The organism is Nocardioides sp. CCNWLW239, assembly GCF_037137035.1.
GTDB lineage: Bacteria > Actinomycetota > Actinomycetes > Propionibacteriales > Nocardioidaceae > Nocardioides.
This window is the reverse complement of record NZ_JBBBNW010000002.1, coordinates 960,534-1,075,876: the sequence shown is the minus strand read 5'-3', so window position 1 is coordinate 1,075,876 and position 115,343 is coordinate 960,534. Positions and strand designations below refer to the sequence as shown.

General features: G+C 69.6%; 95 protein-coding genes (2 of these 95 cut by a window edge). 66 read left to right on the top strand and 29 right to left on the bottom strand.

Annotation, left to right across the window (positions count from 1 at the left end; all coding sequences use genetic code 11):
- Together WBG06_RS10970 and WBG06_RS10965 are read left to right on the top strand one after the other, a co-directional pair.
- Nucleotides 1-609: the 3' portion of a helix-turn-helix transcriptional regulator gene (locus WBG06_RS10970; RefSeq protein ID WP_336736672.1), read on the top strand. 1,944 nt of this gene lie to the left of the window's left edge; only the last 609 of its 2,553 coding nucleotides appear in the window; the start codon falls outside the window, past its left edge; its stop codon occupies nt 607-609.
- Nucleotides 610-675: 66 nt separating this feature from the next.
- A complete protein-coding gene (locus WBG06_RS10965; RefSeq protein WP_336736670.1) occupies nt 676-1,122 on the top strand; it encodes a cupin domain-containing protein in 447 nt (148 codons plus the stop codon).
- A gap of 78 nt (nt 1,123-1,200) precedes the next feature.
- Here the strand turns inward: WBG06_RS10965 and WBG06_RS10960 are convergent, their stop codons facing one another.
- Both WBG06_RS10960 and WBG06_RS10955 read right to left on the bottom strand, forming a co-directional pair.
- Nucleotides 1,201-1,332, bottom strand: a complete 132-nt coding sequence (locus WBG06_RS10960; protein ID WP_336736669.1) for a methionine/alanine import family NSS transporter small subunit — start codon at nt 1,330-1,332, stop codon at nt 1,201-1,203.
- A complete protein-coding gene (locus WBG06_RS10955) occupies nt 1,329-2,882 on the bottom strand; it encodes a sodium-dependent transporter (protein ID WP_336736667.1) in 1,554 nt (517 codons plus the stop codon). Before WBG06_RS10955 ends, WBG06_RS10960 begins: the two co-directional genes overlap by 4 nt.
- Nucleotides 2,883-3,026: 144 nt before the next feature.
- Here WBG06_RS10955 and WBG06_RS10950 point away from each other — a divergent pair, with 144 nt between their 5' ends.
- Nucleotides 3,027-4,223: a cytochrome P450 gene (locus tag WBG06_RS10950; RefSeq protein ID WP_336736666.1), complete on the top strand. Its 1,197-nt coding sequence runs from the start codon at nt 3,027-3,029 to the stop codon at nt 4,221-4,223.
- Nucleotides 4,220-4,774 (top strand): TetR/AcrR family transcriptional regulator, encoded by a 555-nt coding sequence (locus WBG06_RS10945; RefSeq protein ID WP_336736664.1) that lies wholly within the window; start codon nt 4,220-4,222, stop codon nt 4,772-4,774. The genes WBG06_RS10950 and WBG06_RS10945 overlap by 4 nt, the downstream gene beginning before the upstream one ends.
- Here the strand turns inward: WBG06_RS10945 and WBG06_RS10940 are convergent.
- Both WBG06_RS10940 and WBG06_RS10935 read right to left on the bottom strand, forming a co-directional pair.
- Nucleotides 4,759-5,727 carry a helix-turn-helix domain-containing protein gene (locus WBG06_RS10940; protein ID WP_336736662.1) on the bottom strand — a complete coding sequence of 323 codons (969 nt, stop codon included), beginning with the start codon at nt 5,725-5,727 and terminating at the stop codon, nt 4,759-4,761. The two genes, WBG06_RS10945 and WBG06_RS10940, sit on opposite strands and share 16 nt — an antisense overlap.
- An 83-nt stretch (nt 5,728-5,810) precedes the next feature.
- Nucleotides 5,811-6,722: an alpha/beta hydrolase gene (locus tag WBG06_RS10935; RefSeq protein ID WP_336736661.1), complete on the bottom strand. Its 912-nt coding sequence runs from the start codon at nt 6,720-6,722 to the stop codon at nt 5,811-5,813.
- 158 nt (nt 6,723-6,880) lie between these two features.
- Between WBG06_RS10935 and WBG06_RS10930 the strand changes: the two genes are divergently transcribed.
- Genes WBG06_RS10930 through WBG06_RS10920 form a run of 3 tightly spaced genes read left to right on the top strand, consistent with a single transcriptional unit; the run spans nt 6,881 to nt 9,904 of the window.
- Entirely contained in the window at nt 6,881-7,738 is an 858-nt protein-coding gene (locus WBG06_RS10930; RefSeq protein WP_336736659.1) for an alpha/beta hydrolase, read from the top strand.
- Nucleotides 7,739-7,772: 34 nt separating this feature from the next.
- Entirely contained in the window at nt 7,773-8,738 is a 966-nt protein-coding gene (locus WBG06_RS10925; protein WP_336736658.1) for an alpha/beta hydrolase, read from the top strand.
- 47 nt (nt 8,739-8,785) lie between these two features.
- Nucleotides 8,786-9,904: a GNAT family N-acetyltransferase gene (locus WBG06_RS10920; RefSeq protein ID WP_336736657.1), complete on the top strand. Its 1,119-nt coding sequence runs from the start codon at nt 8,786-8,788 to the stop codon at nt 9,902-9,904.
- A 99-nt stretch (nt 9,905-10,003) separates the two neighbouring features.
- On the opposite strand, the gene WBG06_RS10915 is transcribed toward WBG06_RS10920, so the two are convergent.
- The gene (locus WBG06_RS10915; protein ID WP_336736655.1) at nt 10,004-10,960 is read right to left on the bottom strand and encodes a helix-turn-helix transcriptional regulator; all 957 of its coding nucleotides are present in this window, start codon (nt 10,958-10,960) and stop codon (nt 10,004-10,006) included.
- A gap of 142 nt (nt 10,961-11,102) precedes the next feature.
- On the opposite strand from WBG06_RS10915, the gene WBG06_RS10910 reads away from it, so the two are divergent.
- The 4 genes from WBG06_RS10910 to WBG06_RS10895 all read left to right on the top strand — a co-directional run bounded on the left by WBG06_RS10910 (nt 11,103) and on the right by WBG06_RS10895 (nt 15,174).
- Entirely contained in the window at nt 11,103-12,335 is a 1,233-nt protein-coding gene (locus WBG06_RS10910; RefSeq protein WP_336736654.1) for a cytochrome P450, read from the top strand.
- Between the two features lie 3 nt (nt 12,336-12,338).
- Nucleotides 12,339-13,358, top strand: coding sequence for an FAD-binding oxidoreductase (locus tag WBG06_RS10905; RefSeq protein ID WP_336736652.1), 1,020 nt, complete (start codon nt 12,339-12,341; stop codon nt 13,356-13,358).
- Between the two features lie 107 nt (nt 13,359-13,465).
- Entirely contained in the window at nt 13,466-14,566 is a 1,101-nt protein-coding gene (locus WBG06_RS10900) for an S-(hydroxymethyl)mycothiol dehydrogenase (protein WP_336736651.1), read from the top strand.
- Nucleotides 14,563-15,174, top strand: coding sequence for an MBL fold metallo-hydrolase (locus WBG06_RS10895; protein WP_336736649.1), 612 nt, complete (start codon nt 14,563-14,565; stop codon nt 15,172-15,174). The genes WBG06_RS10900 and WBG06_RS10895 overlap by 4 nt, the downstream gene beginning before the upstream one ends.
- Nucleotides 15,175-15,196: 22 nt before the next feature.
- Here the strand turns inward: WBG06_RS10895 and WBG06_RS10890 are convergent, their stop codons facing one another.
- Entirely contained in the window at nt 15,197-15,769 is a 573-nt protein-coding gene (locus WBG06_RS10890; RefSeq protein ID WP_336736648.1) for a PadR family transcriptional regulator, read from the bottom strand.
- 25 nt (nt 15,770-15,794) lie between these two features.
- On the opposite strand from WBG06_RS10890, the gene WBG06_RS10885 reads away from it, so the two are divergent.
- On the top strand, nt 15,795-16,595 hold the full coding sequence (locus WBG06_RS10885; RefSeq protein WP_336736647.1) for an alpha/beta hydrolase: 801 nt from the start codon (nt 15,795-15,797) through the stop codon (nt 16,593-16,595).
- Here the strand turns inward: WBG06_RS10885 and WBG06_RS10880 are convergent.
- The 3 genes from WBG06_RS10880 to WBG06_RS10870 are packed head-to-tail and all read right to left on the bottom strand — an operon-like array spanning nt 16,576 to nt 21,476.
- Nucleotides 16,576-16,827 (bottom strand): heavy-metal-associated domain-containing protein, encoded by a 252-nt coding sequence (locus tag WBG06_RS10880; RefSeq protein ID WP_336736645.1) that lies wholly within the window; start codon nt 16,825-16,827, stop codon nt 16,576-16,578. The genes WBG06_RS10885 and WBG06_RS10880 overlap by 20 nt on opposite strands.
- Before the next feature lie 59 nt (nt 16,828-16,886).
- Nucleotides 16,887-18,329 carry an MFS transporter gene (locus tag WBG06_RS10875; protein ID WP_336736643.1) on the bottom strand — a complete coding sequence of 481 codons (1,443 nt, stop codon included), beginning with the start codon at nt 18,327-18,329 and terminating at the stop codon, nt 16,887-16,889.
- A gap of 57 nt (nt 18,330-18,386) precedes the next feature.
- Nucleotides 18,387-21,476 carry an ATP-binding protein gene (locus tag WBG06_RS10870; RefSeq protein WP_336736641.1) on the bottom strand — a complete coding sequence of 1,030 codons (3,090 nt, stop codon included), beginning with the start codon at nt 21,474-21,476 and terminating at the stop codon, nt 18,387-18,389.
- Nucleotides 21,477-21,655: 179 nt separating this feature from the next.
- Between WBG06_RS10870 and WBG06_RS10865 the strand changes: the two genes are divergently transcribed.
- The 5 genes from WBG06_RS10865 to WBG06_RS10845 all read left to right on the top strand — a co-directional run bounded on the left by WBG06_RS10865 (nt 21,656) and on the right by WBG06_RS10845 (nt 27,478).
- Nucleotides 21,656-22,567 (top strand): hypothetical protein, encoded by a 912-nt coding sequence (locus tag WBG06_RS10865; RefSeq protein ID WP_336736640.1) that lies wholly within the window; start codon nt 21,656-21,658, stop codon nt 22,565-22,567.
- 43 nt (nt 22,568-22,610) lie between these two features.
- On the top strand, nt 22,611-22,817 hold the full coding sequence (locus tag WBG06_RS10860; protein WP_336736638.1) for a heavy-metal-associated domain-containing protein: 207 nt from the start codon (nt 22,611-22,613) through the stop codon (nt 22,815-22,817).
- A 72-nt stretch (nt 22,818-22,889) separates the two neighbouring features.
- Nucleotides 22,890-25,172, top strand: coding sequence for a heavy metal translocating P-type ATPase (locus WBG06_RS10855; RefSeq protein WP_336736637.1), 2,283 nt, complete (start codon nt 22,890-22,892; stop codon nt 25,170-25,172).
- A gap of 131 nt (nt 25,173-25,303) precedes the next feature.
- Nucleotides 25,304-25,708: a hypothetical protein gene (locus tag WBG06_RS10850; RefSeq protein ID WP_336736636.1), complete on the top strand. Its 405-nt coding sequence runs from the start codon at nt 25,304-25,306 to the stop codon at nt 25,706-25,708.
- Between the two features lie 63 nt (nt 25,709-25,771).
- Nucleotides 25,772-27,478 (top strand): cation:proton antiporter, encoded by a 1,707-nt coding sequence (locus WBG06_RS10845; RefSeq protein ID WP_336736634.1) that lies wholly within the window; start codon nt 25,772-25,774, stop codon nt 27,476-27,478.
- Between the two features lie 17 nt (nt 27,479-27,495).
- Here WBG06_RS10845 and WBG06_RS10840 read toward each other — a convergent pair whose 3' ends face one another.
- Both WBG06_RS10840 and WBG06_RS10835 read right to left on the bottom strand, forming a co-directional pair.
- A complete protein-coding gene (locus tag WBG06_RS10840) occupies nt 27,496-29,052 on the bottom strand; it encodes a multicopper oxidase family protein (protein WP_336736633.1) in 1,557 nt (518 codons plus the stop codon).
- The gene (locus tag WBG06_RS10835; RefSeq protein ID WP_336736631.1) at nt 29,049-29,459 is read right to left on the bottom strand and encodes a hypothetical protein; all 411 of its coding nucleotides are present in this window, start codon (nt 29,457-29,459) and stop codon (nt 29,049-29,051) included. The genes WBG06_RS10840 and WBG06_RS10835 overlap by 4 nt, the downstream gene beginning before the upstream one ends.
- Nucleotides 29,460-29,688: 229 nt before the next feature.
- Here WBG06_RS10835 and WBG06_RS10830 point away from each other — a divergent pair, with 229 nt between their 5' ends.
- The 3 genes from WBG06_RS10830 to WBG06_RS10820 all read left to right on the top strand — a co-directional run bounded on the left by WBG06_RS10830 (nt 29,689) and on the right by WBG06_RS10820 (nt 32,238).
- Nucleotides 29,689-30,561, top strand: coding sequence for an alpha/beta hydrolase family protein (locus WBG06_RS10830; RefSeq protein ID WP_336736629.1), 873 nt, complete (start codon nt 29,689-29,691; stop codon nt 30,559-30,561).
- A 94-nt stretch (nt 30,562-30,655) separates the two neighbouring features.
- Complete coding sequence (locus WBG06_RS10825; RefSeq protein WP_336736628.1) at nt 30,656-31,018, top strand: non-heme iron oxygenase ferredoxin subunit; 363 nt, start codon at nt 30,656-30,658, stop codon at nt 31,016-31,018.
- Nucleotides 31,015-32,238: an NAD(P)/FAD-dependent oxidoreductase gene (locus WBG06_RS10820; protein WP_336736626.1), complete on the top strand. Its 1,224-nt coding sequence runs from the start codon at nt 31,015-31,017 to the stop codon at nt 32,236-32,238. Before WBG06_RS10825 ends, WBG06_RS10820 begins: the two co-directional genes overlap by 4 nt.
- 92 nt (nt 32,239-32,330) lie before the next feature.
- On the opposite strand, the gene WBG06_RS10815 is transcribed toward WBG06_RS10820, so the two are convergent.
- A complete protein-coding gene (locus WBG06_RS10815; RefSeq protein WP_336736624.1) occupies nt 32,331-32,861 on the bottom strand; it encodes a Dps family protein in 531 nt (176 codons plus the stop codon).
- A gap of 138 nt (nt 32,862-32,999) precedes the next feature.
- On the opposite strand from WBG06_RS10815, the gene WBG06_RS10810 reads away from it, so the two are divergent.
- From WBG06_RS10810 to WBG06_RS10765, 10 genes are all read left to right on the top strand, one after another.
- On the top strand, nt 33,000-33,959 hold the full coding sequence (locus tag WBG06_RS10810; RefSeq protein WP_336736623.1) for a helix-turn-helix domain-containing protein: 960 nt from the start codon (nt 33,000-33,002) through the stop codon (nt 33,957-33,959).
- Nucleotides 33,960-34,208: 249 nt separating this feature from the next.
- Entirely contained in the window at nt 34,209-35,501 is a 1,293-nt protein-coding gene (locus tag WBG06_RS10805; protein WP_336736621.1) for an ABC transporter substrate-binding protein, read from the top strand.
- On the top strand, nt 35,498-36,229 hold the full coding sequence (locus WBG06_RS10800) for an ABC transporter ATP-binding protein (RefSeq protein WP_336736620.1): 732 nt from the start codon (nt 35,498-35,500) through the stop codon (nt 36,227-36,229). Before WBG06_RS10805 ends, WBG06_RS10800 begins: the two co-directional genes overlap by 4 nt.
- 220 nt (nt 36,230-36,449) lie before the next feature.
- Nucleotides 36,450-37,166 (top strand): ABC transporter ATP-binding protein, encoded by a 717-nt coding sequence (locus WBG06_RS10795; protein ID WP_336736618.1) that lies wholly within the window; start codon nt 36,450-36,452, stop codon nt 37,164-37,166.
- Nucleotides 37,166-38,032, top strand: a complete 867-nt coding sequence (locus WBG06_RS10790; protein WP_336736617.1) for a branched-chain amino acid ABC transporter permease — start codon at nt 37,166-37,168, stop codon at nt 38,030-38,032. The genes WBG06_RS10795 and WBG06_RS10790 overlap by 1 nt, the downstream gene beginning before the upstream one ends.
- Nucleotides 38,029-39,087: a branched-chain amino acid ABC transporter permease gene (locus WBG06_RS10785; protein WP_336736615.1), complete on the top strand. Its 1,059-nt coding sequence runs from the start codon at nt 38,029-38,031 to the stop codon at nt 39,085-39,087. The genes WBG06_RS10790 and WBG06_RS10785 overlap by 4 nt, the downstream gene beginning before the upstream one ends.
- Before the next feature lie 26 nt (nt 39,088-39,113).
- Nucleotides 39,114-39,971, top strand: coding sequence for an alpha/beta hydrolase family protein (locus tag WBG06_RS10780; RefSeq protein WP_336736614.1), 858 nt, complete (start codon nt 39,114-39,116; stop codon nt 39,969-39,971).
- Nucleotides 39,972-40,090: 119 nt separating this feature from the next.
- A complete protein-coding gene (locus WBG06_RS10775) occupies nt 40,091-41,881 on the top strand; it encodes an FAD-dependent oxidoreductase (RefSeq protein WP_336736612.1) in 1,791 nt (596 codons plus the stop codon).
- Nucleotides 41,882-41,908: 27 nt separating this feature from the next.
- Nucleotides 41,909-42,961, top strand: coding sequence for a maleylacetate reductase (locus WBG06_RS10770; RefSeq protein ID WP_336736610.1), 1,053 nt, complete (start codon nt 41,909-41,911; stop codon nt 42,959-42,961).
- Nucleotides 42,961-43,854 carry a dioxygenase family protein gene (locus WBG06_RS10765; RefSeq protein WP_336736608.1) on the top strand — a complete coding sequence of 298 codons (894 nt, stop codon included), beginning with the start codon at nt 42,961-42,963 and terminating at the stop codon, nt 43,852-43,854. Before WBG06_RS10770 ends, WBG06_RS10765 begins: the two co-directional genes overlap by 1 nt.
- A gap of 55 nt (nt 43,855-43,909) precedes the next feature.
- On the opposite strand, the gene WBG06_RS10760 is transcribed toward WBG06_RS10765, so the two are convergent.
- The 3 genes from WBG06_RS10760 to WBG06_RS10750 all read right to left on the bottom strand — a co-directional run bounded on the left by WBG06_RS10760 (nt 43,910) and on the right by WBG06_RS10750 (nt 46,602).
- Nucleotides 43,910-44,911: a hypothetical protein gene (locus WBG06_RS10760; RefSeq protein ID WP_336736606.1), complete on the bottom strand. Its 1,002-nt coding sequence runs from the start codon at nt 44,909-44,911 to the stop codon at nt 43,910-43,912.
- Nucleotides 44,912-45,008: 97 nt separating this feature from the next.
- Nucleotides 45,009-45,764, bottom strand: a complete 756-nt coding sequence (locus tag WBG06_RS10755) for a Clp protease N-terminal domain-containing protein (protein ID WP_336736605.1) — start codon at nt 45,762-45,764, stop codon at nt 45,009-45,011.
- A gap of 31 nt (nt 45,765-45,795) precedes the next feature.
- The gene (locus tag WBG06_RS10750; RefSeq protein WP_336736603.1) at nt 45,796-46,602 is read right to left on the bottom strand and encodes a class I SAM-dependent methyltransferase; all 807 of its coding nucleotides are present in this window, start codon (nt 46,600-46,602) and stop codon (nt 45,796-45,798) included.
- Between the two features lie 190 nt (nt 46,603-46,792).
- Between WBG06_RS10750 and WBG06_RS10745 the strand changes: the two genes are divergently transcribed.
- Nucleotides 46,793-47,206 (top strand): type II toxin-antitoxin system VapC family toxin, encoded by a 414-nt coding sequence (locus WBG06_RS10745; protein WP_336736601.1) that lies wholly within the window; start codon nt 46,793-46,795, stop codon nt 47,204-47,206.
- Nucleotides 47,207-47,287: 81 nt separating this feature from the next.
- Here the strand turns inward: WBG06_RS10745 and WBG06_RS10740 are convergent, their stop codons facing one another.
- The 3 genes from WBG06_RS10740 to WBG06_RS10730 form a co-directional block, all read right to left on the bottom strand.
- Complete coding sequence (locus tag WBG06_RS10740; protein WP_336736600.1) at nt 47,288-48,637, bottom strand: FAD-dependent oxidoreductase; 1,350 nt, start codon at nt 48,635-48,637, stop codon at nt 47,288-47,290.
- Nucleotides 48,638-48,860: 223 nt separating this feature from the next.
- Complete coding sequence (locus WBG06_RS10735) at nt 48,861-50,123, bottom strand: HNH endonuclease signature motif containing protein (protein ID WP_336736598.1); 1,263 nt, start codon at nt 50,121-50,123, stop codon at nt 48,861-48,863.
- 359 nt (nt 50,124-50,482) lie between these two features.
- Nucleotides 50,483-51,334, bottom strand: coding sequence for a helix-turn-helix domain-containing protein (locus tag WBG06_RS10730; RefSeq protein ID WP_336736596.1), 852 nt, complete (start codon nt 51,332-51,334; stop codon nt 50,483-50,485).
- A gap of 102 nt (nt 51,335-51,436) precedes the next feature.
- Between WBG06_RS10730 and WBG06_RS10725 the strand changes: the two genes are divergently transcribed.
- The gene (locus WBG06_RS10725; RefSeq protein ID WP_336736594.1) at nt 51,437-52,435 is read left to right on the top strand and encodes an aldo/keto reductase; all 999 of its coding nucleotides are present in this window, start codon (nt 51,437-51,439) and stop codon (nt 52,433-52,435) included.
- Nucleotides 52,436-52,460: 25 nt separating this feature from the next.
- On the opposite strand, the gene WBG06_RS10720 is transcribed toward WBG06_RS10725, so the two are convergent.
- Complete coding sequence (locus tag WBG06_RS10720; protein WP_336736593.1) at nt 52,461-53,540, bottom strand: citrate synthase; 1,080 nt, start codon at nt 53,538-53,540, stop codon at nt 52,461-52,463.
- A 134-nt stretch (nt 53,541-53,674) separates the two neighbouring features.
- Here WBG06_RS10720 and WBG06_RS10715 point away from each other — a divergent pair, with 134 nt between their 5' ends.
- The 3 genes from WBG06_RS10715 to pntB all read left to right on the top strand — a co-directional run bounded on the left by WBG06_RS10715 (nt 53,675) and on the right by pntB (nt 57,922).
- Nucleotides 53,675-54,688: a DUF2332 domain-containing protein gene (locus WBG06_RS10715; RefSeq protein WP_336736591.1), complete on the top strand. Its 1,014-nt coding sequence runs from the start codon at nt 53,675-53,677 to the stop codon at nt 54,686-54,688.
- A 289-nt stretch (nt 54,689-54,977) separates the two neighbouring features.
- Nucleotides 54,978-56,510 (top strand): Re/Si-specific NAD(P)(+) transhydrogenase subunit alpha, encoded by a 1,533-nt coding sequence (locus WBG06_RS10710; RefSeq protein ID WP_336736589.1) that lies wholly within the window; start codon nt 54,978-54,980, stop codon nt 56,508-56,510.
- An 11-nt stretch (nt 56,511-56,521) separates the two neighbouring features.
- Entirely contained in the window at nt 56,522-57,922 is a 1,401-nt protein-coding gene (pntB, locus tag WBG06_RS10705) for a Re/Si-specific NAD(P)(+) transhydrogenase subunit beta (RefSeq protein ID WP_336736588.1), read from the top strand.
- 61 nt (nt 57,923-57,983) lie between these two features.
- Here pntB and WBG06_RS10700 read toward each other — a convergent pair whose 3' ends face one another.
- Nucleotides 57,984-59,285 carry a hypothetical protein gene (locus WBG06_RS10700; protein ID WP_336736586.1) on the bottom strand — a complete coding sequence of 434 codons (1,302 nt, stop codon included), beginning with the start codon at nt 59,283-59,285 and terminating at the stop codon, nt 57,984-57,986.
- Nucleotides 59,286-59,586: 301 nt separating this feature from the next.
- On the opposite strand from WBG06_RS10700, the gene WBG06_RS10695 reads away from it, so the two are divergent.
- On the top strand, nt 59,587-60,222 hold the full coding sequence (locus WBG06_RS10695) for a YitT family protein (protein WP_336736584.1): 636 nt from the start codon (nt 59,587-59,589) through the stop codon (nt 60,220-60,222).
- Nucleotides 60,223-60,284: 62 nt separating this feature from the next.
- On the top strand, nt 60,285-60,899 hold the full coding sequence (locus WBG06_RS10690; protein ID WP_336736583.1) for a nitroreductase family protein: 615 nt from the start codon (nt 60,285-60,287) through the stop codon (nt 60,897-60,899).
- A 2,153-nt stretch (nt 60,900-63,052) separates the two neighbouring features.
- On the opposite strand, the gene ppgK is transcribed toward WBG06_RS10690, so the two are convergent.
- The 3 genes from ppgK to WBG06_RS10675 all read right to left on the bottom strand — a co-directional run bounded on the left by ppgK (nt 63,053) and on the right by WBG06_RS10675 (nt 66,920).
- A complete protein-coding gene (ppgK, locus tag WBG06_RS10685) occupies nt 63,053-63,808 on the bottom strand; it encodes a polyphosphate--glucose phosphotransferase (protein WP_336736582.1) in 756 nt (251 codons plus the stop codon).
- Nucleotides 63,809-63,989: 181 nt separating this feature from the next.
- Nucleotides 63,990-66,332: an MMPL family transporter gene (locus WBG06_RS10680; protein WP_336736581.1), complete on the bottom strand. Its 2,343-nt coding sequence runs from the start codon at nt 66,330-66,332 to the stop codon at nt 63,990-63,992.
- Nucleotides 66,333-66,356: 24 nt separating this feature from the next.
- Complete coding sequence (locus WBG06_RS10675) at nt 66,357-66,920, bottom strand: TetR/AcrR family transcriptional regulator (RefSeq protein WP_336736579.1); 564 nt, start codon at nt 66,918-66,920, stop codon at nt 66,357-66,359.
- A 147-nt stretch (nt 66,921-67,067) separates the two neighbouring features.
- Between WBG06_RS10675 and WBG06_RS10670 the strand changes: the two genes are divergently transcribed.
- The 8 genes from WBG06_RS10670 (at nt 67,068) to WBG06_RS10635 (ending at nt 82,539) form a co-directional block, all read left to right on the top strand.
- Nucleotides 67,068-67,640, top strand: coding sequence for a TetR/AcrR family transcriptional regulator (locus WBG06_RS10670; RefSeq protein WP_336736577.1), 573 nt, complete (start codon nt 67,068-67,070; stop codon nt 67,638-67,640).
- A 70-nt stretch (nt 67,641-67,710) separates the two neighbouring features.
- The gene (locus tag WBG06_RS10665) at nt 67,711-68,928 is read left to right on the top strand and encodes a M15 family metallopeptidase (RefSeq protein WP_336736576.1); all 1,218 of its coding nucleotides are present in this window, start codon (nt 67,711-67,713) and stop codon (nt 68,926-68,928) included.
- An 11-nt stretch (nt 68,929-68,939) separates the two neighbouring features.
- Nucleotides 68,940-69,851, top strand: a complete 912-nt coding sequence (locus tag WBG06_RS10660; RefSeq protein ID WP_336736574.1) for an aminoglycoside phosphotransferase family protein — start codon at nt 68,940-68,942, stop codon at nt 69,849-69,851.
- 210 nt (nt 69,852-70,061) lie between these two features.
- Nucleotides 70,062-72,857 carry a M13 family metallopeptidase gene (locus tag WBG06_RS10655; RefSeq protein WP_336736572.1) on the top strand — a complete coding sequence of 932 codons (2,796 nt, stop codon included), beginning with the start codon at nt 70,062-70,064 and terminating at the stop codon, nt 72,855-72,857.
- Between the two features lie 164 nt (nt 72,858-73,021).
- Nucleotides 73,022-74,707, top strand: coding sequence for a M4 family metallopeptidase (locus WBG06_RS10650; protein WP_336736571.1), 1,686 nt, complete (start codon nt 73,022-73,024; stop codon nt 74,705-74,707).
- Between the two features lie 361 nt (nt 74,708-75,068).
- Nucleotides 75,069-76,706: an ABC-F family ATP-binding cassette domain-containing protein gene (locus WBG06_RS10645; protein WP_336736569.1), complete on the top strand. Its 1,638-nt coding sequence runs from the start codon at nt 75,069-75,071 to the stop codon at nt 76,704-76,706.
- Nucleotides 76,707-76,859: 153 nt separating this feature from the next.
- On the top strand, nt 76,860-78,944 hold the full coding sequence (locus WBG06_RS10640; protein WP_336736567.1) for a RecQ family ATP-dependent DNA helicase: 2,085 nt from the start codon (nt 76,860-76,862) through the stop codon (nt 78,942-78,944).
- A 244-nt stretch (nt 78,945-79,188) separates the two neighbouring features.
- A complete protein-coding gene (locus tag WBG06_RS10635) occupies nt 79,189-82,539 on the top strand; it encodes a carboxypeptidase regulatory-like domain-containing protein (RefSeq protein WP_336736566.1) in 3,351 nt (1,116 codons plus the stop codon).
- A 22-nt stretch (nt 82,540-82,561) separates the two neighbouring features.
- Here the strand turns inward: WBG06_RS10635 and WBG06_RS10630 are convergent, their stop codons facing one another.
- A complete protein-coding gene (locus WBG06_RS10630; RefSeq protein ID WP_336736564.1) occupies nt 82,562-83,239 on the bottom strand; it encodes a response regulator transcription factor in 678 nt (225 codons plus the stop codon).
- Nucleotides 83,236-84,438: a sensor histidine kinase gene (locus tag WBG06_RS10625; protein ID WP_336736563.1), complete on the bottom strand. Its 1,203-nt coding sequence runs from the start codon at nt 84,436-84,438 to the stop codon at nt 83,236-83,238. Before WBG06_RS10625 ends, WBG06_RS10630 begins: the two co-directional genes overlap by 4 nt.
- A 160-nt stretch (nt 84,439-84,598) precedes the next feature.
- Here WBG06_RS10625 and WBG06_RS10620 point away from each other — a divergent pair, with 160 nt between their 5' ends.
- The 3 genes from WBG06_RS10620 to WBG06_RS10610 all read left to right on the top strand — a co-directional run bounded on the left by WBG06_RS10620 (nt 84,599) and on the right by WBG06_RS10610 (nt 86,660).
- Entirely contained in the window at nt 84,599-84,904 is a 306-nt protein-coding gene (locus WBG06_RS10620) for a hypothetical protein (protein ID WP_336736561.1), read from the top strand.
- Nucleotides 84,891-86,165, top strand: coding sequence for a cytochrome P450 (locus WBG06_RS10615; protein WP_336736559.1), 1,275 nt, complete (start codon nt 84,891-84,893; stop codon nt 86,163-86,165). The genes WBG06_RS10620 and WBG06_RS10615 overlap by 14 nt, the downstream gene beginning before the upstream one ends.
- A 93-nt stretch (nt 86,166-86,258) precedes the next feature.
- Nucleotides 86,259-86,660, top strand: a complete 402-nt coding sequence (locus WBG06_RS10610; RefSeq protein ID WP_336736558.1) for a hypothetical protein — start codon at nt 86,259-86,261, stop codon at nt 86,658-86,660.
- 22 nt (nt 86,661-86,682) lie between these two features.
- Here the strand turns inward: WBG06_RS10610 and WBG06_RS10605 are convergent, their stop codons facing one another.
- A complete protein-coding gene (locus WBG06_RS10605; RefSeq protein ID WP_336736556.1) occupies nt 86,683-87,291 on the bottom strand; it encodes a hypothetical protein in 609 nt (202 codons plus the stop codon).
- A 113-nt stretch (nt 87,292-87,404) separates the two neighbouring features.
- Between WBG06_RS10605 and WBG06_RS10600 the strand changes: the two genes are divergently transcribed.
- The 4 genes from WBG06_RS10600 (at nt 87,405) to WBG06_RS10585 (ending at nt 91,463) form a co-directional block, all read left to right on the top strand.
- Nucleotides 87,405-88,787 carry a hypothetical protein gene (locus tag WBG06_RS10600; protein WP_336736555.1) on the top strand — a complete coding sequence of 461 codons (1,383 nt, stop codon included), beginning with the start codon at nt 87,405-87,407 and terminating at the stop codon, nt 88,785-88,787.
- A 270-nt stretch (nt 88,788-89,057) separates the two neighbouring features.
- A complete protein-coding gene (locus tag WBG06_RS10595) occupies nt 89,058-89,501 on the top strand; it encodes a hypothetical protein (RefSeq protein WP_336736554.1) in 444 nt (147 codons plus the stop codon).
- Nucleotides 89,501-90,988, top strand: coding sequence for a WXG100 family type VII secretion target (locus WBG06_RS10590; RefSeq protein ID WP_336736553.1), 1,488 nt, complete (start codon nt 89,501-89,503; stop codon nt 90,986-90,988). Before WBG06_RS10595 ends, WBG06_RS10590 begins: the two co-directional genes overlap by 1 nt.
- A gap of 94 nt (nt 90,989-91,082) precedes the next feature.
- The gene (locus tag WBG06_RS10585) at nt 91,083-91,463 is read left to right on the top strand and encodes a hypothetical protein (protein WP_336736552.1); all 381 of its coding nucleotides are present in this window, start codon (nt 91,083-91,085) and stop codon (nt 91,461-91,463) included.
- Nucleotides 91,464-91,469: 6 nt separating this feature from the next.
- On the opposite strand, the gene WBG06_RS10580 is transcribed toward WBG06_RS10585, so the two are convergent.
- On the bottom strand, nt 91,470-91,766 hold the full coding sequence (locus tag WBG06_RS10580; RefSeq protein ID WP_336736550.1) for a DUF4333 domain-containing protein: 297 nt from the start codon (nt 91,764-91,766) through the stop codon (nt 91,470-91,472).
- Between the two features lie 172 nt (nt 91,767-91,938).
- Here WBG06_RS10580 and WBG06_RS10575 point away from each other — a divergent pair, with 172 nt between their 5' ends.
- On the top strand, nt 91,939-92,433 hold the full coding sequence (locus tag WBG06_RS10575; RefSeq protein ID WP_336736549.1) for a hypothetical protein: 495 nt from the start codon (nt 91,939-91,941) through the stop codon (nt 92,431-92,433).
- Nucleotides 92,434-92,814: 381 nt separating this feature from the next.
- On the opposite strand, the gene WBG06_RS10570 is transcribed toward WBG06_RS10575, so the two are convergent.
- Nucleotides 92,815-94,422 carry a DHA2 family efflux MFS transporter permease subunit gene (locus tag WBG06_RS10570; RefSeq protein WP_336736548.1) on the bottom strand — a complete coding sequence of 536 codons (1,608 nt, stop codon included), beginning with the start codon at nt 94,420-94,422 and terminating at the stop codon, nt 92,815-92,817.
- A gap of 239 nt (nt 94,423-94,661) precedes the next feature.
- On the opposite strand from WBG06_RS10570, the gene WBG06_RS10565 reads away from it, so the two are divergent.
- Genes WBG06_RS10565 through WBG06_RS10555 form a run of 3 tightly spaced genes read left to right on the top strand, consistent with a single transcriptional unit; the run spans nt 94,662 to nt 96,380 of the window.
- Complete coding sequence (locus WBG06_RS10565) at nt 94,662-95,258, top strand: sulfite oxidase-like oxidoreductase (RefSeq protein ID WP_336736546.1); 597 nt, start codon at nt 94,662-94,664, stop codon at nt 95,256-95,258.
- A complete protein-coding gene (locus tag WBG06_RS10560; protein WP_336736544.1) occupies nt 95,248-96,069 on the top strand; it encodes an FAD-binding oxidoreductase in 822 nt (273 codons plus the stop codon). The genes WBG06_RS10565 and WBG06_RS10560 overlap by 11 nt, the downstream gene beginning before the upstream one ends.
- A complete protein-coding gene (locus WBG06_RS10555) occupies nt 96,069-96,380 on the top strand; it encodes a DUF6510 family protein (protein ID WP_336736543.1) in 312 nt (103 codons plus the stop codon). The genes WBG06_RS10560 and WBG06_RS10555 overlap by 1 nt, the downstream gene beginning before the upstream one ends.
- Here WBG06_RS10555 and WBG06_RS10550 read toward each other — a convergent pair.
- Nucleotides 96,349-97,071 carry a molybdopterin-dependent oxidoreductase gene (locus tag WBG06_RS10550; protein ID WP_336736542.1) on the bottom strand — a complete coding sequence of 241 codons (723 nt, stop codon included), beginning with the start codon at nt 97,069-97,071 and terminating at the stop codon, nt 96,349-96,351. The two genes, WBG06_RS10555 and WBG06_RS10550, sit on opposite strands and share 32 nt — an antisense overlap.
- A 107-nt stretch (nt 97,072-97,178) precedes the next feature.
- Between WBG06_RS10550 and WBG06_RS10545 the strand changes: the two genes are divergently transcribed.
- The 10 genes from WBG06_RS10545 to WBG06_RS10500 form a co-directional block, all read left to right on the top strand.
- The gene (locus WBG06_RS10545) at nt 97,179-99,905 is read left to right on the top strand and encodes a DEAD/DEAH box helicase (RefSeq protein ID WP_336736541.1); all 2,727 of its coding nucleotides are present in this window, start codon (nt 97,179-97,181) and stop codon (nt 99,903-99,905) included.
- Nucleotides 99,902-100,588: an SWIM zinc finger family protein gene (locus WBG06_RS10540; protein ID WP_336736539.1), complete on the top strand. Its 687-nt coding sequence runs from the start codon at nt 99,902-99,904 to the stop codon at nt 100,586-100,588. Before WBG06_RS10545 ends, WBG06_RS10540 begins: the two co-directional genes overlap by 4 nt.
- Before the next feature lie 32 nt (nt 100,589-100,620).
- Complete coding sequence (locus WBG06_RS10535; RefSeq protein WP_336736538.1) at nt 100,621-101,181, top strand: SACE_7040 family transcriptional regulator; 561 nt, start codon at nt 100,621-100,623, stop codon at nt 101,179-101,181.
- 326 nt (nt 101,182-101,507) lie between these two features.
- The gene (locus tag WBG06_RS10530; RefSeq protein ID WP_336736536.1) at nt 101,508-104,054 is read left to right on the top strand and encodes a S8 family serine peptidase; all 2,547 of its coding nucleotides are present in this window, start codon (nt 101,508-101,510) and stop codon (nt 104,052-104,054) included.
- Complete coding sequence (locus tag WBG06_RS10525; protein WP_336736535.1) at nt 104,054-106,945, top strand: FG-GAP repeat domain-containing protein; 2,892 nt, start codon at nt 104,054-104,056, stop codon at nt 106,943-106,945. Before WBG06_RS10530 ends, WBG06_RS10525 begins: the two co-directional genes overlap by 1 nt.
- Before the next feature lie 94 nt (nt 106,946-107,039).
- Complete coding sequence (locus WBG06_RS10520; RefSeq protein WP_336736534.1) at nt 107,040-110,399, top strand: ATP-binding protein; 3,360 nt, start codon at nt 107,040-107,042, stop codon at nt 110,397-110,399.
- Nucleotides 110,400-110,419: 20 nt separating this feature from the next.
- Nucleotides 110,420-111,946 carry a carboxyl transferase domain-containing protein gene (locus WBG06_RS10515; protein WP_336736533.1) on the top strand — a complete coding sequence of 509 codons (1,527 nt, stop codon included), beginning with the start codon at nt 110,420-110,422 and terminating at the stop codon, nt 111,944-111,946.
- The gene (locus tag WBG06_RS10510; RefSeq protein ID WP_336736532.1) at nt 111,946-113,811 is read left to right on the top strand and encodes an acetyl/propionyl/methylcrotonyl-CoA carboxylase subunit alpha; all 1,866 of its coding nucleotides are present in this window, start codon (nt 111,946-111,948) and stop codon (nt 113,809-113,811) included. Before WBG06_RS10515 ends, WBG06_RS10510 begins: the two co-directional genes overlap by 1 nt.
- Nucleotides 113,804-114,742, top strand: a complete 939-nt coding sequence (locus tag WBG06_RS10505; protein WP_336736531.1) for a hydroxymethylglutaryl-CoA lyase — start codon at nt 113,804-113,806, stop codon at nt 114,740-114,742. The genes WBG06_RS10510 and WBG06_RS10505 overlap by 8 nt, the downstream gene beginning before the upstream one ends.
- Before the next feature lie 90 nt (nt 114,743-114,832).
- Nucleotides 114,833-115,343, top strand: partial view of a hypothetical protein gene (locus tag WBG06_RS10500; protein WP_336736530.1) — the beginning only. Its footprint extends 599 nt past the window's final position; only the first 511 of its 1,110 coding nucleotides appear in the window; it begins with the start codon at nt 114,833-114,835; its stop codon lies beyond the right edge, outside the window.

The following is a 115,343-nucleotide window of genomic DNA, read 5'->3' as shown; positions in this document are numbered from 1 at the left end:
GCCGCTGCGGACGGGGCGACGACGGAGGCCGTCGGTCGCGCGGCCGAAGCCGCCGAGGTCGCCCGGGAGTCGGGGTCACCTGCGTACGAGGTCCTCGCCTGGCAGACCGCGGTCCAGCTCGGGGGTGCGACCGCCGCGGCGGCCCGCAGCCTGTCGTCGCTGGCCGGGCTGGGCCCACGTGCCGAGGTCGCTCTGGCGCACGCCAGGGCCTTCGCCGACGAGGACGGCGCCGCGCTGCTCCGCGCCGCTCACTCCTGGGTCCGGCTCGGAGACCTCGTCGCGGCAGGGGACGCCGCGGCGCAGGCGGCCGAGGTGCACCGTCGCGCCGGACAGCCGGGGTCGGCCCTGAACGCGGCGACCACCGCCGCGAAGCTCGCCGAGAGGTCGGGCGCGCGCACCCCGGCGCTCGCGATCGCTGCCCGGCCGCTGCCGCTCACCGCCCGCGAGCGCGAGATCGCCGCGCTGGCCGCTCGGGGGATGTCGAACAAGGACATCGCGGCCCGGCTGACCCTGTCGGTGCGGACCGTCGAGGGGCATCTCTACCGAGCCGGTCACAAGCTCGGTGTCTCCGAGCGGGCCGCGCTGACCGATCTTCTCGGAGTCGAGTAGCGCACTACTCGCACCGGGCTCGCTCCCGCGGTCGATGCTGGGACTCAACCCGACCGAGGAGGAATCATGAGCACCACCTATGTCCGGCCCGAGGAGGGCCAGCACTACCCGATGATCGATGGCGACCATGTCGCGAAGGCCGCCGTCAAGGACGAGCTGGGCGCCTTCGAGATCTTCGAGGTGCTCGCCCCGTCCGTGCCGATGGCACCCCCGCACGTCTCGCCGTGGAGCGGAGTGCTCTACCTGCTCGAGGGCCGGGTCACGGCGTACGTGGACGGCAAGCCCTACGACATGGAGCCGGGCGGGCTGGTCGTCTTCCCCGCCGGCACTCCCGCCACCTTCGAGGTCGTCGGCGAGTCGGCCCGCTTCCTCGCGATCGTCACCGGGGATCGCGCCGGACGCTTCTTCGCCGACTTCTCCAGCTCCGTCCGCGCGGACCTTGCTCCTGCGGACTCGATGACCGCGATCCTGGCCGTCACCGAACGCCACGGGGTCGGGCTCGCGGGCGGATGATCCGCGTGGCATGACGAAGGGCCTGCCCGTGCCGTGGCTGCGCGCCACGGTCCGGAACAGGCCCTTCGTCAGGGATCCTCAGAGGTCGCGCTTGACCTCGTCGGCGTGCGGAAGGTCGGGGCTGCGTCGCAGGTTGACGACGGCCGCAGCCAGGCCTCCCCAGATGACCAGCATCGCGATCAGCATCATGACGATGGCGGAACCGCTCATGACTGTGCTCCCTTCTCGTTGAAGTGAACCGTGGACAGGGCCTCGGGGTCACGCCACTTCGACTGTGCGGCCAGGAACCCGAAGACGATGACCGCACCCGCGACGCCCCAGCCGAAGACGGCGAGCATCCAGGTCGGGTAGCCCTCGTACGGCGTCTTCACGTCCTCCCAGAAGGAGAGCCCCAGCACGAGGATCAGGCCGATCGGGGCGACGATGCTGATCAGGATCCGCCACCAGGCACCGACGACGATCGAGCTGCCGTCGGAGAGGTGGTCGCTGAACATCGGCAGCACGCGCAGCCCCCAGCTCATCACCAGCATCGAGATGACGGCGACCAGCAGGATGCCGAACTGGTTGATGAAGTGGTCGACGATGTCGAGCACGTAGATCCCGCTGGTGGTGGAGAAGAACACGAGGCTGACCAGGGCCATCGGCACGATGACTCCGATCGTGGCGCCGGTGCGCGTCATCTCGAACTTGTCCCGCACGCCGGAGATCACGACCTCGACGATGGAGACCATCGAGGTGAAGCCCGCGATGACCAGCGAGAAGAAGAACAGCACGCCGATCAGGGCGCCGGCCGGAGCCTCGCTGATGATCGCCGGGAAGGCGACGAACGCGAGCCCGATGCCGGAGGTGGCCACCTCGCTGACGCTCACCCCGCTGGCCTGAGCCATGAAGCCGAGGGCAGCGAAGACACCGATGCCGGCGAGCAGCTCGAAGCTGGAGTTCGCGAAGCCGACGACGAGTCCCGAGCCTGGCATGTCGGTGTGCTTGTGGACGTAGGAGGAGTAGGTGATCATGATGCCGAAGCCGATGGACAGCGAGAAGAAGATCTGTCCGTACGCCGCAGCCCACACCGTCGCGTCCGTCAGCGCTCCCCAGTTCGGGGTGAACAGCGCGTCGAGACCCTCGGCCGCGCCGGGGAGGAAGAGCGAGCGCACCACCAGGATCGCGAAGGCGACCACGAGGACCGGGATGAAGATGACCGAGGTCGCCCCGACACCCTTCTGCACGCCGAGCAGCATCACGGCCAGGATCGCGACCCACACCAGCAGCAGCGGGATGAGTACGCCCCACACCGGCGTGGCGTCCACGCCGGGGTCTCCCGCCTTGAGGAACTCACCGAAGAAGAAGCCCTCCGGGTCGTCGCCCCAGGCCTTGTTCACGCTGAAGATCGTGTAGCGGACCGCCCAGGCCATCACCGCGGCGTAGTAGACGGCGATCATGAAGCAGATGCCGACCTGCCACCAGCCCAGGCCCTCGGTGCCGCGGCGGAGCCGCGCGAAGGAGAGCGGGGCCGAGCCGCGGTAGCGGTGGCCGAGGGCGTAGTCGAGGAAGAGGAACGGGATACCCGCCGTCAACAAGGCGACGATGTAGGGGATGACGAAGGCGCCGCCACCGTTCTCGTAGGCGACGTACGGGAAACGCCAGATGTTCCCCAGGCCCACCGCGGAGCCGATCGCCGCGAAGATGAAGACCTGTCGCGATGAGAATGCCCCGCGTTTCGCTGCCGCACGGTCCTGCACGCCGTCAGGTGTCGTGCTCATTTATCCGCCTCCTTGTTCGTTCTTGGTGACTGTGACACCAATCACAGCACAGTAGTTGGTCGATCGACCGGTATCCGGTGCGGGGTGCAGTATGTCGCACGCGAACCCTTGACAAACCGCCGCCTTATGGCCAATTTGTGAGACATGACAAGGAATATGTCTCATGCCGCCGCTGCGGCGTACGTCCCTCCGACCGGTGCGACCTGGGCCGACCCCTGGTCGATGTACGCAGCCCTGCGTGAGCACGACCCGGTCCATCACGTCGCCCGCGGCGACTACTGGGTCCTGACCAGGCACGATGACGTCTATGCGGCGGTTCGTGACCATGAGACGTTCAGCTCCGGCCACGGCCTCACCACTGCCTACGACGAGCTCGAGCGGATCGGCCTGGCCGACAACCCGCCGATGGTGATGACCGACCCGCCGGTCCACACGGAGTTCCGCAAGCTGGTGAACCGCGGGTTCACGCCGAAGCAGGTCGAGGAGGTGACACCCAGGGTCACCCGGTTCGTCGTCGAGCGGGTGGAGCGGATCAGGGCGGCCGGCGGCGGCGACATCGTCGAGGAGCTGTTCAAGCCGCTGCCGAGCATGGTCGTGGCGCACTACCTCGGCGTTCCCGAGGCCGACTGGGGTCGCTTCGACGGGTGGACCGACGCGATCGTGACCGCCAACGCCGCCCAGGACGAGGCCATCGGGGCCGATGCCGCGGCCGAGCTGATGGGCTACTTCGCCGAGCTCATCGACAAGCGCCGCCGCGAGCCCGGTGACGACACTGTCTCGCATCTCGTCGCCGCGGGCGGGGCCGACGACGACGCCGGTCTGCTGCGCGTCCTCGCCTTCGCGTTCACCATGGTCGCCGGCGGCAACGACACCACCACCGGGCTGCTCGGCGGCGGGCTGCCGCTGCTGGCCGACCGGCCGGACCAGCGCGAGCTCGCCCTCGACGACGTCCCGGCCGCGGTCGAGGAGCTGCTGCGGCTCACCTCGCCGGTGCAGGGGCTCGCCCGCACGACCACGCGCGACGTCACCCTGCACGACGCGACGATCCCCGCCGGGAAGAAGGTCCTGCTCTGCTACGCCGCTGCCAACCGCGACCCGCGCGTCTTCGGTCCCGATGCCGAGGAGCTCGACGTCACCCGCAACCCGCGGCAGATCCTCACCTTCGCCCACGGCGCCCACCACTGTCTGGGCGCTGCCGCCGCCCGGATGATGGGTCGCGTGACGATCACCGAGATACTCACCCGGATGCCGTCCTTCACCGTCGACCACGACTCCTTGGAGTGGGCGCCGGGAAGCTACGTACGCAGGCCTGTCAGGCTCCACGTCGAGGTGACCGCATGAGCTGGCTGGAGGCCGAGCGGACCGAGCTCGCCGCGGAGCGCATCCTCGACGCCGCGGGCGAGCTCTTCGTGGAGCGTGGCGTGGACAAGCCGGGCATGGACGAGGTCGCCCGTGCGGCCGGATGCTCGCGCGCCACTCTCTACCGTTACTTCGAGAACCGTCAGGCCCTCATCCACGCCTTTGCCCACCGTGAGGCCAGGCTGATCACCAAGCAGGTCGCCCAGGCCACCGCCGAGGTCGCCGACCCCGGGCGCCGCGTGGTGGATGCCGTCGTCGCGTGCCTCGCCGCCGTGCGTGAGCGCCCCCACCTCGCCGCCTGGTACGCCGGGGACAGCACGGTCCTGCGCGAGGTGCTGCGTGACTCGCCGATCATCCGGGGGACCGCCCAGAGCTACCTCGCCGACGGGGAGATCGACCCCGACCTGGCCGACTGGGTCCTGCGCATCATCATGTCGTTCCTCACCGAGCCCGGCGAGGACGCAGCGGCAGAGCGCCGGATGCTCGAGCGGTTCCTGGTGCTCCCCCGGGCGCGTGGTCAGTCGGCCGAGTGAGCCCGGCTCACCTGCCGCCACTCCCGTGGCGTCATCGCATAGGCCCGTTTGAAGGCCCGGCCGAACTGTGACGGGTCGGGGAAGCCCCACGCGTGGGCGACCTCGGTGACCGTGCGACGGCTCGTCGGGTCGGCCAGCTCGTCCCGGCACCGCTCGAGACGACGCTCGCGGACCCAGTCGCCGAGGACGATGCCGGACCTGCCCAGCAGCCGGTAGAGCTGGCGCACCGAGATGTGGTGGGCGGCGGCGATCCGGCGCGCGGAGAGGTCGTGGTCGGCCAGGTGGACGCGGATGAAGTCCAGGACCCGCGTCTCCAGACTGTCGTCGAGGTGCTCGCGGTGGAGCGGGGACTCCAGGAGCTGCGCGGTCAGCAGCGTGCGGACGAGCCCGATGGTCGGCGCCGTGGCCTGCGCGGCTTCGGCGGTGGACAGGTCGGCCACGCTGCCGGCCAGGTTCCCCAGGTAGCCCGCGGTCGCCCGGGCCAGCGGCCGGCGCCCGTCCAGGCGTACGGCGGTCACGGACTCGAGAGCCCGGCCGGGCAGCGCGAGCGCCCCGATCGGGACCCGGAAGTAGTGCTGGTGAATGCCGCCCTCGTTCACGAGGGTGTAGGGACGGCGGGTGTCGTAGACCGCCAGGTCGCCGGGTCCGAGGACGGCCTCGCGGTCGCCCTGCACCACCATGCTGGAGCCGGAGAGCTGCAGACCGACGAACAGGTAGGCGTCCGTCGGATCGGCGGCGAGGGCAGACGTACGCTCGATGGTGGTGGCGTTGGACCGGACCGAGCAGATGGTGAGCATGCCGAGGTCTGCGATGCGCGCACCGACACGGATGTGCTCGGGGTCGGGCTGCTGCTGGATCTCGACCCTGACGACGTTGTCCCAGATGATCGACCGGATCGCTTCTTCCCGGTCTCGGGGTGCGAACTGTTCAGCGTCGAGCTGAACCGTCTCCATCCGGGTCTCCCTTCAGCCCCGCGGCTCGCTTGCCGCCGAGCATAGGGCTCGCGGGCGGCCGGCAGCACGGGGATCGTGCAGGTTCATGAATTTTCTGGACGCGCCGCAGGGACCGGTGGGGACGGGATGTGCCGCTCGATGAACGACAGCGCGAGCAGGGCGGCCTCCGACCAGCCGTGGTCGACGGGCATCGTGTGGCCGCGGTGGGGCATCTCGACGATCTCGGTGGGATGCGGGTTGCGGCGGTGGCGGCGATAGGCGGCATGGGTCATCGGCCAGGTCGCCTGCCGGTCCTCGGCGCCCGCGATGAAAAGCAGCGGCCCGCGGTCGGCGGCGCGGGTGTCGATCCGGGTGGTCGACCATGGGCTCAGGTTGGCGACCGCTGCCTGGAAGAGCGGTGCGCCCGGTGCGGGCACGTGGTGCCTGTCGTAGAGGTCACGAGCCTCGTCGACGTCGACCGAGTTGCCCCACGAGTAACGGAACTGCTCGAACGTGAGGCTCGTCGGACGCCGGTAGTGACGCGGCCTGGCCACCACCGGAAGCGCGGAGCGGACGGTGCTCATCGAGATCGGTAGGACTCCGCGGAACGGGGTCGGTTCCATCGCCACGGTGACCGAGGCCAGCCCCTCCGAGGCGAGCCGCTGCACCACCCATCCGCCGGCGCAGTGACCGACCAGCGCCGGTGGCCGGTCGAGCCGGCCGATGAGGTCGCGGTGGTGGGCGAGGACTGCGCGCAGGTCCTGCCGCCGGGTCGATCCCCCTGCGGCTCGGGTTGCGGCCACCGAGTCCGCCTCGCCCGGCCAGCCGGGGGCGACGGTCGCATAGCCGGCGCCCTCGAAGAGGGTCTGCCACTCCCGCCAGCTGCTCGCGTGGAGGAACATGCCGTGCACGAGGACGACGACCGGACGACCGGAGCGGTTGGCAGCCTCGACTGCCCGCAGCTCCGCGGAGGTCACGGTCGGGGCCAACGCCTCCTCCTCTCCGGTCGGGTCCACGGCCCCGACGCTAGTACGCCACCACGTCCGCGGTCGCGTCGCGGTGAGGTAGGCACGCCAGGCCGAACAGTGGTCACGCAACGACGAGATCGTGGCGGGCCGGCTGCCTAGCGTGAGGACATCGGCCGACCCCGGTCCATCGCGAAGGGAGCATCACCATGTCCACCCTCACCTCACGAGAGCTCGACGAGATCGAACGAGCCGACGCCGGCGGCCGACCCGTCGTCGTGTTCGTGCACGGTCTCTGGCTCCTGTCCAGCAGCTGGGACCGCTGGCGTGCCGTCTTCGAGGAGGACGGCTACGCGACCATCGCGCCCGGGTGGCCCGACGACCCCGAGACCATCGAGGAGGCTCGCGAGCGCCCCGAGGTCTTCGCCCACAAGATGGTCCAGGCCGTCACCGACCACTACCTCGAGGCGATCGGCCGGCTGCCCGCGAGGCCGGCGGTCGTCGGGCACTCCTTCGGCGGGCTCATCGCCCAGAAGATCGCCGGCGAGGGTGCCTCTGCCGCCACCGTGGCGATCGACCCGGCACCGGGACGCGGCATCCTGCCGCTGCCGCCGTCCGCGCTCAAGGCGGGCTCGGCCGTCCTCGGGAACCCGGCCAACGCCCGTCGCTCGGTCACCCTGACCTACGAGGAGTTCCGGTACGCCTGGACGAACAACCTCACCGAGGAGGAGTCCCGCGAGCTGTACGAGGAGTTCCACGTCGCTGCCTCGGGCGTGCCGATCTTCCAGGCCGCGGTCGCCAACCTGAACCCGTTCAGCGAGACCCGGGTCGACTTCAAGGCAGAGGACCGCGGGCCGATCCTGCTGGTCTCCGGGGAGAAGGACCACACCGTCCCGCACGCCATCACCCACGCGGCGTACAAGAAGCACGCGCACAACACCCACGCCGTCACCGAGTTCGTCGAGATCCCCGGCCGCGGTCACTCGCTGACCATCGACAGCGGCTGGCGCGATGTCGCCGAGACAGCGCTCGACTTCGTCCGGAAACACCACCCGGCCAACGGCTGAGCCCAGACCCCAGATCGCCAGGAGGTTCATCCCCATGACTGCCAACCCGCACGGGCTCTCCCTCGAGCCGGCCGCCCAGGCTTTCGTCGAGGCCACCGACGCGCCGCCGTACCTCTACGAGCTCCCGCCCGAGGAGGGGCGGAAAGCCGTCGACGAGGTCCAGGACAGCGACATCTTCAAGCCCGAGGTGCAGGAGGAGTGGGTCACCGTCGACGGCGGCCCGACCGGTTCGGTCAGAGCCCGGATCGTCCGTCCGGTCGACGCCACCGGCACCCTCCCGGTCGTCCTGTACGTCCACGGCGCCGGCTGGGTCTTCGGCAACGCCCACACCCACGACCGCCTGGTCCGCGACCTCGCCATCGGCGCGCACGCAGCGGTCGTCTTCCCGGAGTACGACCGCTCGCCCGAGGTCCGCTACCCGGTCGCGCTCGAGCAGTCCTACGCCGTCGCGCGGTGGGTCGCCCAGGAGGGCGCCGAGCACGCGCTGGACGGTTCCACCGTGGCCGTCGCCGGCGACTCCGTCGGTGGGAACATGGCCGCCGCCCTCACCCTGTTGGCCACGGAGCGCGGCGACGTGGCGTTCGTGCAGCAGGTGCTGTTCTACCCGGTCACCGACGCCGCCTTCGACACCGACTCCTACCGCCGCTTCGCCGAGGGCTACTTCCTCCGCCGGGACGGGATGAAGTGGTTCTGGGACCAGTACACGACCGACGAGGCCGAGCGTGCGCTGCCGACGGTCTCGCCGCTGCGCGCGAGCCTGGAGCAGCTCGCCGGTCTGCCTCCCGCGCTGGTGATCACCGCGGAGGCGGACGTGCTCCGCGACGAGGGCGAGGCGTACGCCGCCAGGCTGCGCAGCGCCGGCGTGCAGGTCACGGCCGTACGCTACGGCGGCACCATCCATGACTTCGTGATGCTGAACGCCCTGCACGACACCTCCGCCGCGGTCGCTGCTGTCGGCCAGGCGACTGCAGCGCTACGCGCCGCGTTGCACTCGGACTGACCTCCCAGCCGGCGAGCTGGTGTTGGACCAGGTCGCTGTCGGCGACGATGGCGGGATCGAGCGGATTGGCCCCGTTCGGTCTCCGCGAGGTGCTCCACGACTCCCCGAGCATCCGTGGGGCCACCCTGAGCCACCTCGCCGCTGACGCCGTAGGCTCCGACCCCGACCTGGCCGACTGGGTCCGATCCACACCTTCCCCCACCCAGGAGCACGACATCAACGACACGATCGGCGACATCGTCGTCCGACCCCTCTCGAGCCAGGACGAGCTCGACCTGTTCCTCCGGCTCTCCTACGTGCTCGACGACGAGGTGGCTGATGACCTGGCCGAGGGGCGGCGTCGCCCCGAGTGGATGTGGGTCGCGACCAGTGGCGACCGCCTGCTCGCCCGCGCCTCGTGGTGGGGTCGACCGGGCGCGGCGGCACCGGACGTCCTGGACTTCTTCGACCTCGATGACACCCTGGACACGGACGCTGCCATCGCGATCGGGACCCGACTCCTGCGGACCGCGCTGGCCGCCGTCGTGCCGGCCGGTTCGACGCCACCGGAGTACGGGCGATACCTCCCGCCCGACTGGCGGGACGACCCGGCCGCGCGCCGCGTCGTCGAGTCGCGCATGTCCGTCCTCGAAGGGCTCGGGGCGACCCCGCTCGTCGAACGTCTCCGTCTCGAGTGGCGGGCCGGTTCCCCGGTTCCGGTCCCGAGCGAGCGCCTGCGATTCCGGCCGGTGAGCGACCGGGAGGAGCTCCTGGCCCTGATGGAGCCGGTCCTGCAGGGGACCCTCGACGCGCACAGCCGGGCCGACCTCGAGACATCGTCGCCTGCCGACGTTGCCGCCAAGCACTTCGAGGGCGAGTTCGCCGACTTCTCCAGCCCACGGGAGTGGTGGCAGGTGGGTGAGCTCGAGGATGGCGAGCCGGTCGGCTTCGTCATCCCCGCGCGGAACAGCTATCACGCGATCATCGCCTACGTCGGGGTCCTGCCGGCGCATCGGGGCCAGGGCTATATCGACGACCTGCTGAGCAGAGGCACACGCATCCTCGCCGACCAGGACGTCCCGAGGATCCGGGCCTCCACGGATCTCGGCAACGTCCCGATGGCGCAGGCCTTCGACCGTGCCGGCTACGTCAACTTTCAGCGGGCGATCAACATGACGTGGGCATAGCCCCTCGTGGTGGCGCAGGGGCGGCGTACGCAGCGCAGGCTGTTGCGCAACGGGATCCCGTCCTGATCCTGCGGCCCCGCGGTCGGTCGCGCCGGGACGTCAGGTGGTGCGACCACCGTGTCGCAGGACGTCCGACGGCGCCGTCCCGTACCTGCGCCGATGGGCGGCCGCGAACCGGCTCGGGGACGAGAATCCCCAGGCCGCCGCGACGTCCGCGACGCTCAGGGTCGGGTTCGTCTGCAGGTCGGTGTGGGCCCGCTGGACCCTGATGTCGAGGAGATACTGCGAGGGCGTGCTGCCCACCCACTGCTGGAACCCCTCCTGCAGGCGGCGGACGCTCGTCCCGGCCAGCGCTGCCATGTCTGCCGCGGTCCAGGCTCGCGCCGGGTCGTCGTGGAGGGCCTCCACCACGCGGCGCACCGTCCGCGGCTGAGCCGCTGTCGGGACGCCGCCGTCGGGGCAGCAGATCTCCAGCAGGCCGGCGGCGACTGCCCCGGCGAGCTGGCGCTGGACCAGGTCGCTGTCGGCGAAGATGGCGGGGTCGTGCAGGTTGGCGGCCAGGCTGGTGATCAGGTGACGCCATGCCCGCCCGCGACCCTCCTCCAACGACAGCTGCTCCGGGAGGACGGCCCGGGCGGTGGTGCGGTCGGTGCCGAGGATCCGTTCGGTCTCGACCTCGAGCCAGGCGCTGTCGAACTTCACGCCGAGCACCGTGCAGGTCGCGTCCCAGTGGCTGATCAGCGAGGGGGTGTCGGCCCAGAAGACGGTGCCCTGGCCGACCACCGAGGTGAGGTCGCCGAACCGGCCGCGGCTCTCCAGGTGGCCGGTGATCGGCATGTTCACCTCATAGGCACCCGGGTAGTCGCACTCGATCGCGACGTCCGCGCCCCAGCCGACGTGGCCGATCAGGACCGGACCGAGGTCGAGCGTACGCAGCGTGAGCCGCGGCTCGTTCGCACCGCCGACGGGGCGCAGCTCGTGCGGGAAGTAGGCCTGTGCCACGACGCGCGAGGCCTGCCCCCAGTCCCTGGGAGCGCCTCGCATGCGACCGGACATGCCGCCGAGCGTACCTGAGACGGAGGTCACAATCCGCCGCGTTCTCGGTGCCGAGACCGCGCGATCGGTGTCGCCGAGGAGTCGTCCCGGACCTACGTTCGAGGCCGGTTCCGACACCTCCGATCCCTCCCGAGGAGAACTCATGACGACCACGCAGCAGCCCGACCAGCAGGACCTCTCCTGGCTCGACGACGTCACCATGACCGAGCTCGAGAGAAACCCCTACCCGACCTACGAGCGTCTGCGCCGCGAGGCCCCGCTCGCCTACGTCCCGGTTCTCGGCTCCTACGTCGCCTCCACCGCGGAGGTCTGTCGCGAGGTCGCCACCAGCCCCGACTTCGAGGCCGTGATCACCCCCGCCGGCGGGCGCACCTTCGGCCACCCCGCGATCATCGGCGTCAACGGCGACATCCACACCGACCTGCGGGGCATGGTCGAGCCGCAGCTGCAGCCGGCCGAGGTCGACAGCTGGGTGGACGACCTGGTCCGCCCGATCGCCCGCAGGTACGTCGAGGCGTTCGAGGACCGCGGCCACGCCGAGCTCGTCTCGGAGTTCTGCGAACCGGTCTCGGTGCGCTCCCTCGGCGACCTGCTCGGGCTGCACTCGGTCTCCTCGGACAAGCTCCGCGAGTGGTTCCACAAGCTCAACGTCTCCTTCACCAACGCCGGGGTGGACGAGAACGGCGAGTTCACCAACCCCGACGGCTTCAAGCCCGGCGACGAGGCGCGCGCCGAGATCCGCGAGGTCGTCGACCCGCTCATCGACAAGTGGATCGAGCACCCGGAGAACACCGCCATCTCCCACTGGATCCACGATGGGATGCCTCCCGGCAAGACGCGGGAGCGCGACTACATCTACCCCACCATCTACGTCTACCTGCTCGGCGCGATGCAGGAGCCGGGCCACGGCATGGCCTCCACGCTGGTCGGCCTCTTCAGCCGTCCCGAGCAGCTGGAGGAGGTCGTCGACGACCCCTCGCTGCTCCCCCGGGCCATCTCGGAGGGGATGCGCTGGACCTCGCCGATCTGGTCGGCGACCGCCCGGATCAGCACCAGGCCGGTCACGATCGCCGGCGTCGACCTGCCCGCCGGCACGCCGGTGATCCTCTCCTACGGCTCCGCGAACCACGACACCGGGAAGTACGACGCACCCACGGCGTACGACCTGCACCGGCCGCCGCTCCCGCACCTCGCCTTCGGCGCCGGCAACCACGCCTGCGCGGGCATCTACTACGCCAATCAGGTCATGCGGATCGGGCTCGAGGAGCTCTTCGAGGCGATCCCCAACCTCGAGCGCGACACCGGCGAGGGCGTGGAGTTCTGGGGCTGGGGGTTCCGCGGCCCGACGAGCCTGCACGGCACCTGGGAGGTGTGAACCGTGGTCACCGCGATCAGCGTCTCCGGCCGCCGCGTCGAGTGCGCCGAGGACCAGTCGATGCTCGAGGCCTTCCTCCGGGCCGGGATCTGGATGCCGAACTCCTGCAACCAGGGCACCTGCGGCACCTGCAAGCTGCAGGTCGTCTGCGGCGAGGTGGATCACGGCGGCTCGCCGCTCGACACGTTGACCGCGGAGGAGCGGGAGGCGGGCCTGGCCCTCGCCTGCCAGGCCCGTCCGCTCGCCGAGACCGAGGTCGCCCTGCGCGGCGAGGAGATGGGACGTACGACCCATGCGCTGCGCGACCTCACCGCCACGATCGTCGAGGTCGAGGACATCGCCCGGGACACCCGGCGGATCCTGCTCGGCCTGGAGGAGCCGCTCGCGTTCTCGGCGGGACAGTACGTCGAGCTGCTGGTCCCCGGCACCTCCGAGCGGCGCCAGTACTCGCTGGCCAACACCGCCGAGGAGGACAAGGTCCTCGAGCTCCACGTACGCCGCATCCCCGGCGGGGTGGCCAGCGAGTGGCTCTTCGGGGCGGCGGCGGTCGGTGACCGGGTGGACGTGCGCGGCCCGCTCGGTGACTTCCATGTCCCCGAAGCGGACGAGGACGACGGTGGGCCGATGGTGCTCATCGGCGGTGGCACCGGCCTGGCGCCCCTGCTCGGCATCGCTCGCACGGCGCTGGAGCGGCACCCGGACCGCACGATGGTGCTCTACCACGGAGTACGCACCGCCGCGGACATCTACGACACCGACCGGCTCGCGGAGCTGGCCGCGACGTATCGCGGCTTCAGCGTCGTCACGGTGCTCTCCCGGGAGTCGCTGCGCGGCCACCGCAGCGGCTACGCCCCGGATGCCTTCGTCGAGGACGTCGCCAGCGCCCGGGGCTGGTCCGGCTGGCTGTGCGGGTCCCCGGCGCTGGTCGAGGCCGGGGTCAAGGCGTTCAAGCGGCGCCGGATGGCACCTCGGCTCATCCACCGGGAGAAGTTCGAGCCGGCCGACGGCCGCGGGTCCGGCTGACCCGGGGAAACGTCTCAGGCCGAGATCGACCCTTGCCGAGATATATCACGAACCCCCAGGATGGAGCACGAGCGACCGGACGAATCCGGTGCCTCGAGAGGAGAGATATGCAGCAGGTCAAGGCCGTCATCGCCCGCGCCAAGGGCGCGCCCGTCGAGCTCGTCACGATCAACGTACCCGCCCCGGGTCCGGGCGAGGCGGTGGTCAAGATCCAGTCGTGCGGGGTGTGCCACACCGACCTGCACTACCGCGAGGGCGGGATCAACGACGAGTTCCCGTTCCTGCTGGGTCACGAGGCCGCCGGAGTGGTCGAGGCGGTCGGTCCGGACGTGACCGAGGTGGCGCCGGGCGACTTCGTGGTGCTCAACTGGCGCGCGGTCTGCGGCACCTGCCGGGCCTGCAAGCGCGGTGAGCCGCAGTATTGCTTCGCGACTTTCAACGCCACCCAGAAGATGACCCTCGAGGACGGCACCGAGCTCTCGCCCGCCCTGGGGATCGGAGCGTTCGCGGAGAAGACGCTGGTCGCGGCGGGCCAGTGCACGAAGGTCGACCCGGAGGCGCGGCCCGCAGCGGTCGGCCTGCTCGGCTGCGGCGTGATGGCGGGCATCGGTGCCGCCATCAACACCGGCGGCGCGACCCGTGGCCGATCGGTGGCGGTCATCGGGTGCGGTGGCGTCGGGGTGGCCGCGATCGCCGGTGCGGCCCTGGCCGGATCGAGCCCGGTCATCGCCGTCGACATCGACGCCAAGAAGCTCGAGCAGGCCGCTGCTCTCGGCGCCACCCACACGGTGGACTCCTCGACGACCGATCCCGTCGAGGAGATCCGGCGCATCTGCGGCGAGACGTACGTGGGTGCCGACGGTGCCGACATCGTCGTCGAGGCGGTCGGGCGCCCGGAGACCTGGAAGCAGGCCTTCTACGCCCGCGACCTCGCCGGCACGGTCGTGCTCGTCGGTGTGCCCACGCCCGACATGACGGTGCCCGAGATCCCGCTGATCGATGTCTTCGGCCGTGGCGGCGCGCTGAAGTCCAGCTGGTACGGCGACTGTCTGCCCAGCCGCGACTTCCCCATGCTCGTCGATCTCTACCGCCAGGGACGGCTCGACCTGGACGCCTTCGTGACCGAGGAGATCGGGATCGAGGACGTCGAGGCCGCCTTCGAGAAGATGCACGGTGGTGGCGTGCTGCGCTCGGTGGTGGTCCTGTGACCGGCGTACGCGTCGACCACGCCGTCACGAGCGGCACGTTCAGCCTCGACGGCGAGACCCATCAGGTCGACAACAACCTGTGGGTGGTCGGCGACGACGAGGAGTGCCTGGTCATCGACGCACCGCACTCGGTCGAGGACATCCTGGCGGTGGTGGACGGCCGCCGCGTCAAGGCGATCGTCTGCACGCATGCCCACGACGACCACGTACGTGTGGCGCCGGCGTTGCGCGAGGCCGTCCGGGCCCCGATCCTGCTCCATCCCGACGACCGGCCGCTGTGGGAGCTCACCCACCCCGACGAGCTGTGGGACGCCGACCTCTCCGACGGGCAGGTCATCGAGATCGGCGACACCGCGGTGACCGTCCTGCACACGCCGGGTCACGCACCGGGAGCGGTCTGTCTCTCGGTGCCGTCGCTGGGGTGCGTCTTCACCGGCGACACCCTGTTCCAGGGAGGTCCCGGGGCCACCGGGCGCTCGTTCAGCGACCGGCCGACCATCGAGGCGTCCATCCGGGCCAAGCTGTTCACGCTTCCCGGAGAGACGGTCGTCCACACCGGGCACGGTGACGACACCACGATCGCTGCCGAGGCTGCCGGCCTGAGCTGATCGGAGGCTGGTCAGCGACCGGTCAACGGTTGGCCGCGGCGAGCTCTGCGCGCATCCAGGCACACCACTCCAGTGCCGTACGCCGTGATCTGATCCCGCCTTCGAGCGTGATCCGCGTGGCGAACAGGGGGTTCGCGGGATCGCGGGCGCCCGGCTGGCCGGCCACCTCGGCCAGCTCCTCGAGGTAGCGGTCGAGGACGCTCTGGTGGGTGTCCTCGAGCCTGCCGATGAGATCGTCGGCGGCTTCGGGGTCCACGGTCCAGATCGACCACAGCCGGAGGACCTCGAGGTCCCGGACCGGCTGTGGCTCGAGCTCGCCGACGACCCAGGCGGCCAGCGCGGCCCGGCCGGTCTCGGTGATCCGGTAGCGCTTCGTCGGCCGCGGGCCGGCGCCGTCGATGACCTCGTGCTCGACCATTCCGGCGGCGTCGAGACGGTTCAGCTCCGGGTAGATCTGCGAGTGGCGCGCGGTCCAGAAGTAGCCGATCGGCCGCCGCATCCGCTGGGCGACCTCGTAGCCCGTGCTCTCCCGTCGAGCGAGCAGGCCGAGGATCGCGAAGCCGAGGTTGGAAATCGCTGCGGCTGGATCGGTCATATGTCAATATTGACATATGCGGCGGATGAGGGAGGTAGTGGCCGGCGCGGCGGTGGTGGGCATGCTGGTGACCGGGTGCGGCGCGGAGGGCCGTGCCGGGGATCCGGAGGAAGCCACCCCGTCGGGGCCGGTCCTGCCCACGGACGGTCCCTACATCGAGGGCGAGCTCGGCGGATGCTTCCTGCCGGAGACCGACGTCGCGGTCGAACCGATCCAGGTGTCCGGGCCGCAGCTCGAGCTGCCGGCGATCCGGTTCTCCCCGCCCGGTGACCAGGACCCCTCGGCCGTGCTGGTGATGCTCCACCAGACCGACGGCGACCGTTGCGGCTGGGGAGACTTCGCGACGCTCGCGGCCCTCGGCGGGGTGGCCGGTCTCTCGTTCGACCAGTGCGGCTACGGCTCCGCGGAGTGCGGGATCAAGGATCTCGACGACCCGGTGCCCCAGGTGCAGGCCGCCCTGAGCGAGGTCGAGAAGCAGTGGCCGGACGCGCCCGTCGTGCTGGTCGGTGCCTCGATGGGAGGCAGCCAGGCCGTGCGTGCGGTGGCCGGCGGAGTCGCCGTCGACGGCTGGGTCGACCTGTCCGGGCCGTCGACGTGGGCAGGCGTCGACCTGGCCACGGTTGCCGACTCCATCACGACTCCGGGCCTGATCGCCCTCGCCGCGGACACCGACGGTGCCGACGAGGCCGACGCCGCCCGCGCGCTGGCGCAGGCGACGTCGTCGGAGTTCGTGCCCGCCGAGGGCGGCCACGGCTGGGACCTGGTCGTCGAGGAGGGCCGGCTCACGCCGCTCGGTCAGCAGATCGTCACGTACGCGACGCGATGACCCCTGACTCTCCGGAGCCGGCGGTCACGGGGAGGATCCGGGCGGTGAAGCTGCTGCCTGCCAGGGCGTCGAGCAGGTGGGCGCCGGATACGTCCCCGGTGACGGTGATCTGGCCGGTGTCGCGGTCGGCGGTGAGGGTGGCGACACCGGGCAGGTCCCGGAGCCGGGCGGTGGCCTCACGGACGCAGCGAGGGCAGCGCATGCCCTCGACGTACAGCTGGATGGTCTGCATGGTGGTCTCCTTGTGCGTTCGTGGCCCCGGACGGGTCCGGGGCCACGACGAGTGGGCTGCTACCGACCGGCGGGCACCGACTCGGCCGGGGTCTCGGCGCGAGCCGACTTCCAGCCGATCCCGGTGATCACCGCGCCGGCGAGAGCGATCCCGGCGGCGCCGAGGAACCCGGCCGAGAAGCCGTCGGTCATGGCGGCCAGGTCACCGACCTGGTCGGATCCGTACGCGGCGGCGACGACGGTCATTGCCGCCAGCCCGAGCGCGGAGCCGACCTGGTAGCTGGTGTTGACGATCCCGGCCGCGAGGCCACCCTCCTCGGGGGCGGCCGCACCGAGCGCGGTGCTCAGCGAGGGGATGAAGGCCAGCGCCATGCCTGCTGCGGTGACCAGCGTCGCCGGCAGCACGTCGACGGCGAAGCTGCCGTCGGCGTCGATCCGGGAGAGCCAGACCAGGCCGAGACCGAGGACGATCAGGCCGCCGACGGTCATCGCCTTCGGTCCGAACGCCGCGGTCAGCCGCGGGGCGACGGCCACCATGCCGAGCATGATCGTCACCGTCATGGGCAGCAGGGCCGCGCCGGACTCGAAGGCGCCGAGCCCGAGGACCTGCTGGAGGTAGAGGTTGATGAAGAAGAACATCGGGATCCAGGCGGCGCCGAGCAGCAGCTGCGCGATGTTCGCGGCGGCCAGGTTCGGCGCCTTGAAGATGCCCAGGCGCATGAGCGGCGCCGACGAGCCGGCCTGCAGGGCGACGAACGCGATGAGGAGGGCGATGCCGATGCCGCCGGCGACGAGCGTGCTGGCCGATCCCCAGCCGACCTCGGGGACGCGTACGACCGCGAACACCACCGCGGCCAGACCCAAGGTGACGGTCAGCGCGCCGAGCACGTCGATGCGACCTCGCTGTGCGGCCCCTGCCGGCATCGTGCCCGGCGTCAGGGCGAGGACGACGAGGGCGATCGGGATGTTGATGAAGAAGACCCACGGCCAGGACAGGTACTCGGTGAGCACGCCGCCGAGGAACACGCCGGCCGTGCCGCCGGCAGGGGCGGCCGCACCGTAGAGCGCGAGCGCCTTGGTGAGCTCCTTCGGGTTGGCCCCGAAGTTCATGAACAGCAGCGTCAGCGCCGAGGGTGCGATGAGCGCCGATCCGGCGCCCTGGACGGCGCGACCGGCGATCTCGACGGCGACGCCGTCGGCCAGTCCGGCGACCAGCGAGCCGACACCGAGGACCAGCCAGCCGATGGCGAAGATCCGGCGGGCGCCGAGCAGGTCGGAGAGCCGCCCGCCGAGCAGGAGGAGGCCACCGAAGGCCACCACGTACGCGTTGAACACCCAGCTGAGGTCCTGCGGGGCGAAGCCGAGATCGCGTTGTATCTCGGGGAGCGCGACGCCGATGATGGAGGTGTCCATGATGACCATGAACTGGGCGGCGGCGATGAGGCCGAGCGCGAGCCAGCGGCGGCTGTTGGCACCCGCCGCCGGGGATGCTGTCGAAGACATGGTTCTCTCTTTTCGTCAGGGCGGCCGTTCGACCGCGTGAGGAGAACCTGTCCCGCGCTACTGTCCCTGGTCTGTCCGGGCGCCGTCCGCCCTGGAGTCATCGAGCCGGGTCAGCGCTTCGTTCGCCTGGTCGGCGAGGGCGATCTCCCCGGTGGCGAGGCCGAGGGTGCGGGCCTCCTGGTAGCGCTCCGTGGCTGCCTCCACCTCGGCGAGCTGCTCGTGGCAGCGGGCCAGCGCCAGCGTCGCCTTCGCTGTCATCGCGGGCGTCTCCAGGGTCTCGAAGCCCTGGATCGCCGTGGTCAACAGGTCGATGGCCGTCGACCAGTCGTGGCGGCGCTCGGCGAGCCGACCACGTCCGTACGCCGCCAGGACGGAACCGGCGCGGTCGCCGACGTGGCGTGAGGCCAGCTCCGCGCGGCGGAACGCGTCCTCGGCCGACTCGATGTCCCCCAGACCCAGGTGGGTGATCCCGAGGTCGGCGAGGGCCCACTGCACGGTGTTGTGGATGCCGGCGGAGGCGGCGACGTCGATCGCCTGCTCGAGGGTGCGGGCCGACTCCCGCAGTCGTCCGAAGTGCCGCAGGCCGTAGCCGAGGTGGTAGAGGACCGCGCTCTGTCCCCAGGGGTCGTCGAGGTGACGGAACTCGGCGGCGGTGGCCCGCCCCAGCCGCATCGCTGTCGGCTCGTCCCGGGCCTTGAGGGCGGTCTCGAGCCGGACGAACCCGACGACGGCGAGCCCCCAGCGGTCGCCGCGGTCGCGGAATGACCGCTCGGCGGTCTCCAGGAGCGCCGAGGCGTCGGGGTCCTGCCCGTTGACGCCCTCGACCGCGAGCAGCACCTGCGAGACCGCGGCCCCGTCGACGTCGCCGTTCTCGGTGAAGATCGCCAGGCTCTCGCGCGCCGCCTCGGCACAGCGGGGATGCGGATGGACGACGCAGGCCCGAGGGCGCGCGACCAGCGACACCGCCTGCAGAGCCGCCGCCCGGGCCGCGGGGGTCCCGCGGTCCTGCTCGAGAAGGTGGCGCAGGATCCGGCGTCCCTCGAGATGGCGGCCCTGGTGCCAGAAGAGGCCCAGGTGGCCGGCCAGCCGCAGGGCGGCGTCGATGTCGCCGCCGGGGCCTTCCAGCCAGGCGATCGCGGATCGTACGTTGGCCTGCTCGTCGACCAGGAGGTTCCGCGCCCGCGGGTCGCCCTGACCACGTAGCGCCTGCGCCGACCGCTCCGCGACCAGGACGTAGTGGTGCGCGTGCCGGGTGGCCAGCGCGTCGGTCCGGTCGGTGCGGGAGAGCCGGTCTGCGGCGTACTCGCGCAGCGTCTCGAGCATCCGGTAGCGGGTGACCGGGCCGCGCTCGGCGACGATGAGGGACTGCTCGACCAGCCGGCCCACGGCGTGGATCACCTGGCTGGGGTCGGTCTCGTCGTCGGCGAGGACCTGCTCGGCGGCGGTCAGGGTCCAGCCGCCGTGGAACACCGCGAGCCCCTCGAAGACGCGCTTCTCCAGGTCGTCGAGCAGGTCGTAGCTCCAGTCGACGGTCGCGCGGAGCGTACGCTGACGCTCCTCCGCCGTCCGTGGGCCCGAGGTGAGCAGCGTGAACCGCTGGTCGAGCCGGTCGGCGAGGTCGCTCGGAGACAGCGCGGACGCTCGCGCCGCGGCCAGCTCGAGCGCCAGCGGCATGCCGTCGAGCGCGCGGGCGATGCGACCGAGTGCCGCGTACGTCTCCGGGTCGCTTCCGGCGCTGGGCAGCGCTGTCGCGATCCTGCTGACCAGGAGCTGCACCGAGGCGGTCGCCGCGATCGTCTCGGCGTCGTCGTCCTCGAGCGGTGTCGGGAGCGGCCCGACGAGGGTCTGCACCTCGCTCGGCAGGGCGAGCGGCTCGCGGCTGGTGGCGATGACGGTGAGCTGCGGACAACGGGCCAGCAGCTCCTCGACCAGCGCCGCGACGGGGTCGATGAGGTGCTCGCAGTTGTCGACGACCAGGAGCAGGTGCTTGTCGGCCAGGAACTCGACCAGCCGGGTCTGGAGGTCGATCGCCGAGCCGTCCTGCGGCATCGCCACGGCTGCGGCGACCGCCGGCACGATGTGCTCGCGGCTGCGGATCGAGGCGAGCCGGACGAGGAAGGTGCCGTCCGGGAACCGGTCGGCGAGGCGCTGGGCGGCGTGCAGGCCGAGGGAGGTCTTCCCGGAGCCGCCGGGGCCGACGAGGGTGGTGAGCCTGGACGTGCCGACGCGCTCGCTCAGCGAGGCGAGCAGCTCGTCTCGTCCGACGAGCGGGGTGAGATCGGCGGGGAGGTTGGAGAGCTGCGCGGCGGACCGGGCGCGCCGAGGCGCCGTCGCCGTCGTGGACAGGGCGACCTCCCAGGAGGAGCCGAGCGACGGATCCTGCCGCAGCACCCGCTCGTGGAGCGACCGCAGCGAGGCCGACGGCTCGAGGCCGAGATCGGCGTCCAGCGTCTTCCGGGTGCGGGTGAAGACCTCGAGGGCATCGGCCTGCCGACCGGTGCGGTAGAGCGCGACCATCAGCAGACCGGCCATCGCCTCATGGGTCGGATCGGTGCGCAGCAGCGGCTCGAGGTCGGTGACGACCTCGGCGTGCCGCCCCAGCGACAGCGCGATCTGGGCGCGCTCGGCGTAGGCCGTCCGGCGGAGGTCCTCCAGCCGCACCGACTCGGGCACCGCCCACGACTCGGTGGCGAAGTCGGCCAGCGCGTCGCCGCGCCAGAGGCCGAGCGCCGTGTCGTAGGCGGCGAGATCCTCCTCGGTCGGGCTCCCGGACCCCGCGACCGAGGTGCGGGTCTCCCGGATCCGGCGCTCGAACGCCTCGGCGTCGATGCTCCGGGGATCGACCGCCGCCCGATAGCCACCGCCGTCGCGCTGCACCAGGTCGATCCCGACGGCCTTGAACACGCGGCGCAGCTTGGAGACCCGGAGCTGAAGGGCGTTGAGCGGGTCCGCCGGCAGCGAAGAGTCGGCCCACAGCCGGTCGATCAGCGCCGACGCCGGCACAATCCGCCCACGCGCCAGGAGCAGCACCGCGAGCAGCGCCCGTTCGGCCGAGCCGGGGATCTTGACGGGCTCATCGTCGACCGTCACCTCGAACGGGCCGAGCAGCCCGAACCGGAGGTCGCTCGAGGTCGGGGTCGGCAGCACAGCGAGATCGTAGCCAGACCTTCCTGGTCGCTGCCGAGAGCACTGTCCGGGTCCCTGTCCGGGTCACTGCCCAGGTCACTGTCCGGGCCCCGACAACGCCGAGACAGTACGCGGACAGACCGGCGCAGCAGCCTCTGTCACGTCATCGAGAGTCATCGATTCGAGCCAGGAGAGATCACATGAACGCCCTCGTCAAAGTAGGTGTGTTCGCCGGAGCCGTCGTTGCCCTCGGCGGCCTCGGTTCCGCCGTCGGCGCCGCCGCCGGCCCGCTCGGCGAGCCGGAGCGCCAGACCCACCAGGAGCACGGGACCACCAGCGACGGCCACGGAGGCCACGCCGGTCACGCCGGTCACGGCGGGAAGTCGGCACCCGCGGCCACCGGGCTCAACGTCACCGAGGCCGGTTACACCCTCGACCTCGTCGAGGACCGCTACCAGCGCACGGCCGACGCCACGCTGCGGTTCCGGATCCTCGGTGACGACCACGAGCCGGTCACCCGGTTCGCGACCGCCCACGGGAAGAAGCTCCACCTGATCGTCGTACGCCGCGACCTGGCCACCTTCCAGCACGTGCACCCGGTGATGGCCGCCGACGGCACCTGGTCGGTCGGCGCCGACCTCGCCGAGGCCGGCACCTACCGCGTCTTCGCCGACTTCCAGCCGGAGGCGGCCGCCGAGGGCCTGACCCTGGGGCAGGACCTCTTCGTCGGCGGCACCTACGAGCCGCAGCCGCTCCCGCCGGCCGCCGGATCCAGCGCGATCAGCCCCTACCGGGTGGATCTGGACGGTCATCTGGTCGCCGGCAAGACCTCGCGGCTCACCTTGACCGTCACCAAGGACGGCGAGCCGGTCACCGACCTGGAGCCCTACCTCGAGGCGTACGGCCACCTGGTCGCGCTCCGCGACGGCGACCTCGCCTACCTCCACGTCCACCCCGAAGGGGCGCCCGGCGACGGGAGCACCGAGCCCGGCCCGGAGATCACCTTCTCGGCCGAGGTGCCGTCGGCCGGGACGTACCGCCTGTTCCTCGACTTCCAGCACGCCGGCGAGGTGCGCACCGCGGCCTTCACCGCGGTCGCTGAGACCCACTGACCCCCTGCCTGAGCAGGGTCCACCACAGAGAGAGGAAAGCACCATGTGCAGCACCACCTACACCGTTTCCGGGATGACCTGCGGCCACTGCGTCAGCTCCGTCACGGAAGAGGTCACCCAGATCGCGGGCGTCTCCTCCGTCGACGTCGACCTGGCCACCGGCCAGGTGACCGTCACCTCCGAGAACGAGCTCGACCCCGCGCAGGTTCGGCGCGCGGTCGAGGACGCCGGCTACCAGCTGGCGAGCTGATCCACCCGCGTCGGCTCCTCGTGAGCGGGGAGCCGACGCGTACGCCGATCCACCCACCGAAGGACACCAGTGATGACCGTCTCCGAAACCTCCACACCATCCTCCGCACCGACCACCGACTTCGAGCTCGAGATCAACGGCATGACCTGCGCGTCGTGCGCCAACCGGATCGAGCGCAAGCTCAACAAGCTCGACGGTGTCGCCGCCACCGTCAACTATGCGACCGAGAAGGCGAAGATCTCCGTCGACGCGGACCAGGCCGACATCGACGCGAGCGTGCTGATCGCGACCGTCGAGAGCGCCGGGTACGGGGCGACGGAGCCTCGCCGCGAGGCGGCCCCGTCGAGCGCTTCGGCCACCGACGGGGACTCCACGGATCCGGTCGCCCCGCTGCGGCGACGGCTGCTGATCTCGGCTCTGCTCACCGTCCCGGTCGTGCTCATGGCGATGGTGCCCGCGCTGCAGTTCGAGAGCTGGCAGTGGCTCTCGCTGACGCTCGCTGCCCCGGTCGTCGTCTGGGGCGCCGCGCCGTTCCACCGGGCCGCGTGGACCAACGCCCGCCACGGCGCTGCAACGATGGACACGCTGGTCTCCATCGGCACCCTGGCCGCGCTCGGCTGGTCGCTCTACGCGCTGTTCCTCGGCACCGCCGGCGAGCCTGGGATGACCCACCCGTTCAGCCTCACCATCGAGCGCACCGACGGACTCGGCAACATCTATCTCGAGGCAGCCGCCGGCGTCACCACGTTCATCCTGGCCGGCCGCTACTTCGAGGCCCGCTCGAAGCGCCGTGCGGGCGCCGCCCTCACCGCGCTCCTCGAGCTCGGTGCCAAGGAGGTCGCCGTCCTCCGCGACGGGTCCGAGACCCGGATCCCGGTCGACGAGCTCGCTGTCGGCGACCTGTTCGTCGTACGTCCCGGGGAGAAGGTCGCCACCGACGGCATCGTCGAGGACGGTTCCTCCGCCATCGACGCGGCGATGCTGACCGGCGAGTCCGTGCCGGTCGAGGTCGCCCCCGGTGACGCGGTCACCGGGGCCACCGTGAACGCCGGCGGGCGCATCGTCGTACGTGCGACCCGGGTCGGCGCCGACACCCAGCTCGCCCAGATGGCGCGCCTGGTCGAGGAGGCGCAGACCGGCAAGGCCGCGGCGCAGCGGCTCGCCGACCGGATCTCGGGGATCTTCGTACCCATCGTGCTCGCCCTCTCCGCCATCACCCTCGGGTTCTGGCTCGGCGCGGGTGCGGGTGCCGCCACCGCGTTCACCGCGGCGGTGGCGGTGCTGATCATCGCCTGCCCGTGCGCGCTCGGTCTGGCGACGCCCACGGCCCTGATGGTCGGCACCGGACGCGGCGCCCAGCTGGGCATCCTGATCAAGGGCCCGGAGGTGCTCGAGAGCACCCGGAAGATCGACACGATCGTGCTCGACAAGACCGGCACCGTCACCAGCGGCACCATGACTCTGACCGACGTGATCGCCGCACCCGGCGAGGACGCCGACGAGATCGCCCGGCTGGCCGGCGCCCTGGAGCACGCCTCCGAGCACCCGATCGCCCGGGCCATCGCGTCCGGGGCCGAGGCCCGCGTCGGCACCCTGCCCGCAGCCGAGGACTTCGCCAACGTCCCGGGCCTGGGGGTGCAGGGCATCGTCGAGGGTCACGCCGTCCTCGTCGGCCGGGTCCGGCTGCTGGAGGAGTGGAGCCAGTACCTGCCCGAGGACCTCGCCTCCGCGATGGCTGCTGCCGAGAGCGAGGGTCGCACCGCCGTCGCCGTCGGCTGGGACGGGCAGGCCCGAGGCGTCCTGGTCGTCAACGACGTGATCAAGCCGACCTCGGCCGAGGCGATCGCGGAGTTCCAGCGCCTGGGCCTGACCCCGGTCCTGCTCACCGGCGACAACGAGACGGTGGCCAGGTCGGTTGCCGCCGAGGTCGGGATCCCGGTCTCCGCGGACACCGTCATCGCGGAGGTCCTCCCCGAGGACAAGGTCGCGGTGGTGCGCCGGCTGCAGGAGGAGGGTCGCGTGGTGGCGATGGTCGGAGACGGCGTCAACGACGCCCCGGCCCTGGCCCAGGCCGACCTCGGCCTCTCGATGGGCACCGGCACCGACGTGGCCATCCAGGCCAGCGACCTGACCCTCGTCCGCGGCGACCTGCGGGTCGCGGCCGACGCGATCCGGCTCTCCCGCAAGACGCTGGCCACGATCAAGGGCAACCTGTTCTGGGCGTTCGCCTACAACGTCGCCGCGATCCCGCTCGCGGTCGCCGGCCTGCTCAACCCGATGCTCGCCGGCGCCGCGATGGCGTTCTCGTCGGTGTTCGTGGTGAGCAACAGTCTCCGGCTGCGCCGCTTCCGTTGAGAGCACAGAACTGAGAGCACGGAGCTCGCCTGGTCATCGGCTGACGGTCGATGGCCGGGCGAACCCAACGTTTCCGCACTTCTGCGCGAACGTGTGGACAGTCGTCGAGCGGCCTGCCGATGATGTCGAACATGAAGATCGATGTACGTCGTATTGCGGCCGCCGTCGCCGTCCCCGTGATGCTCCTGGGCGCCACCACCGCGTGTGGCTCCGAGAGCGAGGAGCCGGGCTCGAAGCCCGCCGCGGAGACTGCGGAGACGGAGGCCGCCGCCGCCCCGGAGACCGAGGCCGCGGAGGAGACCGAGGCCGCGGCGCCCGCCGCCGGGGAGGTCCCCGACCCGAGGAACGACCCGGAGGGCTTCGAGGACTACCTCACCGAGATGTACGTCAAGGCGGGCATGACCGACGACCAGGCGACGTGCATGTCGGCCGCCTTCATGGACAACGTGGACCTCGACGCCATCACCGACCCTTCGTCCGTCTCCGCCCTGATGGGTGACGAGAAGCTCACCGAGGCCATGACGAAGTGCGTGTGACCATCGGCTGATCGCCGGTCGCCGCTCCCCGATCTCGCGGCTCAGCGAGCCTAGACTCCGAGCGTGGACCATCACGTGCTGCTGATCGTCGGGGCGGCGCTGGCGATCATGATCGCGGCGTCGGTGTTCTCGCGGCGTACGGGGGTGGCGGCGCCGCTGCTGCTCGTCGGGCTCGGGATCGGGGCGAGCTATCTCCCCGGTGCGCCGCAGATCGAGCTCGACCCGGAGCTGATCCTGGCCGGAGTGCTCCCACCGTTGCTCTACTCCTCCGCCGTCAACCTGCCGGTGATCGACTTCCGGCGCAACCTCCGGCTGATCAGCTGGCTCTCGGTCGTGATGGTGATCGTCTCGGCTCTGGTGATCGGTGCGGTCGTCCACTGGTTGTTCCCGGCGATCTCGTTCCCGCTCGCGGTCGCGCTCGGCGCGGTCGTCAGCCCCACCGACGCGGTGGCGGCGACGGCGATCGGACGGCGGGTCGGGCTGCCCCCTCGGGTGATGACGGTGCTGGAGGGGGAGAGCCTGGTCAACGACGCGTCCGCGCTCGTGGTGCTCCGTACGGCCGTCGCGGGGATCGCGGCGACCGGCTCGTTCTCGCTGGGGCGTACGGCCCTGGAGTTCGGCTGGGCGGTCGTCGGCGCGCTCGTGATCGGTGGCGTGGTCGGTTGGCTGACCGTGCTGCTGCGCGAGCGTCTGGACGACCCGGTGCTGAACACGACGATCTCGTTCGCGGTGCCCTTCGTCGCCTACTTCCCGGCCGAGGAGCTGAACGCGTCCGGTGTGCTCGCGGTCGTCGTCGCCGGACTGGTCACCGGCGCGCTGGGCAGCCGCCGGTTCAGCGCTCGTGACCGGCAGACGCAGGCGACCACCTGGTCGACGTTCAACTTCATCCTGGAGAGCGGCGTCTTCCTGGCGATGGGCTACCAGCTGCCGGAGTTGGTCGATGCCGCCCGCGGCGAGACGACGCTCGGTGAGATGACCGGTCTCGTCCTGATCGTGGTCGCGCTGCTCGTGGTGCTCCGGTTCGCCGGGCTCGCCGGCCCCGCGTTGCGGGACCAGGAGGCGACCCAGGAGGAGGTACGCGCCCGCCTGGACCAGTTCGAGGAGAAGCTCGACTCGCTGGACCCTGACGACGACCGCGAGGACACCCGGATCGTCTCGGCCAGGCGGCGGCTGGCGCGCAGCCGCGCCGACATCGACTTCGAGGAGCGCGAACCGATCACCAAGCGTGGCTTCGTCACGATCGGCTGGGCCGGGATGCGTGGGGTCGTCACCGTCGCCGCCGCCCAGACCATCCCGGCCGGCACCTCCCACCGCGCCACCGTCGTCCTCGCCGCCTTCCTGGTCGCACTCATCACGCTCGTGCTCTTCGGGCTCACCCTCCCCGCCGTGATCCGGCGGATGCGGTTCCCCGGCGAGTCGTCCCAGGACCGCCACGACGCGTTCCGTGCTCTGCTGCGCCAGGTCGGTGAGGACGCGATCGACGCCCTGGGACCGCTGGAGTCGCAGACCATCGACGGCGAGCCGATCGACCCGCAGCTCGTCACCAAGCTCAAGGACCGGATCCTCCCGCGGGTCCTCGCCGGGGTCCGTGAGGCGCCGGCGATGCGCCCCGATGTGCTGGAGCAGACGATGATCCTGCAGCGGCGCTACCTCGACGCGATGCGGGACGCGCTCGCCGCCGAGCGCAGCATCGGGGCATACAGCTCACACACCTACCGCAAGGTCGAGGGGATGCTCGACGACATGGAGAAGCGGCTCGACGTGAGCTGAGCCACCACTGGGTGGGGTCAGACAGTCTCGAAGCCGGCCATCATGGCCATGTCCTCGTGCTCCAGGTTGTGGCAGTGGATGAGGAACCTCCCGGCGTACTTCTCGAACCTGACCCGGACCCGGACGGCCTCGTACGGACGTACGTCGACGGTGTCCTTCCAGCCGAGGTCCATCGGGCCGGGCCCGCGGTTGCCGCGGCGGAGGACCTGGAAGGGCGAGAGGTGGACGTGGACGGGGTGGTGCGCGTCGGTGAAGAACTCCCAGATCTCGGTCGAGCCCAGCGGCACCTGGGCCTGCGGGACGGCCGGGTCGAAGGGCTTGCCGTTGATGCCCCAGCCCTTGCGGCCGTGCACCCTCGCCTGGCGGAAGTGCCACCTGCGGACGACCGCGCCGTCGGGCTTCTCGGGCTCGGGCACGTCGGCCAGCCGCTCCGGGATCCGCACGTCGTCGGCCGCGCGGCGGGCGATCCGGAAGCGCATCACCTGAGCGGTCCGTCCGGTCCCCAGGCCGTTGCGCATCTCGACGGTCGTCCCCGGCGGCAGCGAACGGAAGTCGACGACGACGTCGAACCGCTCGCCCGACGCCATCGTGATCTCGTGGTGCTCAGCGGGGGCGGCGAGGAGTCCGCCGTCGGATCCGATCTGGGTGAAGCTCACCGGCTTCCCGTCGTCGGTCGTCAGACTGAGCGTGTAGCGGCGCGCGTTGGAGGCGTTGAGCAGTCGCAGCCGATACTGCGCCGCGTCGACCTCCGCCTCCGGCCACGGGGCGCCGTTGACCAGGATGACGTCGCCGAGCACGCCGGCCATGTAGCGGTTCTCGACCCCGGGCGTGCTCAGCAGCTCCGGGTCGAGCGCGGGATAGCGCAGCGCACCGTCTTCGTCGAAGGCCCGGTCGGCGATCATCAGCGGGATCTCTCGCACGCCACGCGGCAGCGAGAGAGCGTCCTCCTCATCGTCGCGGATGATGTGGAAACCGGCCAGCCCACGCCACACCTGCGGGGCGGTGAAGTCCATCCGGTGGTCGTGGTACCAGAGCGTCGTGGCGGGCTGCTCGAGCGGATAGCGGTAGTCCCGCCTCCCCGTGCTGACCTGCGCGTTCGGGTCGACCATCGGCTGGTGTCCGCCGTCGTGCCCGGCCGGATGGGCTTGGTAGGTGTTGAAACCGGGCGGCACCAGCAGATCCGTCGGCCAGCCGTCGCTCTCCGCCGGCGTGTGCCCGCCGTGGAGATGCGTCGCGGTGGGCAGCATGAGCGCGTTGGTGTGGCGCACGGTCACCGGCTCGCCCCGCCGGGTCTCCAGCGTCGGACCGGGAAAGACCCCGTCGTACGTCATCATCTCGGTCTTCAGCCCGGGCAGGACCTCCACCGACGCGGAGCGTTGGGTGATCTCGATCAGGCCGTCCGAGGGGCGCTTGACCGGCGGCAACGGCAACGGTGTGGCGTACGCCTTCGGCAGCCGTGCGGCGCTGTGCAGGATCCGTCCGGTCTGCCCGGGGGCATCGCCGCAGGCGGCCAGGGACCCGGCGATCGGCGCCGCGAGCCCGGCGCCGATCAGGGCGCGTCGTCCGATCCTCATCGCCGGGCCTCCCGCGGGCTGCCCGCACCACGACGCAGCGAGGCGATGGCCAGCGCCACCGCGATGCCGACGGTGAGGACCCCGACCGGGACGTGCCACTGCAGGACCCGGGTGTAGCCCAGGACGGCCTGGACGTGGATGAGGAGGAAGAGCACGAGCGACCAGACGAGGAACCACCATCGCCCGCGCATCGCGACGACAGCACCCGCGGCGACCGGCAGCAGCAGGGCGAGGCCCTGCAGCGCTGCCGCTCCGGCGGTGTGCAGCCCCAGCGCCTCGAAGGTGCCGGAGAAGTAGGAGCCGATGAAGATCGGTTGCCCGATCGCGAAGAGCGCCGTGACGACCGCGACTGCGCGGAAGCAGAAGAGGCTGATGCGTGGTCGGCGCTCGGATATCTCGGTGGTCACACCGAAGACGATATGTAGCCGCGGTACCTATGGCATCGGGTGTTCCCCTGATCGTCGCGGACGCTCTGTCGGGGTCGGCCCCGGAACGTACGTCCTGGTTCTTGGGCGGGTCGCCCAAACACGTTCTGTTTCCGCGACGGTGCCAGGCCGGTAACGGCGCCGTTACCTTCGATTCTCAACCGGACATCCCGGACAGCCCGGGGCCGGATGTACGAAGGAGCTGACCCCCATGAGCTCGGTGCTCAGATCACTCTCCCTTCGCGTTGCGGCGGTCGCTGCGGCCGTCTCCCTCCCCCTGCTCGGCCTGGTCGCCCCGGCCGAGGCCGAGAGCCCGTACGAGCGCGGGCCCGACCCCACCGCGTCCAGCGTCCTGGACAACGGCACGTTCGCGCTCTCCTCGACGTCGGTGTCCTCACTGGTCACCGGCTTCGGCGGCGGCACGATCTACTACCCCACGTCGACGACCCAGGGCACGTTCGGCGGTGTCGTCCTCGCGCCGGGCTTCACGGCCTCGTCCACGTCCTACGCGTCGGTCGCCCGTCGGGTCGCCTCCCACGGGTTCGTGGTCTTCGCGATCGACACGAACTCCCGCTACGACCAGCCCGAGAGCCGTGGAACGCAGATCCTCGCCGCGGTGCGCTACCTGAAGTCGAGCGCGTCCTCCGCGGTCGCCACCCGTCTCGACGAGTCGCGGATCGCCGTCTCCGGCCACTCGATGGGCGGCGGCGGAACGCTGGAGGCCGCCAACCAGGACTCCTCGATCAAGGCCGCGGTCGCGCTCCAGCCCTGGCACACCGACAAGACCTGGCCCGGCATCCAGGTCCCGACCATGATCATCGGCGCCGAGCTGGACACCGTCGCGCCGGTGTCGTCCCACTCGATCCCGTTCTACACCTCGGCCACCGGTGCCCGGGAGAAGGCGTACGGAGAGATCAACAACGGCGACCATCTCATCGCCAACACCGACGACGACTGGCAAGGACGCCTGTTCGTCACCTGGCTGAAGCGCTACGTCGACGACGACACCCGCTACTCGCAGTTCCTCTGCCCGGCGCCGTCCTCGATCAACCTGTCCGACTACCGCAACACCTGCCCGGACTGATCCGGCGGTCCTGAACCGTCCGAATGTCCCCCACGAACCGGCCACCTCGGGGGAGGTGGCCGGTTCCTTGTGTGTGGCATTGGAAGATGGGGGCATGACCGGAAATAGTGGAAACGTCGAAAACAGCACAGGCATCCGCGTCGCGTCCGTCGATGACATCCCCGAGGGTGAGGGCATCGCGATCTCCTCGAAGATCACCGGCACCGAGGACGACATCGCCATCCTGCGCGACGACGACGGCACCTGCTGGGCCCTCAACGACACCTGCACCCACGAGACCGCCTCGTTGGCCGAGGGCTGGGTCGAGGACGGCGACGTCGAGTGCCCGCTGCACTCCTCGCGGTTCAACCTCAAGACCGGCAAGGTCGACGGGCTCCCGGCCACGCGCGACACCGTGCCGCACCGGGTCGAGGTGCGTGACGGGGAGGTCTACCTCTTCCCCGGCGAGAGGCCGTGACGGTCACCTCGGTTGTCGTCGTCGGTGGTGGCATCGCCGGTGTGTCGACCGTCGCGGAGCTGCGGAAGAACGGGTACGCCGGTGAGCTGACGCTCGTCTCGGCCGACGCCGTTCCCTATGACCGCCCGCCGCTGTCGAAGGCATACCTGGCCGGCGAGAAGCCGCTCGACGCCATCGCGCTGCAGCGCCCGGACTGGTACGCCGACCAGCAGATCTCACTGATCGGTGACGCTGTCGCCGTCTCGGTGCGCCCGGACGCCGGCGAGGTCGAGCTCGCCGACGGGCGGGTGCTGCCGGCGGACCGGATCGTGCTCGCCACGGGCGGTCGAGCGGTGCGACCGACGTTCGGCCAGCTCGGACGAGACGCGCCCGTCCATGTGCTGCGGGACGTCGCGGACGCCGACAGGCTGCGTACGCAGCTGGTGCCCGGCGCGCGGCTGCTGATCGTGGGTGGCGGCCTGATCGGCGCGGAGGTCGCCTCGACCGCTCGCGGGCTGGGGGCCGAGGTGGTCCTCGTCGATCCGCTCGACCCTCCTCTTGCCGCAGCCGTCGGGACCGAGGTGGCCAGGTGGCTGCACGGCCTGCACGCCGAGCATGGTGGGGAGGCGCTCACGACCACGGTCGAGACGCTGCTGGAGGCCCGGGCCGGGGTCGCCGTGCAGCTCAAGGGCGAGCCTGACTCGCGCCGGTTCGACGTCGTGCTCCTGGCGGTCGGTCTGGTCTCCGAGACCGGGCTCGCCGAGGCCGCGGGCCTGGAGACCTCCCGCGGCATCCTGGTCGACTCCGGCCAGGTGACCAGCCACCCGTCGGTCCTCGCGGTCGGAGACTGCGCCCGCCTCCGCGACCACCCTCGTGCCGAGCACTGGGAGGCCGCCCAGCGGGACGGCGCCCGGGCGGCGGCGACCATCCTCGGGTCAGCGCCCCCGCCCGCTACTGCACCCTGGTGGTGGTCGGACCGGTACGGCCTCCACGTCGAAGGCGTCGGCGAGATGCGCTCGCCGGACGCGGAGCATCAGACCGTCGTACGCGGCGTGGTCGGCCAGCCGCCCTTCTCGGTGTTCACGCTCCGCGGCGAGCGTGTCATCGGCGCGGTGGCGGTGGACGACCCCAACGCCGTGCGCGCGGCGCGGCGGATGATCGACCGAGGGGTCGACGTACGGGCATCTGATCTCGCCGATCCCGCGACCGACCTGCGCAAGCTGCTGCGCGGGACCAGGTAGCTCTCGGCGCAGCCCCGCCGATGACATCCGGTGACAAGCGGGAAAGGCGCCCCGCGAGCAGCTCGCGGGGCGCCTTCCGTGGGTGAGGAGGGTCAGACGGTGAGCTGAGCCGGCTTCGACTGGTTGGCGACGCGGTTCTCCGAGTCGATGAACCAGGCGAGCTGCTCGACGCGGGTGATGATCGCGTGGAGCAGGTCGGCAGTGGTCGGGTCCTCGGCGTCGATGTCGTCGTGGATGTCACGAGCGGTCTTCGAGGTGGCGTAGAGCGCGGCGGCGGCGAGGTCGGCGGCGGTCGCAGTGTCGACCTCGGTCGCGGGGAGCGGCGCGAGGGTGGTGTCCTCGGCGACGGTGCCGGTGCGGCCGTCGGGGAGGATGTAGAGCGCGCGCATGCGCTCGGCGATCTCGTCGGTGAAGTTGCGGGCGGCGTCGACGACCTCGTCGAGGACGAGGTGCATGTCGCGGAAGTTCTTGCCCACGACGTTCCAGTGCAGCTGCTTGCCCTGCAGGCTCAGCTCGGTCAGATCGACGAGCAGACGCTGCATCTGGGTCGCGAACGCCGGGCTCGGGACGAACGCGGGGTGCGAGGTGTGGGTGGCGCTGCTGGTGTCGGTCTTCGTGGTCATGTTCGGTGGATCCCCCAGATCGAAGTGTTGGTCTTTCGTGGTGACACCCACTGTGCCACCTTTTCTTGAACCATTCCAGAAAGGTAAGTCTTCCCTAAGTCGTCGACTGCGGTTCCCGGTACGCCGTAGAGTCGAGACGTGCCGCCTTCTCCCCTCGTCGCGAGGGTTCGTCGTCCGGAGATCTTCGAGACCAGCCGGCTGAGCGCGGACGCGCAGGTCGAGGCCTGGGAACGCCACAACGCCTGCGCGCTGGTCGCGCTGTCCTGCCGGCCGATCGACGACCACGGGTTCGATGCGCAGGAGGTCAACCTGCAGCTCGACCAGATCCATCTGGCGCGGGTCCGGGCCACCCGCCATGTCGTCGAGCGGCCGGCCAGCCTCGTCAAGGAGATTCCGGCCCGGTCGATCGCCGTCTATGCCAGCCTCCGCGGCGAGGCGATCCTGGAGTACGCCGGCCGCCGCACGATCATCCGCCCCGGCCAGCTGATCGTGTGCGACGTCGATGCGCCCTTCCTGCGCGGCTTCGGGCACGGTCTCGAGGAGCTCGCGGTCAAGGTCCCGATCGACGCCTTCGCGGCCCGCACGGGGATGGCATCCATGCCGTCCCCGCTCGTCCTCGACGCCGGCAGGGATCAGGACCCGCACGGTCGCGCCCTGGTGCAGATGGTCGGTCGAGCGCTCCGACCCCACGACCCGGTGCCGGCCGACGAGGGCGCCGTGCTCGACCTGATCTCGGTGATCGCCACCGAGGGCAAGGTGTCCCTGGCCACCGCCCACCGCGCCGCGGCGAAGGCGTTCATCGAGGACCATCTGGCCGATCCCGGCCTCTCCGCCACGGCGGTCGCCGCCGGCGCCGGCATCTCCGAGCGCCACCTGTCGCGGCTCTTCGCCGACGCCGGCACCAGCGTCCCCCGCCACATCCTCGGCCGGCGCCTCGAGCTCGCCTATGCGATGCTCGCCGCCGGATCGGACCGGACGATCCGCACCATCGACGTCGCCGAGAGGTGCGGCTTCACCTCCGCCTCCTACTTCTCCCAGGCCTTCCGCAAGCGTTTCGGCGTGACCGCCGGAGACGTACGCCGCGCCGCCCGCGCCTGATCCCAGCCGAGGCGTCACCCCCGCCGGCCGAGGCGTCAGGCGCGTCGGCCGAGTGGTCACCGCGCTGCCAACTCGGTCGACGGGAGCGACTTCTCGGCCGACGTACCCGACTTCTCGGCGCGAAAGGGTGACAAGTCCACCAAAGTCCGATAGGTCTTCCATGCCGATTTCCGCCAACCCGGATCCGATCCTCCCCCTCGGGACCGGCGGGACGACACTCTCGAACCCCCACTCTCGAAGGAGACGTACGTGCCCAACGGACTCACCACCGGACGCGGCCTGAGCCTGGCCGCCGCAGGTGTCGCAGCGATGGCGCTGACCCTGACCGCATGCGGGTCGGGCGGCATCGACGACGAAGGCGGTGGTGGCGAGGACACGCTGACCATCGGATTCGTCTCGACGGAGACGGGCTCCTCGGCGCCGTTCGGCGAGGCGAACAGCTTCGTCGTCGACGAGCTGGAGACCTACTTCAAGGACAACCCGGTCAAGGCCGGCGACAAGGAGCTCGACGTCGAGATCGTGGTGCGCGACGCGCAGAGCGACACGACGAAGGCCGGGGCGGTGGCCGGCGACCTGATCAACAAGGACGGCGCCGACATCATCGTCGCCTCCTCGACGCCCGACATCGTCAACCCGGTCTCGGAGCAGTGCGAGGCCAACTCGATTCCCTGCATCACCACGGTCGCCCCGTGGCAGCCGTTCGCGATCCGCAGCGGCGACAAGCCGGCGGAGCTGAAGTACAGCTACCACTTCTTCTGGGGCCTGGAGGACGTCGCCACCGTCTACCAGGACATCTGGAGCAAGGTCCCCAACAACAAGAAGGCCGGCGGTCTCTTCCCGAAGGACCCCGACGGCGAGGCCTGGGGTGCCAACTTCCCGGCGCTCACCGAGGCGTCCGGCGTGAAGATCGACAACCCGGGCAACTACCCCAACGGCACCAAGGACTTCTCCGCCCAGATCAGCGCCTACAAGGGTCACGACGTCCTGGTCGGCGTCCCGATCCCGCCGGACTTCACCACCTTCTGGCAGCAGGCGAAGCAGCAGGGCTACAACCCGAAGGTCGCCACCATCGGCAAGGCGCTGCTCTTCCCGAGCAGCGTCGAGGCGCTGGGCCCGATCGCCCACAACCTGTCCACCGAGGTCTGGTGGACCCCGACCGCGCCCTACAAGTCCTCGCTGACCGGCCAGTCCGCGCAGGAGCTGGCGGATGCGTACGAGGAGAAGACCGGCAAGCAGTGGACCCAGCCGCTGGGCTTCGCGCACGCGCTCTTCGAGGTCGCGACCGCCGCGGTGACCGAGGCCGGCTCGACCGACGCCGACGCGATCACCGAGGCGCTCTCGGGTCTCGAGGTGTCCACGGTCGTCGGTGACGTCGCCTGGGGCAAGGACGAGAACGTCCCGCCGTACGTCGCCAAGACCTCCCTCGCGGGCGGTCAGTGGCGCCAGGTCGAGGGTGGAGAGCACCCGTTCGAGCTGGTCGTCGTGCAGAACTCGCTGGCTCCCGACGTACCTCTCGGAGGCGAGCCCGAGGCTCTCAAGTGACCTTGCTCGTAGCTGACGGCCTGGCCAAGTCCTTTGGCCAGGTCGTCACGGCCCGCTCGGTCTCCTTCCAGGTGGCCGCGGGCGAGGCCCTCGGCATCGTCGGCCCCAACGGCGCCGGCAAGTCGACGCTGCTCAACCTGGTCACCGGCACTCTCCCGGTCGACGCCGGGACGATCCGGTTCGACGGCGCCGACGTCACCCGGATGCCTGCCGCCCGGCGTACGGCCCTCGGGATCGGACGTACGTTCCAGGTCCCCCGCCCCTTCGAGGGGCTCACCGTCTTCGAGAACGTGCTGGTCGGGTCCACCTTCGGTGCCGGCTCGCGCCGCCGCGAGGCGAACGACCAGGCCTGGCAGGCGCTGGAGACCGCCTCGCTCGCCCATCTCGCCAACACCCCCGCCGGCTCCCTGCGACTGCTCGACCGCAAGCGGCTCGAGCTCGCCCGCGCGCTGGCCACCCAGCCCCGGCTGCTGCTCCTCGACGAGATCGCCGGCGGCCTCACCGAGCACGAGCTACCCGAGCTCATCGCGACGATCGGCGCCATCCGCGACGGCGGCACCGGAGTCGTCTGGATCGAGCACATCGTGCACGCATTGCTGCAGGTCGTGGACCGGTTGATGTGCCTGGCCCAGGGCGACGTCGTCGCCACCGGCGACCCGCGCGAGGTGATGGCGAGCGACGCCGTCGCCGCCGTCTATCTCGGCTCGCCTGACCTGGAGGGCGCGTGAGCCCGCGGAATGCTCACCGAGGTAACTCGGTCGGTGGTCACTGCCTTCGTGGAGTTCCACGAGGGAAGTGCGAGCTCAGTGACGTACCTCGGTCAGCATCCCGGGACGACCCGCGGCATGCCCACCGAGGTAACTCGGTCCGCGTCCACTCCCCTCGCGGAGTTCCACGAAACCAGCACCCGTTCACCGAGTTACCTCGGTCAGCATTCGAGGGAGACCGATGACCCTGCTCGAAGTCGACGCGATCGACGTGAGCTACGGCGACTTCCGCGCCCTGCACGGCATCACCCTGACCGTCGCCGAGGGCGAGACGCTGGCCGTGATCGGCGCCAACGGCGCCGGAAAGTCGACGTTGCTGAAGACGATCGCCGGGCTGCTCCGGCCGAGCGCCGGCCAGATCCGGTTCAACGGCCACAACGTCTCGCACACCCCGGCCCACCGGCGAGTCAGGGAAGGCATCGCGCTCACGCCGGAAGGACGGCGGATCTTCGCCTCGCTGACCGTCGAGGAGAACCTCAAGGTCGGCGCCTACGGCCGCCGACCCGGTCCGTGGAATCTGGCGACCGTCTACGACGCGTTCCCGCTCCTCGCCGAGAAGCGCGAACGCCGCGGCGCGCATCTGTCCGGTGGCGAGCAGCAGGCCACCGCGATCGGCCGGGCGCTGATGGCCAACCCGAAGCTGCTCCTCCTCGACGAGGTCTCGCTCGGTCTCGCTCCGGTCGTGATCGCCGACATCTACAAGGCTCTCCCCACGATCACAGGAAAGGGGACGACGGTGCTCGTGGTCGAGCAGGACCTCACCCAGGCGCTCACGGTGGCCGACCGGGTGCAGTGCCTCCTGGAGGGCCGCACGGTCCTCGAAGGAGCAGCAGCCGAGGTCACCCGTGAGCAGGTCCAAGCGGCGTACTTCGGGGTCGATGAACAGGAGGCCGGGTGATGGACTGGATCAACGCGGTCCTCCAGGGACTCCTGCTCGGCGGGCAGTACGCGCTCCTCGCCTGCGGTCTCAGTCTGATCTTCGGGGTGATGCGGATCGTCAACCTCGCCCACGGCGTCCTCGCGGTCGCCGCGGCCTACCTCGCGTTCTGGCTCGTCCAGCAGACCGGGATGCCGTCGTTCCTCACGATCGTCGTCGTCATCCCGGTGCTCGCCGCGGTCGGCTACGCGATCCAGCGCGGCCTGTTCAACCCGGCGCTGCGCCACGGTGAGCTGTCGCCTCTGCTGGTCTCGTTCGGCCTGGCCGTCATCGGCGCCAACCTGCTCCAGGAGATCTTCACGGCCGACTCCCGCAAGATCTCGATCGGCGACCTGTCCACGGCATCGGTCGAGCTCGGCCCGCTCAGGCTCGGCGTCTTCTCGCTGATCACGCTCGTGGTGGCGATCGGCGTCATCGTCGGGCTGCAGCTCTATCTCTCCCACACCCGCACCGGCCGCGCGATGCGCGCGACCAAGGACGACCCCGAGGCGGCCACGCTCATGGGCATCGACGAGCGGCACATGTACGCCCTCGCCACCGCCATCGCGATCGGCACCGTCGCCCTGGCCGGTGTGTTCCTCGGCATGTCGACACAGTTCAGCCCGACGTACGGGGATCTGGTCCTCATCTTCGCCTTCGAGGCGGTCATCATCGGCGGGCTCGGCTCGCTGTGGGGCACGCTCCTCGGTGGGCTCGTGCTCGGCGTCGCGCAGACCGTCGGCGCCCAGATCGACCCGGCCTACGGCGTCCTCGCCGGCCACCTGGTCTTCCTGGTCGTGCTCCTGTTCCGGCCCCAGGGCCTGCTCCCGAAGGCGGTCGTCGCATGAGCACCTCAACCCTCGCTCCGCAAGACCTGAAGGTCGTACGCGGCGGCTGGCCGTCGCTGGCCGGCGGCGGTGTCCTGGCCGCGGTCGTGGTGTTCCTGGCCGCGGCGCCCTGGTTCGTGTTCAGCCCGGGTGACGTGACGAACCTGGTCACCCTCTTCGCACTGATCATCCTCGGCACGACCTGGAACCTGATGGCCGGCTACGGCGGTCTGGTCTCGATCGGGCAGCAGGCGTTCATCGGCGCCGGTGGTTACGGCGTGATCAAGCTCGCCGACGTCGTCGGACTGCCGGTCCCGGTGGCGGTGGTGGCGGCCGGCGTGGTCTGCGCCGCCCTGGCCGTACCGACGTCGTTCCTGCTGTTCCGGCTGGTCGGAGGCTACTTCGCGATCGGTACGTGGGTGGTGGCCGAGGTCTTCAAGCTGGTCACCCAGGAGCTCCCCGGCTTCGGCGGCGGCTCCGGCCTCTCGCTCACCGCGTTCCAGGGCGTCGACCGGGTGACCCGGATCGCGACCGTCTACTACCTGGCGCTCGGGCTGGCCGTGCTCGTCGTGCTCGCGACGTACCTCTTGATGCGCTCGCGCCTCGGACTCGGTCTGACCGCGATCCGCGACGACTCGGTGGCGGCGGCGTCGCTCGGGGTCGCCGTGCGACGCTCGCAGCGGATCGTCTACGTCGCCGCCTCCGGCGGCGCGGGGCTGGCGGGCGCACTGATCGCGGTCAACGGCCTGCGGGTCTCGCCGGACTCGATGTTCTCGGTCCAATACACGGCGTTCATGATCTTCATCGTCGTCATCGGCGGCCTGGGGACGATCGAGGGCCCGATCCTGGGTGCGGTGATCTTCTTCGCGCTGCAGCAGCTGCTGGACGCGTACGGAACCTGGTACCTCATCGCGCTCGGTGCCGTCGCGATCGCCGTCGTCCTGCTGGCCCCGCGAGGCCTCTGGGGGCTGGCGACGCGGGGTCGCTACGAGGTCTTCCCGGTCGGTCACAGGGTTTATCCACAGGCTTCTCCACAAGAGGCCCAGTCTGTGGATTTCGGACGGGATTCTCGGTGAGCTTACTGACGAGTAACATTGGTTGAGTGACCCAGACCTCCGCCCCCAGGATCATCCCCGAGGCCCATGTCATCGAGCGTGCCGAGGGCACCAGCTTCACGCTGACGGTGGTCCGTGCGGCGGACCCCGAAGCGCCGACCCTGCTGGTCGTGCCCGCGATGGGCATGCCGGCCGGCTATTACGACAAGCTGATCGTGGCCTTCGCGGAGGCGGGGATCAACGTCGGCCGGATGGAGCAGCGGGGTCACGAGGAGTTCGGTGGGCGCGTAGCCGGCTGGGACTACGACTTCGGTTACGCCGACCTGGTCGACGACATCGCCGCCGCCGTCGACCGTCTCGGCGAGCTGGTCCCGGCCTCGGCCGGTGCGGCGTACGTCCTCGGGCACAGCCTCGGCGGCCAGGCCGCCAGCGCCTACGCCGCGCTGCACCACGACCGGGTCGCTGGACTGGTCTACGTCGCCTCGCAGACGCCCTACTGGCGCAACTACGGCCCGGGCTTCCTGGTCGCCAGCCAGGTGATGGGCCTCGTCGGCCGGGTCGTCGGCCACTTCCCCGGCAAGCAGCTCAGGTTCGCCGGACGCGAGGCGCGCACCCTGATGAAGGAATGGGCGAGGTACGCACGCACCGGCCGGCTCCGCTTCGGGCGACCGGCACGCGACGTCACCCCGCTGATGCGCACCGTGGCGAAGCCCGCGCTGATCGTCTCCATCGAGGGCGACTGGCTGGCACCCAGTGAGACGGTCGACGAGATCCACCGGCGGATGCCGGGCCTCGAGGTCGCGCGCGTGCACCTGGACGAGCCCGGCATCGACCACTTCAAGTGGGCTCGCAAGCCGGACTCGACCATCGCCGCGGTCAAGGCGTGGCTGCCTCTCGACAGCTGAGTCGCGTACGCATTTCCGCCAACCCGCGTGCCCATCTTTGATGCTGCCCGAGCGGGACGGTAAGACTCGCCCTGAGACTGCGATCACACACCCCACCGCGGTCTCGGAAAGGTGAGGAAATGCCAGTCTTCGACGACGGCCAGGAAGAGACCGAGATCCCGGAGACCGAGGATGTCGTGACCACCGACGTACTCGTCGTGGGATCCGGCCCGGCCGGTGCGTCCGCCGCGCTCTTCCTGAGCGAGCTCGGTGTCGACAACATCATGATCACGAAGTACCGCTGGACCGCGAACACCCCGCGGGCGCACATCACCAACCAGCGTGCGATGGAGATCTTCCGCGACCTCGGCATCGAGGAGCAGGTGCTGGCGGACGCGACGCCGCACGAGCTGGTCGGTGACACCGTCTTCTGCACGAGCATCGCCGGCGAGGAGATCGGCCGCATCCGTACGTGGGGCACCCGCCCCGACCGCGAGGCCGACTACCAGCTGGCCAGCCCGTGCCTGACCGTCGACATCCCGCAGACCTACCTGGAACCGATCCTGGTCCGCAACGCGACCGAGCGCGGCACCCAGACCCGGTTCTCCACCGAATACCTGAGCCACGTCCAGGACGACGAGGGCGTCACCACGATCGCCCGCGACCGGCTGACGGGGCACGAATACAAGATCCGCTCGAAGTTCCTGATCGGCGCCGACGGGGCTCGCACCCAGGTCGGCGCCGACATCGACCTCCCGATGGAGGGCGCGATGGACATCGCCGGGTCGATGAACATCACCTTCAAGGCCGACCTCTCCGAACTCGTCGACCACCGTCCCTCGGTCCTCTACTGGGTCATCCAGCCGGGCTCGAACGTCGGCGGCATCGGCACCGGCCTGGTCCGGATGGTCCGTCCGTGGGACGAGTGGCTGATCGTGTGGGGCTATGACATCAACCAGCCGCCGCCGGAGCTGACCGAGGAGTACGCGGTCAAGGTCATCCGCGACCTGCTCGGGATGCCCGACCTGGAGCCGGAGGTGACCGGCTACTCGCTGTGGGGCGTGAACGAGATGTACGCGACGCACGCCCAGAAGGGCCGCGTCTTCTGCGCCGGCGACGCGATCCACCGGCACCCGCCGTCGAACGGCCTCGGCTCCAACACCTCGATCCAGGACTCCTACAACCTGGCCTGGAAGCTCGCTGCGGTGCTGCAGGGGTACGCCGAGCCGTCGCTGCTGGAGTCCTACTCCGCCGAGCGCGCGCCGGTCGCCAAGCGCATCGTCACCCGCGCCAACCAGTCCGCGCGCGAGTTCGGCGAGCTCTTCGAGGCGCTCGGCGTCGTCGGCCTCGAGGGCGAGGAGATGGCCAAGGCCATCGAGGAGCGCAAGGCCAACACCCCCGAGGGTGCCGCCAAGCGGGCCGCCCTGGTCACCGCGATGGAGCGCAAGAACTACGAGTTCAACGCCCACGGCGTCGAGCTCGGCCAGTTCTACGAGTCCAACGCGGTCCTCTCCGACGGCACCCGGCCGGCGCCGACCGAGGACGAGGACCTCTACCACCGGATGTCGACCTCGCCCGGCGCTCACCTGCCGCACGCCTGGGTCGGCGACAACGTCGAGAAGCACGCGATGCTCGACCTGGCGCCCTACACCCAATGGACGCTGATCACCGGCGTCGCCGGTGAGGCGTGGGAGGACGCGGCCGAAGCGGCCCGGACGAAGTTCGGGATCCCGCTCCAGACCGTCGTCATCGGCCCGGGCCGTCCGGTCACCGACCTCTACTTCGACTGGGCCAAGCTCCGTGAGGTCGAGGAGTCGGGCGCGATCCTGGTACGTCCCGACAAGCACATCGCCTGGCGCGCCATGTCGCTGCCCGAGGACCCCGGCGCAGCGCTGGGCGAGGCGGTCGCGACGCTGCTGGGCAAGGCCTGATAGATCCGGTCCGAGCGGGGGGAACACATGAAGTTCACGCATGATTCGCTCCCGCAGCGGGTCCGCTTCGCCACCGGCGAGGCGCCCGCTGCGGTGGCCGCAGAGATCGACGAGCTCGGCGCGCGGCGGGTGATGGTCTTCGCCGGCGAGCGCGAGGCCGAGCTCGCCGCCCGGGTGACGGCCGACGTCCCGGTCGCGCTGCACCACGACGAGGTCGTGATGCACGTGCCGGTCGAGGTCGCCGAGCGGGCTCGCGAGCGGGCGGCCGAGGCCGCGGTCGACGCGCTGGTGTGCGTCGGCGGTGGCTCGACCACCGGCCTCGCCAAGGCCGTCGCGCTCACCACGGGGCTGCCGATCGTGGCGGTCCCGACGACGTACGCCGGGTCCGAGGCGACCAACGTCTGGGGGCTGACCTCGGGCGAGACGAAGACGACCGGCATCGACGCCCGCGTCCTGCCGCGGTCGGTCGTCTACGACGCCTCCCTGCTGACCACGTTGCCCGGCGAGATGACCGTCGCCAGCGGGCTGAACGCGCTCGCCCACTGCGTCGACGCGATGTGGGGGCCGCGGGTCGATCCGATCGACCGGGTCAACGCCGCCGAGGGGATCCGGGGGCTCGCCGCCGGGCTTCCCCTGGTCAAGGCCGACTCGGAGAGCATCGCAGGGATCGAGCAGACCCTCTACGGCGCCTACCTCGCCGCGGTCTCGTTCACCTCCGCCGGGTCGGGCATGCACCACAAGATCTGTCACGTGCTCGGCGGCATGTTCAACCTGCCGCACGCCCAGACCCACGCGGTCGTGCTCCCGCACGTGCTCGCGTTCAACGGCCCGAACGCCCCCGAGGCGGAGGCGCGGATGGCAGCAGCGTTCGGCGCGCCGAGCGCCGTGGCGGGGCTGGCGGAGCTGCGTACGACGCTCGACGCGCCGAAGGCGCTCCAGGACTACGGCATGCCCGAGGACGGCATCGCCAAGGCGGTCGCCCCGATCATGGCCGCCATCCCCGACAACAACCCCACCCCGGTCACCGAGGAGAACCTGACCGCGCTGCTGAGGGCGGCGTGGGCGGGAGAGGAGAGCTGATGAGCGACGGAGCCGACGTATCGCCGGAGCAGCAGGCGGTCGAGCAGACCCTGGTCGACACCGTGGTCGCGTCCTTCGACAACTGCGAGGACCCGCGCCTGAAGGAGGTCATGGTCTCGCTGACGCGCCACCTGCACGCCTTCATCCGCGACGTACGCCTCACCGAGGACGAGTGGGCCGCGGCCATCGAGTTCCTGACCCAGGCCGGCCACATCACCGACGACGTACGCCAGGAGTTCATCCTCCTCTCCGACACCCTCGGCGCCTCGATGCAGACGATCAACATCAACAACGAGGCGTACGCCGACGCGACCGAGGCCACCGTCTTCGGGCCGTTCTTCGTGGAGGACTCCCCGGCGATCGAGCTCGGCGGGGACATGGCCTTCGGAGCCCCGGGCGAGCCCTGCTGGGTCACCGGGACCGTCACCGACACCGACGGGAAACCGCTGGTCGGAGCGCGGATCGAGGTCTGGGAGGCGGACGAGGACGGGCTCTACGACGTCCAGCGCGACGCCGGTGCCCGGGCCGCGCGGGCGCACCTGTTCACCGACGACGAGGGCGGCTACCGGTTCTGGGGCCTGACGCCCACGCCGTATCCGATCCCCGACGACGGCCCCGTCGGCAAGATGCTGACCGCGGTCGGACGCTCGCCGCTCCGCGCCTCGCACCTGCACTTCATGGTCACCCACGAGGGCTGCCGCACGCTGGTCACCCACATCTTCCCGGAGGGCGACCCGATCGGCTGGAAGGACACCGTCTTCGGCGTCAAGGAGTCGCTGATCAAGAAGTTCGAGCGGCAGGCCGCGGGGACACCGACGCCGGACGGTCGAGCCGTCGACGGCACCTGGTCACAGGTGCGCTTCGACATCGTGCTCGCGCCCGCCGGGGTCTGAGACGTCCCTGGCGTGCGTCGGGCACAGGGGTGTTGCTCGAGCGCGTCAGGGATCCTCAGGGCGCCGGGCGGACGGTGTAGGTGAACTCCTCGCGGACGAGGACGTCGCCGGAGCCGGAGGACGGGTTCGTGGTGATGATCAGGTGGTCGGTCACCCGTGAGTCGGCCGGATACGGGTGGTGGTAGATCGTCGCCTCGGTCGAGGTCTCGCCCTCGGCGATGACCGAACCGTTCACGACGAGCCCACCCGCCGGCGCCGGATGGTCCAGGGTGATCCGGAGCGTTCCACGCACCCAGCCGTCGCTTCCCTCGGGGGTCAGGACCGGCTCGTCGACGGTGAACCGGTCCCCGGCCCGGAACGGGCGGATCTCCGGCCGCACCTGCATCACCCGGGCGGCGCTCTTCTGGTTGCGGGTGGCCCGGATCGTCACGGCGAACGCAGGCAGCGACCCGACCGACGGTGCCTTCGTGAGCGCCTTGAACGACGCCGTACGCCGCCCGGCCGCGACGGTGACCGAGCCCGGGACCGCGACCCACGACGAGCTCGACGTGAGGCCGACCGCCAGGGATGTCTTGGCGACGCAGTCGAGCGTCACCGTCCCGGTGGCGGCCTGGCCGGCGTGGACGTACGACGGCAGCGCCACGGCGGTCGGCACCGGCGTGGGATGGCACGGGGTCACCGAGCGGACCAGTGCCGCGCGACGTACGACCTGACGGTGGACGGCCTTGACCCGGCCGCTGCTGCGGACCGCCGTCGGCGAGGTCCGAACGGTGACCTTGGCGGTGCTCCGGCCTGTGGAGACATAGACGTACGCCGGGACCCGGATGCCCGTGCTGGCCCACAGCCTGACCGCGGTGCGCCTGGGTGTCCGGCAGGTGAGGGTGACCGTGGCGGTGGTCGACGCTCCGCCGACCACGCTGCTCCTGGACAGCGTCAGCGCCTTGAGCGCGGGCCGGCAGCCCGCCTCGGCCGGCGGCGACGTCACCGCCGCGGGGACGGTGACGACAGCGGCGGCCAGGACGATGCCGAGGGCAAGACGTGCAGCACGGCGTGACATGGCGTACCTCCAGATCCTCGGAACATAGCCGGACCGCCGGCACGTGCTGCGCGCACATACCGGCGGTCCCCCAGATCAGGTAGCGCCCTCGGTCGGGCTACTCCGAGGAGTCGGTGTCGGCCGTCGCGAAGTCGACCTTCAGGGAGTCGAGGATCGAGATGACGGTCTGCTCCGTCGCCTCCTTGTCGACGCCGGCGTCGTGGAGGATCCCGGCGCCGTCCTCGTGCTCGAGCAGGGCGAGCAGGATGTGCTCGGTCCCGACGTAGGAGTGCTCGAGCCGCAGCGCTTCCCGGAACGTCAGCTCCAGCACCTTCTTGGCGTCGGCGGTGAACGGGATCATCTCGCCGACCTCGCCGTAGGGCTCCGGCGTGGCCGCGGTCGCCACCTCACGTACCGACTCGAGGGTCACACCCTGTGCCCGGATCGCGTGGCCCGCGACGCCCTCCGGCTCGGAGAGGAGACCGAGCACGAGGTGAGGTACGCCGGTCTCCGCGTTCGCGGCCTTCCGTGCCTCCCCCTGAGCGGCGACGACCACCGTGCGGGCACGCGGGGTGAACTTCGCGAACCCGGCGTTCGGGTCGAGCGCCGCCTCGCCGGCCTTGGGGACGTACTTCTTCTGCGCCGCCTGCTTCGTCACCCCCATCCGGGTCCCGATCTCGGTCCAGGAGGCGCCGGAGCGGCGAGCCTGATCCACGAAGTGTCCGATCAGATGGTCGGCCACCTCACCCAGGTGCTCGCCGACCACCATCGCGTCGGCGAGCTGGTCCAGCGGCTCGGTCCGAGCCTTCTTGATCGAGTCGATGAGGGTGTCGAGGCGTACGGCCTTGAGGGCAGGGTCCGGTGTGCTGGTCATGCGTTTCTCCTTGGTGGTCGGAACTGTCGGGTCATGGCACGCGCCGGAGTGGGACCGCGATTCCCACCGTGACGGTGTTGAGCGTGAACCTGCCGCCGAGGTCGTCGATGGCTGCACCGACCACCTCCAGCACCGGCGCACACTGTTCGGGGGAGAGCCGGGTGAGCAGGCCCTGGGTCGGCACGAAGTCGAGCCATTCCGCGCGCGAGACGTCGCGCGACCAGGAGAACCGCCACGGCTCCGGCTCGGCGAACCCGCCGAGCCCGACGAACCGCTCGCCGACCTGCCGGGCGCCCTCTTCGTACGTCTTGTCCGCCTGCTTCATGGCAGCGGGGTCGAGAGGGAGGTCGGGCATGACCGTCCTCAGTCCGTCGAGAAGGGCATCACCAACGGGCGCGGGCGGCGCATAGACGTTCCAGAAGGCCGCGAACAGCCCACCGGGTCGGAGCACGTCCCGCACCTTCGCAGCGCCGGCAGCCGGGTCGACCCAGTGCCACGCCTGCGCCGAGACGACCGCGTCGAACGTACGCCCCGCAGCATCCCAGTCCTCGAACCGCGACTCCTCCACGACGAGCCCGCGCGAACGGGCGTACGCCGCCATCCGGGCGTCCGGCTCGATGCCGAGCACGCTCGCGCCGGCCGCTTGCAGCTGCCTGGCCTCGATCCCGGTCCCACACCCGACATCCAGGACCTCAGGGCCTGGCGAGAGCTCCTGGACCCGGGCGATGAGCTCGTCGGGGTAGGCCATCCGGGCGCGGTCGTAACGGTCGGCGTCAGCACCGAACGACTCGGCCATCTGCCGTTGTCGGTGTGCGGGGTTGGATCCCGAAGCGGTCATGCGTCAACTGTAGGTTGACGGTCCTGGGTCGTCAACCGTGAGTTGACGATTGGGGCTGAAATCGACGATTACCGCCGGATGTCCAGGCCGAAGGTCTCGTTCGCCGAGTATCTGCTCAACGGACCGACGATCGATGATCTCGACATCGAACGTGACCGCTTCCTCGTGAGATCGACCTGGACGAGTTGATATGACCTACCTGCTCGATACCCATGTGGTTTCCGAGGTGCGGCGCAAACGCCCCGATCAAGCGGTCGTCAGATGGCTTGCCGCCCAGCGGGACGACGATCTGTATGTATCGGTGTTGACCATCGGCGAGTTACGCAAGGGTGCGCTCAAACTGGCGGCGCGGGGCGACGCTGTTGCGGGGTCCTTGCTGGAGTGGATCGACGGAGTCGAACAGGATTACCAGGAACGCTTGCTTCCTGTGACGGTCGACGTCGCGAAGCGGTGGGGTGATCTGAACGCCGACCGGCCCCTGCCGGTGATCGACTCACTGCTCGCCGCGACTGCCATGGAGAACGGACTCACGGTCGCGACCAGGAACACCAAGGACTTCGAGCTGACTGCGGTCGCCGTTCACAACCCCTTCTCCGATGCGTAGATACGCAGCGGGCCGGTCATCCTGGTGGATGCGGTGTATCGAGCCTGTCGAGATGACCGGCCCCGCAGCGTATGTCGTGCGTCAGTGGGTGGCGTTGGAGATCTGGATCATCTCGTCGCGCGGGACGACCTTGATCCGCTCGCGGCCCTGCGCCTCGCCGAGGGAGCGCTCGTGGTTGTCGAGCTTCTCCCAACCCTCGATGGTGGTGAACTCGACGCCCTTGCCGGACAGGTGCTCGAGGACCGAGGCCGGCGAGCCGAGCTCGGCGGGCTTGAGCTTGTCGAGGTCGTGGAGGAGGTTGTCGATGGTCTCCTTGGCGTCGGACTTGGTGTGGCCGATGAGGCCGACCGGTCCGCGCTTGATCCACCCGGTGACGTAGGTCCCGTTGATGTGCTCGCCGTTGAGGTCGAGCACGCGGCCGCCATCGTTGGGGATGACACCGTTCTCGCCGTCGAAGGGCACGTCGGGGAGCGCCTCGGAGAGGTAGCCGACGGCGCGGTAGACGGCCTGCACCGGGGTGTCGATGAACTCGCCGGTCCCGGAGACGGTGCCGTCGCCGTTGTATTCGGTCTTCTCGGTGCGCAGTGCGACCACACGGCCGTCCTCGCCGATGACCTCGACCGGGTTCTGCATCATGTGGATGACGATCTTGTGAGGCTTGCCGGCCGACGGCGCCTCCATGTACTTCAGCAGGATGTCGGCCACCAGCTTGGTCGCCTTGTGGCTCTGGATCGCCTTCTCGCCGGCCTCGTCGATCTCGAAGCCCTCCTCCTCGACGACGACCTCGACCGACGGGGAGTGGGAGAGCTCGCGCAGCTCCATCGGGCTGAACTTGATGTGCGCGGGGCCGCGGCGGGCGAAGACGTGGATCGTCTTGGCGGGGTTCTTCTTCAGACCCTCGTAGACGTTGTCGGAGACCTCGGTGACCAGCTGCTCGTCGGCAGGCTTGGCCAGCATGCGAGCGACGTCGAGCGCGACGTTACCGGCGCCGAGAACAGCGACCTCCTCCGCCTCGAGCGGCCATTCCCGCGAGACGTCGGGGTGTCCGGCGTACCAGCTGACGAAGTCGGCCGCGCCGTAGGACTGGGGCAGGTCGATCCCCGGGATGTTGAGCTCCCGGTCGGCCATCGCGCCGGTGGCGAAGATGACGGCGTCGTAGAACCGGTGCAGGTCGTCGAGCTTGAGGTCGGTGCCGAAGTCGACGTTGCCGATGAAACGGATGCTGTCCTGGTTCAGGACGCGCTTCAGGGCCTTGATGATCTCCTTGATTCGCGGGTGGTCAGGAGCCACGCCGTAACGAACCAGGCCGTAGGGAGCAGGCAGGCGCTCGATGACGTCGACGCGCGCACCAGGGTGCTCCTTCGTGAGGATGTCGGCAGCGTAGATGCCGGCCGGGCCGGCACCGACGATCGCAACGCGGATGTCACGCATAAGGGAGTTCAACCTTCCGTGGAGTACTAAGGCAAGCCTAAAGGGGGGTGTGCAACCCTCCGAATCCGTTCCACCAGGTGGTTATGTGGCCGTACGTGGGTTTCACGCTCAATTCTAGAACGTGTTCTCGTTTGCAGTGGGTCGGGAGACGTGATCTCTGACACGTGCGGCGTGTCGTCATGCCTGCCTCGTTGACGTGGCCCCGCTTTGTCGTGGTGGAGATTCAGGTACGTCGGGTGAACCGGATCCGCCCATCCGGCAGCCGCTCGTGCCCGTAGTTCGGGTCATGAATCCTGTGGTGATCCCGCGGGCACAACAGCACCATGTTCGCGAGGTCGGTTCTGCCGCCGTCGGCCCAAGGTTTCAGATGATGGGCCTCGGTCCAGGCCGCTGGTGCATCGCAGTCTTCGGCTTGGCAGCACTTGTCTCTGAGTCGTAGCGCCCGGTGTTGGACCGGGTGGGCCAGGCGTGCGGTGCGGCCGAGGTCGAGGACCTCGGAGTCGGTGCCGAGAACGACGGGGACCAGATCTGCGTTGCAGGCCATCCGTCGGGCCTCGGCCGCGGTGATCTTCTCCCCATCAAAGCCGAGGGCGGCTGTGCCGAGATCAGCACGGAGGTCGTCGATGCTCATCGTGACGAACACCGTGGTCGCATGCCCACCATGCCTGGGCAGGTTCTCCACGTCATAGGTCTCCACGATCCGCGCGAACGCCTGACCGAGGAGCCGGTCATACGGGACGTGACGGCCCTTGTCGAGGGCCGACCACTTCCTCGGCTGCGCCAGCGAATCGACCATGGTCCGCAGTCGCATGCCCACGGCACGGGAGACCCGGGCATGGATGTCGATGGTCCCGTCGCCGTTGTCGCGCGTAGAGAAGAACGTCCGCCGGGCGGCACGCTCCTCCTCCCGCTGCAACGCCTTGGCCTCGGCGGCCTCGAACCGCTCCGGGTCGACCTCGACCAGGATCCGCTTCCCGATGTTCTTGAGCTCGTTCGCGGTGTGCACCGTGGCGTACTCCACCAGCAGCTTCTCCGCCAAGACCAGGTCCTCGACACTGGCGGCCGGGTCGGCCTCGACAGCGTCCAGGGCGCGGGTGATCACGTGGGCTTTGGCCTGGGAGACCACGCCTTCGGCAAGGCCGGCGGCGACGAGGTCGTACTTCGCGACACCGGCAGCCAGTTTGATCTGCGACCGGGCCTCCGCTTTGTCGACGAGCAGTTCGGTCAGCATCCACCCCGAGGCGTCCTTCGCCCCGGTCTCCTCAGCGATATCACCAGCCACAGCAAGCACCCGCAGCTTTAGCGCAGCCTGCTGGGCTTGAAGCTTCTCCAGCCGCTCGAGGAGGTCTTTCTTCTGCTCGGTGCGCCAGTAGATCGGGTCGGTCGACAACAGCTCTTGGACGGCGTTCTCAATGGACTGCAGGGCGGCGTCGATCGCGTCACCGGGGTGGGTGCCCCAGTGGTCGATGTCGCGCCCGAGACTCATCGCAGTTCCTTCCAGGAGTGCCTGCCTGATGCTCGATATTATACGCGGCAACACCTTCAGAAGTCACCTGTTTTTGCAGGTCATCACTGACTTTCGCGGTGAGCGAACGACGTTCCCCTTCGTTGACACACCCGGGCCGCCGCCCCGATAGCCAGCCAAATCTTTTCTCGATCTGGTCCGGAGTCCAGGACCGCCGAAGGCGGCCGGCGTAGCCGGCGGGCCGAAGGCCCGTCCTTGACGCCGGTCCAGATCGAGAAGACCCTCGAAGAGGGGTCGGCGGCCCACGCCAACCCAGCGAGAGCCAACCCAAAGAGAGCCAACCCCACGAGAAACGTCCCAACGGGGATCCCAAGAGATGCTCAACCAGACGATCCAGCGCCCGAGAGCCGCTGGATCCCGATGACCCGCAAGAGCTCGAGCTTCTCCGCGGCATCGGTTCCCTCGGCCGGGAAGTAGGCGAGCAGCTTCACGTCGCCCTCCTCGGTGAGCAGAACCTCGCAGCGTACGACGACCGGTCCGACCTCTGGATGGACGAACGTCTTCAGGTCCGCGCGGCGCACGGCGACCTCGTGGCGCTCCCACAGCCGGCGGAACTCCTCGCTCACCTCGAGAAGGTCGTGCACGAGCGAGGTGATGTCCGGGTCGCCGGCGCGCCGGGCGTACGTCGCCCGCAGGTCCATCACATGGTTGGCCGACATCCGGTCCCAGTCGTCCGAGGGTGCCGGCCGCAGGTCGGGCTGGGTGAACCAGCGCCACATCAGGTTGCGGCCGCGGCCGGGCTCGTCGGGCAGCGGTGGCAGCAGTGCGGTGGCGAGCGGGTTGAGCCACGCGATCTCGCCGACGTCGGTGCAGATCACGACGGGGATGTCGGTCAGCCGCCGTCCGAGCGCGATCAGCCCGGGACGTACGTAGTGACCCGCCCGTCGCGGAGGAGGGGGCATCCCGGCGAGGTAGAAGAGGTGGTCGCGCTGGTCGAGGTCGCACTGCAGTGCCCGAGCGATCGCGGAGAGCACCGATGCCGACGGCGCCGACCCGCGCGCCTGCTCGAGCCGGGTGTAGTGGTCGGTCGAGACCCCGGCGAGTGAGGCGACCTCCTCCCGACGAAGGCCGGGCGTACGCCGCCGCAACCCGTCCGGGAGTCCGACGTCGGAGGGCCGGAGCAGCTCCCGGCGACGGCGCAGGAAGTCGGCGAGCTCGCGGCGGTCGATCACGCTCCCCATCATCCGTCGGCCGTCGGCGGTTATCCAGGGACGGCGCGTCCCTGGATGTGCCGTGCCTGCCGCGCCGTCCGAGGTCGTCGCATGCTGGACGGCATGACGACACTCAGCAGATTCAGCAGCCGACAGCTCGGCAAGAACGGTCCCGTGGTCACCTCCCCCGCGCTGGGCGGGATGAGCCTCTCCGGCGCCTACGGCGCGGTCGACGACGAGGAGGGCGTACGCGTCATCCACGCCTACCTCGACGCCGGCGGCACCTTGATCGACACCGGCGACTTCTACGGCGCCGGGCACAACGAGATGCTGATCGCCCGGGCGCTGCGGGAGCGCAGCCGCGACGACGTGGTGCTCTCGGTGAAGTTCGGCGCCCTGCTCACCCCGGTCGGGATGCCGGCCGGGTTCGACGGACGACCGGAGGCGGTCAAGTCCTCGCTGACCTACTCCCTGCAACGGCTCGGCACCGACCACATCGACATCTACCGCCCCGCACGCCTGGACCCGCAGGTGCCGATCGAGGAGACCGTGGGCGCGGTCCAGGAGATGGTGGAGGCGGGCTACGTACGCCACATCGGGCTGAGCGAGGTCGGCGCCGAGACGATCCGGCGGGCCGCTGCGGTGGCCCCGATCGCCGATCTGCAGATCGAGTACTCCCTGCTCAGCCGGGGGATCGAGACCAACGGCATCCTCGACATCTGCCGCGAGCTGGGCATCGGGATCACGGCGTACAGCGTCCTCGGGCGTGGCCTGATCGGCGGCAGCGGCACCGTCGACGGCTCGCTGGGCCGGATGCCGCGCTTCCAGGGCGACAACCTCGACCACAACCGGGCGCTGGTCACGGCGTTGGAGGAGATCGCGGCCGCCAAGGGCGTCACGCTGGCACAGCTGGCGATCGCCTGGGTCGCGGCCTGCGGCGAGCACATCGTCCCGGTGATCGGCTCCCGCCGGGTGAGCCAGGTGGAGTCCATGGTCGGAGCGAACGACGTCGTGCTCGACGATGCGGATCTTGCCCGCATCGACGCCGCCGTCCCGGTCGGTGCCGCCCGTGGCGACCGCTATCCCACCCAGTTCATGGGCCAGCTCGACAGCGAGCGCTGAGCGGGCTGAGCGCGGGCTGAGCTGGTCAGGCCGTGGGATCCGTGGCCCGCCAGCGGAGCGGGTCCTCCTCGGACTCCTCGACGACATGCGCAGCGAGGCCGACCGTACGTCCGATCTGGAACAGGACCTCCGCAGTGGTGTCGGGCAGGTCGCAGGTGAGGACGAGCGCCGCGAGCGCCCCGTCGATGTTCGGCCGGCGGTCGGTTCGGGAAGCGATGTCGTCGAGGCGGGCCAGGGCCGGCGCGGAGCCGTCGACGAGCGCGAGACGAGCGAGGACGGCGTCGGCACGCGGGTCACCCTCGGGATGACGCCAGTGCCCGAACCCGGGGACCGGGCTGCTCGGGTCGGCCGGGGGACCGTCGCGCAGCACGGCGAGCGCCGAGGGACCGATGCCGCCGTGCAGCAGCCCGGAGAGCGCGGCGTACCCGGCGACCAGGCAGTCGTACGCCGAGGCCCGCGCCGAGGCCGCGACCCGGGCCGCCACGACCGAGGCGGCCAGGCCGTGGTCGACGAGGGCCACGAGCGTGGTGTTGAGCGTCGCCACCTCGCGAGGGGTGCCCGGACGGCCGGCGAGCGCAGCGAAGATCCCCGACGGGACCGGCGCGTCCGGCTCCGGGTGACCGCCGAGCACGGCGGGGGCCGCGTCGAGCAGGCCCTTGGCGACGCCCGCGGCCTCGGCAGGCGCGACCCGCTCGCCCTGCGAGCCCGCCCACTGGGCGAGAGCCGGGAGGCGACGGCGGAGCGGCAGCGCGGTCAGGTGGGCAGGGACGGCGACGTCCACCGAGGGAGCCGAGCCCAGGACGAGGTCGACCACCTCGTCCCACGGCTCGTCGGCCAGATCGGCCAGAGGTACGCCGCGGAGGAACAGCTCTCCCTCGCGCACCTCGCTCACGCTCGAGCGGACCGAACGCATCGGGAGCACGCCGAGCGGGGACCCGGGGTGGTGACGGGTGCTGGCCAGCGCGTCGATCTCGGCGCGGTCGAACAGGCTCTCGCTGCCACGTCGGCGCCGAGTGAGCAGGCTCCGGCTGACGTAGGTGTAGAGCGTCGTGCGCTTCACCCCGAGGCGCTGCGCCGCCTCCCGTGTCGTGATCCACTCCGTCACGGAGCCACTCTCGCCCACGGACCGGCTCCGGCGCCATGTCGACTCGATCGACATCGCGCCGTCTCGGCCGCAGCGGCACGGTGAGGTCATCTCGACAAGCTCGAGGACCTGAGGATTTCCGAGGAGGAGACACCATGCAACCGCCCAGCGACCTGACCGACATCGAAGAGCGCTACCGACTCCACGCCGCCGAGATGTCCACCTCGCCCTGCTACCACGCCTGGGCGAGCGCTGTCGCCGACGACCCGGAGGTGCTCCGGCGGCTGTCCGGCCTGCCCCCGCTGAAGCAGCAGGCCAACCTCGTCTTCGCCGCCGCTCGCCGGCACGGCCTGGCACCCGGACCGTACGACGACCTGCGGGCCCTGCTCCTCGGCCCCGAGTGGCCGGCGGTGCGCGAGACGATCCTGGCCCGGCGTACGCAGACCAACGAGGTCGCGCGGCTGACCGCCCTGACGCTCGCGCTCGGGATGCTCGGGGACGGGCCGGTCGCGCTCGTCGAGCTCGGCGCCAGCGCCGGACTCTGCCTCTACCCGGACCGCTACGACTATCTCTGGGGCGGCGCGGGCGAGCTGCTCGGGTCGGGAGGGCCGACGCTCCGGATCCCGGTGTCCGGACCGGTCCCGGTCCCCGCCGGCCATCCGCGCATCACCGCTCGCGTCGGGATCGACCTCGACCCGCTCGACGTCACCGACGAGGACGACATGGGTTGGCTCCTCACGTTGATCTGGCCGGGCCACGACGAGCGCCGAGACCGCCTGGCCGCGGCGATCGAGGTGACCAGGGCCGAACCGCCCCACCTCCTGGCCGGCGACATGCTCGACCGGTTGGACGAGGCGATCGAGATCGCCGCCGCCTCGGGCGGGACCCCGGTGGTCCATCACAGCGCGGCCGCGGCGTACCTGGACGAGCACGATCGCGCCGAGCTCGAGAACCGCCTGCGTACGCTGGTTGCCGCGGGCCGCTGTCACTGGATCAGCCTCGAGGGGCCGCGAGTGATCCCGTCCCTCGCTGTGACGGCCCCGAGGCCGTACGCGGCCGATCACTTCTGTCTCGCGGTCGACGGACGCGCGCTCGGCTGGTTCCAGGGTCACGGCGCGGCGCTCGGCTGGGTGTCGCCCGAACCTGCGGGTGAGTACCCCAGTAAATAGTGGGTACTCCCGGATCCGGCAGCGAGCCGGGACCATGGAGGCGTACCGCTCGAGCGCAGGTGCGAGCTCGGCAGTGAGACCGTGAGGAAGACCACAGGTCTTGGACCGATACAACCGGCCAACCCTGGTGTCCACGTGCTGATCTGTCCTACCGTTACCGGCCGGTAACCAGCACGGTGGGGTTCCGGACCGGTGCCGGTCATGAATCGGTCACGCGCTGATCGGCTGACCGGGATCCCACCTTGCTGGAGACTGAAGACACTGCGCAGCTAGACCCAAGGAGTCGAGGATGCTCATCGGAGTGACCCGAGAGACGAAGCCTGGTGAGACCCGGGTGGCGGCCACCCCCGCAACCGTCAAACAGCTGACCGGTCTGGGCTACGACGTCGTCATCGAGGGTGGCGCCGGCGAGGCGTCCAGCTTCACCGACGAGGCGTACGCCGAGGCCGGAGCCCGCATCGGCACGGCCGCCGACGCGTGGGGTGCCGACCTGGTGTTCCGCGTCAACGCCCCCTCCATCGGAGAGGTCGAGCTGCTGAAGAGCGGCGCCACCCTGATCGCGCCGCTGGCGCCGGCACAGAGCGCCGAGCTCCTCGACGCCCTGGCCGCGCGCAAGGTCGACGCGTTCGCGATGGACGCGGTGCCGCGTATCTCGCGGGCGCAGTCCATGGACATCCTCTCCAGCCAGGCCAACATCGCCGGCTACCGTGCCGTCGTCGAGGCCGCCCACCACTTCGGCCGATTCTTCACCGGCCAGGTGACCGCCGCGGGCAAGGTGCCGCCGGCGAAGGTGCTCGTGGCGGGTGCCGGTGTGGCCGGCCTGGCCGCCATCGGCGCCGCGAGCTCGCTCGGCGCGATCGTGCGCGCGACCGACCCCCGTCCGGAGGTCGCCGACCAGGTCAAGTCGCTCGGTGGTGAATACCTGAAGGTCGAGGTCGAGGTCGAGAAGTCGACCGACGGCTACGCCAAGGCGACCTCGGAGGCCTACGACCAGCGCGCCGCGGAGATCTACTCCGAGCAGGCGCAGGACGTCGACATCATCGTCACCACCGCGCTGATCCCGGGCCGCCCGGCGCCGAAGCTGATCACCGCGGCCGACGTGGCGAGCATGAAGCCCGGCTCGGTCATCGTCGACATGGCCGCCGCGATGGGCGGCAACGTCGAGGGCACCGTCAAGGACGAGGTCGTCACCACGCCCAACGGCGTCACGATCATCGGCTACACCGACCTGCCCGCACGCCTCCCCGCGCAGTCCAGCCAGCTCTACGGCACCAACCTGGTGAACCTGATGAAGCTGGTGACGCCCGAGAAGGACGGCGAGCTCGCTCTCGATCTCGAGGACCAGGTCCAGCGCGGCCTGACCGTCGTGCACGACGGTGGTGTGCTCTGGCCGCCTCCGCCGGTGCAGGTCTCGGCGGCCCCGGCCGCTGCGGCGCCCGCCGAGGCCGCCGCGGTCAAGGAGGAGAAGAAGCCGCTCTCCGCCGGCGCGAAGCTCGCGCTGGTCGGCACCGGTGCGCTCGCGCTCTTCCTGCTCAACGCGGTCGCCCCGGCTGAGATCACCCGCCACTTCACCGTGCTGACGCTGTCGGTGGTGATCGGCTTCTACGTGATCGGTCACGTGCACCATGCGCTGCACACCCCGCTCATGTCGGTGACCAACGCGATCTCCGGGATCGTCGTGGTCGGTGCGCTGCTCCAGCTGACCGCCAGCGACGACGTCGTCCTGGTGCTCGCGGGCATCGCCACCCTGCTGGCGAGCATCAACATCTTCGGCGGCTTCGCCGTGACCCGTCGCATGCTCTCGATGTTCCGGAAGGCCTGAGGCAACACGTCATGGATATCTTCTCGATCGCAGGTGCGGCCTACCTGGTCGCCGCTCTCCTCTTCATCCTGTCGCTGGCAGGTCTGTCCAAGCACGAGACCGCCTCCCAGGGCTGGGTCTACGGCGTCGCCGGCATGGCGCTGGCGCTGATCGCGACCGTGATCCAGGTCGTCGACGGCGGCACCACCATCGCCGTGGTCATCCTGGTCGCCGCGATCGCCGTCGGCGCGGTCATCGGCCTGTGGCGCGCCAAGGTCGTCGAGATGACCGGGATGCCCGAGCTGATCGCGCTGCTGCACTCGTTCGTCGGTCTGGCGGCCGTCCTCATCGGCTGGAACGGCCACCTCGAGGCTGCCGCCGGCGACGTGCACGGTGGCGCCATCCACTCCGCCGAGGTCTTCATCGGCGTCTTCATCGGTGCGGTCACGTTCACCGGCTCGATCGTCGCCTTCCTCAAGCTCTCCGCGCGGATGAAGTCGGCGCCGCTGATGCTGCCCGGCAAGAACGTCATCAACATCGGCGCCCTGGTCGTCTTCGTGATCCTGACGGTCGTCTACGTCATCGACCCGACCCTCCCGCTGCTGATCGCCGTCACCGTCGTGGCGCTGGCGCTCGGCTGGCACCTGGTCGCGTCCATCGGTGGCGGCGACATGCCGGTCGTGGTCTCGATGCTGAACAGCTACTCCGGGTGGGCCGCGGCCGCCTCCGGCTTCCTCCTCGGCAACGACCTGCTGATCGTCACCGGTGCCCTGGTCGGGTCGAGTGGTGCGTACCTCTCCTACATCATGTGCAAGGCGATGAACCGCTCGTTCATCTCGGTGATCGCCGGCGGCTTCGGCATCGAGGCGGGCCCGGCCGGTGACGTCGACTACGGCGAGCACCGCGAGATCAACGCCGAGGACACCGCCGAGCTCCTCGCCGGCGCCTCCAGCGTCGTCATCACCCCGGGCTACGGCATGGCCGTCGCCCAGGCGCAGTACCCGGTCGCCGAGCTCACCCGCATCCTGCGGGACAAGGGCGTGGACGTACGTTTCGGCATCCACCCGGTCGCCGGCCGTCTCCCCGGCCACATGAACGTGCTGCTGGCCGAGGCCAAGGTGCCCTACGACATCGTCCTGGAGATGGACGAGATCAACGACGACCTGGCCGAGACCGACGTCGTCCTGGTCATCGGCGCCAACGACACCGTGAACCCGGCCGCCGCCGAGGACCCCAGCAGCCCGATCGCCGGAATGCCTGTCCTGCGGGTCTGGGAGGCCAAGAACGTGGTCGTCTTCAAGCGGTCGATGGCCGCGGGCTACGCCGGCGTGCAGAACCCGCTCTTCTTCCGCGAGAACACGCAGATGCTCTTCGGCGACGCCAAGACCAGGGTCGACGAGATCGTCGCCGCGCTCGCCCGGGTGCCTGCCTGATCGGGGCCTGACCTGTGACAGCGATGTGGGGCGTACGGGATTCCGTACGCCCCACACGCGCTCATTCGTAGCGCCAGACGTGGTGCTTGTCGTTCACGACCAGGAAGCCGTCGCCGACGTCGACGTAGATGTCACGGTGGTTCGCAGTGTCGCCGATGGACTCGGCATCGGTGATCGGCAGGCTCCAGGCGTCCTCGGAGTCGTGCCACTTCCGGAACGAGACCGTGGCCCGGTCAAGGAGGTAGCAGCCGTCGTCGAGCGCCACGTAGCCGTCGGTGTAGCCCTCCTCGACGAGCTTCCCCGCCGCGTCGTAGAGCGCACCGCCGTCAGGGCTGAAGTTGACCTGATCGCCCTTGCCGTCGACCCGGAGCATCTGCACCGCGCTGTAGGGGGTCGAGGTCGAGAACGACAGCGAGCCGACCTTTCCTGAGGTGTCGTAGATCGGGTAGGGCCCGTTGGACGGCATCGTCATCTCCTGGGCCTGGTCGTAGGTGCCCTCCTCGATCACCGCGAACCGGTTGCCGGCGGTCGCCGTGATGACCCCTTCGCCGGGGGCCTCCCACAGCGCCGCGCCCTTGTCCGCCGAGAAGCCGTACGTCGCATGGCCCACCACCACGACGAGATCGTCGTTGGCGCGGAGATTGATCTCGTACCACTGCTTGGGGCCCTTCCAGCCAGCCGGAAGGTCGATCTTCCAGTCGACCGAGCCGTCCGAGCGGGAGTGGCGGGCCATCGTGTCGCCGTCGATGGCGTAGATCCAGTCGTCGGTCGTGGTGACGTTCTCGCCGTCGATGCTCCACTCACCCGGTCCGTCGGGCGCGCTGAGCTTCGTGAGGGTCTTGTCCTCGCTGTCGTGGACCAGGTAGCCGTCCTCCTCGACCGCTTCGAGGTAGCGATCGTCGTCGGTGTCCTTCCACAGGATCTTGCCGTCGTAGTCGTAGACGATCGAGCCGCTGTCGCTGGTGGTGTCGCCGTCCGCGGTGGCGGTCACCGGGCCGTACCACGACGACTGGATCGTCTCGGTCTCCTCGTTGACCCAGACCCCGCTGTAGTCGTGGCGCTCGGAGCGCCACATCTCCTTGCCGTCGTCGTCGAGCACCACGAAGCCCGCCTCGCCGCCCAGCAGGACGACGGTGAACCCCGGCCCGACCGTCGTCCAGCGGACCTCGTCGCCGCTCTTCCAGGACCAGGTCCGGGCGGGTTCCGAGGTCACCGCCTCGAAGTCGCTGTTCGTCCCCTCCGTCGCCGCCAGGTCGCTGCCGCCGGAACCGTCGTCGTCCGGACCCAGGACCAGGAACGCCCCGACCCCTGCCGCGACGAGCACGAGCAGCGCGGCCAGCCCACCGGCGACGAGCGCCCACATGCCCGCCCGGGACTGCTTGTTCGGCTGGTTCGGGGGTGTCCCGGCGTGCGCACCTCCCGGAGGTGGCGGAGGGATCCAGACACCGCCCGCAGGTGGCGGCGGTGGTGGTGGCGGTGGCACCCAGGAGCCAGGAGGTGGCGGTGGAGAGGAGGGTGGTGGAGACGAGGGCGGTGGTGGCTGGTCGTCCCGAGGCGACTGAGTCATGGGGACATCATCACCCGGCAGGTCACCGCTGACCAGCGAGAACGTGATGCATGTCTCGTGTCGACCGATTCTGCGGTGCCTGCACGCGACGCCCAGAATGAGTGTCGTGTCCGAGCCGTTCGCAGACTCCCTCGAGTCGATCCGCGTCCCCCACACCTTGGTGGAGGACGTGCTCGGCTACGTGACCAGCATCGTGGTGACCTCGCTGGGTCTCTACCTGATCCAGTCGGTCGGCGCGGTGACCGGCGGCACTGCCGGTCTGAGCCTGCTGGTGAGCTACTGGACAGGGCTGCCGTTCGAGGTGCTGTTCGTGCTGGTCAACCTGCCGTTCTTCGGTCTCGCGCTGAGCAAGAAGGGCCTCTGGTTCACGGTGCGGTCGCTGCTCTGCGTCATCGCCGTCTCGGTGATGACCCGGGTCCACGCCGACCTGCTCCCGCTCGACGGTCTCGACACCGTCTACGGGGTCGTGGCCGGCAACCTGCTCGCCGGCATCGGGCTCCTGGTGCTCTTCCGCCATGGTGCCTCGCTGGGCGGTTTCAACGTCCTCGCTCTGCTCCTGCAGGAGCGGCTCAACCTCCGGGCCGGGTACGTCCAGATGGGTCTCGACATCTGCGTCATCCTGCTCGCGCTGATCGTCGTCTCGCCGGTGACGGTCCTGCTCTCCGCGCTCGGCGCGGTCATCCTCAACATCATCCTGGCGTTCAACCACCGGCCCGGCCGCTACCTCGCCTGACCGGCCCGGCCACTCCTGAGACAGTTTGTCTATCAAATCGGCAGACATTGCAGAATAAGGGCATGACTGCCGCGAAGCGAGCGCCTCAGCCCGGCGCCGAGGATCTGACCGAGCACCTGCGTGACCGCTGGTCGGTGAGCGTTTTCGATCCGGCCCACGAGCTCGCCGACGACGAGATCAGGCTGCTCCTCGAGGCAGCCAGGTGGACGCCGAGCGCGGGCAACAGCCAGCCGTGGTCGTTCCTGGTCCTGCCCCGGGGGTCGGCGGGCCACGAGACGTTCGTGGGCCACCTCTCGCGCGGCAACTCCGGCTGGGTGCCGCGGGCCTCGGCCGTCTTCGTCGCGATCGCCCAGGTCGGTGTGGACCCCGACGGCAACGGCCCGAAGTGGTCGGACTACTCCCACTACGACCTCGGCCAGGCGGCAGCACACCTGACCGTCCAGGCGGCATCCATGGGCCTCTCCTCCCACCAGTTCGCCGGGTTCGACCACGAGGCCGTGGCCGCCGCCTTCGGCGTACCCGACTGGTGGAAGGTCATGACCGGGATCGCAGTCGGCCTCCACGGCGACCCCGGGCAGGCCGATCCGAGCGATGCCGAACGCGAGCTGCGCGAGCGCGTCCGGCGCCCGCTCGAGGAGATCGCGTACGGCGACAAGTGGGGAACTCCCTGGGCCTGACGCGTGGGGTCAGATGCCCTGGATATACCGAAAACGGTGTACCCGACAGGGCATGGGTCTAAGGTTCCCGGGTGAAAAGTGGCGAGGGAGCGACGCGGCTCCGGCGTGCAGCGGCGGGGCTGGTCGTACTGATGGTGCTCGGCGCCGGTCTGATGATGGCCCCACCTGCCGCTGTCGCGGCGCCCAACGACGGCGTCGCCGAGTCGTCGCACACCCGATACGTGCTCGACGAGGGCGCCGTCCGGGTGAAGTCCACGATCACGGTCACCAACCAGCAGCCGAGCACGGCGACGACCTACTACTTCCTCACCGGTCACTCCATCCCGATCCCCGCAGGGGCGAAGAAGGTCAAGGCGACCAGCAACGGGTCGAAGCTCGCGGTCGGCACCGAGCGGATCAAGGGCACCGGTCTGGCGGTGGCGACGGCCTCGTTCCCGAACCTCTACTACGGCAAGTCCCGCACGATCACCTGGACCTATGAGCTGCGGGGCGCCCCGATCCGGGCGAAGAAGAACCACATCCGGATCGGCAAGGGGTACGCCGTCTTCCCCGTCCTCGGCATCGGAGACGAGAACTCGGTGACCGTCGAGGTCGTGCTTCCGAAGTCCATGGACTTCTCCACCTCCGTCGCGGGCTTCAAGAGCAAGACCAAGGGAAGCACGACGACCTGGAAGGTGAAGGGCGACTTCGTCGAGGGCGGGGTGTCCGCGCGCGACCCGAAGGTCTATGACGAGGAGAAGATCGCCGTCGGCGACACCGACGTCTCGCTGCAGAGCTTCCCGGGCGACAAGGAGTGGCGAGAGTTCGCCAAGAAGCAGGTACGCGCCGGGCTGCCCGTCCTGGAGAAGACGATCGGTCACGAGTGGCCGGGCGGCCTCGACGCCATCCGTGAGGACGTCTCCTCCGAGGCGCTCGGGTATGCCTGGTTCGACCCGGACGCCGACGAGATCGTCGTCTCCGAAGACCTCGATGCCGCGGTCCTCTACCACGAGATGACCCACGCCTGGATCAACCCGGACACCGTCCGCGGACGCTGGCTCTCCGAGGGGCTGACCGAGATGATCGCCCAGCGGGTCACGAAGGAGACCGGCGCGAAAGGGCAGAAGTACGACAAGGTGAAGCGGCGCAACAAGGACGCCTTCCCGCTGACCACGTGGGACTCCTCGGGCCTCGGGCTCGAGGCGGACGTCTACGGCTACGCGGCCTCGCTCACCGCGGTCTCCGCGATGGTCTCCGACCTCTCCGACGAGCAGCTCACCGCGCTGCTGAGCGACGTCTACCGCGGGCGTACTGCCTACACGAACGACTCCGACGGCGATGCCGCGCGACCGGGTGACTGGTCGGCCTTCTTCGACCTGGCCGTGAAGCACGGCGCGTCGCCGAAGAAGGCCGAGAAGGCGCTGCGCACCTGGGTCCTCACCGCCCGGGAGGCCGCCACCCTGCCGAAGCACGCCAGAGCCCGCACGACGTACGCAGCGCTCGACAGCGCCAACGGCGACTGGGTGCCGCCGGCAGGCGTGCGTGACCCGATGTCGTTCTGGCAGTTCCAGAGCGCCGAGACCGTCATGGAGATGGTCGAGGGGGTGAGCAAGGACGCGGTCGCGGTGCAGCAGGCCGCGGACGCAGCGGGGATCCCGGTCCCCGAGGCGGTCGAGACGGCCTACGAGACGGCCAACGTCACCAGCGAGTACCAGGAGCTGGCCACGTTGCTGCCGCGGGCCGCCGAGGCGACCGAGAAGGTCGGCGACGCGGTCGCCGAGGTCGACGGCACACAGAACCCCGTCACCGAGCTCGGCGAGCTCGTGCTGTTCCTGGACGCCGGCGCGTCGAGCGCGCGGGCCGACCTCGACAACGGCCATCTCGACGACGCCGCGGCCACCGCCGACGGCGTCCAGGCCCGGGCCGCGTGGGCGTTCTGGGCGGGACTGGTCGCGCTGCTCGTGCTCGCCGGAGTGGCGTACGCGGTGTTCCGGGTGCTGCGCAGCCCGTGGGCGCGGGGCCGGCGCGAGGCTCGCCGCACGCGGCGGGCGAACCGCAAGGAGTTCCTCGCGCAGGTCAAGGAGACGAAGCGGGCCGGCGCTCCCTGGGACCGTCCGGCGCCGCCGATGCCGCCGAACCAGCCGATTCCGCCGAACCAGCCGATGCCGCCCGGCTCACCCGGGGGAGAACTCTTCGGCGTACAGCGCAGCCCCTACGGCCCCGGCGGTGTTCAACAGCTTCGCCGGGATGATCTCGGTGTCCAGGTCGAGCAGCGGGAGGAATTCCGCGGATTCCTTCGAGACCCCTCCGCCGACGAGAAATAGGTCGGGCGAGAAGAGCATCTCCAGGTGCTGGTAGTACTTCCGCAGCCGCTTGGCCCAGTGCTTCCAGCTGAGGTCGTCGCGCTTGCGGGCGACGTTGGAGGCGCGGGTCTCGGCGTCGTGGCCGTCGAGCTCGAGATGGCCGAGCTCGGAGTTGGGTACGAGCACGCCGTCGTAGAGGAGCGCCGAGCCGATGCCGGTGCCGAGCGTGGTCATGATGACCAGCCCGCGCCGGCCCTTCGCCGCGCCGTAGCGGACCTCGGCCAGGCCCGCCGCGTCGGCGTCGTTGACCACGTGCACGTCCCGGCCGGTGGCCTCGGTGAAGAGCGCGTCCGCGTCGGTGCCGATCCACGACTTGTCGATGTTGGCGGCGGTGTGGACCACTCCGTGACGTACGACTCCTGGGACGGTCACGCCGACCTTGCCGTCGTAGTCGGGGAAGTGTGAGAGCAGCTCCACGAAGATCTCGGCGATGGCGTCCGGGGTGGAGCGTTCGGGCGTCGGGATGCGTACGCGTTCCGCGGCGAACTCGCCGGTCGCGAGGTCGATCGGAGCACCCTTGATGCCCGTGCCGCCGAAGTCGATGCCGAAAGGGAGGCTTGTCGTCATGGCTCCATCCTATTTGCGAGGCAACGTCCGGCCCGGGACGTGTAACACGCTGTTCGTCGCACTATCCGGTCGTTTCAATAGGGCGAGCAGTACTACGAACGACGTGTTACCCCGCCGGCGGCGAACAAGCGACAGCCCCCGATCTCGTACGAGGTCGGGGGCTGTCGCCGTGATGCCACGGTCAGCTCTTGACGAGCTCCGGCTCACGCGGGTCGTCGGCGTAGTGGTCGGCGAGGTAGTGCCGCTCCAGGCTCTCGCCCTCGACGTCGACGTTCGGAAGGATCCGGTCGAGCCACTTCGGCAGCCACCAGGCCTTCTCCTTCATCAGGTACATCAGCGTGGGGATCAGCAGCATCCGCACGAAGAAGGCGTCGAAGATGACCGCCGCGGCGAGCGCGAAGCCCATCGACTTGATGACCGGGTCGTCCATCAGGATGAAGCCCGCGAAGACGGCGGTCATGATCAGCGCGGCGGCGGTGACCACCCGAGCGGAGTTGCGGAACCCGTCGACCACGGCCTCCTTGTAGGAGGCGCCGTGGACGTGGGCTTCACGGATCCGGGTCACCAGGAAGACCTGGTAGTCCATCGCCAGACCGAAGACCAGGCCGATCAGGAAGATCGGCATGAAGCTGACGATCGGCTGACCCTCGAAGATCCCGAAGGCGCCCTCCTGGAAGACCGCCACGGTCACGCCGAGGGTGGCCAGGACGGACAGGAGGAAGCCGAGCGTCGCCGTCAGCGGCACCAGGATCGACCGGAACACGAGCATCAGCAGGATGAACGCCAGCCCGATCACGATGGCCAGGTAGGGCAGCAGCGCGTCGTTGAGCTTCTCGGAGATGTCGGACATGATCGCGGACGTCCCGGTGACGGCCAGGTCAGCGCCGGTCTTCTCCTCGAGGGCGCCCTCGCCCTCGCGCAGGTCGGAGAGCAGCTCGTCGGTCGCCTCGTCATCCGGAGCGGTCTCGGGCTCGATCAGGATCACCGCGCCGTTCTCGTTGCCCGAGGGCGGCACGACCTTGGCGACCCCGTCCATCGAGCCGGCCCACTCGGCGACCTCGGCATATGCGGCCTGCTTCTCGGCCATGTCGCCCGGCATCTCGCGGGCGTCGACGACCAGCATCATCGGGTCGAGGCGTCCGGGACCGAAGCCGTCGACGACCAGCTCGACGGCCTGTCGGCGCGAGCTGTCCTCGGGGGCGGTGCTGTCGCTCGGCATGCCCAGGTGCAGGTCCTTGAAGGGGATCGCGAGCGCGCCGAGGCCGATGATCACGATGAGCGCCCAGGCGATGGGTGCCTTGCCGATGAACCGGGCCCAGCGGACACCGTTGTTGAGCACGCGGCCGTTGGCCTCGCGCTTGGGCCGGTAGCGGCGTACGGACAGGCCGAAGGCCTTCGACTTGAACAGGCCGAGCACGGCGGGCAGCAGGGTCAGCGCCACCAGGACGGCGACCACGACGGTGGCCGCGGCACCGATGCCCATGGCGGTCAGGAACGGGATGCCGACCACGCTGAGCGCGGCGAGGGCGATGACCACGGTGAGGCCGGCGAAGACGACGGCCGAGCCGGCGGTGCCGACCGCGACGCCGATGGCCTCGGCCCGGTCGTCGGTGTGGTCGAGCTCGCTGCGGTAGCGGGCGAGGATGAACAGCGCATAGTCGATCCCGACGGCGAGGCCGATCATCGTGGCCAGCATCGGGGTGGTCGAGGAGACCTCGGTGAACGCGGTCAGCGCGGTGATGCCGAGGGTGCCGATCGCGACGCCGAAACCGGCGGTGAGGATCGGGAGCCCGGCCGCCACGAAGGAGCCGAAGGTCAGCAGCAGGATGAGCAGGGCCAGGCCGATGCCGATCAGCTCCGAGGTGGCGCTGCCCATCTCCATGACCTGCATGCCCTGGCCGCGCACCTCGACCTGGAGCCCGGAGTCCTCGGCGGCCTGCTCGACGACGTCGGTGACCTCCTGCTGCATCGCAGGAGTCACGTCGCTGACCTCGACGTCCTCGAACTCGGTCGAGATCAGGCCGATCCGGCCGTCCTCCGACAGGGTCGGCTGAGCCTGGAGCTGGCCGAGCAGCATCTGCTCCGCCTGCTGGGTCGGCACCTGCTGGCCGCTCTCGGCCGACATCGCCTCGGCGTACGCAGGAGCGGCCGCCTTGGCCTGCTCCGGGGTCCAGATGTAGGAGATCTGGTCGGGTACGTCGTCGAGCGCGGCGAGGTCCGCGACCAGGTCGGCCACGGCCTTCTGGTTCTCCGGGGTCGTGAGCGTCTCACCCTTCGGGGCGGCGACGACGACCTCGATGGAGGCGGCGTCGAGCACGGAGCCGCCCTCGGTGCCCATGATCTCGGGCAGGTCCTCCGCCGCTTCGACCGACTCGAGCCCGGGCATGCTGAAGGTGGTGGACATCGGCTTGGACAGCGTGGTCGCCACCGCACCGATGCCGATGATGACGATCAACCAGACGGCGACGAAGATCGGCCACCGCCGGTAGGCGGTCTTTCCGAGCCGATAGAGCAGCTTGGCCATGACAGGGTTCCCCTTGGTCAGTTGTCAGAACAGATCGACGAGGTCGTCGAAGATCCGGGTGAACTGGTCGGCGACGGTGCCGTCCGATGGGCTCTCGATGGCCCGGTTGAGCGCGGCGTCGAAGACGACGATCACGAGCTTGAGGAGGACTCCGGCGAGCTCCGGAGACATGCGGTTGCCCTCGCGTTGCGAGATCACGTCGGAGAAGTGGTTGGTCGCCTTCTCGAAGCGACCGTGCGCGGCCTGGAGCACCTGGTGGTTGCTGACGAAGACGTGCCGGATGAGCCGGAGCTGCTCGTTATCGATGCCATCGACCTCGAGTTGCGTACGGATCAAGGCGCAGAGGTCGGCACACAGTTCGCCCGTGGGTCCACCGTCCACGAACGTCTCGACCAGCGCCGGGTCCGGCTCGTGGTCCGGTCCGAGGACGGCGTCCATCTTGCTCGGGACGTGATTGAACAACGTACGTCGTGAGACGCCTACGCGCTCGGCGAGATGGTCCATGGTCCAGCCGTCGAAGCCGAACTCGTCGGTCATCTCGAGCGCGGCCCGATGGATCTTCGCGGCGGTGCGGTCGAGGCGCATCATCGCGCCCACCTCGCTCCATCGCCTGACGTTGCACTTTCTCTCACAGAGTGCATTTTTGCACTCCGGGGGTATTGAGTGCAAAACGCGGCCGGTGACTTCGTACGGTCCTGTCCGCGGCAACGCACACAGGTCCTAGACTTTGCCGCCATGGGGGCCGCCGTATCTGAAACCACCCGCCAGCGGATCCTCGACGCTGCCGCTGAGATGACGACCGAGTCGGGGTGGGCGAGCGTGACGATGTCGCGCATCGCTGAGCGATGCGGCATCAGCCGACAGACCGTCTACAACGACATCGGCGCCAAGCCGGCGCTGGCGAAGTCGCTGATCCTGCGTGAGCTGGAGCAGTTCCTGGCCGTCGTGAGCGCGGCCTTCGACCAGGAGAGCGACTTCCTCCGAGCGATCCGCCAGGCGACGTACGGCGTTCTCGACCGCGCCCAGGACAACAAGCTGCTGCATGCGGTGGTCTCGGCGACCCACGGTGCCGACACCGAGCTGCTTCCCTACCTGTCCAGCCACAGCGAGGGGCTGCTCGGCTATGCGACCGAGATCATCCACGAGCACAGCAGGAAGTTCGACCACGACCTGAACGACCATCAGGCCGACGTCGCCATCGAGACGATCGTGCGCGTCGTGCTCAGCCACGTCATGCAGCCCACCAAGTCGCCCGACGAGACCGCCGACGACATCGCCTGGCTGATGTCGCGGGTCCTGAGCGTGTGAGACCGGCTGACCTACCGGCGAGTTGGGTGGTCACCAGGCCTCGCCTAACCTTCCTGCGGGGAGGTGGATGATGCGAAAGGTCCCGTTGAGAGCGGCCGCGGCGATCGGGGCGGTCCTCGTGGTGACCCTCGCTGCTTGTTCCGGCGAGCCGTCGAAGCCTGGTTCCTCCCCCAGCAGCAGCCCGAGCGAGGGCCCGCGTGAGTCGCCCGCGAGCGAGAGCACCGTCGCCGACCCGTCCCACGCCGTCGACATGCCCGGCAAGCGGGAAGGGACTCTCCACTCCACCGACCTGCTGATCGTCTCCGAGAAGCCGCTCTCGTCGGGTGACGTCAAGAAGATCAGCGGCCTCGACGGCGTCTCCGGCGTCGAGCAGATCTCGATGGCCCAGGTCAGCGTCGAGGGGCGGCTGGTGAAGGTGGTCGCGGTCGATCCGTCGACCTACCGCAACTTCGCACCGTTCCAGAGCGCCGACTCCGACGAGGTCTGGCAGCGCGTCGCCGGCGGCGAGATGGCCATCGACCCCGAGCGGCAGGACGAGCTTCCGGCCGACAAGGACGGATTCGTGACCTTGGGGTCCAGCAAGGACGCGACCTCGGTCCACGTCGGCGCCTACGCACCGCAGCCTCCGGGCCTCGCGGCGGCCGTCGTCAACCACAAGTGGGGCGAGGAGATGGGCATGGAGAAGGGCAACGCGCTCATCGTCTCCACCGCCGCCATCGCACCCAACCGGGTCGTGAAGCCGATCCAGACGGTCGTCGGCAAGGACGCCTCCGTCCAACGCCTCGATGTCGTCGCACGCGCGGGCCTGGACCCCAACGCACCTCAGCAGGCTCACGTCGTCGGCACCGTCGCCGAGGCCGTCGGCAACTACACCTACCGGGCCAACGGCGACGGCACCATCACCCCGGCCGCGAGCTGGGTGAGCTCGCACATCGTGACCGCTCAGGTGCCGATCCTCGGCTCGGTGACCTGCAACAAGGTGATGATCCCGCAGCTGCGCGCCGCGCTGCAGGAGGTCGTCGACCGGGGCCTCGCCAAGACGATCGACCCGAAGCAGTACGCCGGCTGCTACTACCCCCGCTTCATCGCCAACACCGCTCAGCTCTCCAACCACGCCTTCGGTCTCGCCGTCGACCTCAACACCGCCGGCAACCAGCGCGGCACCGTCGGCGAGATGGACCGCACCGTCGTCTCCATCTTCGAGCGCTGGGGCTTCACCTGGGGCGGCAACTGGAAGTGGACCGACCCCATGCACTTCGAGATGAACCGGATCGTCAAGCCCGGCTGAGGAGTTTCCTGGTGAGCGACGTCCCTGATCTCGGGCCCCTGCCGCAGCGGATCACCGTCAGCGCCGAACAGGCCGCTCGGCTCGTCGCCGAGCAGTTCCCGCAGTGGGCCTCGCTGCCGGTGACTGCGGTGGCGAACGGAGGCTGGGACAACCGGACCTTCCACCTCGGAACGGACATGCTGCTCCGCCTCCCGAGCGCGGAGGAGTACGCGCTGGCCGTGGAGAAGGAGCACCGCTGGCTCCCGAGGCTGGCACCGTCGCTCCCGCTGCCGGTCCCGGTGCCGCTGGCGAAGGGTGCTCCCGGTTCGGGATACCCGTTCGTGTGGTCGGTCTACAGGTGGATCGACGGCACGCCGGCAACGTTCGAGTCGGTGGCCGACCCGGTCCGGTTCGCCGAGGACCTGGCCGGCTTCGTGGCTGCCCTGCAGGGCATCGACGCGTCCGAGGGGCCCCGACCCGGGAAGCACAACTGGTTCCGGGGAGCGACCCTGCGAACCTACGAGGCGCAAGCGCACCGTGCGCTGGACGACCTTCGCGGCCACATCGACGTCGCGACGGCGGAGGAGACCTGGGCGCAGGCGATCGCGGCCCCGTGGGACGGCGTGGACGTCTGGTTCCACGGCGACCTGGCTCAGGGGAACCTGCTCCTCCAGGACGGGCAGCTCTCCGCCGTGATCGACTTCGGTACGTGCGGCGTCGGCGACCCCGCGTGCGACCTGGCGGTCGCCTGGACCCTGATGTCGTCCCCTGGCCGGGACGCCTTCCGGAAGCGATTGGCCGTGGATGATGCGACCTGGGCGCGCGGACGGGGCTGGGCCCTCTGGAAGACGCTCGTGTCGTGCGCCAACACCCTCGGCGAAGACGCCCCAGATGCGGTCAACGCCCGACGAGTCCTGACGGAGATCCTCGGAAACCACACCTGACAGCGCCCCGCGGGCACGCGAATTCCGTGCATGTGCGGGGATTGTTGCGCTGTGTGGGGTCCTCACGCGGTGGGAAGCCCGCACGTGCGCGATTCTGTTTCGGGGGTGCGCTGAGCCACCTGCTGTCCACAGGCTCGCTTCAATCCTTGGATATCCACAGGGCTTCGCATTGGGTGCGACATCGTGGCGCGAGCGGCACATGGTAGCGGGATGACCGAGGATCAGGATTCGGTCGCGTTCGATCCGACGCGACCATTCACCCGGGCGGCGGCGGTCGCGCAGGGGAACATCAAGGACCTGCGTACGCCTGCCTACCAACGCTTGTTGCACGGCATCTACGTCGCCGCGACGGTCGAGATGACGCCGGTGCTCATCGCCGAGGCCTCGCTGCTGCCGTTCGGGGAGAAAGCCTGGGCGAGTCACGCGACTGCCGCGAGGGTGCTGGGCCTGCCGATCCCGACGCTTCCCGGTGAGCATGTCACCGTCGTCGAGCGGCGGCGACGGCGCAGCCGCAAGGACGTGACCTGCCATCTCGCCAAGAAGGGCTGGTTCAACGAGGTGTCGGGTGTCCGTGTCTCCGCACCGCACCAGGTCTTCGTCGAGCTGGCGACACAGCTGACCCTGGTCGACCTGGTGATCGTCGGCGACCACCTGGTGCGCAACGGACTCGTCAGGCTGGAGACGCTGCGGAAGTTCTGTGCCGACTCTTCCGGTCCCGGCGTCGCGCTGGCGCGGACCGCTGCGGGCTACGTACGAACCGGCGTGGACTCTCCGATGGAGACCAGGCTTCGGCTGCTGATCGTCCTGGCCGGACTTCCCGAGCCCGAGGTCAATCTGCTGGTGGGTGACGAGATCGAGCGGCGGAAGTACGACCTTTCCTATCGCCGGTCCAGGACGATCCTCGAATACGACGGCCCTGGTCGTGATGGGGCCACGCCACGTCCGCGCATGTGCGTGGTTCTCGCTTCCGGCCTTGCCCAATACGGTCCAACTTCGGTGCATGTGCGGGGTTGTTGCGGAGTCGCTTGGGGGGCCGCATCTACGCTGGGGGCTGTGACGATCCTTGATGATGCCCGCCCGGGCATGGACGACAGCATCCGGCCTCAGGACGACCTGTTCGGCTACGTGAACGGCACCTGGCTCCGCGAGGTCGAGATCCCTTCCGACCGGTCCAGCTGGGGGCCGTTCGTGATGTTGGCCGACCAGGCGGAGAAGGACGTGCGCGCGATCATCGAGGAGCTCGCGGCCTCGGGCGGCGAGCCGGGCAGCGACGCCCAGAAGATCGGGGACCTCTTCGCGAGCTTCATGGACGAGGCAGCGGTGGCAGAGCGCGGCGTACGGCCTCTTGACGGCCTGAGGGCTGCGGTCGATGGGCTCCGCGACGCCGACGACCTGGCGGCGTTCCTGGGCGAGGTCGAGCGGATCGGCGGTCACGGCCTGTTCGGGTCCTACGTCGACAACGACGACAAGCAGTCCGACCGCTACATCTTCAACCTGCTCCAGGGCGGTCTCGGGCTGCCCGACAAGGACTATTACTTCGACGAGAAGTTCGCCGAGGTCCTCGGGAAATACCAGGGCTACCTCGAGCGGCTCTACACGCTCGCCGAGCACCCCGACCCGCGTGCGGCCGCCGAGACGATCATCCGGATCGACACCCGCCTGGCCGAGGGCCACTGGGCGCGCGAGGAGACCCGCGACAAGCAGAAGACCTACAACCTGCTCACCCTCGCCGAGCTGCGCGAGCTGGCCCCCAACTTCAACTGGGACGCCTACATCCGCAACCTCTCCGGCTCGAAGCTGAGCACCGAGGCGGTGCTCGGTGAGGTGGTCGTGCGGCAGCCGTCCTACTTCGCCCACCTCTCCACCGTGCTCGGCGAGGTCGACATCGACGACTGGAAGCTGTGGCTCTACTTCCACGTGTTGCGCTGGGCCGCGCCCTACCTGACCGACGACTTCGTCGAGACCAACTTCGACTTCTACGGTCGCACCCTCAACGGCACCCCTGAGCTGCGCGAACGCTGGAAGCGCGGCGTCGCGCTGGTCGAGGGCGCGATCGGGGAGGCGGTCGGCAAGGAGTACGCCGCGCGCCACTTCCCGCCCGAGGCGAAGGCCCAGATGGACGAGCTGGTCCACAACCTCCTCGAGGCCTACCGCAAGTCGATCTCCGAGCTCGACTGGATGGGCGAGGAGACCAAGGAGAAGGCCTACGAGAAGCTCGACAAGTTCACGCCGAAGATCGGCTACCCGAACAAGTGGCGCGACTACTCGGCGCTGCAGATCAGCAAGGACGACCTGATCGGCAACGTCTCCGCAGCGAGCGTCTTCGAGACCGACCGGCAGCTCGGCAAGCTCGGCGGTCCGGTCGACCGTGACGAGTGGTTCATGCTGCCGCAGACGGTCAACGCCTACTACAACCCCGGCACCAACGAGATCTGCTTCCCGGCCGGGATCCTGCAGCGGCCGTTCTTCGACAAGGACGCCCACCCGGCGGAGAACTACGGTGGCATCGGCGCGGTGATCGGCCACGAGGTCGGCCACGGCTTCGACGACCAAGGCGCGCAGTTCGACGGCGACGGCAACATGCAGGACTGGTGGTCGCCCGACGACAAGGCGGCGTTCGAGGTGAAGACGAAGGCGCTGATCGAGCAATACTCCAAGCTCTCGCCGCGAGATCTGCCGGGGGAGTTCGTCAACGGTGCGCTGACCGTCGGTGAGAACATCGGCGACCTGGGCGGACTCACGATCGCCCACACCGCCTACATGCTGGCCACCGGTGGCGAGGCCGGCGTCGGCGACCGCCAGCGGCTCTTCCTCAACTGGGCCTACGTGTGGCGTACGGTGCGGCGCAAGGAGCAGGCGCAGCAGTACCTCACGATCGACCCGCACAGCCCGCCCGAGTTCCGCGCCAACATCGCGCGCAACCTCGACGAGTTCCACGAGGTCTTCGGGACGGCTCCGGGGGACGGTCTCTGGCTCGATCCGGAGGATCGGGTGCGTATCTGGTGACCTGCCCCCTGGGGTGTGGTGGTTAATTTTCGATAACAACGTAAACGAGTTACGCGGGGCGACCGGCTCATGATCCTGCATTGCAGGAATTTGGGTCGGTCGCCTTCCCGATTCGGGTGGAAGGATCCGGACCCATCCTGGTCCTGATCTCGAGGAGTACCCCCATGCGTAGATTCGTTCGGGCGGCGGGCGCAACCACCGCTGCCGCCGTTGCAGGAACTGCCTTCATCGCCTCTTTCGGAAGCCCTGCCGGCGCCACCCCTGCCGGCTCCGCCTCCGCCACCACGCCGACGAGCATCTCCCAGACGGGCCTGGCGGCCCAGAAGGTCGTCGACGACACGTCGATCGCGAACCAGGCCATCAGCGCGCTGACGAGCAAGCCGTCGACCTGGAAGGTCGGCGCCGGCCAGGAGCTCGAGCCCGTGGTCACCCTGAAGGACGCCGACGGGGCCACCCACGTACGGATGAACCGGACCTACCGAGGCCTCGAGGTCGTCGGCGGCGACCTGGTCGCCCACCAGAGCAAGTCGGGCGCGGTGACCTCGGTCTCCCAGGGCCTCACCACGGTGCTCGACCTCTCGGTGAAGCCGGCCGTCACCAAGGCGGCGGCCACCAAGGCGGCGCTGACCCTGGACGCCGTCACCAAGACGATCACCAAGCTGCAGGCCGACAAGAAGTACGCACCCGAGCTTGTCGTCGATGCGGTCGAGGGCACGCCGACGCTGGCGTGGCGGGTGACGACCAAGGGCGAGCAGGCCGACGGCACGCCGTCTCGTCTCGCGACCTATGTCGACGCGACCACCGGCACCGTGCTGCGCCGCGTCGAGGGCATCCACACGATCGACGGCGAGGGCAACACGCTCTACTCGGGGACCGTCCCGCTGCAGGTGAAGCAGAACGGGTCGACGTACGAGCTGCGTGACGAGACCCGTGGCGGGACCTACACGACCGACATGAACAACGCCGAGGACAGCATCGTGTGCACGATCCTCGGGTTCGGGTGCAAGGCGGGCACCGTGGTCACCAGCCCGACCACGACCTTCGGCAACGGCTCCAACGCCGACCGGGACACCGCGGCAGCCGACGCGCAGTACGGCACGAACGTCACCTGGGACTACTACAAGCTGGTCCACGGTCGTGACGGCATCTTCGGCGACGGCTCGGGCTCGTTCAACCGCGTCCACTACGGCAAGAACTACGTCAACGCCTTCTGGGACGGCGAGAAGATGACGTACGGCGACGGCGACGGTGTCGGCTACGGACCGCTCGTCTCGCTCGACGTCGCAGGCCACGAGATGACCCACGGTGTCACCGAGAACACCTCGGGCCTGGAGTACTCCGGTGAGTCCGGCGGCCTCAACGAGTCGACCTCGGACATCTTCGGGACGGCGGTCGAGTTCTACGCCAACAACGCCGAGGACAAGGGCGACTACCTGATCGGCGAGTCCTTCATCCTCGACGGCGGTGACCCGCTGCGCCGGATGGACAACCCCTCCGCCGACGGCAACTCGGTCAACTGCTGGTCGTCCTCGACCGGCAACCTCGACGTCCACTACTCCAGCGGCGTCGGCAACCACTTCTTCTACCTGCTCTCCGAGGGCTCGGGGACGAAGACGATCGGTGGCGTCGCACACTCGAGCACGACCTGTGACGGCTCGACCATCGCCGGTATCGGTCGTGACACGGCCGAGAAGATCTGGTTCCGCGCGAACTCGACCTACTTCACCTCGACCACCGACTACGCCGGTGCGCGCGACGCGACGGTGCGGGCGGCCTCCGACCTCTTCGGTGCTTCCAGCCCCGAGGTCGCGGCCGTCGAGGCGGCGTGGACCGCGGTGTCGGTGAAGTGACCGAGACCACCGACATCGTCCGCTTTGGGTAACTAAAGTACGAATTCGGGCGTGTGGTTATGACGGTGTGGAGATAACACGCATACTGGAGATGCCGGGCCGGTTCTGCGGGTCCCCGTGGGGGAGGACCAACAGCGCCGGCTCGGCGTTTTCATTTTCGTCCCGGACCGATATCCGTTCGCGTGGACGACCTTTCGTTGTCTACCCTGAAGACATGCATTCCGGTGTCTACTACATCCGCCTGCGCTCCGTCGTCTGACGGCGGCGCTGCGAGGCATACTCACGCCGCTGTCCGGCCATCGAGCCGGGTAGCCGCTTCGGCATCTCCCGGTTCCCGTACGCGAGCTGGAAGTTCAACACCGTGTCTGTACAGACCCACCACACCTCTGCCCACCTGCGCGCCGAGGACATCTCGGTCACCTTGGGCGGCCGCCCCGTCCTGCGCAACGTCTCTCTGACCGTGTCCGCCGCCAACCGGTCCCGGTTTGCCATCGTCGGCGAGAACGGTCGCGGCAAGACCACGCTGCTCCACGTCCTCGCCGGGGTGATCGTCCCCGACTCCGGCACCGTTCGGCGACACGGCAGCCTCGGGATCGCACAGCAAGCCCTGGACGTACGTCTGGGGGACACCGTCGGCACTCTCACCGCGGCTGCTCTCGCCGAGTCGCACGACGCCCTCCGAGCGCTCGACCGGGCCGCTGATGCCTTGGCCGAGGATCCGAGCGACCTGGCGGGGACGTACGCCGCAGCGCTGGAGCGGGCCACCACGCTGGACGCCTGGGACGCCGAGCGCCGGGTGCAGATCGCCCTGGAGGCGCTCGGTGCGTGCACCGATCACGACCGCGAGCTGGCGACGCTGTCGGTCGGCCAGCGCTACCGGGTGCGACTGGCCTGTCTGCTCGGGGCGCACCACGACCTCCTGGTGCTCGACGAGCCCACCAACCACCTCGACGCCTCGGGGCTGGCGTTCCTGACCGATCGGGTCCGGGCGCATCCCGGCGGCGTGGTGCTCGTCTCCCACGACCGCCTGCTGCTGCGCGAGGTCGCCACCGAGTTCCTCGATCTGGATCCGAGCGAGGACGGCCGGCCCCGGACGTACGCGGGCGGCTACCAGGGGTGGCAGGACGGCCGGCGGCGCGACCGGGAGCGCTGGGAGCAGGACTACACGGCTCAGCAGGAGGAGCACCGGCGCCTGCAGGACTCGGTGTCGGCTGCGCGCGACCGGCTGAGCACCGGCTGGCGGCCGCCGAAGGGCACCGGGAAGCACCAGCGACAGACGCGAGCCCCCGGGCTCGTACGCTCCTTCAACCGTGACCTCGCGGCGCTCGAGGCGCACCGCATCTCCGTGCCGGAGCCGCCGACGTCGCTGCGGTTCCCGTCGCTGCCGACGGACGTCGGGGGCACGCTGCTGCGGTGCGAGGGCGTGCGTGTGCCGGGTCGGCTGACCCGGCCGGTGTCGCTCGGGATCGACGGCGGCGAGCGGCTGCTCGTCACCGGGCCGAACGGGGCGGGGAAGTCGACGTTGCTGCAGGTGATGGGCGGCGTACTTCCGGCTGCGGACGGGACGGTGTGGACCTCCTCAGGCGTGCGGATCGCGCTGGTCGGCCAGGAGGAGCCGGAGTGGGAACCCGGTCTGAACGCCGCCGAGGTCTACGACCGACACTGCGGGCAGCTGGTCGCTGCCGGAGTGGTGCCGGAGCGGGCAGTCCCGTCGCTTCGTTCGACCGGGCTGATCGACGCCGAGGCTCGTCGGACACCGGCATCCCGCATGTCCCAGGGGCAGCAGCGGCGGCTCGAGCTGGCGATGCGGCTGGCCTCGCTCCCACACCTGCTGATCCTGGACGAGCCGACGAACCACCTGTCGTCCGCGCTGGTGGACGAGCTGACGGCGGCGCTGCGGACGACCGGTGCGGCGGTCGTCGTGGCCACGCACGACCGTCAGATGCTGGACGACCTGGCCGACTGGCCGAGATTGGCGCTGGGTGATGCCGACTCCTAGGTGACCCGGTCTCGACCCCCTTGGCGGGTTCGCAGGCTCACCCGCTGCGGACCCTCCTGAGCTTGTCGAAGGGCTCGCTCGACCGCCTCCCGTTTGCTCGGCGCAAGCGCCGAGCAAGGTCGGATGTCGGGGGCGCCTGATAGACAGGTGATCATGACTGATCCGGCTGGCGACGTACGCGCCCGTGCTGAGGCGCACCTGCGGGCCCTGGTGGGGCGCGATGACGCCACGCTGCGTGAGGACCAGTGGTCGGCGATCTCGGCGCTCGCCGTCGAGCGTCGCCGGGCACTGGTCGTGCAGAAGACGGGGTGGGGGAAGTCGGCGGTCTACTTCGTGGCGACGTTGCTGCTGCGGGAGGCGGGTCTCGGGCCGACGGTGATCGTCTCGCCGCTGCTCGCGCTGATGCGCAACCAGATCGCGGCGGCGCAGCGTGCCGGGATCCGGGCGGTGACGATCAACTCGACCAACCCGGAGGACTGGGTTGCGATCGAGGAGGCCATCCATGCGGGCGAGGTGGATGTCCTGCTGGTCTCCCCCGAGCGGCTCAACAACCCGAAGTTCCGTGACGCGGTGCTCCCCCGGCTGGCCGCCGAGTGCGGCCTGCTGGTGGTCGACGAGGCCCACTGCATCTCCGACTGGGGCCACGACTTCCGGCCCGACTACCGCCGGATCCGCACGCTGCTGGCCGACCTCCCCACCGGGATCCCGGTGCTCGCGACGACCGCGACCGCCAACTCTCGGGTGACGGCCGACGTCGCGGAGCAGATGGGTGAGAACGTCCTGGTCCTGCGCGGGTCGTTGGACCGGGAGTCGCTGCGGCTCGGGGTGGTCTCGCTGAAGACCCCCGAGCAGCGGCTGGCCTGGCTCTCCGACCACCTCTCCGAGCAGCCAGGGTCGGGCATCGTCTACTGCCTGACCGTGGCCGCGACCGAGGAGATCGCCGACTACCTGCGCTCCCGCGGCCACGACGTGGCCGCCTACTCCGGGCGTACGGAGGCGGCCGAGCGGGCCGAGCTGGAGGAGGCGCTGGCCGCAGGCAAGGTGAAGGCGCTGGTGGCGACCTCGGCGCTCGGGATGGGGTTCGACGCGACGCTCGGGTTCGTGGTCAACATGGGCGCCCCGTCCTCCCCGGTCTCCTACTACCAGCAGGTCGGCCGCGCCGGCCGCGGCACCTCCGATGCCTCCGTCGTGCTCCTCCCCGGCGTCGAGGACCGCGACATCTGGGCCTACTTCGCCTCGTTGGCGTTCCCGCGCGAGGAGCAGGTGCGCCAGACCCTGGGGGTCCTCTCCGAGGCAGGGCGGGCGCTGTCGACCCAGGCGCTGGAGACCTACGTCGACCTCTCACGCTCACGCCTAGAGCAGATGCTCAAGGTTCTCGATGTCGACGGCGCCGCGCGCCGGGTCGGCGGCGGCTGGGAAGCGACCGGCGTGCCGTGGGAGTACGACGCGGAGCGATATGAGCGGGTCGCCGAGGCCCGACGCCGCGAGCAGGACGCGATGCTCGCCTACATCTCGACGGACCAGTGCCGGATGCGGTTCCTGCGGGAGCAGCTCGACGACCCCGGCGCCGTCGACTGCGGTCGGTGCGACAACTGCGGCGGCTTCGCGGTGACCTCGACGGTGTCGGAGGGCGCGGTCGAGGAGGCCTCGGCGCGACTCGCGCGGCCCGGGGTGGTCGTGGAGCCCAAGAAGATGTGGCCCACCGGTCTCGACCGGCTCGGTATCTCGCTCAAGGGCAAGATCAAGGAGGGCCCGCTCGAGGGACGTGCTGTCGCCCGGCTGACCGACCTCGGCTACGGCCAGGCCCTGCGCGACCTCTTCCGGGAACCGGCGCAGGACGGGCCGGTGCCGGTGCCGCTGGTGAAGGCGGTCGTCGAGGTTCTCGGCGACTGGCAGCCGCGCGTCGGCGGCATCGTCTACGTCGAGTCGGCCACCCGTCCCACCCTGACCCGCGACTTCGCCGAAGGCCTCTCCCGCTATCTCCGCGTCCCGGTCCTCGGCTCCTGGGCCATCGTCGACCCCGACATCGGCCCTGGCCAGGGTGCCGCCAACTCAGCCCAGCGCGTCGCCGCCGTCGGCCGCCGCTTCTCCCTCCATGCCGAGGTGCCGTCCGGCGCCGACGTACTCCTCATCGACGACCGCATCGCCACCGGCTGGACCGTCACCCTCGCCGCCCGCGCCCTCCTCGATGCCGGCGCCGCCACCGTCCACCCCCTCGTCCTCGCCACCACGACCTGACCGACGTCTTCCGGCGTGCCCTGGCCTGCGCTGGCGACTGTTCATCCGCTGTGTGCACGCCTTTGCACCGCCGTGGTTTTGCCTGCCGGAGACTTACTCCGCCCTGTCGGCGCCGCCGACTTCCACGGGAGGGCACGACGTAGAGTCTCGGAGCGACTTCGACGCACCCGGACGGCGACGGATGTCCCCTCGCTGTCGACAGTTGTGCTGTCACGCCCCGCGACGGGGGTAGTGAAAGACACAGATGAGAACCATTCTTCGTGCGCTCGTCGGTTCGCTGGCGGTGTTGCTGGCGGCTGGCGGGCTCGCTCTCGGCGGAGCCTTTCCGGCCGCCGCCGCTCTCGACGGGCCGGGAATCACTGGCCGAGTCACGGATGCCGACACCGGCGCGGGTATCGCCGAGGTCAGGGTGAAGGCCTACTGCTTCGACAACGACTACTGGGGCTCGTGCTACGACGAGCACGGCGACAGCATCAGCGCCACCACTGCTGCGGACGGTTCGTACGAACTGCCGTTGGCCGCAGGTACGTACCGCCTGAAGGTCATTCCGGCTGGCGGCAACTACCCCGGCGCGGTCTATGGCTCGGATGTCGAGTGGCCCGAGGATGGTGGCACCGACATCGTCGTCAGCGACGGGCTGGTGACCATCGACTTCGCGCTGGTCGAGAACAGTGTGGTCACCGGAACGGTGACGGGCGCCGGTCAGGGTCCGCTTGCCGGGATCAGACTCGAGGCCAGGACATATCCCGAGGACGGCGGCGAGCTCTACGACATCGTCGCGCTCGGGAAGACGGCTACGGATGGCACCTACACGCTCCGCGTCCCGGCTGACACCTACCGGATCGTGTTCAACACTTCTGACCGCAGCGGCGGCGAGGGCAACCCCGGGCTGCGCAACGAGTCGGTCCGCTGGGAGGAGGAGACGTACGTCGAGCAGGTCGTCGACCGGGGGGCGACCGTCACCGGAGTCGACCGTGAGCTCGCCGAGGTGCCGCACGGCACCGTGACGGGACACGTGGAGAGCACGACGGGTGAGCCGGTGGGCGGCATCACCGTGACCGGGTTCCTGTCGAACGACGGAGACTGGTGGGACCGATCCAGCCACCGTGTCGTCACCGATGGGAACGGTGACTACACCATGTATGTCCAGCCCGGTGACTACCGATTCGGGTTCGAGGACGTCAACTGGGAGGACCGTACCGAGCCGGCCCTGTTCGCCCCCGTCTACTACGAGGGCGCGACGACTCTCGAGCAGGGCACGACGGTCAGCGTCGGGACGAGCGAGGCGTCGGGGGTCGACGCCGTGATGACGGCGTACAGCCAGATCACCGGCCGGATCACCGACTCGAACGGGGCTCCGATCGAGAACGCCCGTGCGAGCGCGTGGTTCTTCGACCAGGAGTCGCAAGCATGGGACTACCTTCGTGGCGCCAACACCGACGCTGACGGGCGCTATCGCCTGAACGTCCCGGAGGGTTCTTACAAGGTCGAGTTCAGCGCGACCCACCAGGGCTACCTCAGCGAGTACTACGACAACGCGCCGACTCTCGAGGCAGCAACCGAGGTGTTGGTCGGTTCCGAGCCGGCCACCGGGATCGATGCGGCGCTGGAGACGGGCGCCACGATCTCCGGCACCGTCACCGATCAGGACGGGAATCCTCTCGACAACATCATCGTGCTCCTCTACGAGTCTTCAGGCGACTGGAGCGTGACGCAGGACGTCTCGTCCGGCAGAGATGGAGGCTTCAGCTTCAGCGCACTGACTCCTGGCAAGGCCTATCGAGTCGCCTTCTCGGGCACCGGGTGGACCAAGGAGTTCTACCCTGACGCCTCCTCGATCGAGGAGGCGGCCGACGTGATCGCCGGCGAGTCCGGCCCGGTCGATGCCGCCCTGGTGTCAAGCAAGGGAGCTGGATCGATCACGGGCACGGTGACCGATGAAGCCGGTCAGCCGGTCCCCGGCGTGTCTGTCAGCGTGTACGACGCTGACGCCTGGGACTGGATCGGATCGGCTGACACTGCTGCGGACGGAACCTACACCTTCCCTGGCCTGAAGGACGGCCGTTACGAGCTCTCCTTCTCCCTCGAGGACGACTACCTCTACGCCGAGGAGACCTATCGTTTCGTCGAAGTGGCCGGCGGCCCCGCCGTCGCCGACCTGCGTGTCTCCACCGGTGGGCTGATCTCGGGCGTGGTGACCGGCACCGACGGCGAACCGGTCGGTGATGGCTATGTCGAGGTCTACACCAGCGACACCCAGGACTACGTACGCAGCGGCTACATCAGCTACGACGGCAGCTATCAGGTCGGGGGCGTGCCGGCGGGCAGCTACCGCCTGAAGTTCACCAGCTCCGAGGGGCATCGCAGCGAGTGGTTCTCGGACAAGTCCACTTTCGCTGAGGCCGACGATGTCGCCGTCGACGTCCGCGAGACCAGCACGGCCGACGCCGAGCTGAGCGCGGGGGCGACGGTCGAAGGCCGGGTGACGTACGCCGACGGCAGCCCGGTCGAGTGGGGCGAGGTCCAGGTCCAGCAGCTCGTCGAGTACGAGGTCGGAGACAGCTGGGAGACGGTGACCTACGCCTTCGCCGACGACGACGGCCGCTACCGCAGTCGGGCGCTGGAGCCTGGCACCTACCGAGTGGCCATCGACCTCTGGGACGACGTGCACCTCCCGGCGCACTCCGAGGAGTTCGCCATCGGGGCGGACGACGCCCGCGCCGTGACCCGCGACCTCGTGGTCGAGAAGAAGCAGCCTCCCGCGATCACCTCGCTCGCGGCTCCCGTGGTCTCCGGGGAGGCGCTCGTCGGGAAGAAGCTGACGGCCACCGCCGGGGAGTGGGATGTCGCCGATGTCTCGGTGCACTACCAGTGGCTGCGCGACGGTGAGCCGGTCGACGGGGCGACCGAGGCCACCTACGCCCTCACCGAGCCCGACGCCGGACACCGGCTCAGCGTTCAGGTGACGGCGGAGAAGGACGGTTACGTCTCGGCGACCGCGGACTCGGAGGCGACCGATGCCGTCTCCCACGGTCCGCTGGTGAACGCCCAGGCGCCGATCGTGACGGGCACCCCGCAGGTCGGAGAGACGCTCAGTGCCTACCCGGGTGTGTGGAGCGCCGAGGGAGCCACCTTCACCTACCAGTGGCGGCGCGACGGTAGCCCCGTCGAGGGTGCGACCGAGGCGACGTACGCCCTCGGCGCCGCCGACCTCGGCAGCGTGCTGTCCGTCGAGGTATCCGCGACCAAGGCGACCTGGGAGCCCGGCACCGCCGTCTCCGAGCCCTCCGGTGCCGTCGTCGAGGGCGTCTTCCCGGCCGTCGAAGACCCGGTGATCAGCGGAAACGTGTGGATCACCGAGACCATCACGGCCGAGTTCACCGCGCCGGAAGGTGCGGACGTGGCGTACTCCTGGCAGGTCCGGCCGAAGGAGACCGGCAAGGGAACGCCGGTCTATCAGGAGGTCGGCACGGAGCGGTCGCTCGAGCTGGCCGGCGAGTGGAAGAACGGATCCCTGCGCCTGGTGGTCACGCTCACCAAGCCGGGTTACACCACCGCCACCTACGTGGTGCTGGTCGAGGACCCGCTCCGCTGACGAGCCCCGATCACGGCATCGCTCAGGTCGCCGGCCTGACGATGCCGTGGTCGTAGGCGAAGACGATGGCGGCGGCGCGGTCGCGGAGGTCGAGCTTGGCGAAGATGCGGCCGATGTGGGACTTGACGGTCAGCTCGGAGATGACCAGACGTTCGGCGATCTCGGAGTTCGTCCAGCCGGAGGCGAGGCCGCGCAGGACCTCGAGCTCGCGGTCGGTGAGCTCGGAGACCTCCGCAGGGCTCGCCGCCGGCGGGGCGGCGGAGCGGTAGGTGGCCAGGACCCGGCCGGTGATGGCGGGGTCGAGCCAGGCGTCGCCGAGCGCCACGGAGCGTACGGCCATGACGAGCTCCTCGGCCGGTGAGTCCTTGAGGATGAAGCCGGCGGCCCCGGCTCTCAGCGCACCGGAGACGAGCTCGTCCTCGTCGAACGTGGTCAGCACGAGCACCGGTGGCGCCGACGGGAGCGCGCGCAGCTGCCGGGTCGCGGCGATGCCGTCGACCTGCCGCATCCGCAGATCCATGACGACGACGTCGGCCGGGTTCGCCTCGAGTGCCTCGACCACCTCGGAGCCGTCTCCGCACTCGGCGACGATCTCCATCCCGTCGCGCCGGCGGAGGATGCGGCGCAGGCCGCTGCGTACGAGCTCCTGGTCGTCGACCACGACCACGCGGATCGGGTCAGAGTCGTTGACCGGCGTCATGCGAGAGCCCTGCGTACGAGACAGTGTGACGGGATCACCAGATCCACCTTCCAGGTCGACTCCTCGGCGCCGGCCGACAACCGGCCACGGAGCTGCTCGGCGCGGGCGGCCATGCCGGCCAGCCCGGACCCCTCGCCGACCCCGCGCCGGGTGCCGACGAGCGGGTTCTGCACGGAGAGACGTACGCCGTCCGCGACCGCCAAGGAGACGGTCACCGGTGCTCCGGGGGCGTGCCGGATGGCGTTGGCGAGGGACTCCTGCAGGATCCGGTAGATGCCGAGACCGACCCCGGCGTCGATGCGGGAGAGATCGCCGGAGGACGAGAACGTGATCGTCTGTCCGGCGCTGCGGCCCTCTTCGACGAGCCGGACGACATCCGCGGCGCCGGGCAGGGGAGCCGTGCCGGCACCGTCGGCCGACAGCACCCCGATCGTACGGCGGATCTCGGTCATCGCCCGGCGGCCGACGGCCTCCGCCTCGGTCAGCGCCGAGACCGCCTCGTCCGGGTCGTCGCCCTCGGCGACGGCGCGGCGCGCCGCGGTCAGGTGCAGCATGGTGATCGAGAGCGAGTGGCCGACGAGGTCGTGGATCTCGCGGGCGATCCGGGTGCGCTCGGCCTCCGTCGCGCGCCAGTGCTCCTGCTCGCGCGCGAGCCGTTCGGCGCGCAGTGCCCGCATCTGAGCGAGGATCAGCAGCCCGAGGATCCAGCCGACGAAGAGCAGCAGGAAGTGGACCCCGATCCCGCTCGGGGTGTCGGTGGCGAAGGCTCCCATCACCACGGCCGAGGCTACGGCGTAGAGGGTGCCGGTCCGGAACCCTTCTCGGACGACCATCTCGAGCGTGAGCGGTACGAGCACGGCCGGCGCGAAGTCGTGCTGCGGCCAGAACCCCGTCGGTGGCTGGGACATCAACCAGGCCGAACCGGCCAGCGTCGGCACCAGGTCGACGACCCACATGTGGTGCTTGAGCCACTCGCCCGTGTTGGGGATGAAGAAGATGCTCAGCGACGGGACGGTGATGATCAACCCGGCGAGGACCATCGCGCCGCTCCCCTCGCGCTGGAGCACCGCGACGGTGACCATCGCGATGAGCCCGGCGGCCGAGAGCAGCGGCGCCCACCAGGGGATGTCGAGGTCCTTGCTGCGTACGCGTCCGTCCAGGAAGTCGCGTACGTCGCGAGCCAGGCTCTGGACACTCATGCCGTCCAGTCTAGGAACGCGTGACCTGGGTCGCATCCGACCGTGGCAGGCGGGCGATCTCCTACCAGGGTAGGAAGGCAGGTGCCTGCCAGCGTCCGATGCGCGCGGGCGGGCGCGGGCCATAGCGTCGTGATCACCCAGCTAGAGGACGGTGAACACAATGACGTGGACGCAGACCCATGAGCGGTACAGGCTGCTGAACCAGGCCGAGGCGGAGCTGCGCACCGGCATCGCGCCCCGGTTGCCCTGGTCGGCGGAGTATGTCGAGGCCTTCGGTACCCCGGAACGGTTGGCGCAGGCCCTCCGCCACCGCTGGCGGATCCGCTTCCAGGCGCAGCTCGACCCGGCGCTGTCGCAGGAGGACTACGAGGCGACCTTCGCCGAGCTGCTGGCCGATCTGGCGCCCCTGCTGGACCGGATCGGCACCGACGAGCTCCACGAGGAGCTGGCCGATGTCTCGGCGTGAGCTGCCGAGGTCGTACGCCCGCTGGGCCCTCTCGCAAGGCATCAACCGTGCCGTGCTGAGCGTCGCGTCGAGGCGCGGCGACCCGCTCGCCGAGCTGATGTGGTCGCACGGGACCCCGGACTACGGGCCGCTGCGAGCGCGCGGCCCGCTCCACCTGAACCCGTTCATGGCCGGCACGGTCTCGTGCGCCGCCGCCAACGAGATCCTCCGCAGCAGCGACTTCGGCGTCGGGGACGGCCAGGGCGAGCTGCCGGTGCCGCTGCGGTGGCTGCCCGCCAAGGTGAGCTCGCCCGACGCCTTGGGTCCGGTCGATCCGCCGTCGATGCTCGCGGTCGACCCACCCCTGCACACCCGCTACCGCAAGCATGTCTCGAAGGCGTTCACAGCTCGTCGGATCAGCTCCATGGCCGAGATGGTCACCGCGGTCGCCGGCGAGGTCCTCGATCAGATCGACCCGCGCGACGGGCAGGTCGACATCATCGAGGAGTACGCCGCGAAGCTCCCGATCGCCGTGATCGCCGAGCTGTTGGGGGTGCCAGACTCGGACCGCCCCGACATCCTGCGCTGGGGCGACCAGGCCGCTGCGATCCTCGACCCGGGACTGTCGTGGCGCGACTACACCCGGGTCGAGGCTGCGATGCGGTCCCTCCACCACTGGTTCGAGGACCACGTACGCCGCCTCCGCGCCGACCCCGGCGACGACCTCCTCAGTGCTCTGGTGATCGCCGGCGACCTCGACGACATCGAGCTCCACGCCCTCGGGTTGTTGGTGCTGGCGGCGGGCTTCGAGACCACGGTCAACCTCCTCGGAAACGCCGTGGCCGCACTGTCCGCCCATCCGGACCAGCGCTCCCTGTTCCTCGGGGACCCGTCCCTCGTCGGCGGTGTCGTCGAGGAGACCCTGCGCTGGGACCCGCCCGTCATGGCCACCGTCCGCCAGGCCTACGCACCGACGAGCGTGGCCGGCGTGGATGTCCCCCGCGGCACCGCCGTCGCCGTCGTCCTCGGCGGCGCCAACCGCGACCCTGCGGTGTTCGAGGACCCCGACACGTACGACATCACCCGGGCCAACGCCGACCAGCACCTCTCCTTCTCCGCCGGCGCCCACTTCTGCCTCGGCGCCAGCCTCGCCCGCCTCGAGGCCCGGGTAGGTCTCCGGATGCTGTTCGAGCGGTTCCCCGACCTGCGCGTCCGGGGTGAAGCCGTACGCCGCCCCACCCGCATCCTCCGCGGCTACGCCACGCTCCCCGTCGCACTGTGAGCATCCAGGTCGCGCCCCCGCTTGATCTGCGGTGTACTACTCCTACTGAGGCACCCGCCGGGGGTGCGTACGGAAGCCTCGGGAGGGCACACCATGGGTGACAACGGTCATGAGGTTGCGGTCGACTACCTCGCTCTGGGACAGGTGCGGGATGACCTCAACGCGGAGAAGGACAACGTGGTCGCTGCGCGAGAAGCGATGACTCCTCCGGCTGCCGGGATGTTCGGCGACTCAGCGGACGGAAAGTACTTGTTCAGCCTGGTGCAGGAAGGCCACAAGGCTATCGACAAGGCGTTGACTGAGTCCGAGACCGCGATCACCCGGATGGACGAGGGAATCGCGGCCGCGGTCAAGGAGCTGGAAGGCGCCGACGCCGAGGCCGAAGTTGCCGCGATGGTGATTCAGAAGTTCATCGAGGCCACCAAGATCATGAGCAACCCGCTGGTGCTCTTCAACAAGGACACCCTCGCGAGGCGCGGCAACATTCCGGTCTGAGCCAACCGCGGCAGCTCTGGCCTCAGAGCATCCTGAACGTCGGCATCACAGGACTCCAGATCGCCTCGGCTTCCTGGCGATCGATGATCTTGTCGGCACGCCACTCGATCAGAATGTGGTACTCGGCATCGGGAGTGACGGTTCCGTACACATCGAACCAGGTTGCCTCAGACTCAAGCTGAAGACGGTAGAAGGTCGTGCCGTTGATGACCTCGTTGGGGAGACGTTTGAGGTTGGAGTAGCCCGAGTAGTCATTCTCCATGGACCACTTGGCGGCCGACTCGAGCGCCTTCTCCGGATCGCCACCGGCGAGGTTGCCAGCCGAGGCGATGCCTGTCGCTGCCGGGAGTCCGCTGGCGTCGAGTGGCGCATTCAGTGTGTGTTGAGAGGCGTTCAGGGACTTGACGTTCCAATCAGACGGGACAGACAGTTCGGCCACGTCACGGAGAGTCACCGTCTGCCAGTCAGAGGGCACAGTCGGCGCACTCGATGCGGTCGTCGGTGATGCGGTCGCAGACGATGAGGTGGTCGGTTCCTCGGCGGGCGATCCGTTCGAAGAGGAGCAGGCTGCCATGGTCATGGTGGTCGCGAGGGCCAGAGCTGCGAGTGCCAGAGGCCGAGAGGTCGTCATGCGACGAGGGTAGAGCAAAGCTGCGGACGGGTTCTGGCTAGTTCTGGCAGGATGCTGTGTGTACTTTACTCAGGCGGAGTCGGCCGGGCTTCTTTGGTTCGTGGGAGGGTTTCATGTCGGTCAAGGGATTTTGGGCACTACGACTTGATGACTACGTCCGCGGGGCTGATCCCGGAGCAATCTTGACGATGACTGAAGGTTGGGGCGACGGTCGCACGGCGTTCAATCGTGCTGGCCGGACCATGGGGGACAACGCAGGAAAGGCGAGCGACGGGTTCTCGGAGGTGTCGGCGTCTGGAGCTGCAGTTAAGAGCGGCATGCTGGACTCCTCGAAGTTTGCGCACGAGAAGCGCGACAAGATCCAGGACGCCGAGGCTGCACTGGAAGTAGTGCGCCTTCGAATCCGAGAGGCGATTGAGGCCAAGGCGGAGATCGACAGCTCCCTCCCGGGTTCGCACCCGAGCGTGAACCCCGCGGACTTCCCGACCGACCCAAAGCAGGTCGGGAAGCGGCAGGCCGAAGAGAACGACGCAGCACTGGCGCAGGCCCGGGCCGACCACGCGGCCCGTGAGGCAGCGATCGCCGACGCCGAGCGCAAGGCGGCCGCGAAGGTACAGGCGGTCGATGCGGCCGTCATCGACGCAGACCCGAAGGTTCGTGCGCTGATCGACCCGGACAACACCCGGCAGGAGCGTCCGTCCGGTTCGCCGGGAGTTCCAGGCTCCTACAGCGCCATCGCCGCTGCCCAAGCGCGGAAGGCGAAGATCAACGCCAACGCCACCTATCCCGACGGCTGGGGCTACGAGAAGATCGAGGCCGAGAACGCGAAGATCAAGGAGTACGAGGCCCAGAACCTTCCAGAGTGGGACAACGAGAAGGGCCAGTGGATCAACTTCGACGGCTCGCCGGCCCCCGCGACGTCCTACGCAATGGTCGAGACTGCGGATGGACTGGCCCCGCTGAGCGGCGGCGCTGGTGGCGCCACCGCGCTCGCAGTAGGTGCTGGTGGTGCACTCCTGGGTGCCGGTGTTGCCAAGGCAATCGCCAGCAAGTTCGGAGGCGGCGCTGCCAAGGCAGCGACGGCCAGCGCGACCTCGCGATCGGCCACTGCCAAGTCCGCAGCCGCCAGGGCAGGAGCTGCTGGTGGCCGTGCGGGAGCAGGTGCTGGCGCTGGTGCGCGAAGTGCGGGGGCTCGTGGTGCGGGAGCGTCGGGCGGGCGCGCGGCCGGAGCCGGCGCGCGCGGCACTGGTGCTGGTGGCCGCGGCACGGCCCGTGGCGGTGCCGCTGGCCGTGGGGCGACCGGTGCAGCAGGCGGCCGCGGCGGCAAGAAGCGCGATCAGAACGGCGGCCAGAACCAAGAGTGGGAAGCCGACTACACCGACGACTGGACCGAGACCGCCAGCGACGTCCTGGACCCGAACGCTTCCCGCGGCTGGGTCCCTAACACGCAACAGAGCGACGAGTCTGGGAACGGCAAGAGCCGCCCGAACAAATAGCTCGGTGCAGTTGAACGCGGCGCCGATCTGACCTCCCGGCGTCGTTCCGTCTTCGATCGTGGGGCGGCGGGTCAGTGGGCTAGCCTCGACGATTCCCAACAGAACCTCGTGTTTGGCGTTGACTGCATCACTATGACCGTGCCAACTTTGCTTTGGGCCAAAACGCTCTCTTTCTCTCGGGTAGACAAATCTTTCAGTGCTGGGTTGTTTGAGTTGCCGACTTCTGGGGAAGAAGAGATGTAACGAACGACAACCACACGGGGGATGGCGATGAACGGGTACGAGGTCACGGTCGAGGACTTACGACGAACAGCGGCCAAGTACGACGCCCTGCGCGAGGACCTTGAAGCCTCGAAGATGCCGCACTCGGCGCTTGCGCCCGAGCGGGCTGGGCACATCGAGGTCGCGTCCTGGCAGAAGAAGGTGCTGTCGCAAGCGCAGGACGTCCACGATGGATTGGGCAAGGATCTAGAGTCGTTGGCCGAGTACCTCCGCGACAAGGCACGAGACTACGAGCAGGCGGACCTGAACAGCGCGGAACTGATGAAACCTGGTTCTTGGGCGGAGGGTGGCGAGAGCAGCAAGTTGACGCCTCTCCCACACGCCTTGGGGCAATCGTCTAGAAACATGCAGCCACTGCCGAACATCTACGGTCAAGACGGCGCCCAGTTCTCCCCGCTGACGCCTCCTCCATCGGTTCCGAAGGCAGAATGATGGGGCTGCCCAACGGCGCTGAGCTCGGCGCAACGGATGACCCGAAGGCCCTGATCATCGGTGACAAGGTTGCCGTGGCTGAGCACGCCACCGCGATCGACGACGAGCAGAGGCGTATCGGGACCTTGCTCGAAACGATCGGAGGTCTAGCGATCCCAACTTGGGAAGGGGGCCTCGGCAAGGCTGGGTACACCTATGAGAAGGCGGGGGTGGCTAAGAAGTTTGAGGCCCACCGAGACAGGCTCAAAAGTGTGGGTGCGCGCCTGAATACCTACGCGGACGCCCTTGGTACCGCACAGGACCGCGCGCAGTGCGCAATTGACAAGTGGAATGAAGGCGAAGCGGCAACAAAGAAAGCACTCGCCGACCACAACGCGGCAGTCGAGGGCTACAACCGTCAAGTGGCGGAGCACAATGCGGCGATTAGAAGCGGGCAGTCTATACCGCTGATCGGATTCGTTCATCCTGGACCGTTCGTGGACCCAGGTGAGGCCTTACGCAAGGATGCGGAAGAGATCCTGAAGGACGCTCGGGAAACTCTCGATAAGGCTGGCACAACCGCAGCCACGGGGTCGGGGGATGGAAGCATTGAGCGCCGGGGATTCCAGGAGCTCCCAGATGACATTCGAAAGAAATTCAAGGAAGCCGGGGTGCCGGGAGAGCTGCTCGGCGGAAGCGGCGAAGTCCAAGGATACAAAATCGTCGGCGACAAACTCCAATTGATCAATGCCAAGGGGGAGGTGTACGTATTTCGCCTCGAGGAAGATTGGGAAGAGAGTGTCGGTGAATTCAAGGTAGCCGGAGACGGAAAATACACCCTCTACAATGTCGGTGGCGAGGTCGTAGGAACCTTCGGTAAGGATGGAGTCAAGCTAGAAGGAAGTGCGCACATTCACGTTGCTCAAGGCGAGCGCGAGGTTAAAGTCGAACACGGGTATTGGACGGGCAGTGTAAACGCCTACGGATCTATCGGCGCGGAAGTCAACAACTCTCTGTCGATCAATGAGAGTGGGGTCGACGCCGGAGTTGGGGCATTTGCCGGCGGGAAAGTTGGAGGGGGAAGCGACGTTACGTTCGGGGGTTTCGGTGCCGGTCTGAACGCCGAAGCATGGGCGGGTGCGGGTTACATTGCCGACCTTAATATGTCTTGGGACGGTGGTCGATTCTCGCTGGAACCAGAAGCGGGAGTAGCGCTCGGAATTGGTGGAACTGTGAAGCCGAACATCGTCATCGACTTTCCCGAGATCGCCGCGACCGGGAAGGATATCATTCAGAACCCGGCGCAATTCTACGACAATGCCACTCTGGATCCTGGAGAGTACGTCGACGTGGCCCGTGACCCGGAGGGACTCTTGCGCACTTTCGATAAGCTGCAGTACGACCCGATAGAAATGGCTCACACGGGAAATCGGTTGTGGAAGCGATTGGAGGGATCCTGTGGTGAATTCGGGATTGCCTGTACCAGTAGAGGTCGCATTACCAAATAAGAGATGGTATTCGATCGAGCCGTCCGAGTCCGGGATTGGCGACGCAGATTTTGTTGCTGTTCGACCCGATCCGGATGCAAGGTACACCCCTATCATGAGCCTCAGAGGGTTCTTTCGGGTCGATGCCTCGACTCTTGGGATGATTGGGGACGAAGCCCTGGCGGAAATGCGTGAGGGCGGCGCATCCGCATCCTTGGTCAAGCGAAAGGAGGTAGGCTCGGACACTTCGCCTGCGATTGTGCAACTGATCGAAATAGATGCAACGATCAATGAGAGTCGGTTCGACCTGTATCAGGCGCAGGTCATTCAAGCCATCGTCGACAACGAGACGCCTTGGAAGCGGATCGTCTTGATCTTTGCGGTCACCTGCACGTATGCGCAATGGGCGGTTGTCGGATCCGAGTTCCGAGATTTTGTAGCGGACGCGAAGATTGTTCCTGGCGCAGTCGAATTGTTAGAAACTGCACTGGGTTGACTTACATTACCGCTCGTCGACCTGGATCTCGTACTTGGCATCGGTACCGTCTACGGACGTAACGGTCACTGTGAGGCCTATCTCTTCTCCGCCAGCATAGAGCTTGCATCGGATGTCCGCGCCAACCTCGGCCTTCAGGTCTCCAGGGCAGTCGACTTCGTCTGGCCGTTGTCCCGCCATCTTCTCGAGTTGGTCGGTTACATTCTCCTCCAAGCTGTCCTCTTGGATGCTGCCGCCGCACGCGGACAGTCCGAACAGTGCGATCGCGATGAGAGGGAAGGATGCCACTCTTCTTCCGAGCATTTGGTGGTCCTTAGGTTGGGAGACAGCGACGGGGCTACAGTCGTCCGCTATTCGGACGTGTGGCCCATTAGATCAGAAGCGACGCAAGTTGGGGAGTCTGCTCGGTGGTGTCGCGGCGTCGGTCCGCTCCGTTGCTGGCCAAAGCGGCCGGTTCCGAGGTAGACATGTAGGCATGCCGACGCCCATCGCTCAGATGCTGCCGCAGATCGTTTCTCTGAATGTCGAGAGCGAGCCGTTCAGTTTCTTCGCCCAAGGAACTCAAATCCTTGGTTGGTGGGACGTCGTCAAGGCTACGAGCCTGTATCCGACCCAGGTCGCACACATAGACCAGTCGTATCGTCTGATCGTTACCCTCAACGATCAGAACGGAACCTTCGATTACCAGGATCATTCGGCAGAGACCGAGGCCCGCGCCGGCTTCACGGAGGATGGATTCGGCTTCGGGGCCGAGCGGAGTTGGTCGTCTGGAAAGATGATCAAGAAGAAGTGGCATTTCGAGTTCGGCGGCGTGAATCGCTCCTCGACCGGTGACGGTGACGACAAAGTCGGCTTCCAGCCCGTTGTGTACTCGTTCGAGACGAGCCGCATCAAGACCCCCCTCTTCACATGGCTTGAGTCTCACGGATGGCGACATGGGAGCGCGCTTGGCGCGCTCTTTGCCCGGTGATTTGCTAGACAAGCTTCGGGCAGCGAGGGGTCTTGACATCGGCCCGAGTCCATCGGGGTGGCGTGTGGTGCCCGTGCTCGCCAGATCATCAACCAGCACGTCGTCAGCTGACCCGATTAGTCGTTGCTCGCCGCAATCGAGAGCGTGAGATCACAGGTGTGTCGGCACCAGCCAGTCGGTCGGGCCTTGGGGCGTGCTGGATCACAACGTAGACCGGGGTGTCGTCAATGATCTGGGTACAGGTGCGCCGGGATTGTCGTCCGCAGCAGGCGATCAGCGGACGGAATGGAGTCTGGTTCCCGCACACTCGAGGGTCTCAACAGAACGAGGGCCGGGCTGCCTGTGGCAGCCCGGCCCTGCGTACGTCCTGCGATCTCTCTCTCAGTGGAGGACCGTGGGAGCGGCGGCGCCGTGCTCGGCCTTGGTCTTGGGCAGGAACCAGGCGGGGATGAGCGTGACGAGCACCAGGATCGAGGCGATCACGAAGGTGGTCGAGAAGGCCTCGGCCATCTCGACCGGGATCGCCTTGAAGACCTCGGGCAGCTTGGCCGGGTCGAGACCCAGCGATGCGGCCGCCTCGCCGACCTTCTGCTGGTTGGCCGGGTCGGTCATGAACTTCTCCAGGCCGGCGGCGGGGACACCGAGCTTGTCTGCGAGGTCGTCCGCGGCAGAGATGGACTCCTTGCCGGACAGCGCGTTGGTGAGGAGCACCGAGAAGAGCGCCGTGCCGGCCGAGGCCGCGACCTGCTGGACGATGTTCACCAGGGTCGTACCTCGAGCGATGGTGTGCTCGCGCAACGTCGCCTGGGCGGCGGCGAAGGTCGGCATCATCGTGGCGCCCATGCCGAGACCCATGATGAAGAGCGACAGCAGGAGGTACCAGTAGGGCGTGGCCTCGTCGAGACGCGAGAACATGAACATGCCCACCGCGATCGTGGTGAGGCCGCCGAGGACGATCTTGCCGGGGCCGGTCCGGTCCGCGAGCATGCCGGCGAGCGGCATCGTGACCATCGCGCCCAGACCCTGCGGAGCCAGGAGGAGGCCGGCGTGGAGGGCGTCCTCGCCGCGTACCTGCTGGTAGTAGAGCGGGAACAGCAGGGAGGCGCCGAAGAACGCCATCGCGAAGATCGCCAGGGTGATCACCGCGACGGTGAGCTCCTTGTTGCCGAAGAGGCGTACGTCGATCAGCGGGTGGTCGTTGCGGGCCGACAGCGCCCACGGGACGAACGCGGCGATCAGCACGAGACCGGCGATCATGAAGGAGAGCACCTTGGTGTCCAGCACCGTGCCGGCCTCGGGGATCGAGGAGACGCCGTAGAGGAACAGCGCCAGACCCGGGGACAGCAGGAGCATGCCGAGGAAGTCGAAGGACTGCGACGGCTCGACGTGGTCCTTGGGCAGCGCGCGCCAGGCGTAGACCAGGGCGATGACGCCGATCGGGACGTTGATCAGGAAGATCCAGTGCCACGAGGCGGAGTCGATCAGCGCGCCACCGATGATGGGGCCGAGGATCGGGCCGAGGAGCATGGGTACGCCCAGGATCGCCATCACGCGACCGACCCGCTCGGGGCCGGCGGCGCGGGTCAGGATGGTCATGCCGAGCGGCATCAGCATGCCGCCACCAAGGCCCTGGATCACGCGGAAGGCGACCAGCATCGGCAGCGAGGTGGCCAGCGCACACAGCACCGAGCCGAGCGCGAAGAGCACGATCGCGGTCATGTAGAGACGTTTGGTGCCGAACCGGTCGGCGGCCCAACCGGTCAGCGGGATCACCGTCGCCAAGGCGAGGGTGTAGCCGGTCATCGTCCAAGCGACCTCGGCAGAGGTGGCGTCGAACTCGCGCTGGAAGGTCTCCAGCGCGACGGAGACAACCGTGATGTCGAGGATCGACATGATCGATCCGAGCACGACGACGCCCGCGACGATGAGTACGCTCTTGTCGAGGTGGTCGTCCGGCGCCTTCTCAGGCTTGGCGGAAGTTTCTGTCACGGGTTGACAGCCTACGTGGGAGTTGTTAAAGGGCCTAGTTGTTATTTGCATTTGAACGGTGACGTGACTCACTCGCCTGCCCGACTCGCTGTGGCCTGGAGCTTCTAGCATCCCGGATACCCGGAGACGCATACTGTCGAGAAGTCGCCGACGTCCGGGCAAGGGGACCCACATCGGTGTCGTTGCGCCACCAGAGACCGCCGTACTGCTCATCCCTTCGGACAGTGAGGAGTGACCCCGTGACCATCTCCCGTGGATTCGTCGGTCACCGCGACCCGCGTGATGTCGATCTACCGCCAGGTCAGCACCTGACCCACGACTTCCCCGTGCTCACCGCCGGCCCGACACAGCTGGTCTCGAAGGACAGCTGGACCTTCACCATCACCCCGGAGAGCGGTGACCCGATCCGGTGGAGCTGGGCCGACATGATGGCCCTGCCCGCCGAAGAGTTCAACGTCGACATTCATTGCGTCACGCGGTGGAGCAAGCTCGGAACCACCTGGCGCGGTGTCTCGCTCGACACCTTCTTCGAGGACGTCGAGTCCTACTACGACTACGCCATGGTCCATTCCTACGGCGGCTACACGACCAACCTTCCGTTGGAGGACCTGCTCGACGGGAAGGCATGGGTGGCGTTCGAGTACGACGGGGAGGACATCTCTGCTGAGCACGGTGGGCCTGCTCGGCTGGTGGTTCCCCATCTGTACTTCTGGAAGTCGGCGAAGTGGCTGAGCGGCATCACCATGCAACGCTTCGACGAACCAGGATTCTGGGAGACCCTCGGATATCACACCTACGGCGACCCGTGGCGCGAGGAACGTCACCATGGTGACTGAGTCGCCCATCGCCGGCGGCCAGGCGGAGGACGCAGCTGTGGCTTCCCGGTCGGCGACGAGCACTTGGCGGCAGGCGACCCTCGTGGGCCTACGGTCACAGTCTCGGCACTCGCGCACGCTCGTCTTCAGGGTCCCGGGCTGGCCCGGCGACCGACCTGGCCAACATGTGGACGTACGTCTCACGGCGCCTGATGGCTACTCGGCGCAGCGGAGCTACTCCCTGGCGGATGCGTCGACACCCAACCGGGTGGCCATCACCGTCGACCTGGTGCCACGCGGTGAGGTGTCGCCCTATCTGGTCACGACGATGGAGATCGGCGACCAGCTCGACGTACGCGGTCCCTTCGGCGAATGGTTCGTGTGGGAACCGGGCGAGCCCTCCATCGGCGACGGTCCGGTGATGCTGATCGCCGGTGGATCGGGCGTCGTGCCGCTGGTCACGATGCTGCGAGCACGGCGGCGTGCTGGTGACGCCACTCCGACGATGCTGGTCTATTCGGTACGAGACCAACGCTCGCTGATGTACGCGCGGGAGCTGGAGGAGTTCTCCGATGATCGAGCCACGCCGGCCCCGGCTCATGTGCGCGTCCTCTACACCCGCAGCGCGCCCGACGGTACTCAGCGGCCACCGTCGCGCCTGAACGCCGACGACCTCACACCCCCGAACAGCTGGGAATCGCCGACGGCTAGTCGTGTCTACGTGTGCGGCCCGTCCGGCTTCGTCGAACATGCGACGGGGCTGCTGCACGAGATGGGGTACTCGGACGGCCAGATCCGCACCGAGCGATTCGGACCATCAGGAGGTCAGTGATGACATCAGAATTCTCAGCGCCGGACGCGGCGCAAGCGATCCCCGGATCGAGCACTGTCCTGGACGGCAATGCCGCCGCGGGCGAGTTCAGCCGGGTGTTCGCGAGTGACCCGACCATGGTCACGGTGCGCTGTCGGGGGTGCGGAGCCACCCAGGGCTTCACTCAACTGAAGGCCTACCTCGGCGGCCCGGGCACGGTCCTGGGATGCCGTGGGTGCGACGCGACGATCGCCCGCGTGGCGACTACCCGCCAAGGCACCTGGCTCGATCTTTCGGGCGCTAGCTCCTGGCTCTTCCCGCCGACCTCGTGACCGGCGCGCGTCGTCGCGCCGCGGCCAGCAGGAACGTCGTGAGCAGTCGGTAGATCGGGCGGACGAGCCGGCCGGGCAAGGTGCCGTGCCGCTCCTCCTCCCAGACCCGCGCCCGCGGGTGGGACTGCAGCAGGCGGTCGATCAGCGGCTCAGAGCGGGTCGGCGGTGCGCCGGCGAGCACGTCGATGCGGCATACGTGCTTGATGTTGGCGTAGCCGTACTGCGCCGGGTTGACCAGACGCAGCGGTGCGCCGTGAGCGCCGTCGAGCGGCCGGCCACCGAGCCGGTCGGCGAGCAGGACGTCGTCGGCGAGGAGGTCGTCGAGCTCGGCCACGAAGTGCTCGCCGTCGAGGCCGCGCACCAGGACATGAGTGGCGACCGTGCCGGGTGGGAGGGCCGGTGCAACGTACCGCTGATAGATGTCGGCGAAGGCGGCTCCCTCCCAGTGGAGACCGGTCACGGACCAGCCGGCGACGCAGTGGAAGTCGGCATGGACGTCCCGCCGCCCGCCACCGACGAGCTCGTCCACGGCGACCTCGACCGGTGTCGCGAGCAATCCGCCGAACACCACCGTCGGCCGCGGGGGCACGGTCGGTGGCGGCTGGTCGAGACGTCGGCCGAAGCGCGGGAAGAAGTCGATCTGTCGCTGTCCGGGCGGGAGGGTGGCACGTGGGCGGAGGGTCTGGGTCATGACAGCCACCGTCGCAGCGCCCGGCACGGTGCGCGTCAGCCTCTGGGTGCGACGGCCTCATCCTGCAGGATGAGAAATGGTCGGTGGTGGCGGATACGGTCGTGACCATGTCCTTCGTACCCGTCACCGGCCGCGCCGTCTTCCGGGCCGCGCAGCCGCCGCGGGACTCGGCCGTGGAGTTCGTGGACTCCCGGCGGTCGGTGTCGTTGCCGATGCGGGCGGCGCTGCCGGTCCTGAAGAAGGCGTACGCAGCCTCCGACCTGCATCCTTCGGTCGCCCTGGTCGCGTCGGCGGCTCATCTCGGGCTCCGGTTCGTGGCCGCGGGGCAGCTGGAACCCGACGGTGGGTCGTGGGCGGTCCGCTATACGCCGGAGGACGAAGAGCGGGTCCGGCTGCTGGCCTCGGCGCGGGCCTACGACGACCTCGACGGTGGGGCGGCCGAGGCGCTGGTGCGGGAGATCGTGGCGGCCGTCGCGGACGCGGTGCCGACCTCGGCTCCGAAGGCCACCGGATCGGGGGCGTTCCGGGAGTCGCTCCAGACGAGGTTGGCGCGCTATCGGACCGACGAGGGGCCGGTGACGAGCGCGCTGCCCCTTCGACAGGCTCAGGACATCGCCTCGTTGGTGCGGCTCTCGTTCCGGGTCGAGGCGCCGGAGGAGGACCTGCTCGCGGGGTCGCTGACGCTCGTGCCGCAGGTGCATGACGAGGCCGACCAGCTGCACGTGGCCGACGCTGCGCGGCTGTGGGACGAGGAGGACGATCATGGGTTCGGCCCGCGGGCACGCACGCATGTGCAGGTCGCTCTCCGCGGCGCTGCGGAGGCCTGGCCGGTGCTCGACCGGCTGCTCGACCTGCCGGTCCCGGCCGCGCTGACCCTGACGAGCGACGAGGTCGTCGGACTGCTCGAGGACGGGGTCGAACGGCTCAAGGAGCGCGGTGTCGACGTGCTCTGGCCGCGCTCGCTGTCCCGCGACCTGACGACCTCGGTGGCGGTGGACCGAGCGCCCTCGTCATCGACGTCGGCCGCCCGCGAGGACCTGATGCGCGAGTCGCCGCTGGGCGAGAAGGGCCTGTTCGCCTTCCAGTGGCAGGTGGCGCTCGGCGGTGAGCCGCTCGACGCCGCCGAGATGGACGCCCTGGCGACGGCTGCAGGGCCGATCCTGCGGCTGCGCGGGGCCTGGGCCGTCGTCCATCCCTCGGTGCTCCGCCGGGCGCGCAAGCGGCTGCTCAAACGGATCAGCGGAGGCGAGGCGCTGGCGGTCGCGCTGACCGGCCAGGTGCCGGCCGAGGTCGCTGAGGTGGCGCCGGGCGAGAAGGTGATCCTCGGGGCCTCGATCGCACGGCTGCGCGACGAGGTGATCGCCGCGACCTCGGGGCCGGCGGTCGACGTGCCACCAGAGCTGCAGGCCACCCTGCGGGGCTATCAGATCGAGGGGCTGACCTGGCTGGCCGGGATCACCTCGCTCGGGCTCGGCGGATGCCTGGCCGACGACATGGGTCTCGGAAAGACTCTGATGACGATCGCGCTCCACCTGCATCGCCAGAAGGAGCACACCGGGCCGACCTTGGTGGTGTGCCCGGCCAGCCTGCTGGGCAACTGGGAGGCCGAGCTCGCCCGGTTCGCCCCCGAGGTGGAGGTGCGACGCCACCACGGCGCCGAGCGTGACGTGGACGGCGCGAGCGGGGTGGTGCTGACGACCTACGGAACCATGCGGCGCGATGTCGAGCTGCTCTCCGCGGTGTCGTGGGGACTCGTCGTCGCCGACGAGGCGCAGCACGTCAAGAACGCCGCCTCCGCGACCGCGAAGGCGCTCCGCGAGATCCCGTCGCACGCCCGGGTCGCGTTGACCGGCACCCCGGTGGAGAACAACCTGACCGAGCTGTGGGCGCTGCTCGACTGGTGCGTGCCGGGCCTGCTGGGCAGCCGGCTCGCCTTCCGGAGGGCCTGGGCGAGCCAGATCGAGGCGGGCGCCGATGTCGGGAAGGCGAAGGAGTTCGCGGCCCTCGTCGGCCCGTTCCTGCTCCGGCGGCGCAAGTCGGATCCCGGCGTCGCTCCCGAGCTGCCGCCCAAGACCGAGACCGACCACCTGCTGTCGCTGACCCGGGAGCAGACCGTGCTCTACGAGGCGTACGTGCGCGACGCGATGGCGCGGATCGAGCGGCTCGACGCCGACGACCCGCAGCGTCGCGGGCTGGTCCTGAGCCTGCTCACCGGGCTCAAGCAGATCTGCAACCATCCGGCGCAGTTCTTGAAACAGGAGGGCGGCCGGATCGCGGGGCGGTCGCAGAAGATCGATCTCCTCGACGAGCTGGTCTCGACGGTGCTGGCCGAGGACGGAGCGGTCCTGATCTTCACCCAGTACGTCGCGATGGCCCGCCTCCTCGAGACCCACTGGGCCGCCGCCGGCGTGGAGCACCAGTTCCTCCACGGCGGCACCCCGGTGGCCGAGCGGTCCCGCATGGTCGAGCGTTTCCAGGCCGGTGAAGTGCCCGTCTTCCTGCTCTCGCTCAAGGCCGGTGGGGTCGGGCTCAACCTGACCCGCGCCGACCACGTGATCCATGTGGACCGCTGGTGGAACCCGGCGGTCGAGGATCAGGCGACCGACCGCGCCCATCGCATCGGCCAGACGCGTACGGTCCAGGTGCACCGGCTCATCACCCAGGGCACCGTCGAGGAGCGCGTCGCCGAGCTGCTGCAGCGCAAGCGGGTGCTCGCCGACGCGGTCCTCGGAGCCGGCGAGGCCGCCCTCACCGAGCTGTCCAACGCCGAGCTGCGCGAGCTGGTCAAGCTCGGTCCCCAGAAGCGCCGGAAACGTCGCCGGATCGCCTCATGAGTCCTGCCCTGACCTTCGCCCGCGAGCCGCACCGGCGCGGGATGGTGCGGGTCGAGTCGTGGTGGGGCCGTGCGTTCCTGCGGGCGATCGAGGAGCTGGCCTACGACGACAACCAGCTCACCGGCGCCCGGGCGCTCGCCCGCTCGGGGCGGATCGGAGGGCTCGTCGTCGAGGCCGGAAGGTTCGCGGCGGCGGTCGACGACGAGCGCGGGCTGTGGACGGTGTCCGGCACGGTGCCGGTGCTCGACGACGGCTCCGTCGCCGCGCTCGAGGAGGTCGTGGGTGCCTCGCCCGAGCGTGCCGAGGCGCTCCTCGAAGGTGAGCTGCCGATGGACGTGGCCGAGCATGCCGAGGAGGCCGGGGTCGAGCTGGTCCCCTACGGCGACGAGCTCGCGGTGACCTGCACCTGCGGGCACTGGCATGCGGTCTGCGGCCACTCGCTCGGGGTGCTCCACCAGCTCTGCTGGACGGTCGACCGCGACGCCTCCGTCCTGCTCCACCTGCGTGGCGCGGAGCGGGAGGAGCTGGTGGGCCGGCTGCGCCGCGACCTGAAGCAGCGCCGGTCGGTGGAGACCGGGGCCGGCGCGAGAGCTGCGACCGGCGCGCCGACCCGAGACCAGATCGACGACGTCGAGATCGCGCTCGACGCGGTGCTCCGGGCACGCCGTCTGCTCGAGGAGTGATGCCTGTGGTGATCACGCGATAACCTCGCGCTATGACCGCGGCCCCGACGAAGACCAGGCGCGAGCAGATCCTGGACACCGCGGCCGAGCTCTTCGCGGCCCGCGGCTTCCACGGAGTCTCGGTCTCCGAGCTCGGCGCCGCCTGCGGGATCTCCGGCCCGGCGCTCTACAAGCACTTCCCGAGCAAGGACGCGATGCTCGCCGAGATGCTCGTCTCGATCTCCCAGGAGCTGCTTCGGGAAGGCCGTGCCCGGGTGAAGGGCGCCTCGAGCACCACCGAGGCCATCGAGGCGCTGATCGACTGGCACGTCGACTTCGCTCTGCGCGACCGGGCGCTGATCGTCGTCCAGGAGCGCGACTGGCAGTCGCTCCCGCACGAGGCGCGCGAGCAGGTGCGCACCCTGCAGCGGAAGTACGTCGACCTGTGGGCCGACCAGCTCCGCGACCTCGACCCGGCGCTGACCACCGACACGGCGCGCGCCATGGCCCACGCTGTCTTCGGGCTGATCAACTCCACCCCGCACAACCGGGTCCTTCCCGAGGAGGCCACTCGGGCCGTGCTCGTGAAGATGGCTCGCGCGGCCCTGGTCTGACGGCGTCGTCGGGACCCACCGGCATTTGCTCGCGCCCGTGTGGATACCGCCGGATTCGCCTGTTGATGCAGAGTCGCCCTGGTTTGGCATGAGTCTTTTGTCCGGGGAGGGTGGAGCCTTCATACCCTGGGGGGTGAGTCCATGTGGCCCGTATTCGGAACCGTCGCCCCGAATTCCGTGACCACGCCTTTACCTTCCAGTAGGTTGCAAGAGACCTGCAGCAGGGCCCGGGGGACCCTGTTGCAGGTCGGCGAAGCGCAGTAATGCCTCGGTAACGGCGGATTCGTAGCGTCACGGGTGCCCATACTCTCCCGAGGAGCACCCTGATGCGCTTGATCCCATCATCCCGCCGGCGGCGGTTCGCGCCCCTAGCGCTGGTGAGCACCGCCGCGGTCGCGTTGCTGGCAGGGCCGGCCCTCGCCGCCACCGCAGTGGCCGCGCCGGCCGCCACCAAGACGTCCACGGTTACGATCGACCCCGCCCTGGAGAAGGCGGTGTCCGGCGGCGGTGAGGCCAGCTTCTTCGTGGTCCTGAAGGACGACGCCGACCTGACCCAGGCCCGCGCTGCGCGGAGCAAGAACGCCAAGGCGAAGGCCACCTACGGTGCGCTCCGCTCGGCGGCCAACCACTCCCAGAAGTCCCTCACCGCCTACCTCGACGACAAGTTGGTCGGCCACGAGGACTTCTGGATCAACAACTCGGTCCTGGTGACCGGCGACGAGGCGCTCGTCGAGGACCTCGCGCAGCGCAACGACGTGGCCGAGCTGGTCCAGGAGAAGCAGTACGCCCTGGAGACGCCGGAGGGCACGACCGCCCCCGAGGCGGCCGAGGCCGGTACGACCGCGACCCCCGAGTGGGGCATCGCCGAGGTCAAGGCCGACCAGGTGTGGGCGAAGTACGCCGACCGCGGCGAGAGCGTCGTCATCGCCAACGTCGACTCGGGTGTGCAGTTCGACCACCCGGACCTGGTGGGGGCCTACCGCGGCAACAACGGCGGCGGCAGCTTCACGCACGACTACAACTTCTACGACCCCACGGGGACGTGCACGGACGGCACCCCGTGCGACAACAACGGCCACGGCACCCACACCATGGGCACGATGGTCGGCGCCAACGGGATCGGCGTCGCTCCTGGCGCGACCTGGATCGCGGCCAAGGGCTGCGAGGCGCGCTCGTGCTCGGACTCCTCGCTCCTCAAGGCGGGGCAGTGGATCCTGGCGCCCACCGACAGCAACGGCCAGAACCCGCGTCCCGAGATGGCGCCCGACATCGTCAACAACTCCTGGGGCGGCGGTCACACGACCTTCTACCAGGACACCGTCGAGGCGTGGAACGCCGCCGGCATCTACTCCACCTTCTCGGCCGGCAACTCGGGCAACGGCGTGACCTGCTCTACCGCTGAGGCGCCGGGCTCGCAGGCCCCGACCTACGGCGTCGGTGCGTACGACATCAACGGGAAGATCGCGAACTTCTCCGGCTTCGGCCCGTCGCGGGTCGACGGTTCGATGGTGCCGGACATCGCCGCCCCGGGCGTCGACGTCCGCTCGACCTGGCCGGGCTCGTCCTACAACACCATCTCCGGTACGTCGATGGCCGCGCCGCACGTCGCGGGTGCCGCGGCTCTGGTCATGGCCGCCGCGCCGTCGCTCGTCGGTGACATCGCGGGCGTCCAGGCGCTCCTGAACGACGGCGCGACCGATGTCGACGACACGCACTGCGGTGGCACCGCGGACGCCAACAACGTCTGGGGCGAGGGCAAGCTCAACGTCCTCGCCGCGGTGGACGCAGCCCCGAAGGAGGCCGCCACCGTCACCGGCACCGTCACCAACGAGGCGACCGGTGCTGCGCTCCCCGACGTCACCGTCACGATCACCGGCACCGCTTCCCGCACGGTGAAGACCGGCTCTGACGGCGGCTACGCCGTCAACCTGCTGCCCGGCACGTACGACTTCACGCTCAGCGGCTACGGCTACGCGACGCGCACCATCGCCGACGTCCGGCTCACGGACGACCAGAACCTCACCCAGGACGTGTCCCTCACGGCCGTTCCGGTCCACGCAGTGACCGGCACGGTGCTCGACGTCATGGGTGAGCCCCTCGCCGGCGTCAGTGTCGCCGTCGCGGCGACCCCCATCGCCGCGGTGACCACTGACGCCGGCGGCAGGTTCTCGCTGCCGAAGGTCGCCGAGGGCGACTACACGGTGACGGCGACCCCGGCCGAGCCGGTGCTCTGCAACGGTGAGTACGCCGGCGAGCTGATCGTCGACGGCGACGAGAGCACCACGCTCCGCCTGCCCGCGCGTACCGACCGCTCGGGTCACTCCTGCACCCCGGCGACCTACGAGTGGATCACCGGCAAGACCTCGGTCGCGCTCAGCGGTGACGAGGACGCCGAGACCGTCTCGCTCCCCTTCGCCGTCGACTTCTACGGCGTGTCCTACGACAAGGTCGCGGTGACCACCAACGGCCTGCTGAACTTCCTGTCCGCGCGGGTCGGCGACTACGCCAACGACACCCTGCCGTCCAACGCCGTCCCGAACGGCATCGTCGCGGCGTACTGGGACGACCTGACGCTCGACAAGAAGTCCAAGGTCACCACCGGCACGGTCGGCAAGACCGGCGACCGCCGCTTCGCGGTGCTGTGGAGCAACGTGCTCGTCGCCGACGGCTCCGGTGCCCGGGTCACCTTCGAGGCCGTCTTCGACGAGGCGGACGACTCGATCACGCTGCAGTACCAGTCGGTGCCCACCAAGGGTGCCGGTGCCACCGTCGGCATCGAGAACCAGTTCGGCTCCGACGCCCTCCAGTACTCCGCCGACCAGCCGGTGCTCGCCTCCGGCTCGGCGATCCGCTTCGCACAGGGAGACCAGTGATGACCCATCGGACCAAGAGGCGGGGCATTCGCCTCGCCACCACGCTCGCGGCCGCGGGCCTCGTGGCGACCGCCGCACCCCAGGCGGTGGCGGCGGAGACCGCCGAGGCGCCCGACGGCGCGATGATCCTGAACAGCGCGGAGGCCGAGAAGGTCACCGCGACCGCCCGTGTCGACGTCTACGGCGAGGACGCGCCCGAGAACCCGGCCGAGCGCGACGACGCCGCGACCGAGGACGCCGAGGGTGCCGAGAGTGCCGAGGCGGATGCGGTCGACCCGAAGACCCCGGTCACCTTCACCAAGAACTCCGTCCTCGAGGGAGTCCAGGGCACCGGCGTGACGGCCGCCGCGGACGGCAGCGACTACTTCACCCTGCACAGCTTCGGCAACGTGCAGCGGCACGCCGCCGACGGCGCCACGGCCTGGACGCGCACCACCGACTCGCTCTACGCCGAGTGGGGCGTCAGCAGCTGGCGCCCGTGGGAGAAGGAGCTCTACCGCCCCCACCTCGTCCTCGGCTACAACGCAGTGAGCCCGTTCACCGCCACCTCCGACCAGGGTTACACCGTCGGTGACCTGTCCGGCGATGGTGTCGACGACGTGGTCTTCTCGACGAGCGTCGGGTCGGCCCCGCCGGGATGGTCGGCCAAGGTCGGCACGTACGTGACCGTGCTGGACGGGCGTACCGGCAAGACCCTGTGGTGGAAGCTCTACAACTACGCCGCTCAGGTCAAGGTCGTCGGCGACACCCTTCTGATCGCCGACTCGCCGAGCCTCAACTCCCGAGGCACCGGTGGCAACGCGACCCTCACGGCCATGAAGTTCCAGAGCACCGACGGTGTGCTGAAGCCGTCGGCGACCTGGACCCATGACACCGGGGCGACCGCCGGCGCGGCGTGGGCCGCGATCGAGGACCTCGGCGACGGCCGGATCGCCGCCTCGTGGGACCTCAGCAAGACCGACCAGAGGGCGGGCCGCGGACGCACGCTGGTGCTCGACGTGGCCGACGGTTCGGTGCTGTGGCAGACGGACAGCGAGCTGTACGTCCGGCAGCTCCACCTGGACGCCGACCGGGGTCGCCTGGTCACGATCGAGCAGGCCGACCCGACGGACGGCATCCGCTACCAGATCGCGTCCTATGCGCTCGCGGGAGGTGAGCGCACGACCCACGACACCCGGGTCAACGCGTTCCCGACGGCGATGACGATCGGCGACCTGGGCGCCGCCCGCGGTGACGAGTACGCGGTCAGCGAGTCCACCCTGGCCCCGAGCCTGGCCATCAACGCCACCACCACCCGCGTGCTCGACGGCACCGACCCGTCGGTGGCCCGCTGGTCGCACACCACCAAGCGTGCTGCCGACAACACCCAGGACGGGCCCAGCACGTGGGACCTGTCGGTCGTGGACGGCAGCCTGGTCGCCTCCGCGCAGAACGACACGGACGCCGATCGGGCGGTCAACCTGAGTGGCCTGCAGTACGGCACGCTGACCGTGTTCAGCGGCAGCGGCAAGGTGCGCTGGCGGCAGGAAGGAGTGGTGGCATCGCCGCTCGACCATGAGATCGTCGGGTCCGGTGCCAAGGCGCGGGTGCGCACCGTCGACCTGCAGCAGAACGTCCACACCTACGGCCTGGGCAACGGCAAGGAGTCGTCCCTGACTCCGCTGCGCGGTGACCTCTCGTACGCCGCGGACGTGGACGTCGACGGTGACGGGAAGCCCGACGTCGTCGCCGGCGGCGAGTCCCGCGGCGTCTGGGCCTGGTCAGGCACCTCGCTCAAGGGCGGCGAGCCGCGCCAGCTGTGGCAGGCCACGGTTCCCGGCCAGGTGCACCGCATCGAGACCGGGGACGTGGACGGCGACGGTGACACGGAGATCGTGGTCGCCGCCGACACCGCGACCGTGGTCCTGGACGCAGCGACCGGCAAGATCAAGGCGACGATCGACGGCGGAGGGCAGTTCGTCCGCTCGGTGACCGTGGCCGACATCACCGGCGACGACGCCGCCGAGATCCTCGTGCCCACGGACGCGCTGCGTGCCTACCGCGGCGACGGCTCGGCTATGTGGACGTACGCAGCGCCGGCAGCGGCGGGTCACGTCGCCTTCTCGGACACGACCGTCGCCGACGGCCGGGTGCACACCCAGTACGGCAGCATCGACGGGCTGCAGCGGACCGATGCGACGGAGCAGGCGGTGGCGCTCGACGGCACCGGCAAGGCTCTGTGGGCCGTGACCCCCGACGCTCCGGAGATCGCCGACGGCGGGATCCTGCACGGTGCCCTGCTCAACCGGGCCGTGTTCACCTCGCCGGAGATCCCGTACGCCGACGGTCACGCCGTCGTGCACACCTGGCTGGTCCGCAGCACGGTCCCGGGCTTCCCCGGCACCGATGTCTCCCCGCACGTCGTCACCGAGATCCGCGACGGGCGCACCGGCGAGCTGTTGCACCAGTCGGTTGGCGGCAGCCCGTGGTCCCACGACAACTACTTCACCGCCAACGGTGTCCTGTACCAGCTCAGTTTCGGCACCCTGCACGGCTTCGCCGCGGACGGTGTCGAGACCTACAGCTCGGTGGTCTCACCGCTGCGGTCGGTGGACGTGGGGACCGGCCCCGGGGGTCGCCAGCTGCTGCTCGGTGGTGTGGACGGCGGGCTCGGTGCCTGGGATCCGTCGGTGCTGACCTCGGGCTGGTCCTTCCAGAACGGTGTTGGTAACGCGCTGCAGCCTGGCGGTCGCAACTATCTGGCAGCGGACCTGGACGGCGACGGGGTCGACGAGATGGTCTCACTGAACTTCGACGACTTCGGTGTCAACCGCGCGGCGGACCTCGTCGGCGGCGGAGTCTTCGGGCGGGACAACGCCATCCACCGGATGGCCACCTACTCGCTGTCCTGACGTACCCCCTGACGGCGTCCCGTCCCACACTCGCGTGCGGGACGGGACGCTGGCGGGTTCCCGGTGTCGCCACGGGGTTAGAGTGTCGCCACCGATGGACGAGCGGCACCACCCCCTGGCCCCCCTGCTGCGGCTCCACCTTCTCGACGGGTTCAGGGTCATGCGTGACGGCGGACCGCCCCTCCCGGAGAAGTGGCCGCGGCCGAGCGCGCGCGCCCTCGTCAAGCTGCTCGCGGTGACACCGGACCACCGGCTGCACCGGGAGCAGGTGATGGACATCTGCTGGCCCGGGATCGAGCCGAAGACGGCCGTCGGCAGCCTGCGGGTCGCGCTGCACGCCGCCCGGCACGCGCTCGAGCCGGAGCTCGCACCACGGGCGGCCTCCTCCTATCTGGTGGCCGAGGGACCGATGCTCGCGCTCGACCCGGGGACGGTGTGGATCGATGTCGACCATGCCGAGAAGTCGGCGCTGGCCGCACTCGCCACGACCGGCCAGGAGACCGGTCGCGCCGCGGACGAGGCCCTCGCGCGGGCGCTCGCCCTGTTCACCGGCGACCTGCTGCCCGAGGACCGCTACGAGCCGTGGACCGACGAGAGTCGCGCCCGGGTCACCGAGCTGCGCGACCAGCTCCGGCTCCGCCTCGCGAACGTACGTCTGGAGGCCGGCGAGCACCGGGACGCGGTGGCGCTGGCCGAGCAGGTGCTGGCCGGCAGCCCCGCCGAGGAGTCGGCGCACCGGATCGTCATCGAGGCCGCGCTGCGTCAGGGGCTGCGGCGGCAGGCGGTCGCGCAGTACCACCGCTGCCGTCGGGCCATGGACGCCGAGCTCGGCGTGCGGCCCGGCCCCGCGATCGAGCAGCTGCATCGTGAGGCGCTGACGGAAGCGCCCGCCCGGGTCCCGGCCGCCCCGGGTCTGCCCGCCCCGGTGCGGGCGGCGACCGCGGCGCCCCTGCGCGGACGCGAGGGAGTGCTCGGCCGGCTCGCCGCCGCGGGACGACCTCCGATCGTGCTGCTCACCGGAGAGGCCGGCGTGGGCAAGACCCGGCTGGCGGCCGAGGCCGCCGCCCGCGCGGCGAGATCGGGGGCGGCCGTCCTGTGGGGCGTGGGCCGCGAGCCCGGCGGGGGTGCGCCGTACGGGATGTTCGCCGAGGCCCTGGACCGCTGGTTCGCCGGGTGCGACGGTGCCGAGCGCGCCGACGTCGGCGCCGAGTATCCGGAGCTGGCGGCCCTGCTGCCATCGCTGGGCCAGGTGCCCGCGGACGGTGAGCGGACGCCCGAGGAGGAGCGCGACGGCCTGTTCCGCGCCGGGGCGCTGGTGCTCGGCGCCCTCGCCGCCGAGCGACCGGTCCTCGTCGTCCTCGACGACCTCCAGGCCGGTGATGCCGGCACGTTCCGGCTGCTGGGCCATCTGGCCCGCCACGCGGCCGACCGGGGCATCGCGCTGAGCTTCCTGGCCACCTACCGTGCCGAGGAGCTCCCCGACGCCGACCCGCGGCGGAAGGTCGTCGCGTCGTTGGTGCGCCAGGGCCTGTGCGCCACCGAGTGGCTCGACGGCCTCGACCAAGAGGCCTGCGTCGCCATGGTCCGCGACGCGGTCCCGTCGACCGCGGGCGACGAGGACGCGCTGCGCCGGGCGTGGCGGCTCTCCCGCGGCAACCCGCTGTTCGCGCTCGAACTGGCCCGAGGCTCGGGCGCCGGGTCGAGCAACGGTACGTCGCCGGCGACCCACTCGCAGACGCCCGACGGCGTCGGCCAGGTCGTCGGTCTCCGGCTCGACCGGCTCGACGTGGACACCCGGCGGGTCGTCGAGGCGCTCGCCGTCGTCGGGGGCGAGGCGGCGCTCACCGAGCTGCTCGACATCGCGCGGCACGGTCTGGAGCCTCCGGTCACCGGCAGTGCGGTCGCCGACGCGGTCGAGCGCGGGATCGCGGCCTCGCTGATCGAGGAACGGCAGGTCGTGGTGTCGGGTCACGACGAGGCCGGGGTGGCGTTCCGTCATCCGGTGGTGCGCTCGACCTGCTACGAGCGCCTCAGCGGGGTGCGTCGCCGCCAGCTGCACGCGGCCGTCGCCGAGGCGGTGCTGCGGCGCAGGCCGGACGCGGTCGACACGCTCGCGGTCCACTTCGCCCGCGCCGACGACCCGCGAGCGGGGGAATACCTGCGTCGGGCCGCCGAGCGTGCCGCCGCGCTCTACGCCAACGACGCCGCCGACCGCTACTACCGCGACCTGGTGAACCGGCTCGACGTGGACGCCGCCCGGGCCCGCCTCGCGCACGGGCAGGTGCTCCACCGGATGGGGCAGTTCGCTCGGGCGGCCGAGACGCTCCGGCTGGCGATCGACGAGCTCGGCCGGCGCGGCGAGGAGTCCGAGTGCGTTCTCGGCACCGCCCTCCTGGCGCAGACGCTGCTGCGGCTCGGAGACGTCGCGGGGGCGGCCGAGGCCCTGCAGGCCTGCAGCCCCGGTGTCGGGGTCGCAGCCGAGGCCGCGGCGGACCACGCGCTCGCCTGGTCGATCCTGTTGCGGTTGCAGGGCCGCTACGAGGAGGGGTACGACGCCGCGCGGCGCGCCCTGAGCGCAGCCGAGGAGGCGCGCGGTCCGGCACGCCACGGACTGGTGGCGCGGGCCGAGGTCAGCCAGGCGACGAACCTCGGCCTGGCCGGCCGCTTCGCCGAGTCGCGGGCCGCGGCCGACCGGGCGCTGGCCCCTGCCGAGGCGTACGGAGAGCCGACGCTCCTCGGCGCGGTGCTGTCCACGCTGCGCGAGAACGCCCGGCGTTACGGCCGGCTGCGGCAGGCCGTCGAGTTCGGTGACCGTGCGCTCGAGCTCGCGCTGCGCTCCGGTGACCCGTCCTCGGCGGCCTTCGAGCGGGCCAACCTCTCCGAGATCCGGCTGCTGCTCGACGAGGACGAGGCCGCGAGAGAGCTGGCCGAGCAAGCGGTGGCGGCCGCAGAGTGGGAGGAGACCTGGTGCCTGCCCTACGCGTTGGCGGCGCTCGCTGGGGTCCGCTCGCACGCGGGCCGGCACGAGGATGCCGCTGCGTTGCTGGCCAGAGCGGAGGAGGCTGTCACCACGGCCGGTGATCTCCAGGCGCGTCAGGTGGTGCGGACGGCGCTCGCCGAGCATCATCTGGCCACGGCCGACCCGGAGGCGGCGCTCGCGATCCTGGAGGATGACGGGGGCGTGCTCCTCGCGCGGGCACAGTTCGCCGCCGGCCACCTCGAGGACGCGCGCCAGGTGGCAGCGACCGAGGTCGACCGGGCTCGCCGGGCCGGGGAGCATCTCGACGAGGTCGACGCCCTGGTGGTGCTTGCGCTGGCGACCGCGCGCACCGGAGACGTAGCGGGCGGACACACGCTGCTGGACGAGGCCGAGCAGCTGGGGGAGAGTCTTCCCTATCCCGCCGGCCACCGTCGGGCCCTCGATGCGGGGCGAGCTCTTGTCACGCGAGGTTAACAACCGTTAACCTCGACCTCATGGCGGCAAACCTGCGGGAGCTCACCGACGAGCTGCGTGAGCGGCTCGAGCGCGTACGGCAAGGAGGGAGCGAACGCTCCCGGCAACGGCACACCGATCGCGGGAAGCTGCTCCCGCGCGACCGGGTGGACGGACTCCTCGACCCCGGGTCACCGTTCCTGGAGGTGGCTCCGCTCGCGGCGTACGGGATGTACGACGACGGCGACGAGTGGGCGGTCCCGTCGGCGGGAGTGGTTGCCGGGATCGGTCTCGTCGCCGGCCGCAAGTGCATGATCGTCGCCAACGACGCCACCGTGAAGGGTGGCACCTACTACCCGATGACGGTCAAGAAGCACCTGCGGGCGCAGACGATCGCGGCGGAGAACAACCTGCCCTGCATCTACCTCGTCGACTCCGGCGGCGCGTTCCTGCCGAAGCAGGACGAGGTCTTCCCCGACCGTGAGCACTTCGGCCGGATCTTCTTCAACCAGGCCAACATGTCCGCGAAGGGCATCCCGCAGATCGCCTCCGTGATGGGCTCGTGCACCGCCGGCGGCGCCTACGTCCCGGCGATGAGCGACGAGACCGTGATCGTGCGCGACCAGGGCACGATCTTCCTCGGCGGGCCGCCGCTGGTGAAGGCCGCCACCGGTGAGGAGGTCACCGCCGAGGAGCTCGGTGGCGGGCTCGTCCACGCCACCAAGTCGGGCGTCGTCGACCACCTCGCCGACGACGACAAGCACGCCCTCGAGATCGTCCGCGGCATCGTCTCCACCCTGCCGGAGCAGGAGACGCGGACGACGACGTACGACGAGCCGGTGGAGTCTCCCGAGACCCTCGCCGACGTCGTGCCCGCCGACACGAAGACCCCCTATGACGTCCGCGAGGTGATCCGCCGCATCGTCGACGGGTCCAAGCTGCAGGAGTTCAAGGCGCTCTACGGCGAGACGCTGGTCTGTGGCTTCGCCCACATCGAGGGTCAGCCGGTCGGCATCGTCGCCAACAACGGCATCCTCTTCTCCGAGTCGGCGCTCAAGGGCGCCCACTTCGTGGAGCTGTGCAACCAGCGCGGCATCCCGCTGGTGTTCCTGCAGAACATCACCGGGTTCATGGTCGGCCGCGAATACGAGAACAAGGGCATCGCCCGCGACGGCGCCAAGCTCGTCACCGCTGTCGCCTGCTCCGTGGTCCCGAAGTTCACCGTCGTCATCGGCGGCTCCTACGGTGCCGGCAACTACGGCATGTGCGGCCGCGCCTACGACCCGCGGTTCCTGTGGATGTGGCCCAACGCGCGGATCTCGGTCATGGGCGGCGAGCAGGCCGCCTCGGTGCTCGCGACCGTCGCCGGCAAGCCGGACGACGAGGAGTTCAAGGCGCCGATCCGGGACCAGTACGAGACCCAGGGCTCGCCCTACTACGCCACCGCCCGGCTGTGGGACGACGGCATCATCGACCCCGCCGACACCCGCCGGGTGCTGGCGATGGGGCTCGCGGTCGCGGCGAACGCGCCCACGCCCGAGCCCAACTACGGAATCTTCAGGATGTGATGGCCGTGTTCGAGAGTGTTCTGGTCGCCAACCGGGGCGAGATCGCGCGCCGCGTCTTCCGGACGTGCCGCGAGCTGGGCATCCGCACGATCGCGATCTATACCGCGCTCGACGCGGACGCGCCCCACGTACGCGACGCCGACGAGGCCGTCGAGGTCGCTTCCTACCTGGACGCCGACGCGGTGGTCACCGCTGCCGTCGAGGCAGGCGCCGCGGCCATCCACCCGGGCTACGGGTTCCTCTCCGAGCGGGCCGAGTTCGCCCGGGCGGTCGCGAAGGCCGGGCTGACCTGGGTCGGACCGACGCCCGAGGTGATCGAGCAGATGGGCCGCAAGGACGCGGCCCGGGAGATCGCGGTCGCTGCCGGCGTACCCGTGGTTCCGCGGGGTGAGGACAGCCCGTACCCGTTGCTGGTGAAGGCAGCGGCCGGCGGTGGCGGCAAGGGCATGCGCATCGTCCGTTCTCCGGAGGAGCTCGACGAGGCTCGGGCGGCCGCGGCCCGCGAGGCGCTGAGCGCGTTCGGCGACGAGACCCTCCTGATCGAGAAGTACGTCGAGCGTGGCCGCCATATCGAGGTGCAGGTCTTCGGCGACACCCACGGCAACGTCATCCACCTCTTCGAGCGTGACTGCTCGACGCAGCGTCGCCACCAGAAGGTGATCGAGGAGGCGCCGGCCCCAACGCTCACCGACGACCAGCGGAACCTGGTCCTGACCAGCGCCGTCGCGCTCGCGAAGCAGGTCGGCTACACCGGCGCAGGGACCGTCGAGTTCCTGCTCGACGACGCCACCGGCGACGCCTACTTCCTGGAGATGAACACCCGCCTCCAGGTCGAGCACCCCGTCACCGAGGAGATCACGGGTGTCGACCTCGTCGCGCTCCAGCTCCGGGTCGCGGCGGGTGATCGGCTCGGGATCACCCAGGACGACGTACGCGTCGACGGCCACGCCATCGAGGTCCGCGTCTACGCGGAGGACGCCTTCGAGGGCTTCCTGCCGCAGGCCGGCCGCACGTCGATCGTGCGCTGGCCCGAGAACGCGCGCGTCGAGCACGCCCTGGAGAGCGAGCAGGTCGTCAGCACCGCCTATGACCCGATGCTCGCCAAGATCATCGTCCACGGCGGAGACCGCGAGGAGGCGCGCGCGGCGATGCTGAAGGCGCTGGACGCGACCGCTGTCCTCGGACTGACCACCAACACCGGCTTCCTGCGTGTCCTGGCAGCCTCCGACGCCTTCCGCGACGCCGAGATCGACACCGCCTGGCTCGACCGCAACGACGTGCCTGCGCCGGACCCCGAGATCCCGCGGGTACTCGTCGCCTGGCTCAGCGCCATGCTGTCGGCGGTCTCGGACACCACGACCCCGTTCCGTGCCGACGGCTGGCGCCTCGCCGGATCCCCGGCCCCGACCATCGTCGACCTCGACCGCAGCATCACCGTCGACCGTCCCTCCGGTCGTGTCGACGACCACCTGGTCCGGCAGATCAGCGCGGCCGATCACGTCCTCGTGGCCGTCGTCGACGGCGTACGGCACCGTGCGGTCATCAACGTCCAGCCCGGCCTCGCCGAGATCGTCCACCAGGGCCACCGCTTCGACTTCTCCCCACCTGACCGCGTCGCCGGCGCCGCCGCCCACCACAGCGACGGTGCCGTCGAGGCCAAGATGCCCGGCACCGTCATCGACGTACGCGTCGCCGTCGGTGACACCGTCGAGGAGGGCCAGGTCCTCGGCGTCCTGGAGGCGATGAAGATGGAAGTCTCCCTCAAGGCCCCGTTCGCCGGCACGGTCACCGTCGTCGGTGCCTCCCGAGGTTCTCAGGTGCCCCTGGGTGCCGAGCTGTTCGTGGTGGAGCCGGCCGATGACTGATCTCCCTGCAGTCGTACGCCACGACGACCTGCCCAGCAGGGTCACGATCTACGAGGTCGGTGCGCGTGACGGCCTCCAGAACGAGAAGACGGCGATCGACACCGGCGTCAAGGCCGACCTGATCACCCGGCTGCTCGACGCCGGGCTGAGCCCGGTGGAGGCGACGAGCTTCGTGCACCCGAAGTGGGTTCCGCAGCTCGCCGACGCGAAGCAGCTCATGGAAGAGCTCGTCGACCGCCTCGGAGACAGGGCCAGAGAGCTGCCCGTCCTCGTCCCCAACGAGAAGGGGCTCGACCGCGCGCTGGAGCTCGGTCTCACCCACATCGCGGTCTTCGGCAGCGCGACGGAGACGTTCGCCACCAAGAACCTCAACCAGACCTTCGACGGTCAGTGGGCGATGTTCGAGCCGACGATGAACCGGGCCAAGGCAGCCGGCATGACGGTCCGCGGCTACCTCAGCATGTGCTTCGGCGACCCCTGGGAGGGGCAGGTCGAGATCGCGAAGGTGGTCGAGGCGGGCAAGCGGCTGCTCGATCTCGGTGCCGACGAGCTGAGCCTCGGGGACACGATCGGTGTCGCCACCGCCGGCCACGTGAAGGCGCTGATCGGGGCGTTCGGAGAGGCCGGCGTCACGACCGATCGCCTCGCGCTGCACTTCCACGACACGTACGGTCAGGCCTTGGCCAACACCCTCGCCGGCCTCCAGTCCGGAGTGACGACCTACGACGCGAGTGCCGGTGGTCTGGGTGGTTGTCCGTACGCCAAGAGCGCGACCGGAAACCTGGCGACCGAGGATCTGCTGTGGATGCTCGACGGGCTCGGGATTGAGCACGGTGTCGATCTCGACAAGGTAGCGGACACGAGCCGCTGGCTCGCCGATCACCTCGGCCGTCCGAGTCCTTCGGCCGTCGTGCGCGCCCTGCGCGCCTAGACCCTAGACTGCACCCAAGAGTGACGGCCGGGTGACAACTGACGGACCGCCGCGACAATCTCTACTAACTTGGTGCAGAATAGCGGGATCATGGCGCGCAAAGTCTTCCTCCATGTCGGCGCTCCCAAGACGGGCACGACGTATCTCCAGGACAGGTTGTTCCACAACCGGGTGTCCCTGGAGAAGCACGGCGTCTTCTACCCGGTCGGCGGCCAACCGGACTTCTTCAGCCCGGCACTCGACCTGATCGACCGCCCCTGGGGCGGGATGCGGAAGACGGTCCACGGAGAGTGGGAGACGCTGGTCAAACGCGTACGCCGCAGCGAGGCCGAGACGATCCTGATCAGCCACCACCTCTTCGCCGGCGCGCGGCCCGACCGGGTGGAGAAGGCGATGACCGATCTCGGCGAGGGCGGACGCACCGAGGTCCACATCGTCTACACGGCTCGCGACATCGCGCGCGTGCTCTCGGCCGAGTGGCAGGACCAGGTGCAGCGCGAGCGCAAGGTCACCTTCGCGCGTTACCTCGAGCGGATGCAGATGGCGAAGCAGTCACGCTCGGCCGCCTGGTTCTGGCGTACGCACGGCCTGCCCGACGTGC

Coding starts and splice junctions, on each gene's coding strand:
- WBG06_RS10965 (WP_336736670.1), top strand. CDS start 676: ATGAGCACCACCTATGTCCGGCCCGAGGAGGGCCAGCACTACCCGATG.
- WBG06_RS10960 (WP_336736669.1), bottom strand. CDS start 1,332: ATGAGCGGTTCCGCCATCGTCATGATGCTGATCGCGATGCTGGTCATC.
- WBG06_RS10955 (WP_336736667.1), bottom strand. CDS start 2,882: ATGAGCACGACACCTGACGGCGTGCAGGACCGTGCGGCAGCGAAACGC.
- WBG06_RS10950 (WP_336736666.1), top strand. CDS start 3,027: ATGACAAGGAATATGTCTCATGCCGCCGCTGCGGCGTACGTCCCTCCG.
- WBG06_RS10945 (WP_336736664.1), top strand. CDS start 4,220: ATGAGCTGGCTGGAGGCCGAGCGGACCGAGCTCGCCGCGGAGCGCATC.
- WBG06_RS10940 (WP_336736662.1), bottom strand. CDS start 5,727: ATGGAGACGGTTCAGCTCGACGCTGAACAGTTCGCACCCCGAGACCGG.
- WBG06_RS10930 (WP_336736659.1), top strand. CDS start 6,881: ATGTCCACCCTCACCTCACGAGAGCTCGACGAGATCGAACGAGCCGAC.
- WBG06_RS10925 (WP_336736658.1), top strand. CDS start 7,773: ATGACTGCCAACCCGCACGGGCTCTCCCTCGAGCCGGCCGCCCAGGCT.
- WBG06_RS10920 (WP_336736657.1), top strand. CDS start 8,786: ATGGCGGGATCGAGCGGATTGGCCCCGTTCGGTCTCCGCGAGGTGCTC.
- WBG06_RS10915 (WP_336736655.1), bottom strand. CDS start 10,960: ATGTCCGGTCGCATGCGAGGCGCTCCCAGGGACTGGGGGCAGGCCTCG.
- WBG06_RS10910 (WP_336736654.1), top strand. CDS start 11,103: ATGACGACCACGCAGCAGCCCGACCAGCAGGACCTCTCCTGGCTCGAC.
- WBG06_RS10900 (WP_336736651.1), top strand. CDS start 13,466: ATGCAGCAGGTCAAGGCCGTCATCGCCCGCGCCAAGGGCGCGCCCGTC.
- WBG06_RS10890 (WP_336736648.1), bottom strand. CDS start 15,769: ATGACCGATCCAGCCGCAGCGATTTCCAACCTCGGCTTCGCGATCCTC.
- WBG06_RS10885 (WP_336736647.1), top strand. CDS start 15,795: ATGAGGGAGGTAGTGGCCGGCGCGGCGGTGGTGGGCATGCTGGTGACC.
- WBG06_RS10880 (WP_336736645.1), bottom strand. CDS start 16,827: ATGCAGACCATCCAGCTGTACGTCGAGGGCATGCGCTGCCCTCGCTGC.
- WBG06_RS10875 (WP_336736643.1), bottom strand. CDS start 18,329: ATGTCTTCGACAGCATCCCCGGCGGCGGGTGCCAACAGCCGCCGCTGG.
- WBG06_RS10865 (WP_336736640.1), top strand. CDS start 21,656: ATGAACGCCCTCGTCAAAGTAGGTGTGTTCGCCGGAGCCGTCGTTGCC.
- WBG06_RS10860 (WP_336736638.1), top strand. CDS start 22,611: ATGTGCAGCACCACCTACACCGTTTCCGGGATGACCTGCGGCCACTGC.
- WBG06_RS10855 (WP_336736637.1), top strand. CDS start 22,890: ATGACCGTCTCCGAAACCTCCACACCATCCTCCGCACCGACCACCGAC.
- WBG06_RS10850 (WP_336736636.1), top strand. CDS start 25,304: ATGAAGATCGATGTACGTCGTATTGCGGCCGCCGTCGCCGTCCCCGTG.
- WBG06_RS10840 (WP_336736633.1), bottom strand. CDS start 29,052: ATGAGGATCGGACGACGCGCCCTGATCGGCGCCGGGCTCGCGGCGCCG.
- WBG06_RS10830 (WP_336736629.1), top strand. CDS start 29,689: ATGAGCTCGGTGCTCAGATCACTCTCCCTTCGCGTTGCGGCGGTCGCT.
- WBG06_RS10825 (WP_336736628.1), top strand. CDS start 30,656: ATGACCGGAAATAGTGGAAACGTCGAAAACAGCACAGGCATCCGCGTC.
- WBG06_RS10815 (WP_336736624.1), bottom strand. CDS start 32,861: ATGACCACGAAGACCGACACCAGCAGCGCCACCCACACCTCGCACCCC.
- WBG06_RS10795 (WP_336736618.1), top strand. CDS start 36,450: ATGACCCTGCTCGAAGTCGACGCGATCGACGTGAGCTACGGCGACTTC.
- WBG06_RS10790 (WP_336736617.1), top strand. CDS start 37,166: ATGGACTGGATCAACGCGGTCCTCCAGGGACTCCTGCTCGGCGGGCAG.
- WBG06_RS10785 (WP_336736615.1), top strand. CDS start 38,029: ATGAGCACCTCAACCCTCGCTCCGCAAGACCTGAAGGTCGTACGCGGC.
- WBG06_RS10775 (WP_336736612.1), top strand. CDS start 40,091: ATGCCAGTCTTCGACGACGGCCAGGAAGAGACCGAGATCCCGGAGACC.
- WBG06_RS10770 (WP_336736610.1), top strand. CDS start 41,909: ATGAAGTTCACGCATGATTCGCTCCCGCAGCGGGTCCGCTTCGCCACC.
- WBG06_RS10765 (WP_336736608.1), top strand. CDS start 42,961: ATGAGCGACGGAGCCGACGTATCGCCGGAGCAGCAGGCGGTCGAGCAG.
- WBG06_RS10760 (WP_336736606.1), bottom strand. CDS start 44,911: ATGTCACGCCGTGCTGCACGTCTTGCCCTCGGCATCGTCCTGGCCGCC.
- WBG06_RS10755 (WP_336736605.1), bottom strand. CDS start 45,764: ATGACCAGCACACCGGACCCTGCCCTCAAGGCCGTACGCCTCGACACC.
- WBG06_RS10750 (WP_336736603.1), bottom strand. CDS start 46,602: ATGACCGCTTCGGGATCCAACCCCGCACACCGACAACGGCAGATGGCC.
- WBG06_RS10745 (WP_336736601.1), top strand. CDS start 46,793: ATGACCTACCTGCTCGATACCCATGTGGTTTCCGAGGTGCGGCGCAAA.
- WBG06_RS10740 (WP_336736600.1), bottom strand. CDS start 48,637: ATGCGTGACATCCGCGTTGCGATCGTCGGTGCCGGCCCGGCCGGCATC.
- WBG06_RS10735 (WP_336736598.1), bottom strand. CDS start 50,123: ATGAGTCTCGGGCGCGACATCGACCACTGGGGCACCCACCCCGGTGAC.
- WBG06_RS10725 (WP_336736594.1), top strand. CDS start 51,437: ATGACGACACTCAGCAGATTCAGCAGCCGACAGCTCGGCAAGAACGGT.
- WBG06_RS10715 (WP_336736591.1), top strand. CDS start 53,675: ATGCAACCGCCCAGCGACCTGACCGACATCGAAGAGCGCTACCGACTC.
- WBG06_RS10710 (WP_336736589.1), top strand. CDS start 54,978: ATGCTCATCGGAGTGACCCGAGAGACGAAGCCTGGTGAGACCCGGGTG.
- pntB (WP_336736588.1), top strand. CDS start 56,522: ATGGATATCTTCTCGATCGCAGGTGCGGCCTACCTGGTCGCCGCTCTC.
- WBG06_RS10700 (WP_336736586.1), bottom strand. CDS start 59,285: ATGTGGGCGCTCGTCGCCGGTGGGCTGGCCGCGCTGCTCGTGCTCGTC.
- WBG06_RS10695 (WP_336736584.1), top strand. CDS start 59,587: ATGAGTGTCGTGTCCGAGCCGTTCGCAGACTCCCTCGAGTCGATCCGC.
- WBG06_RS10690 (WP_336736583.1), top strand. CDS start 60,285: ATGACTGCCGCGAAGCGAGCGCCTCAGCCCGGCGCCGAGGATCTGACC.
- ppgK (WP_336736582.1), bottom strand. CDS start 63,808: ATGACGACAAGCCTCCCTTTCGGCATCGACTTCGGCGGCACGGGCATC.
- WBG06_RS10680 (WP_336736581.1), bottom strand. CDS start 66,332: ATGGCCAAGCTGCTCTATCGGCTCGGAAAGACCGCCTACCGGCGGTGG.
- WBG06_RS10675 (WP_336736579.1), bottom strand. CDS start 66,920: ATGATGCGCCTCGACCGCACCGCCGCGAAGATCCATCGGGCCGCGCTC.
- WBG06_RS10670 (WP_336736577.1), top strand. CDS start 67,068: ATGGGGGCCGCCGTATCTGAAACCACCCGCCAGCGGATCCTCGACGCT.
- WBG06_RS10665 (WP_336736576.1), top strand. CDS start 67,711: ATGCGAAAGGTCCCGTTGAGAGCGGCCGCGGCGATCGGGGCGGTCCTC.
- WBG06_RS10655 (WP_336736572.1), top strand. CDS start 70,062: ATGACCGAGGATCAGGATTCGGTCGCGTTCGATCCGACGCGACCATTC.
- WBG06_RS10650 (WP_336736571.1), top strand. CDS start 73,022: ATGCGTAGATTCGTTCGGGCGGCGGGCGCAACCACCGCTGCCGCCGTT.
- WBG06_RS10640 (WP_336736567.1), top strand. CDS start 76,860: ATGACTGATCCGGCTGGCGACGTACGCGCCCGTGCTGAGGCGCACCTG.
- WBG06_RS10635 (WP_336736566.1), top strand. CDS start 79,189: ATGAGAACCATTCTTCGTGCGCTCGTCGGTTCGCTGGCGGTGTTGCTG.
- WBG06_RS10630 (WP_336736564.1), bottom strand. CDS start 83,239: ATGACGCCGGTCAACGACTCTGACCCGATCCGCGTGGTCGTGGTCGAC.
- WBG06_RS10625 (WP_336736563.1), bottom strand. CDS start 84,438: ATGAGTGTCCAGAGCCTGGCTCGCGACGTACGCGACTTCCTGGACGGA.
- WBG06_RS10620 (WP_336736561.1), top strand. CDS start 84,599: ATGACGTGGACGCAGACCCATGAGCGGTACAGGCTGCTGAACCAGGCC.
- WBG06_RS10615 (WP_336736559.1), top strand. CDS start 84,891: ATGTCTCGGCGTGAGCTGCCGAGGTCGTACGCCCGCTGGGCCCTCTCG.
- WBG06_RS10610 (WP_336736558.1), top strand. CDS start 86,259: ATGGGTGACAACGGTCATGAGGTTGCGGTCGACTACCTCGCTCTGGGA.
- WBG06_RS10605 (WP_336736556.1), bottom strand. CDS start 87,291: ATGACGACCTCTCGGCCTCTGGCACTCGCAGCTCTGGCCCTCGCGACC.
- WBG06_RS10600 (WP_336736555.1), top strand. CDS start 87,405: ATGTCGGTCAAGGGATTTTGGGCACTACGACTTGATGACTACGTCCGC.
- WBG06_RS10595 (WP_336736554.1), top strand. CDS start 89,058: ATGAACGGGTACGAGGTCACGGTCGAGGACTTACGACGAACAGCGGCC.
- WBG06_RS10590 (WP_336736553.1), top strand. CDS start 89,501: ATGGGGCTGCCCAACGGCGCTGAGCTCGGCGCAACGGATGACCCGAAG.
- WBG06_RS10585 (WP_336736552.1), top strand. CDS start 91,083: ATGAGCCTCAGAGGGTTCTTTCGGGTCGATGCCTCGACTCTTGGGATG.
- WBG06_RS10580 (WP_336736550.1), bottom strand. CDS start 91,766: ATGCTCGGAAGAAGAGTGGCATCCTTCCCTCTCATCGCGATCGCACTG.
- WBG06_RS10575 (WP_336736549.1), top strand. CDS start 91,939: ATGCCGACGCCCATCGCTCAGATGCTGCCGCAGATCGTTTCTCTGAAT.
- WBG06_RS10560 (WP_336736544.1), top strand. CDS start 95,248: ATGGTGACTGAGTCGCCCATCGCCGGCGGCCAGGCGGAGGACGCAGCT.
- WBG06_RS10555 (WP_336736543.1), top strand. CDS start 96,069: ATGACATCAGAATTCTCAGCGCCGGACGCGGCGCAAGCGATCCCCGGA.
- WBG06_RS10550 (WP_336736542.1), bottom strand. CDS start 97,071: ATGACCCAGACCCTCCGCCCACGTGCCACCCTCCCGCCCGGACAGCGA.
- WBG06_RS10545 (WP_336736541.1), top strand. CDS start 97,179: ATGTCCTTCGTACCCGTCACCGGCCGCGCCGTCTTCCGGGCCGCGCAG.
- WBG06_RS10540 (WP_336736539.1), top strand. CDS start 99,902: ATGAGTCCTGCCCTGACCTTCGCCCGCGAGCCGCACCGGCGCGGGATG.
- WBG06_RS10535 (WP_336736538.1), top strand. CDS start 100,621: ATGACCGCGGCCCCGACGAAGACCAGGCGCGAGCAGATCCTGGACACC.
- WBG06_RS10530 (WP_336736536.1), top strand. CDS start 101,508: ATGCGCTTGATCCCATCATCCCGCCGGCGGCGGTTCGCGCCCCTAGCG.
- WBG06_RS10525 (WP_336736535.1), top strand. CDS start 104,054: ATGACCCATCGGACCAAGAGGCGGGGCATTCGCCTCGCCACCACGCTC.
- WBG06_RS10520 (WP_336736534.1), top strand. CDS start 107,040: ATGGACGAGCGGCACCACCCCCTGGCCCCCCTGCTGCGGCTCCACCTT.
- WBG06_RS10515 (WP_336736533.1), top strand. CDS start 110,420: ATGGCGGCAAACCTGCGGGAGCTCACCGACGAGCTGCGTGAGCGGCTC.
- WBG06_RS10510 (WP_336736532.1), top strand. CDS start 111,946: ATGGCCGTGTTCGAGAGTGTTCTGGTCGCCAACCGGGGCGAGATCGCG.
- WBG06_RS10505 (WP_336736531.1), top strand. CDS start 113,804: ATGACTGATCTCCCTGCAGTCGTACGCCACGACGACCTGCCCAGCAGG.